Source organism: Flexivirga sp. B27 (genome assembly GCF_052905685.1).
Map to the genome: position 1 here is coordinate 168,285 of NZ_JBPYUM010000005.1, position 115,343 is coordinate 283,627.

Here is a 115,343-nt window from a genome sequence, read left to right on the forward strand (position 1 = left end):
TTGCGATCGCGCCCGGCCCCGACTCACTGCTGACCCTGCGCAGCACGTTGATCGGCGGCCGGCGACGCGGCGCGTGGACGGTCATCGGCATCCTGGTGGCCAACGTGGTCCAGGGTGTGCTCGCGGCGTCCGGGCTCGGCGCGATCCTGGTGCACGCCGAGACGCTCTTCCGGATCATCAAGTGGGCGGGTGCGGCATACCTCGCCTACCTCGGCTTCCTCGCGATCCGCGCCGCGTGGCGGATGCGCAACGCGGACGCCCCGGCTGAAGGTGTCATGCCGGTGCGACGCTCCCCGTGGTCGGCTGCCCGGCAGGGCTTCCTGTGCAACATCACGAACCCGAAGGTGCTGGCCTTCAACATCGCGGTGCTGCCGCAGTTCGTCGGCGAACACGCAAGCGTCGCAACGCTGTTGACCTATGCGATGACTCTCGCAGCTGTCGGCTCGGTGGTGCTGGTCGCTCTGGTCGCCGTCGCGGGCATCGCCACCCGCGTGCTGCAACGACTCACCGTCCGGCGCAGCATCGAAGGTGCGACGGGTGTCGTCATGCTCGGCTTCGCGAGCGCGCTCGTCGCTGAGAGCTGAAGGCTCCTTGAGGAGCGCGTGAGGCACTTGGTCTCGATACACCTCCTCCGCTTCGCTCCCCCGGCACTCGACCCGCGTACTCGTCGGTCGCACTCGACCCGCGTGCTCCTCGGCCACCTCGATTACTACAGGCGGCGGTCGCGCAGCACGGGGAACGCCTCGCGGAACTCACCCACCGCGGCCGGGTCGGCGTCAACGCGCAGGATCTCCTGATCGGTGCCGGCTTCGGCGAGCACTTCACCGTCAGCGGCGATGACCGCGCTGCGTCCACCCATCGGCGTGCCGGCGTGGGTGCCCGCGGTGTTGCAGGCGATCACCAGGCACTGGTCCTCGATGGCGCGTGCACGGAGCAGCAGCCGCCACGCCTCGACCCTGGCCTCCGGCCAAGCAGCTGGTATGACGAAAACGGTCGCCCCACGGTCCACTTGGGCCCGATAGAGCTCGGGGAACCGCAGGTCATAACAGGTCGAGAGGCCCATCGTCACGCCCGCGGCTTCGAGGACCACGATGTCCGATCCGGCCTCCATCAGCTTCGGCTCGCCGCCGGCGAAACCGAAGCGGTGGATCTTCCGGTAGCTCGCCGCGAGCGACCCGTCCGGGGCGAAGAGCAGCGAGGTGTTCCACAGCGACTTGCCCTCGGGACCGGTCTCACCCGAAGCGGGGTGCTCGGCGATCGACCCGCCGTGCAACCACACGCCCGCGTCCCGGGCTGCGTCGGCGAGCGCCGAAACGACCGCCCCGCCGACGTCCTGCGACCGCGACGGCCAGTCGCGGTAGGAGAACCCGCCGGCGGACCACAACTCCGGCAGGACGACGAGGTCCGCGCCGGACTCCGACCGCACCAGGTCGCACACACGTGACGTGCGGTCGGCGAGCGACTCACTGTCGTCATACGCCAGCTGGATGACTGCGATCTGCATGGCACTCAGTCCTTCTGATCAACGGTGTGCTCTGGATTGTCGTCCCGTGCGTGCGCGGCGCCCGCGCGGGCCCGAGCGGCGAGGTATTCGTTGTAGGCGGTCAGCTCGGCGTCACCGTCCCGATCGGCCTGCCGCTCAGCGCGTTCGCCCTCGGCGCGGTCCTTGCGATACCACTCCATCGCGATCAGCATCGCCAGCATGAGCGTCGGGAACTCGCCGGCGCCCCACGCGACGGTGCCTGCGCGTTGTTGATCAACCAGTGGGTCGGGCACCCAGGACAGGTCGAGCACGGTGAACAGGTCGGGCGCGAGCAATGTGGTGCCGGTCATCATCGCGACACCGAAGAAGGCGTGGAAAGCGATGGCCACCAACAGGATCAGCATCCGGATCGGCGGGTTCCACAGCTTCGGTCCGGGGTCGATGCCCACCAGTGAGTAGGCGTAGATGTAGCCGACGGTGGTGAAGTGGGCGACCATCAGCACATGCCCGGTGTGCGTGGTCAGTGCGATGTAGAACAGCGGTGAGTAGTAGAACGCGATCAGCGTCCCGAAGGACAGCACGGCCGCGATGATCGGGTTGGCGAAGAACGCGAAGACCCGCGAATGCACCACTGCGAGAAGGAGTTCGCGCGGGCCGAGCGTGCCGTCCCGGCGCTTGGGCAGTGCCCGCATGGCCAGTGTCACCACACCCCCGCGGACCAGGCAGATCGGCACGAACATGGACACACCCATGTGCATCAGCATGTGCATCGAGAACTGCACGTGCCCGTAGATCGCCGGCGCCGCGTCGGAGAAGTAGATGAACGACGCCCAGCCGCCGATCCACCAGACGGTGCGGGCGATCGGCCACTTGTCGCCGCGGCGGTGCAGGCGCCATACCCAGTGCAGGTAGACGCCCAGCCCGAGCACGGCGATCGCCGTGAAGAGCCACTCCACGCGCCACGCGGTGAACCAGCTGCCCGTCTCCAGCGGTGACGGGGTCGGGTAGTCGGTCAGTGAGAACGCCCGGTCGGTCGTGTTGAGCGGGGACTCACCGGACACCGGCGGCTGCGAGCGCGACAGCGCTGCGCCCAGGCCGATCGCAGCACTCATGACCAGCACCTCGACGCCGGCCAGTCGGGCGAACGCGGCACGACCGGGCTTGGACGCCCGGTCGGCGCGCAACCGGGCCACGACCTTCTGCCGCTGGAACCAGCCGAGCACACCGAGCCCGACGAGTGCGGCGATCTTGGCCAGGACGACCACGCCGTACTTCGAGCCGAGCCCGCCGAAGCCACCCAGCCGGATCCAGGCGTTGAGCACACCGGACAGGCCGACCATCGCGATGCACCAGGTCGCGGCGGTGGAGAAGCGCGCCACCACGTCGGCAGCACCCTTGCCGAGCCGCGACCACATCAGCAGCACGGCGAGCAGGCCGCCCACCCACACCGCGACACCGAGCAGGTGGAAGGCCAGCGAGTTGACCGCCGCATCGTGGTCGTCACTGCCGGCCGCGTGACCGACCAGCGCCAGCGGCCACATCGCGGCGACGGCGACGAAGAACAAGAACGCCTGCACGCCACGACTTGCGCCGGCCAGGCAGACCACTGCGACACCCAGCGCCACGAGTGTGGTGATCGCGGGGTCACGCAGCAGATCCAGCTCCCACGTCGTCTTCCACGCGCCGGACCAGAAACCGCGGGACCCCACGCGCACACCGGACACGTCCGCGTAGGTGAGGATGCCGTTGACGACGCCGAAGACCGCCCAGGCCAGCGCCGACCAGGCGGCATACCTGCCGACGCGGAACCGGCGTGCGGTCCGGGCACCTTCGGGCATCAGCATCCCGCCGAGCAGCAACAGCCCGATGGTCAGCGCCATCGCCAGCTGGAACGCGGTGGTGGTCAGCGGCAGACCCCAGCGCACCAGCGCTCCGGGGTCCAGCAACTCGAGCTTCGCGGCGGCACCGGTGAAGGTCACCGCAGCCGCGCATGCGAGCAGGCCGACGCCGAGGGCGCCGACGACCGCCCCGAAGTGCGACGCCGGGCTGGTGGAGGGTCGACTGGTCACGCCGAAAAGCCTAGATCGGGCGCTTGTGAGGCAACCTCCCGGTCGGCGCGTGCGCAGCCATTACCCTCGGAGTATGCCGACACGACCGCTCCCGCCCGAAGGTCTCGACGAGCTGGTCACGGCGTATGCCGCAACGGCCCAGGCGGTGCTCGACCTCGGCATGACCTGCCGACCGGAGGATTTCGAGCTGCCGACACAGTGCCCGGGCTGGACCGTGAAGGACCAGATCTCGCATGTCGTCGGGGTCGAAGCGATGCTCGCCGGGACACCGGACGAGGAGATCGAGGTGCCCGACCACCCGTGGATCCGCAGCGACTTCACCCGGGTGATCGAGCGCGCCGTCGAGATACGCCGCCCGCGCAGCGGGCACGAGGTGGTGCAAGAACTGGCGCACGTGCTGCCGCGCCGCGTGCGGGCGTTGCGTGACTCGGAGACGACGCCGGACAGCCCGATGCCCGTGCTGTTCCGCGGCGAACCCACGGTTGGCTCCCAGTTGCCGTCGCGCATCTTCGACATCTGGTGCCACGAGCAGGACCTGCGCGAGGCATTGGACCGCCCCGGCGACCTGGCGACGCCGGCCGCTGCGTTGTTCGTCACGGCGGTGCTCACGGCCCTGCCGCGGCGGGCCGCACGTGTCGGCCTGGAGCCGGGGACATCGGTGATCATCGAGTCGACCGGCCCCGTCGTGGCCCGCGAGGGCGTGCGGATCATCCCCGGCTCCGACGGTTCACCGCACGCCGAGGCGCTCTTCTCCGGGCAAGCACACGTCGACGAAACCGACGACAGCACAGGCGAACTCATCGTCGTACCGCCCGGCACCGTCACGACGATCCGACTCACCACCGAGGCGCTGGGTCGCCGCGGTGCTGGTCGTGTCGCGACCGCCGACCTGCGTTACTCCGTCGAGGGCGACGAGGACGTCGCCGCCCGCGTGCTCGACGCACTCACCATCACGCCCTGAGGTCGTTGAGGTCGTTGAGCTTGTCGAAACGACACCGTGACCTCGACAAGCTCGGCCACCTCTTGGTGTGACCTCGACAAGCTCGGCCACCTCAGGGACACGCTCGGCCACCTCGATTTGATGCATCGGCATCCAATGCATATAGTTGTGTGTCGCAAACAAGTTGTCCGCATCACACTCGCCGCCGCGTTCGAGCAGCGCACTGACGCGACCCCTCATCCGTTATCCGGGAAGTCCCTATGTCCGTCGAGCACGACGTCGCGATGGAGTTGTCCTCCGAGCTCATCCGACTGGTGAAGAAGGTCGAAGCCGTCCGCCACCACTCCCCGCGAGTGCACCCGGGGCTCGAGCCGTCGGCATACCCCGTCTTCTTCAGCCTCGCCCGTACCGGCCCTGCACGGGTGTCCGCACTCGCCGAAGCGGTCCACTCCGACGTCTCGACGGTCAGCCGCCAGGTGAGCCACCTGGTCGGCCAAGGGCTGCTGCACAAGGTGTCGGACCCGGATGACGGTCGCGCCCAGCAGGTCGCACTGACCGACGTGGGGCGTGCCCTGATCCAGCGCCTGCAGGACGGCCGTGGTAAGTGGATCCAGTGCCTGCTCGCCGAATGGGACAACGACCGGGCACGCGACTTCTCCCGCGACCTGCATGATTTCGCCGACCTGATCAGCACCGAGATCGACCTGGCCAGGGCACACGGCGAGGACATCCCCGAACTTCCACCCACCACCCGAGAGGATCCCGCGTGAGCACCTCAGCGGCAGCCAAGACGGCGCCCCCGAGCGGCGAATTCACCCACCGGCAGATCCTGACGATCCTGACCGGTCTGCTGCTGGGCATGTTCCTGGCCGCACTCGACCAGACCATCGTCAGCACCGCGATCCGGACGATCGCCGACGACCTGCACGGGCTGTCGATCCAGGCCTGGGTCACCACGGCATACCTGATCACCTCCACGATCACGACTCCGATCTACGGAAAGCTCGGCGACCTCTACGGCCGCAAGAAACTGTTCATGTTCGCCATCGGCGTCTTCATCGTCGGCTCGGCGCTGTGCTCGTTCGCCACCTCGATGTACGAACTCGCCGCGTTCCGTGCCTTCCAGGGCATCGGCGCGGGCGGCCTGATGACGCTGACCCTGGCGATCATCGGCGACCTGGTCCCGCCGCGTGAACGCGCGAAGTACACCGGCTACTTCATGGCGACGTTCGGCACCTCCTCGGTGCTCGGCCCCGTCGTCGGCGGTTTCCTGGCCGAGACCACCTCGTTCCTCGGTGTCACCGGCTGGCGCTGGGTCTTCCTGGTCAACGTGCCGATCGGCATTCTGGCGTTCTTCGTGGTGTCGGCCACCCTGCACCTGCCGCACGTCCGTCGCGAGGCCAACATCGACTGGTGGGGCGCGGCGGCACTCGTCGTCGCCCTGGTGCCGCTGCTGACCGTGGCCGAGCAGGGCCGCGGCTGGGGCTGGACCTCGACCACGTCGCTGATCTGCTTCGCCATCACCGTCATCGGCATCGCGGCGTTCCTGTGGATCGAGCGCGCGATGGGTGACGACGCCCTGATCCCGCTGCGCATCTTCCGGCTGCGCGCGGCATCGGTGACGATCGGCGCCAGCGTCATCGTCGGCATCGGCATGTTCGGTGGCATCACGATCCTGCCGCTCTACATGCAGATCGTGCACGGTGCTTCGCCGATGATGTCGGGGCTGATGATGCTGCCGATGGTCGGCGGATTGATGCTCGCCGCAATCATCTCCGGTCTGATCACCGCCAAGACCGGCAAGATCCGCGGCTTCCCGATCTTCGGCACCGCGCTGGCCACGGTCGGTCTACTCCTGCTGTGGCTGAACGTCTCCGCCGACTCCAGCCTCGGCGTGGTCATGATCTTCATGTTCATCACCGGTTTCGGGCTCGGCAACTGCATGCAGCCGCTGACGCTGATCGTCCAGAATGCCGTGCCGCCCCAGGAGATCGGCGTCGCGACCGCCGCCGCGACGTTCTTCCGGCAGACCGGCGGGACGCTCGGTGTGGCGATCTTCCTGTCGATCCTCTTCAGCACGGTCGGCGACAAGATCAAGGACGCGCTGGGTGCCGCGGTCAAGGCGGACCCTTCGCTCACCACGCCGGCCAATCAGAAGATCCTGGGCACGATCGCCGCGCAGGTGCAGGACGACTCCAACATCCTGCAGCGGGTGCCGGCCAACATCGCACACCCCTTCAAGGTCGGCTTCGCCGAGTCGATGGACCTGATCTTCCTGTGCGCGGCCATCGTGATGTTCATCGGTTTCCTGGTGCTGTTGCTCATGCCGCACGTCGAGCTGCGCGCCCAGTCCGCGAGCGCCGCCGCCAGGTCCGAAGCCGCCGGCGCGCAGGCAGCGCCGGAGCCGGTGAGCGTGGGCGCGAGTGCGGGTGTCGTCGGGCGTCACGAGTCCGTCGACGACGAACCCGCCGCGGATATCGACGAGTCGCTGCCGCCCAGGCACAGCGCGGACTGACATCTGCCCGTATGACGAGCAGGGGCGCCCGGCACACTGCCGGGCGCCCCTTTCGCCGTACACAAGTCTCCCCAGGGCAGACCTACAACCGGCCCCGGCTCAGCTCCATTGCCAGTCGATGCCCACGACACCGGGCCCCGCGGCGGGCACCACGACCTGGGCCCGCCGGTCGGGCGACAACGTCAGCTCCCGCCGCAGCCGGTCCGGTGCTGCGGACGTCCGGCGCTGGAACTCCAGCACCCGCACCGGCAGCGCGGCCGGGTCGAAGCGGACCTCGAGAGCGTGATGGATGCCCGGCCACTCGTGGAATCGGAAGTATTCGGTGATGCGGTGGTCGGCGGTGTCGTGCACGTCATACCGCAGGATCGCGTGCTCGTCGACGGCGAGCCGACGGTCCAGCAGCAACTCCGCGACCAGCAGCCCGAGATCCGGGTCGCGCGCGATCCGGCCGACCCGGCACCCGCCGACCGCCTCCGGGAGCACCGCGGTGATGTCACCGTCGGGCTCGGTCTGGTGCACGATGACCAGCCGGTTGGTGGGGCGCACCGCCTGCACGGCTTGCACCACGTGCTTGACGGCCAGCCCGCCCGCCGCCGAGATCACGACCTCCTCGGTGACGGCCGTGGTGCGCAGCTGCCCGTGCTCGGCACCGTCGAGCCGGTCCAGCAGGCGCGCGAGTGCGTCCGCCTCGCGGACGACGGCGAAGGGGCGACCGGGACGGGCGGCCGATTGCCGGGCCGATCCGAGTCCCTCGACCAGCTGGCCGGGCGGCAGGCCGAGGACCTCCTCCAACGCCTCGAGCACCGGCACGGACCCGTCCCTCGGCACCCGGGCGCCGCTCTGCCAGGTGCTCAGGGTCGCGGTGCCGACATCGTGGCCGCGCTCGACGAGGTGCGCCCGCAACCGCGACAGCGACAACCCGCGCTCGGCGATGGCGGAGCGCAGCACATCGCTGAATTTCGGCGGACCGCCAGCGAGGTCGTGATTGCTCACCCGAGCACCGTATGTGAACGTTCACACCCGGTGAGTCAAGGAATCGTCAAGAACGCGGAGTCGCCCGACACGTGCGGGGCGCGGCGTTCACGCCAGCCAATCCGTATGCCGCCCAACGGTATTGCGCTGATCGAGGATTACCAGCACGATCCCGGGCATCCCCACACCCGCGACCGGTCGCCGGCGCGGTCCCCAGGAGGTGCACGCCATGCAGCGACACATCACAACCCGCCGGCTGGCGGCCACCGCAGTCGCGGTCGCCACCGCCGCGCTCACCGTCACCGGACCGGCCGACGCGGTCGAGGCCCCGACATCGGCCGCGAGCCCGAGCAGCACGACGAACGCAACGCACACGAGCCCGACGGGCACGACAAGCGCACGGCATACGACCCGGCCGAACGCCGCGCCGTCGAACTACTACCTCAACATCTACGGGCAGGCGCAACAGCAGTCGAACTGGTGCTGGGCCGCGACCGGCAACAGCGTGGCGGACTACTTCGGCCACAGCTATTCACAGAATCAGTTCTGCAACATGGCTTTCGGGCGCTCGACGAACTCGACCTGCCCCAACAACCAGGCGACGCTGGGCAACGACCAGCAGGCATTCGGGACGATCGGGATCAACCCGGGTCGCTACATCAGCGGGACAGTCGGCTTCAGCACGGTGGTCGACCAGATCAGCAACAACGAACCGATCATGACGCGCATCGGCTGGAGCTCCGGCGGTGGTCACATGATGGTGCTGACCGGCTATGACACCACCAACAACCAGGTGCAGTACTACAACCCGTGGCCGTCGGATCCGCGCTTCAACGTCTCGACCTACAACTGGTATCGCTCCAATCCGCAGTTCACCTGGACCCACACGCTCTACGGAATCGGAGCCTGAGATGACCCACCCGACCCGTCGCTTCACCATCGGCACGATCGCCGCCGGCACGGTGCTCGCCGCGACCGTCGCCGGCGCACCCACCGCTTCGGCTGCCGAGGGCGGCTCCCTGCCGCACCTGTCGGCGGCGCAGGAACGAGCAGCGGTTTCGGCCGCAGCCGCGCCCGGCGCCAAGGCGTTGCTGCAGACAGCGACGCGCAACGCCGCCGCGCGACAGCACCTGAAGCTCACCAGGACGCCGGCGAAGCTCGGGACACACGGCACTCCGGTCTACGCACTGTCCGCGAGCTTCGTGCGCGGGACGTCCGAGACACCCGGGCAGCTCTGGTATGTCGCAACATCCGCGACCACCGGCGCAGGGAAGATGACCCTTTTCACCGCCCCGGACAAGACCGGCAAGTGGCGGGCGGTGAACGTCGCGTCGGGCAACACCGAGGCGCGGATGGCCGCAGCTGCCGACGGTGCCTCGGTGCTCGTCGAGCCGCAGGTCGGCGCCTGGTATGCCGTCGCGGCCGACCGGGTGCGGCCGCTCAACAAGGCCGCGACACAGGTCGTCGGATCGGCGCCGGTGTCGGTCGCCGACTACCAGCAGCTCGTGCACGACCGCTACGCCGACAAGCAGGCGGGCAGCGCATACGACAAGCGTGGAACGGCAGGTGGTTTCAGCGCTTCAGCCACCTCGCCGGGGGCGGACACGCATCGCGGGATCCCCATCGGCGGAGTCGGTTTCGCCGCCGCCGGCCTGCTCGTGGTGGGGGCTGCCGGCGTCGGCCTGAAACGACGCCGGGCCTGACGGGCGAGGTGGCCGAGGAGCGAGGGACGAGCGTCTCGAGGCCCGGCCCGCAAGGTGGCCGAGGAGCGAGGGACGAGCGTCTCGAGGCCCCGGCCCGCAAGGTGGCCGAGGAGCGAGGGACGAGCGTCTCGAGGCCCCGGCCCGGAGCGGGCGCCCGGCGGATCACCCCCGCCGGGCGCTCGTCGCGTCTTGATCGGTCGCGTCTTCGACCGTCCGTTGCCACGCCTCGGGTGCGTCCGGGTCTCCGTCGTCGCGAGCCTGCTCGACCAACAGCCGCCCGGTGACCAGCAGGTGCGCACGCATCCGGTCGGCCGCAGCGACCGGATCACTGTCGGCGATGGCGCCGACGATCGGCCGGTGCTCGGCGACGATCTGGTCGCGGGTCCGCGAACGGTCGGTCGTGCGAGCGCCGAGCAGCCTTGTGGTGTCCCGTAGTTCGGCGATCAAGTCGGTGAGGCGGCCGTTGCGGGCGCAGCCGAGGATCGTCGCGTGCAGCCGCTCATCGGCGGCCTCGAAGGTCGCATCGGACGTCGCGGTGCGCATCGCCGTCAGGTGGGCGCGCAGGGCATCGATGACGTCCGGCGACTGCTCGCGTGCCGCCCGGGCTGCGGCCTGCGGCTCCAGGGCGAGTCGCAGTGCAAAGATCTCGGCGATGTCCTGGCCGGTCGGGCGGACCGGGCGGAAGCCGCGTTGCGGGACGAACTCGACGAGCCCGGCCTCGGCCAGGCGGAGCAGCCCCTCCCGGACCGGGCTCCGCGACATCCCGAGCCGGTCGGCCATCTGCGGCACCGAGTGGAAGCGGTCGCGACCGATGGTGCCGTCGTGCAGCCAGCCGCGGATCCGTGCAGCCGCGTCGTCCGCCATGGTCATGGGTAACATGTTACCTATGTCGTTGACTTCCGCACTGCGCTCGGCCGGGCTGGAAGCACGCGACGACGACACGACACGGGCGATCTACAGCTCCGACGCGTCGCTCTATCGCGTGCCGCCGGTCGCCGTCGCCTTCCCACGGTCCGCCGACGAGCTGGCCGCCGCGTATGCCGTCGCGCGCGACACCGGCGTGCCCTTCACCACCCGCGGCGCCGGCACGTCGGTCGCAGGGAACGCCGTCGGGCCGGGACTGGTGGTCGACCTGTCCCGCCACTTCGCGAAGATCCTGGAAATCGACCCACAGGCGCGGACCGCGCGAGTGCAGCCGGGCGTCATACAGGAGCAGCTGCAGCGGGCCGCCGCGCCGCACGGGCTGCGCTTCGGGCCCGACCCGTCGACCTCGACCCGGTGCACCATCGGCGGCATGCTCGGCAACAACGCGTGCGGCTCGCGCAGCCTCGGCTATGGCCGCACAGTGGACAACGTGGTTGCGCTACGCGGATTCTTCGGCACGACAAGCGAATTCGCAGTCCAGTCGCAGGGCGACGATGCAGTCACATCGAGCGAGACTGCGGCGCTGCGGGCAATCGGGCGGGAGAATCTGGCGCACATCCGCACGCAGTTCGGCCGGTTCGGCCGGCAGGTCTCCGGGTATTCGCTGGAGCACCTCCTGCCGGAGCGGGGTGCTGACCTCGCACGCTTCCTGGTCGGCTCGGAAGGCACGCTGGGTGTCGTGACCGAGGCGACGGTGCGCCTGGTCCCGGACCCGAAACATCGCCGGATGATCGCACTCGGCTTCAGCGACATCGTGGCTGCCGGGGCCGCCGCACCCGCGGTGCTCGCGCATCACCCGACCGCATGCGAGGGGCTCGACGCCCGGCTCACCGACGTGGTGCGCGCCCGCCGCGGCGACTCGGCAGTGCCCGACCTGCCGAAGGGCGGCGCCTGGCTCTTCGTCGAGGTGAGTGGTGACGACACCGCGGAGGTGGAGGCTCGTGCTGACGCAGTCGCGGCCGATTCCGCTCTCGGCGCTGTGGATTCGCGCGTCGTCCGGTCAGCGGCCGAGACTGCTGACCTGTGGCGCATCCGGGCCGACGGCGCCGGCCTGGCCGGGCGATCACCCGCCGGCGAACCCGCCTGGCCGGGTTGGGAGGACGCGGCAGTCCCGCCCGACCGGCTGGGCGACTATCTGCGCGACTTCGACGAGCTGGTCACCGCGCACGGCCTCACCTCGGCGCCGTTCGGTCACTTCGGCGACGGGTGCATGCACGTGCGGCTGGACCTGCCGCTGCAGCGGCCGGATGCACCAAACGTGTTGCGGTCCTTCATGACCGATGCGGCGGAACTCGTCGGCCGGTACGGCGGCTCACTTTCCGGTGAGCACGGCGACGGGCGGGCGCGCAGCGAGCTTCTCCCGCACATGTATGACGGGACCTCCCTGGCGCTCTTCGGTCAGGTCAAGCGCATCTGCGACCCGGAAAACCTCCTGTCTCCAGGCGTTCTCGTCGACCCGGCACCGATCGATCAGGATCTGCGATTTCCCGCACCGTCCGCACCCGCTGCCCGCTGGTCGAGTGCCCGGAGGAGCATCGCGGGGGAGGGTTTATCGAGACCAGGGCGGCCGAGCCTCGCGCTCGCCTGGGCCCCCGACGGCGGCGACTTCTCCCAGGCCGTCCACCGCTGCACCGGGGTCGGCAAGTGCCGGGCAGACAACACCGGCTCCGGCGGCGTCATGTGCCCGTCATACATGGCGACGAAGAACGAGAAGGACTCCACCCGCGGGCGCGCACGTGCACTGCAGGAGATGATCAACGGGTCTGTCGTGCAACAGGATTGGCGTGCACCCGAGGTCCATGAGGCGCTCGACCTGTGCCTGTCGTGCAAGGGGTGTCTCTCCGACTGCCCGACCGGCGTCGACATGGCCTCGATGAAGTCGGAGGTGCTGCACCAGGCGTATGCCGGCCGGCGTCGGCCGATCTCGCACTACACGCTCGGCCGGCTGCCGCAGTGGCTCCGGCTCGCCCGACGCATGCCCCGACTCGCCCGGCTGGCAATGCGTTTCGGCGACAAGGTCGGCCCGGCGAAACGTCTCGGCGGCGTCGACCCGCGTCGGTCCATCCCGGTCATCGCACCGACGTCATTCGGTCAGTGGGCGGCGGAACACGATCTGCACCCCTACGCGCCCGATGCCGCCTTACGTCCGGCGCTGCTGTGGGTGGACACCTTCACCGACGAGTTCACGCCCGAGATCGGTGCGGCGATGGTGGCGGTGCTGCGCGACGCCGGCTATACCCCGGTGCTGCCACCGCGGTCGGTCTGCTGCGGCCTCACGCTGATCTCGACCGGCCAGTTGGATGCCGCGAAAAGCACTCTGACGAAGCTGGTTTCGACTCTCGCACCAGCCGCCGCTGACGGCGTGCCGATCGTCGGCGTGGAGCCGTCGTGCACTGCTGTGCTGCGACACGATCTGCTGGAGTTGCTGCCCGACGACACGCGGGCGACCCAGGTCGTCGACGCCACGGTCACCCTGGCCGAGCTGCTCACCCGCACGGCGGACTGGCAGCCTCGCGACCTGGCGGGAGTGCGTGTGATCGCGCAACCGCACTGCCACCATCACGCAGTGATGTCCTGGACCGCGGACGAGAAGCTCCTGACGTCGGCCGGTGCCGAGGTGGTCCGGATCGGCGGATGCTGTGGTCTGGCAGGCAATTTCGGTGTCGAGCAAGGGCACTACGAGGTGTCGGTCGCAGTCGCCGAGACCAACCTGCTGCCGGCGATCCGCGACGCCCGCCCGAGTGACGTGCTGCTGGCCGACGGGTTCTCCTGCCGGACGCAGTTGCAGGACCTGGCCGACGTGCGCGCCATACATCTTGCACAATTGCTGGCAGGAGCGACGAAGGTGGCGCCCTGAGTAGGCCGAGGCGCCAGCCGAGGCCGTATCGAAGGGAGGACTGATGGCGGCGGAGCTGACGACGGCGTCCTACCTGGTGCTGGGCATCCTGAAGATGGCCGGGCCGGCCTCGGCATACGACGTCAAGCAGTTCTCCAGCACCTTCGTCGCGCCGTTCTGGTCGCTGCCGCACACGCAGGTCTACCTGCAGTGCAAGCGGCTGGTCGAGCTCGGGCTGCTGGAGCAGAAGGACGACGACGACCCGCGCGGCCGCAAAGAATTGGCGATCACCGACGCCGGTCGCGCCGAGCTGGACCAATGGCGCAGCGAGCCGACCACCGGCGCTGTCACAGCTCGCGACCTGTCGGTGCTGAAGAACTTCTTCGGCGGCCCGAGCGAGCAGATCGCCGCCGAGCAGGTCGCGCGTCACCAGGCGAAGCTGGACGGCTACCGCGAGTGGCGTGCGGAGCACGGTCCCAACTTCGACGACGGCCAGTCGGCCGCACTCGAGCTCGGCCTGCGCTACGAGGAGCTGATGGTCGACTACTGGCAGGGTTTCCTCGATCACGGCCCGTCGGTCTATCGAGTCCGCGACAACTGAGCGCCCCGGCACCTCTGGATCTCCGAGGGCCCGGCCGCTATCGTGATAGTTCAAACGGCACTATTCGAAACGAACTATGCCAAGGAGTCGGCGTGTCCCAGCCGCAGCGAACCCTGTCCCGACCCGCCCGCGTGGGCCTGTGGGCCCTGGCGATCGGCTCGCTCATCTACATCCCTGGCACGGTGCTCGCGATGCTCCCCTACTTCCACAGTGGGGCATGGACGCCGGAGACGGCGTTCCGCGACCTGCTGCCCGGCACCAGCGTGGCCGCGCACAGCATCCACGAGGCACTCGCCGGCCGGAAGGGCCCTTACTTGCACAGTGAGTGGCCGATGATCATCCACACCGTGCTCGGTGGCGGCATCATGCTGCTCGGGCCGTGGCAGCTCTTCACCGGCTCGCGGCGCCGGATGATGCGGGGGCACCGTTGGCTGGGCCGGACCTACGCACTCGTTGTCGGCGTCAGCATGCTGATGGCCGCGGTCTACCTGGTGCGCACACCGTGGACGGAGGTCTTCAGCGGCCCGGTCTTCGCGGTCGGGCTCTGGGGCTTCTGGACCGGTGTCGTGGTCAGCCTCGTGCTCGGCATCGCCGCGATCCGCCGTGGTGCGGTCGAGCGACACCTGCGCTGGATGGTCTTCGGCTACGCGTGTCTGATGTCGGCGCCGCTCATCCGGCTCGGCTGGACGCTGATCATGGGGCTGGACCATTCGGTCCCGATGCCGCGCGCCAACATCTACACCGGCTCGATGCTCTTCGGGATCTGCACGATCGGCGCGACCATCGGCGCGCGTGCGATCGACCGCCGACGCGTGGTGCCCGGCATGCGCCGGACCTGGGTCTCCGAGAACACCATGACGGCCTGCGTGACGATCGGCATCGTCGGCTACATCGTGCTCGGCATGCTGAGCTTCACCTGGCACCCGCAGTGGGGTCCGACGCGCATCTACTACTCGGCGACGTGGTTCGTCGTGCTCGGCATCAGCGCCGCCTCCGCGCTGCGCCATCGCGCCCGCGGCACCCATCCGTATGCCGAGCAGGAGTGGCGGGTCACCTTCGCCGCGCACATCCTCGCTCCGGCGGTGGGCCTGTTGTTCGCCGGCATTCTCATCGTGGCGACCGGGGTCAGTGCCGAGGTCGCCGAGATGGCGGGTGTCGCGGTCGGTTGGGGCGCGTGTGGGCTTGGGGCGTTCCTCGTCATCGACCGCGAATTGCGCCGGGCGGCAGCGCGAGCACCGCGGCTCAGCTATTCAGACGGAAGAGTCTCGGCAAAGACATCGGACGTTCGCTGACGTCGCGCAGGCTGTAAACGACCCAGGCAATCAGTGTCACCAGGAGCGCAGCGATCCACGACGCCATACTTGTCGCCGGCTGGTTCAGGATCGCCCACGGCTGCGGCGTGCCATCGTACGAGGAAGTGCCGAACATTAAGGTGATCCCGAGCGCCGCGAGCGGTACAGCCCATCCGAATTCGTAGCCCAACACTGCTGCAGACAAGGTGGAGACACCGACCATCACGAAACTGTTGCGCGCCATCACCTCGCTCGCTGTGCCCGCTTGGTCGAGCATCGCTATCGACGAGGACAGTGCCATCAGCACTGCTGACACACCCCACCAGAGCCCTCGAGCCGCACGCAGCATAGGTGGATTACGTTCGACGACGGCTGAGGGCGGACGCATTGCCAAATAGCTCAGACCCGCTGGCAACACACCGATGACGAGCTGTGGCATTGCACGCACGTCGTCCCTCAGCGGAACGTTCATCAGCGAGCCCGGCAGGACGATAGACAAGACGAAAGCGGCCATGCACAGTGCGGGCAACCATCCGGCGGCCCGCGCTTTGAGGAAGAGCCGAACGCCTTTCATCGGCAGATGTTCTCCAGTCTTGACACGGCTGCTCTCGCCCCCTGGCGAGTCGGGATCCTCGCCTTTCCGTCAAGGTCCGGATAGGTTTCGAAGCCTGCACTGTGGAGCAGGTAGTTTGAGATCGCTCTGATGTCGTCGTCGGCTGCAATCGGTAGCTCACGATGACAACCAGCCAGATATGCGCCGAACCCGGCGGCGATCTCGTCGGCACTCGCGTATGGCGGATGGATACTCCCGCCGACCGCGACCGACCCTTGCCGTGGATGGAGCAACTCCAACCCAACCGCCGTATGCATCGGCCGGTCAGGATAGAGGTCATGCGCGACTCTGTACAACGGCGGGACCTTCTTCTGAAGTGCGCCGAGCGCCTGTGGCACCTCTGCACTGGCACACACTTGCGGTCGTTCGCCCCGGCACACCAAGTCTGGATGCACCTGTGCTCGTACGACTTCCGGGTTCGAGCTCAGCAGGACCGCCGCCGCTGCCACTGCCAACACCCCACAACATGCCGAGGCGATGAGTTGCAGGCCATGCGGTCGACAGATCACGAGAAGCAATAGGGCGCCACACGTAGCGAACCAGAGACACTCAAGCAACACCGCAGAGGGGACGAACTCGTCACCGAGAAGATCCGTGTTTCCGGCGACTGCGACGACAAATCGGTCGTCGACACCGACGAACGGCACCAGGGCATACAGCACGACGGCAAGCGCGGGCGGCGTGACGATCTTCGGAGCCCACACGCCGATCGCTATGCCGGCAGCGACGTACGCAAGGAGCACTATGCAACCGGTCAGCAGTACGAGGAGGTCAGGGTGACCGAGCCGCCCGTGTCGCACGACAGCAAATATCCAAGCGGTCAGCATCCCGAGTAGGTGACATGACAACGCCCAGACGCCGAATCCGATGAACCGGAGTACATGTGCCTTCCATTTCGCGCGTGGAGAAGCCACTTCCAGCAACGTTCCGTGCCGAGCGTTCTCCACGCTGTCAGCAGCCGCTCCCGCTGCGACCAGCGGACCAAGCAAGATCATGATGGAAGTCGACAACTGACTTGTGGCGGCCCACGTGATCGACCAGTCTCGGCCATGCGCAAAGAGATTCAGCGCCTCGACCGCAAGGAAAAGAGGCACGAAATATCCGCCGAGACTTCGACGGAGCGCGATGCCGATGAGTCGTGGCGTCATACCGCAGAGGTGTTGTCGAGGTAAAGACCTTCCAATCCGGCTGGCTGCTGCCCTGCGTACTTCCGCTCGACGTCCGCCATCGGTCCGCTGTACGTGACTTCCCCCTCGTCGAGAACGGTCACCCAATCTCCGATCTTTTCCACGTCGTCGACCAGGTGCGTAGCCACGATGACGAGACGATCTTCAGCCAATCGGGCAACCTGTTCGCGCAGGCCGACGCGCTGCCGGGGGTCGAGGCCGACGCTCGGCTCATCCAACACAAGCACTCCTGGGTCGTGGACCAGCGCTTGAGCGATCATTGCCCTGCGGTGGTAGCCACCGGAGAGTTGACCAAGCCGCTGATCGAGCACCTTGCCCAGGTCGAGCGCCTCCACCGCACGAGTAATCTGACGCGTTCGGTCAGGCTTCGGAACTCGCTGCCACCAGGCCGAATACTCGAAGAGTTCGCGGATCGTAAATCGTCCCGGCCAGGACGCATGCTGGGCCACGTAACCGACAGCATCTCGCGGCAGGAGGATGCGCCCGTGTTGCGGCCTCAACAATCCGACCATCAGTGACAACAGCGTGGACTTACCCGCGCCATTCGGCCCGAGCAGAGCGATGACCCCTGTGCTCGGCCACTCGATTGATACGTCATCCAGAACTCGGATGCCACCGGGGTATCGAAATGCGACACCCTCAAAAGAAACACCGGAGATAGCTCTAATCCAACCTGTTAGTAGGAGCGCAGCCCTTGTCCCTTGCACGGATCCGGCCGCCAATCGATCTTCAGGCAGACCTGATATCGCGAACCATAACCCCGCCCACCACTCTTGCGGTTGGCGGTCATCGTCTTCGAGATCGGGGTCGCCTTATAGTCAATGTTCACAAATTGGGTATGCTTGATTTGGTCCCATTGATAAAAAGTAAGCCCGGTCACCGGGTTTTTGTGGGGCATATATGCATAGATGTAGCCGTCGGCATGAGTGTACCAATCGGACTTTCGCAGATCGCGGTACTTCACGGTAAGGTACGGCTTGGAGTTTACCCAATGCGCGCTCGCATCGCCCCACGAACGGTCAGCGCCGTTGTAGTGCAAGCGTACTGCTTGGAAACTCGACCGCGTTCGCCGTCGGCATGGTCGCAATCAGGAACGCGGCCGCCACAACTACAGCACGAAATGAAGTAACTCGCATTGTCAGACCTCCCCTTGTCTCATTCTCCCCTAGCAAAATCAATCTAGCGGAAGTGCGGGAGTTCGGGTAGAACTCATCGCGAGAATTTTCCGCGGCGTCGTCAGGTCCCTTCGACAGTGACAGTCACTCAGCCCCAGACCAGCGCCTTCGCCGGGTCCTCCAGCAGCGCCGCGATGTCGGCAAGGAACCGCGAGCCCAGATCGCCGTCGATCAGCCGGTGGTCGAAGGAAAGCCCCAGCTGCGTCACCTGGCGCGGCACGATCTGGTCGACGCCGTGCTCGTCGGTGATGACCCACGGCATCTTGCGGACCTGACCGAAGCACAGGATCGCCGACTCGCCGGGGTTGATGATCGGGGTGCCGGTGTCGACGCCGAATACGCCGACGTTGGTGATGGTGATCGTGCCGCCGGCCATGTCCGCCGGAGGGGTGCGACCCTCACGGGCCGTGCCGACCAGCGCACCGAGCGCTTCGCCGAGCTCCCGCATCGACATACGGTCGGCGTCCTTGATGTTGGGGACGACCAGTCCGCGCGGCGTCGCCGCGGCGATGCCGAGGTTGACGTAGTGCTTGAGCACGATCTCCTGCGCCGCATCGTCCCAGGTCGCGTTGACACCCGGATTGCGTTTGATCGCAACGAGAAGCGCCTTCGCGAGCACGAGCAGCGGCGTCACCTTGACGTCGCGGAAGTCGCGGTCGGACTTCAGCCGCTCGACCAACTCCATGGTGCGGGTCATGTCGATCGTCACGAACTCGGTCACGTGCGGCGCGGTGAACGCCGACCCGACCATCGCGTGCGCGGTCATCTTGCGGACACCCTTGACCGGCACACGCGTCTCGCGTGCCCCGTCGTATGCCGCAACGGCTCCCGCCGGTCCGGTGGCCGCGGCAGCGTTGCCACCACCCGCGATGAAGGCCTCGACATCGGCCCGGCTGATCACTCCGTCGTCCCGGGTCGGCTGCACCAGTGACAGGTCGATCCCGTTGTCCTTGGCGAACTTCCGGACCGGCGGCTTGGCCAGCGCCTTGCCACCGGAGCGCGCCGGGGCGCTTGCGCCGTTGCGGGACCGCGTGGGCGCCGGGGCGTCCTCTCTCGGGGTGGGCGCGCTCGGCACCGCGTCGGTCACCACGTGCTGGTGGAGGTCCGGTGCGGGCAGCGGGTCACCCTGACTGCCAGGGCCGTGCACACCCTCGAATGCCCGGCGTGCCCGGCGCTTGGTGGCACCGGCCACCGACCCGTAGCCCACCAAGTTGGCCACCCGATCCTCGCCCGAATCCTCTGCTGCGGCAGCGGGTTCCGGCGCCGCGGGTGCTGGAGCGTCATCCTCGGCGCCCGCCACGTCGATCGACACGATCGGCGCACCGACCTCGACGGTGGCGCCCTCCGCGACGAGCAACTCGACGACGGTGCCCTCCCACGGGATCGGCAACTCGACGAGCGACTTGGCGGTCTCGATCTCGACGACGACGTCGTTGACCTTGACACTGTCGCCGGCCTTGATCTTCCAGGTGACGATGTCGGCCTCGACCAGACCCTCGCCCGGGTCGGGCAGGTTGAACTGCTTCACGCCCATGTTTTGTGAACTCCTTAGAAGCTGAGCGCTTGGTCGACGCTGTCGAGGATCCGGTCCAGGTCGGGCAGGAAGTCCTCCTCGTAACGCGAGGGCGGGTAGGGGATGTTGTATCCGCCGACGCGCATGACCGGTGCCTCCAACGAGTAGAAGCATTCACGCTGCACTTGCGCGGCCAACTCCGCACCCATGCCCAGGAAGGTCGACGCCTCGTGCACCACGACGCACCGCCCGGTCTTCTTCACCGACGCGAAGATCGTCTCGGTGTCGAGCGGCGAAAGTGACCGCAGGTCAATGACTTCCAGCGATTTGCCCTCGCCCTGAGCCGCACCCGCGGCGTCGAGACAGGTCTTGACCATCGGGCCGTAGGCCAGCACGGTCACGTCTTCGCCGGGACGGGCCACCCGCGCGCTGTGCAGCGGCAGCGGCGCACCGGCCGACTCGTCCAGCTCGACCTCGGCCCGCTCGTGGTAGCGGCGCTTCGGCTCGTAGAACATCACCGGGTCGTCGGACGCGATCGCCTGCTGGATCATCCAGTAGGCGTCCGCCGGGTCGGCGCAGGTGACGGTCCGGAGGCCGGCGGTGTGCGCGAAGTAGGCCTCGTTGGACTCCGAGTGGTGCTCGACGGCGCCTATGCCACCACCGAAGGGCACACGGATGACCATCGGCAGCTTCAGATGCCCGAGCGACCGAGCGTGCATCTTGGCGACCTGGCTGACGATCTGGTCGAACGCCGGGTAGATGAACCCGTCGAACTGGATCTCCACCACCGGGCGGTAGCCGCGCAGCGCCAGGCCGATCGCGGTGCCGACGATGCCGGACTCGGCCAGCGGCGTGTCGATGACGCGGTCCTCACCGAAGTCCTTCTGCAGACCCTCGGTGATGCGGAAGACTCCGCCGAGCTTGCCGACGTCCTCACCCATGAGCACGACCTTCGGGTCGTCCTCCATGGCCTTGCGCATGCCAGCGTTCAATCCCTTTGCCAGCGACAGCTTTTGAGCAGTCATCAGTTGCTCCCCTCCGCCGCGAAGGACTCTTGGTAAGCGATGAACTCCGCCTTCTCGCGCTCCACCACCGGGTGCGGGTCGACATAGATGTCGTCGAACATCGCCGGCTTCGGCGGGTTGGGCATCTCCTGGCAGGCCTTGCGAATGCGCGCGGCCAGCTCGTCGGCCTCCTTGTCGACGGCGTCGAAGAACGCGTCGTCGGCGTGGCCCTTGCTGGCCAGGAAGCCGCGCATGCGGGCGATCGGGTCTTTCTCGCGCCAGATGTCGACCTCGGCCGCGATGCGGTATTTGGTCGGGTCGTCCGACGTCGTGTGCGCGCCCATCCGGTAGGTGAACGCCTCGATCAGGGTCGGGCCCTGGCCCGCGCGGGCAGCGTCCATCGCGGCCTTCGTGACGGCATACACGGCGAGCACGTCGTTGCCGTCGACGCGGACGCCGGGGAAGCCGAAGCCGCGCGCACGCTGGTATGGCGGGATGCGGAACTGCTTGTAGTTGGGCTCGCTGATCGCCCACTGGTTGTTCTGGACGAAGAACACCATCGGCGCGTTCGCGACGCCGGCGAAGACGAGTGCCTCGTTGAAGTCACCCTGCGCCGTGCCGCCGTCACCGGTGAACGCCATCACCGCTGCGTCGCGGTCCGGGTCGCCGGTGCCGACCGCGCCGTCACGCTGGACACCCATCGCGTAGCCGGTCGCGTGCAGCATCTGGTTGCCGATCACGATCGTGTAGAGGTGGAAGTTGTTCTCGTTGCTGTCCCAACCGCCGTGGTTGACCCCGCGGAAGAGACCGAGCAGGTTCTCCGGCGGCACACCCTTGCACCACGCGACACCGTGCTCGCGGTAGCCCGGGAAGGCGTAGTCCTGCGGACGCATCGCGCGGCCCGCGCCGACCTGTGCGGCTTCCTGGCCCAGCAGCGACGGCCAGAGGCCCAGCTCGCCCTGGCGCTGCAGTGCGTGACCCTCCGCGTCGATCCGGCGCACCAGCACCAGATCGCGGTACATCGACCGGCCGTCCTCGCCCGTCATGTCCTCGACGATCTGGGCGTAGTCGGCGTTCGCGGGGCACGTCGGGAGGCGGTTGCCATCACCGTCCACGAACTGCACCATGTCGGGCCCGCCATCGGTGATGTCGTGCTCCATCGGTCCTGTCACCACCGTCTCGTGATGTCTGACCGGACCCGGCGTGACCGGAGCCGAATCCATCGCGTCGTCGGGCATGGCTTCTCCTTCTCGGGCGGCCGCGACGTGGGTGTGTCGCGACGTGTCGTGCGCCCCCGGGGTCACCGGTGGGGCGCCGAGCCGTGGCGGCATACCTGCGGGGAACGTGCCGAAAATCGGTGTCCGAGAGGTATGACGCGGCTCACATTTGCCTTACGCCGGAAGGGTACCCGCGGACTTTGCGCTCGCCGAATCCGGAGCGCTACCCACGAGTAGACAAGCTGGTCGAGTAGGAGCGAGCCTGCCCAAGCTGGTCGAGTAGGAGCGCGCCTGCCCAAGCTGGTCGAGTAGGAGCGAGCCTGCCCACGCTGGTCGAGTAGGAGCGAGCCTGCCCAAGCTGGTCGAGTAGGAGCGAGCCGCTAGGCGAGCGACGTATCGAGACCGACCTCCCCGGTTTCGATACGCTCCTCCGCTTCGCTCCCCCGCTACTCAACCACCTTGTTGTCGCGGTTTCGATACGCTCCCCCGCTACTCAACCACCTTGTCGTCGCTACTCAACCAGCATTCGTCGCGAAATCGGCCGCCACCTGCAGCAACCGATCGGTCGCCTCGACTTCACCGACGCTGCAGCGCACCCCGTCGCCCGCGAACGGCCGCACCACCACGCCCGCAGCCTCCGCCGCGGCGGCGAAGTCCAGCGTCCGGTCACCGAGCGGCAGCCAGACGAAATTCGCCTGGGTGTCGGGGACCGCGTAGCCGAGATCGCGCAATCCGATCAGCAACCGGTCGCGCTCGGCGACCAACTCCCGCACCCGCTCGTCGAGCTCGTCGTATGCCGCCAGGCTCGCGATCGCGGCCTGCTGCGCGACGTGCGAGACGCCGAACGGCACCGCCGCCGTGCGCAGCGCCGACGCGACCTGCTCGTGCGCGATGCAATAGCCGACACGCAACCCGGCCAGCCCGTAGGCCTTCGAAAACGTCCGCAGCACAGCGACATTCGGGCGCGGGCGCCATACGGACAAGGCGTCGGGGGCATCGTCGTCGCGGTTGAACTCCAGGTAGGCCTCGTCGAGCACCACCAGCACGTCGGACGGCACCCGGTCGAGGAAGCGCTCCAACTCGTCGGCGTGCACCGCCGGGCCGGTCGGGTTGTTGGGCGAGCAGACGATGACCAGCCGGGTGCGGTCGGTGATCGCGTCGGCCATCGCGTCCAGGTCGTGCCGCGCGTCGCTGGTCAGCGGCACCTGGACGCCGGTCGCGCCGGAGAGCCCGATCACGATCGGGTAGGCCTCGAACGAGCGCCACGCATAGACGACCTCGTCGCCCGGACCGCTGGTGATCTGCAGCAGTGTGCCGAGCAGGCCGACACTGCCGGTGCCGGTCGCGACTTCGTCCGGTTGCACCTCGAAGTGCTTCGCGATGGCCTCCCGCAACGCGACCGTCCCCATGTCGGGGTAGCGGTTCATGCTCTGCATCGCCTCCCGGACGACCTCGAGCACGGACGGCAGTGGCGGGTAAGGGTTCTCGTTGCTGCTGATCTTGTATGTCGTCCGCCCAGGCTGCTCGGTTGCCGGCTTGCCCGCGACGTAACGGGGGATGGACTCGAGGGTCGCTCGCAGTCGGACAGTCCCCGATGTGGCGTCAGTCATACTTCCGCAGCTTAGGACCAGGCGGCGTTGGCGCGTTCAGGCGGTGTTGGGTCCGAGGCGTGCCAAGCTGGTGCCATGAAGAACTTCCTGATCAAGACCGGTATCAATGCCGTCGCGCTGTGGATCGCCGCCATCGTCGTGCCAGGCATCACGCTGGCTCAGGACAGCACGACGACGGGTTCCAAGGTGCTGACGATCATCATCGTCGCGGCGGTCTTCGGCGTCATCAATGCCATCGTGAAGCCGATCGCACACTTCCTGTCGTTCCCGCTGATCTTCCTGACGCTCGGACTCTTCACCTTCGTCGTCAACGCATTCATGCTGCAGATCCTGTCGTGGCTGTCCGACCCGCTCGGCCTGGCTTTCCACATCGACGACTTCTTCTGGACCGCGATCCTCGGCGCGCTCGTCGTGTCGTTCATCAGCATGCTGATCAACATCCTGCTGCCCGACAACCTCGAACAGCACTGAGCGGGCCTAAAGCTCGACCGTCGAAGGTTAGGGACGCGGCCAGTCGGGCGGGCGGCCGTCCTCCAGGTAGACCGTGCCTTCTCCGGCGTCGAGCGCGGCCAGCGCCGCCCGGGCGACGCGGACCGTGTAATCAGCCGCATGCTCAGCGAGTTCCGTGTCGTCGCACCAGTGCACTGCGCGGATCTCCCGCGTCTCCAGTCGTATGGCGCCGAGCTCCGCCGCCGGCACGCTGACCTCGAAGACGAACAGCGTCGCGTCGTCCCAGCCCCGCCAGGCCGGCAGCCAGCTGACGGCAGCCAGCGATCGAACCTGTCCGGTGACTCCCAGCTCCTCGTGCAGCTCTCGCAGCACCGCGTCGGCCGGTGACTCCAGCGGGTCGACCACGCCGCCGGGCAGATCCCACGGCTTCTTGTAGACCAGCTCGCACACCAGCAACCGGCCGGACTCGTCACGGATCAGCGCCTGCGCGATGGCGCGTTTGGTGGGCAGCGAGCTGTTCAGCCAGGCGGTGAACGCGTCGCGGGTGCCCGGCTCCGGATCGGTCGCCAGGCGCCCGAGCACGAGCGCGTCGACCCCGTCGCGGTAGTCACGTAGCACTCCTTCGGCGCGCAGCCCCGCCTGCGCGGCTGTCCGCAGCGCAGGGCGGTTGGGGCGGGCGACATACGCCTCGACGCGGTGCAGCCCGAGGTCGGCGAAGGCGTGGGCGATCACCGCCCGCAGCGCGCCTGCGGCAAGGCCCTTGCCACGCGACGCCGGGTCCAGCTGCCAGGCGAGCTGGGCTGCCTCGCCGTCGCGCTCGGGCAGCCGCAGCGCGACGAGCCCGGCGTGCTGGTCTCCATCCCGGTCCCCATCCAGGTCCACGTCGTCGATGGCGAACGCGTGGACCCGGTCATCGACCACCCAGCCCGGCACGTCGCCCTCCGGCTCCGGCACGGACCCGGCGACCATGCGGCGCATCTCGTGCCCGTCGCCGAGGACCGGTGCGTGATGTGGAGCCTGCGTCATACCCACCAGCCTTTCACGACAACGCACTGTGCCCCCGAGCACCGTATGGCGCTCGGGGGCACAGTCGCGTCGTGCTCGAAGACCGGATCAGCCGGTGACCGGCAGCTTCGTGGTCGTCGGCGTCGGCGTCGGCGGCTCCGTGGTGGGAGGCGGCGTCGTCGTCGGCGGCTCCGTCGGCGGGTTGGTCGTGGTCGAGCTCGGCGGTGCCGTTGTCGAGGAGCTCGGCGGTGCCGTTGTCGAGGAGCTCGGCGGGTTCGTCGTGCTCGAGGACGGCGGGTTGGTGGTGCTCGAGGACGGCGTCGTGCTCGAGGACGAGGACGGCGTCGTGCTGGAAGACGAGGACGGCGTCGTGGACGACGACGTCGGCGCAGCCTCGCAGTCGATGCCGGTCAGCGCGACGTAGCTGTCTCCGAGTCCGCCGCCCATTGCGATGTAAGCACCGACGGAGTGGTCGCCGATCGTCTTCGAGCCGAAGGTGACCGTGCCGATCACGTACTCGACACCGCTGAATTCGTTGAGCGGAACGGACTTACCGGCCGCGTAGGTGCCGGCAGCACCGCCACCGGTAACGGTGGTCACCGGGTCCGCGCCATCACACGCGACCGACACAGTCACCGTCGGTGCGTCCGGGAAGGCCGACAGCTGGAAGGTGCCCTTGCCGGCGCTCGCGCTACCGGAGAACGACATGTCATTGCCGTAGGCGCCGGTCACCCATGCGCCGTTGCTTCCAGAGTCGTCGACCGTGTTGTGCCAGACGACTCCGAACGTGTCGCCGGGTGCTGCCGAGCTGGCATTGCTGGTCATGATCAGCCCCGATGCAGCAGCCACACCGGCCACCAACGAAGCCCCGAACAACGCAGTGTTGCGTTTCATGGTCTTGCTCCCCTTTATCTGGAAAAAGTTTGGGCGGTGGTGCGGGTCCGCGCCCGTTGGGCACGAACCCGCACCACCGATCACGCTTGGCTTCTGGCCGATGTCACTTGCCGAAGTTGGTCAGGAAGTTGCCGGTCGGCTCGCCGACGCCGGTCACGTTGTCCCAACCGGACGTCACGCGCAGCGAGTCGGCCGGCTGAGCCAGACCCTCCAGCACGAGGTCACCGTTGTCGGCCCGAGTGATCGGTCCACCGTAGGTGCCCGCCTTGACCGGCTTGACGTCCATGATGTCCGAGGCGCCGAGCTTGTAGAAGTAGGGCGCCGCGTTGCCGATCTGCCGACCCGTGAGCGCCTTGGAGCTGGCGACCAGCGAGGCGACGAGCGGCGAGGACTGGCTGGTGCCACCGCTGCCGCTGACCTCGCCGAGGTTGAACTCGAGCGCGATCGGCGTCATGACGTCGGCGACGGCGCTGACGTCCGGCAGGGTGCGCTTGGTGGTCGAACCCGTCACCTTGCCCTTCTGCCAGGCGGGCTGAGCGAACTTGCCGCTGACGCCGCCACCCGCGCCGACGGCGTTGTGCGGGAAGGGGTACCGGCTGACCTCGGTGCTGCTCTCGTCGGGCTGGGCCCACCAGGTGGTGGACCAACCGACGGTGAACATGCGGCTGCCGTCCTGCTTGGTGCCGACCGCGGTGCCACCGACCGCCGTGACGTTCGGGGAGCTGGCCGGGTAGGCAACGTCCTTGGCGTTGACCGGCGTCGTGCCGCCGTCCGGGATGCTCTCGTCACCCATGTCGCCACTGCTGGCGAACACGCTGATGCCGGTCATCGATGCTTGTGTCGCGGTGCGCTCGAACTGGTCGATGAAGCTCTTCGGCGTCTGAGACTCCGGCGCGCTGAAGGACATCGAGAGGGTGCTCACCTTGTGCTGCTTGACGGCCTTCTGGAACATGCTCAGCAGGTCGTCGAAGCTGTTGCTGGAGGCACCGTAGTAACTGATCGAGGCCTTCGGCGACATGATGTGCGACGTCTGGATGTCCATGTTCTGCTCGCCGTACGCGGCACCGTCGCTGCAGGTCCCCGGGTCCTCGGGCGCCGACTGGTCGTCATACGAACCCAGCGTCGGGTAGTCGAACTTGTTGGACAGGTCGTTGACCTTGGCCTTGGCCTGCGGGTCATTGCACCAGAGCAGGATGCCGATGTTGGACTTGGCGGTTGAGGCCTTGCCCGCGTTGTAGAGCTTCACTGCTTCCTGCGGGCTGTAACCGCACATGAAGTTGGACTCGTTGGGGAAGACCTTCGCGGTCGGCAGGACGTTCTCGCCCCAGTAGCTGGAGCAGTCGCTGGAGCCGGTTGCAGCCGGGGCGGCCTTGCCGAGGCTGCCGCCGGTGCGCACGCCAGAACGCTGGCTCTGCATCCCGGACTTACCGGAGTTGGCCGACTTCAGCGAGCGCAGCTTGTTGACCGGCCCGGTCCGCAGGGTGCTCACGGTGTTGAGGCCGACGATGCTGGTGACACCGAGCTCACGCGGCAGCTGCGGGTCGTTGTTCGGCGCGAGACCGGTGCGCGAGCCGATGGCGACGCGCTGCATCTTCAGCGAGAAGGCCTTGTTGACGTGGCTGACCGGCGCCTGGACGTTGACGGTGCCGGAGGCGGCGTCGCTCGAGACGACCTTCATGCCCTGGCTCTTGGCCCACTTGGACACCTTGGCCAGCGATGCCGGTGAGGCGCCGAACAGCTTCTTGTACTGCGCGGGCGAGATGACGGTGCCCTTGGCGAGCATCGACTGCATGAGTGCCTGGTTACGCAGCGGGACTGCGATCGACAGGTCGACCTTGGTGGCGCTGGAGGCGGCACCCAGGGTGCGCGCTCCGCTGTGCGACAGCGCGCCCGAGTTGCTCAGCCGGACGCTGTCGTTGCCAGGGCCGGCAGCGTGCGCCATCGTGGCACCCGCCCCTGCCATGGCGATGGCCGTTGTCAACGCGACAGCTCCTGTCGCGACATGACGACGCTTCATCAAAATTCCTCCCAGTTATTTGGTGCCCTGAATCGTGGTCTGTGGATGAGGTGACGGACCGAAGATCGGGTGTGGCGCGGGCAACACAGTACCGAACATCACAAAATTGGGAACTTACTTACCAGTATCAGATATGTGAACCGGGTCACCGTGTTGCGCACTGAGACCACGTCTCAGAATTTGAGAGCTGCTTCGGGCGACATTGCTGCGGTGATGTCTCAGGCAGTGACGTCGACCGGCGTGCCGGTGGGCAGTTTCGCGAAGAGCTTCAGCGCCGCATCGGGCACCCGGATGCACCCGTGCGAGACCTTGCCCTCGCGCCCCTTCTTCGTGGGCCAGCCATGGACCGCGACGGTGCCGGGGCCGCCGCCGAACGAGTCGAGGGTCGCCGAGTGCGAGCCGAGCGCGTAGATGACCGGCGAGAACGTCTGGTCGGGGTCGACGAAGCCGCTCAGCAGGAACGTCTCGCCGACCGGCGTCGGGGTGTCGTCCTTGCCCTTGCCGATCGGCCAAATGCCCTTGGAGTGCCCGTCGTGGGTGATGGTGATCGTGTCGTCGGACAGGCTGACCTGCACCGCCCACTTCGTCTTGGCGCGGTTCAGCCCGGCTTCCGGGATCCATGCCGTCGCGCCGTTCGGTCGCGCCGGCAGACGCACCTGCGCCCAGCCGCGCTCGGTGCGCAGCACCGGCAGCCATGTCGTGCTGCCGATCTGCGACTTCGGGATGACGGTGATCGGCTTCTTGCCGGCCTCGGCGAAACCGACCGTCTTCTTGTCGACCTCGATCGCCATACCCTCGCTGTTGGTCTTGTGGTCAATCGGCGCCTTGGCGACCTTGCCGTCGGTGTTGGCGACCGGCAGCTTGTCGATGACCGACTGCGGCACGTCTGGCACGGGTATGTCGGGAATGCTCGACGTCGCCGACTGTGCCGTCGTCGCTGCGGTCGACGGCTTGTCGTCCCCGCCGCCGAAGACCTTCACCCCGATGAGCACGACCAGCCCCACGACCAGGAAGCCGGCGACCACACCGGCCACCGCCGTGCCGATCTTGCCGAGCGGACTTTCCGCGGAGACGCGGTGCTTGCCTGGTTCGGTCACAACGAATGCCCTCTGTTCAGCAGCGAAGCGGATGCTGTGCTGCCCCCTGCAGCACCGCCACGCATTGTGCACGGGCGTGCGGTGATTAACGAATAGCGGTCCGGAATCAGCATGCCATCGGCACCGCCCGTCCCCGGCAGGAACTTCGGAGAGTCCAAATACTGATCGATTGGTCAGTAATTCCTCCAGAACCGCCACACAGAGCTGATCGCGGTGGCAGGCTGTCGTCATGGAAGGAACCGATCACGTGCTGGCTATGTGGCAGGAGGACCGCGCCTCGGCCGCGCAGCACATCGAGTTGCTCGACGTCGGTGTGTATGACGACGGGCGCGGCCACGCCCGCACTCGCATGCAGTTGCGTGAGCACCAGGTCAACGGACACGACATCGCGCACGGCGGACACATCTTCCTGCTGGCGGACTCGACCTTCGCGCTGGCCTGCAACGCCGGCGGACACACCACGGTCGCGTCCGGTGGGGAGATCTCCTTCGTCACAGCAGGTCGGTTGGGCGACGTGTTGCTGGCCGAAGCCAGCGAGCGAGTGACCTACGGCCGGTCCGGCATCACAGACGTCACCGTCCGGCGGGAGTCCGACGGTGCAGTAGTTGCAGAGTTTCGTGGCAGGTCCAGGAGGATCAAATGACGGGTGCAGAGTTGGACGCCGCCGAGCAGTGGTCGGTGGACGAGTTGCGGTCGCACCAGTTGGCGCGCCTGCAGGAGACTGTCGCCTCCGCATACGCAAATGTGCCGCACTACCGAAACGCCTTGGACTCGGGCGGTGTTCACCCGAGTGACATCAAGGAGCTCGCCGATGTGCGGCTGCTGCCGTTCACTGCGAAGGCCGACCTGCGGGAGAACTACCCCTTCGGGATGTTCGCGGTGCCGCGGTCCGAGGTCGTGCGCGTGCACGCCTCCAGCGGCACGACCGGGCTGCCCACCGTCGTGGGCTACACCCAGCAGGACATCGAGACCTGGGCCGACCTGGTGGCCCGGTCGCTGCGAGCAGCCGGTGTCCGACCCGGCGACGTCTGCCAGGTCTCCTACGGATACGGCCTGTTCACCGGCGGACTCGGCGCCCACTACGGTGCCGAGCGGCTGGGCTGCACCGTCGTGCCGATGTCCGGAGGGCAGACCGCCAAGCAGGTGCAACTGCTGCGCGACTTCGGTGCCCGGGCGATCATGGTCACGCCGTCATACTTCCTGTCGATCCTGGACGAGATGACCGCACAGGGCGTCGACCCACGCGAACTCCCTTTGCAGGTAGGCGTTTTCGGCGCCGAACCATGGACGGATGTGATGCGCGCCGAGATCGAGGAGCGAGCCGGCATCGACGCCGTCGACATCTACGGCTTGTCCGAGGTCATGGGGCCCGGTGTTGCCATGGAGTGCACCGCGACCAAGGACGGGCCGACGATCTGGGAGGACCACTTCCTGCCCGAGATCGTCGATCCGATCACGGGTGAGCCGGTCGCCGACGGTGAGGAGGGCGAGCTGGTCTTCACCTCCCTCACCAAGCAGGCGATGCCGGTCCTGCGCTACCGCACGCGCGACCTGACCCGGCTGCTGCCGGGCACCGCGCGACCGGCGTTCCGCCGGATGGCCAAGATCACCGGCCGCAGCGACGACCTGATGATCATCCGCGGAGTCAACGTCTTCCCGACCCAGATCGAGGAGCTCGCGCTGGCGTATGACGGGCTCTCGCCATACTTCCAGTGCGTGCTCAGCCGACCCGGGCGTCTCGACGAGCTGGTGGTGAATGTCGAAGCGGCAGAAGGATTTCCGAGCGAGCGGTGGGCGCAATGCGAGGCCGACCTCGCTCGCGACATCAAGGACAAGATCGGCACGTCGGCGCGCATCGTCGTGGTGCCGGTCGGTGGCATCGAGCGATCCGTGGGCAAGGCCCGCCGCATCGTCGACAACCGCCCCAAAGATTGAGTAGGCCCACGCGCCAAGGTGGTTGAGTAGGCCGAGGCACCCAAGGTGGTTGAGTAGGCCGAGGCGCTAGCCGAGGCCGTATCGAAACCTCCGCCAAACACGCTCGGGCCCTTCGAGACGCCCGCTCGTTGCTCACGGGCTCCTCAGGGACCTTCGAAGGCCTCGATACGTGATCGTTGAGCCTGTCGAAACGTGACCTCGACAAGCTCGGCCACCTCTAAAGAGGACGGATGCGTCCTAGCTGGTCGAGGAAATGGTCGACCGCCGCGGCGTCATACCCACCGCGACCGGGGCGCGCCATGTGGAAGGACGCCGCTTCGATGTTGGGCAGCGGCTCACCGTTGCCCATCGCACGCAGCACGTTGTCGAGGAAGTCGTCGACCTGGTCGGTCTCGTATGACGGGCCGAATCGCGTGGAGGCGAAGGTGATCTCGCGGACCCAGACCTGCTGTTGCCGACTCCACTTCAGCCGGTCGCTGTCGTCGGTCGGCTGATCGGACGCAGCAGCGGCGTGCGTCTCCTGCTGGATGTTGAGCTGCCGCTGCCACTCGGCGATGTTGTCGAAGAGCGCGGTCACCGACTCGGGCGTGTAGCCGTCGCGGAAGCGCGCCCTGCGCAGCCCGACCGTCCCGATCGCGGGCACGGGCTGCTGTGCACGCATCAGGGAGACCACCCGGTCCAACTGACGTTGCACATCGGCCATGACATAACCGCCCCGCGGTTGGGTCGTCAGCATCGGCTTCTCCACGCGGGCAATGTGTTCCGCTGTCCATAGGGTGCTCACCACGCGCTCCATCCTTGCACCGTAACCTGGTGTGCCATGCGCGTACTCGTCTCCGGAGGTGCCGGTTACATCGGCTCCCACACCGTCCTCGCCCTGCTCGACGGTGGGCACGACGTCGTCATCGTCGACGACTTCGCCAACAGCAAGCCCACGGTGCTCGGCCGGCTGGAGGCGTTGTCCGGCAAGACCATCCCGCTGCACGCCTTCGACCTGACCGACGCGGACAAGACCGAGCACCTCTTCAGCCAGGAGAAGTTCGACGCGGTTATCCACTTCGCCGGCTTCAAGGCGGTCGGCGAGAGCGTCACCAAACCGCTGGACTACTACCGCAACAACCTCGACAGCACCTTCTCGCTGCTGCGCGCAATGACCCGGCACGGGGTCGACAAGCTGGTCTTCTCCTCCTCGGCGACCGTGTATGGCGACAACGCGCCCGTGCCCTATCACGAGGATTACGAGCCGCTTTCGTCCTCGTCGCCATACGGCCGGACGAAGGTGATGATCGAGCGGGTGCTGACCGACGTCGCGTCGATCACCGATGGTTTCCGAGTCGCGTTGCTGCGCTACTTCAACCCGGTCGGCGCCCACCCGTCGGGCATGATCGGCGAGGACCCGCAGGGCATCCCCAACAATCTGATGCCGTTCATCTCGCAGGTCGCGGTCGGCCGCCGCGACAAGCTGACGGTCTTCGGCGACGACTACCCCACCGAGGACGGCACCTGCGAGCGCGACTACATCCACGTCATGGACCTGGCCGCGGGACACGTCGCCGCGCTGGAGCACCTGCCGACGATGAGCGAACCCGTCCGAGCGTTCAATCTCGGCACGGGAGAAGGCACTTCGGTGCTGCAGTTGCTGCACGCCTTCGAGCGCGCGGTCGGGCATCCACTCGCCCACGAGATCGGCGCGCGGCGCGCGGGAGACCTGGCGGCATACTGGGCCGACCCGACCCGGGCGCAGCAGGAGCTCGGCTGGCACGCGACCCGCACGATCGACGACATGTGCGCCGACACCTGGCGCTGGCAGTCGCAGAACCCGCAGGGTTTCCCGGACGGCGCGAACTGAGGTCGTTGAGCTTGTCGAACTGAGGTCGTTGAGCTTGTCGAAACGACGGTTGTGACCGTCATACACGAGGGCTGCCCGCCGCCGAGTGACGGCTCGCCGGTCGAGTGACGGTCATATGACGGCGTCACTCGGTGAGGAAGCCGTCACTGGCCGATGGGTGGGTGCGGGTCAGTGGGCGGCGGGGTGCTGCTGGCGCTCGAGGAACTGCTCGCACTGCGTGCGCGTGCCGGGGCCGAAGGCGACCCGCCAGTCCTGGGGCATGCGGTTGGTGCACGGCCAGATGATCAACCGGCCGACGCGACCTGCCACCACAAAATAGAGCGTTGTGTCAGGGTCTGCGGACATGGTCCCTCCCAGTCCTTCCAGCCCCCGAGCGTTGTACTCGTGGGATCAGTGTGACGCATGCGCCTGAGAACTGGTTGCATATTCCAGGGTTGCCGGGGTTCGCTTCGGGGGTTTGCTTCGGGGTTGCTTCCGGTGTTTGCTTCCGTGGCCGGCCAGGACTTCGAGACGGTTCGGAACCACCTAGCACCGTTGTCGCGTCCATCACTGCGACAACAACGAAGGAGTCACACATGCGCCGCCTGCCGCAGCTCGTCACCGTGAGCGCCCTGGCCGTCCTGGTCGCCGCTAGTGGCGACGCGCTCGTCGCCGGACCCGCCAGTGCCGCCGTCGCGGCCGGCGACCTCTCGCCGACGCACGCGAACCTCGACAAATACACCTCGCAGGAGCTCACCTGGAGTGCCGACACCTGCCCCAAGGAGGTGCGCGAGCTCGGGAAGGCCGCGACACGATCCGAGTGCGCGCGGGTCACCGCTCCGAAGGACTACTCCCACCCCGACAAGGGCGACATCAAACTGATGGTGACCCGGACGAAGCCGGAGCAACAAGGCAAGTCCGACCGGGTCGTCTTCACCAACCCGGGCGGCCCCGGCGGACCCGCAGCGCGCTTCTCGGCGATCGTTGCCGCGATGTCACCGCTCGGGCGCACCGAGACCGTCGTGGGTGTGGATCCTCGCGGCACCGGCGAGAGCACACCCGTCAGCTGCGAGCAGCCCAAGGCCAAGGTCCGCGACAACCACCAACTCAGTGACAGCGACGTCAAGACACTGCAGGCTGCGGTGAAGAAGTCGGTCGACGACTGCGTCGCGCAGCACGGTGACTACCTGCCCTACATCAACACCGACAACACCGCCCGCGACCACGACCTGGTGCGCCAGCTGCTCGGCCTGAAAACCATTGACTACTACGGTGTTTCGGCCGGGACCTGGCTCGGGGCCCACTACGCGACGCTCTTCCCCGACCACGTGGGTCGCTTCATCCTGGACAGCAACACCGACTTCACCAGTTCCTTCCAGAAGAGCTTCGGCTACCAGCCGATGGGCTTCCAGCGGCGCTTCTCGCAGCAGTTCGAGCCGTGGGCGGCGCGACACGACGACGAATACGGGATCGGCTCGACCAAGGCCGAGGTGGAGGCCACACACACCCGGGTGCGCAAGGCGGCCGCGGATGGCGACCTCGGCTTCTTCTCCGCCAACGTCGTCGACAATGTGCTCGCCCAGCAGATGTATTCGGCAAAGGGCCTGGTGACCGCCGCCAAGTTCCTCGGCTATCTGGACGAGGCACGCGACGGCGACAAGATCGCGCTCTACCAGGCATTCGGCCTGCTGAACAACGGCTCCGACAGCTACACCGACAACCGGGAGTCGACCACCTTCATGGCGACCACGTGCAACGACACGACGTGGAAGAAGGACCAGGGCTACTACGTCAACCGAGCACACGACCTCGGCCCGAAGTATCCGCTGCTGGGTTACAGCCAGGTCGTGAACAAGTGCGCCTACTGGCCCTACAAGGCGACCAACAGCAAGGTCGACCTGTCCAAGTCGCCCAAGATCATGATGGTCAACAACACCGTCGACCCGGCGACGCCATACGAAGGTGCGGTCGCCGCCCACCGCAAGGCCGACAACACCGTGCTGCTGACGGTCAACAACCAGGGCAACCACGGTGCGGTGCTCGGCAGCAAGAACAAGTGCGTGACCGACGCGGCATACGGCTTCCTGCTGAACGGCGCACTGATCAGCAAGGACTCGGTGTGCCAGGGCATGCCGCTGCCGGGCGACAGCAAGGTCTACCCGGTCGGTAAGCAGGTCACCGGCCCGAAGCCGAGCATCGAGAAGGACAAGAAGCCGACTGAGAAGCACGAGTCCGACAGCCTCGGTGACGTGCTGCTGAAGCTGCTGGAGAAGCTGATCGGCGACATCTTCGGCGGCCCGCACGCCTGACACGCTGGTCGAGTGCCGTGAGGTGCGAGGGGCGTATCGAGACCGAGTGCAGCTTGGTCTCGATACGCTCCTCCGCTTTCGCTCCCCCGCTACTCGACCAGCTTCGGGGGCTACTCGACCAGCTTTGTGGGCTACATCTGGTCGGGGGACTCGATGCCGAGCAGGTCGAGTCCCTTGACCAGCACCTTGCGGGTGAGGGCGCACAGCGCGAGGCGGCTGTCGCGGACCGCGGCGTCCTCGGCCTTGAGCACCGGGCAGTGCTCGTAGAACGCCGTGAACGTCGTCGCCAGGTCATAGAGGTATGCCGCCAGGCGGTGCGGCTCGAGCGTCTCGCCGACCTCGGCGACGACCGGCCCGAAGTCCAGCATCCGCAACGCGAGCGCGCGCTCGTCGGGCTCGCTCAGGACGATGGGTCCGTCGAACTGCACTGCATCCGCACGGGACAGGATCGACCGGATCCGCGCAGTGGCGTACTGCAGGTAGGGACCCGTATTGCCTTGTAGGGCAAGCATTCTGTCCAGGTCGAAGGTGTAGCCGGAGTCGTGCGAGACCGACAGGTCCGCGTACTTGATCGCACCGATGCCGACCTGATGCGCGATCGTCGCGCGCTCCTCCTCCGGCAGGTCCGCGCGGGACTCGGCAACGACTTCGGCCGCCCGTTCGAGCGCCGAATCCACCAGGAACTGCAAGGAGATCAGGTCACCGGACCGCGTGCGCAGGATCTTGCCATCCTTGCCGACGACGTTGCCGATCTGCACGTGGATCGGCTCCGTGCCCTTGATCCAGCCGGCCTTGTCCGCGGCGGACCAGACCATCCGGAAGTGCAGGTTCTGGGGAGCTCCCACGACATACAGCGCACGGTCCGCATGCAGGTCCAGCGACCGATGCCGGACGGTCGCCAGATCCGTTGTGGCGTAACCGTATCCACCGTCGGACTTACGGATGATCAACGGCACCGGCTTGTCGTCGCGCCCGATGAACTCGTCCTGGAAGACGCACAACGCACCGTCACTGATAACGGCAATCCCCTGCTCCTGCAACGAGTCACACACTTCGCCGAGCTCGTCGTTGTATGACGACTCACCACGGATGTCGTCGTCGGTCAGGGTGATGCCGAGGTCGCGATAGACCCGGTTGATGTAGGCGCGGGTGAAGTCCATGATCTTGACCCACAGCTGCTTGCTCTCGGCGTCGCCGCCCTGCAGCGTCGCGACCCGCTTGCGGGCGCGCACCGCGAAATCGCTTGTGCCGTCTGCGGAGTCGAACTTCGCGCGCGCCGCCCGATAGAACGCATTGGGGTCGGTCTCGAGCAGCTTGGCGTCGTCGCTGTCCTCGCCGACCTCGAGCAGGTGCTCGATGAGCATCCCGAACGCGGTGCCCCAGTCACCCAGGTGGTTCTGCCGAATGACGTCGTGTCCGAGCGCCTCCAGGGTCCGCGACAGCGAGTCGCCGACGACTGTCGTGCGCAGGTGGCCGACGTGCATCTCCTTGGCGGCGTTGGGTGAGGAGTAGTCGACGACGACGATCTGGTGCTCCGGCATCGGTATGCCGAGCCGGTCGTCCTCGAGCTGGTGGCCGGCTGCAGCCGCGACCCAGTCGGTGCGCAGGGTGAGGTTGAGGAACCCCGGGCCGGCGATCTCGACGGACGCGATCAGCCCGTCGTCCGCGGCGATCTGGTCCGCGATCGCCTGTGCGATCTCCCGCGGCGGCTTGCCGACCCGCTTGGCCAGCGCCATGGCGGCGTTCGCCTGGAAGTCGGCGTCGGTCTGGCGCTTGTTGGCCGGACGGATCACCGGGTCCACCTCTCGCCACTCCGGTCCGAAGGCCTCGGCGAGGGCCTGCTGGACGCGGGTTGTCAGGGCAAGGGTGGGATCGGTCATGCCGGTCAGATTAATCGGTGGCCGCTCGACCGGACGAATCGATATCCGCGGCGTTCCGCGCATCGGAGCCGCCCATTACCCTTGAGGGATGGGGACCGTCACACGTTTCAGCGCCTGCGCACTGGTCATCGCACTCAGCCCGGTGGTGGTTGCGTGCGGGTCCAGCGACCAGGTCACGGTGACCCCTCCGTCGGCGAGCGGCTCCGGCCCCTCCAACGTCAGCGTCGACACCAACGCCCCGGTCCCCGACGCCAAGGCTCTCGCGGATGACGCCCGGTCGGCATACCGCTCGGCCAAGACCGCTCACATGCACGCGACGATCTCCGAGGACGGCCAGACCCAGACGATCGACATCCGCGGCACCATGGACGGCAGCAACCAGGAGCTGTCGGTGCAGGACCCGGTCGGCGGTGACGCGAAGCTGCGTACGGTCGACGAGAAGTACTACATCAAGGGCAACCAGGACTTCTGGGAGTCGGCGACCAAGTCGGACGACACGACGGCCGCGCTGCTGGCCGACAAGTGGGTGCTCGCTCCCCAGCGATCGACCACCAGCAACAGCGTCAGCCGATTGACGATCCGCCATCTGCTGGACTCGATGCTGGGTGACAGCGCACTGTCCGACAGCGACCTGGCGAGCATGCGGACCAGTCGCGCAACCGACGGCGACAAGCAACTCTTCGTCGCCGAGGGCGACGACTCCGACTCCGACGTCAACACGTTCAAGGTGCTGGCCGACGACACCCACAACGTCGCCGAAGTCTCCGGCACCTCCGATGACGGCGAGGACGGCAACGCCAAGTTCGACGGCTGGAACGCCCAGAGTCATGTCGACGTGCCCAAGGGATACATCACCTTCCCGGGGCATTCCTCCGGTCCGGGCGGCACCGACGGCCCCGGCCGCGACACCTGACCCGGCGTGAGGTCGTTGCGCTCCCCAAGGTCGTTGAGCTTGTTGAGCTCCCCAAGGTCGTTGAGCTTGTCGAAACGTGACCTCGAGACGCCTCCTCCGCTTCGCTCCCCCGACTCCTCGGCCACCTCAGGTTGCTCGGCCAACTCACGTCGTGGCCTGCGCTTCGCGGAACGTTCAATCCATGTCTGCTCCCGGTGTGCCTGTGATCCCTAGGTTCGGTATGCAACCGACCGAAGAGACGGGGAAATGTCCACACCCTCCGCGAGTCCCCTCGCGATCCGAATCCGCTCCATCAGCAAGGTTTTCGGCGATGTCATCGCCCTCGACGGCGTCGATCTCGACGTCCCTGCCGGCCAGGTCCACGGTCTCGTCGGGCCCAACGGCGCCGGGAAGACGACACTGCTCGGCCTGCTCCTCGGACTCACCGCTCCCACCAGCGGCGAGGGGGAGGTCCTGGGCCATCCGCTCGGGCAGACGCGAGCGGTGCCGGCCGGTGTTGCCGGCTTCCTGGACGGGCCCGGGCTCTATCCGACGCTGACCGCCCGGCAGAACCTCACCTCCTCGCTGACACTCGGCGGCGCAGCACCCGATGCCGCCGCGGTCGAGCAGATCCTGGAGACGGTCGGCCTCGCCGAGGTCGCCGACGACCGGGTCCGCGGCTTCTCCCTCGGCATGCGCCAGCGCCTCGGCCTGGCCGCTGCAGTCCTGTCCGAACCACGCCTGCTGGTGCTCGACGAACCCGCGAACGGCCTTGACCCTGCTGGGAAACGGCAGGTGCACGACGTGCTCACCAGACTGGCTGCCAGAGGCACGACGGTCATCCTGTCGAGCCATCGGATGGACGACATCGAGGCGCTCTGCAGCGAGGTCACCATCCTGACCGCCGGTCGCATCGGCTTCACCGGGTCGCTCGCGAAACTGGCTGCGGAGAACGACGCACTCGACTACCGCCTGGTCACACCCGATCCCGACGGCGCACGCCGAATCGCGGGCACTGCCAACGGCATACACCTGCGCGAACCGTCCGGTATGACGCCCGACGCGGCCACCGAGCAGCCGGCCCGACCGCTCGTGCTCGGCGCTGCGAACCCCGCTGCGCTGGACGACCTGGTCTCCCGGCTGATCCACGACGGGATCGCCGTGCGCGAACTGACCCCGGTCATGTCCCCGCTGGAAGCCGCCTTCCTCAAGCTCACCGACCACTAGCCAGACCGGTCGCACAACCGTCACCACCACTGTCACGCCCCGTGTGACCACCCCTGCCTCACCACCCCCGACTCAGGAGTCTGCCCGCGATGACCGCCGCACCGGCGACCACGACCGACGCCCCCACACCCACCCCGCCGACCACTGCGGCACCGACAGCCCGACCCACACCGGTCGGGCGTGTCTACCGCTTCGAAGTGGCAAAACTGTTGTCCCAGTGGCGAATCCGTGTGCTGGTCGCCGCCTGCTGGATCGCACCCGCATTGTTCGTCGCGGGCGTCAGCCAACAGAGCAGCCTGCCGGTCGACACGCTCTTCGGCCGCTGGATGGACACGACCGGGTGGGCGGGACCGCTGGTGACGCTCGGCTTCTCCGGCACTTGGGCACTGCCGCTGCTCACGTCGGTCGTCGCAGGTGACATCTTCACCTCCGAGGACCGCCTCGGCACCTGGCGGCACCTGCTGGTCGCGGTGCGTTCACCCGGGCGGATCTTCGCCGCGAAGGGGCTGTCCAGTCTGACCGTCCTGCTGGCGATGATCGCCGGGCTGGCGATCTCCAGCTCGGTCGCCGGTGTCCTCGTCGTCGGCAACAACCCGCTCATCGGCCTGGACGGACACACGCTGTCCGCCGGCGAGGCCGCCGTCCGGGTCGCGCTCGCGTGGGCCTGCGTGCTCGCCCCGACCCTCGCGCTGGCCGGCCTCGGCCTGCTCGGGTCGGTGCTCTTCGGCCGCTCGCCGATGGGCCTGCTGCTGCCCGCGGTCGTCGCGTTCGCCATGCAACTGGCGCTGATGCTGCCGCTGCCCGTCGCCGTCCGACTGGCGCTGCCGGGCTCGGCATTCCTGTCCTGGAACGGCCTGTTCACCGAGCCGGCGCAACTGGGGCCGATCCTCGTCGGCGTCGTCGTCAGCCTGGTCTGGGCGGTTGCCGCGACAGCGCTGGCCTACACGGTCTTCGTGCGCCGCGACTTCAGCGGCAACGGTCACGACACCGCCGGTCGCCGGGCTATCACCATCGGCCTGACGCCGATCGCCGCGCTGCTGGTCCTCGGCATCGCCGCGATCGCGCCATTCAGCTCGGTGACCGACAGCGGCATCACCCAGGCAAAGGTGAACCGTTCTGTCGCAACGGCTTTCGCCCACCTCTACCGCCTGCAGACCACGCAACTGCACCGGCCGGCCGTCACCGAGCAGCAGCTGCGAACCTCCGCCGCCTGCAACCGCGGCGGTGGCAGCCGGACCCCCGAAGGCGCCGGCAACGACTGGCGCTGCGTGGTCAGCTGGCGGCTGCCCGGGTCCACCGCGGTCGGCCGGGCGATCTATCAGCTGGACCTGCACCCCGACGGTCGCTTCATGGCCGACGGCGACGGCCCCAAGCAGGTCAACGGCTACTTCCTCGTGCGCACACCGGATGGCGATGCGCCCAACCCCCTGTGGCAGTTCGACGCCAACGTCGACCTGCTGTCCACCCCGAAGTGAGAGGCACCGTCATGCAGGTCACGCGACGCCGTCGCAGTGCAGCAACCCCGTCGACCCACAAGGAACGGACCCACCGGAAGTTCCGCATCGCCATCGCCGGGGCCGCGGTCCTCACCGTGGCCACCGGCGGCATCGCAGCCGCCGCACCCTCCGGACCGTTCGGCGACCACCAGGTCGGCGCGACATACAAGAACGGTCAGCTGGTCTCGGACAACCAGTACATCAAGCCGATCGGCAAGCGCCTGGTGACCGACGAGGGCAAGTACATGGGCTCCACGGTCAGCCCGGACGGGCGGTATGTCGCCGCGACCAGCACCGACAAGAGCATCGCGCTGCAGATCGTGGATCTGAAGAGCTACAAGGTCGTATGGCGCGTGGGCAAGACCACGGACGCCAACCAGAAGATCACCGACGTCTCGGTCGGCCAGGAGGGCCCGACCTGGTCGCCGGACGGCAAGACCCTCTGGCTGCCGCAGAAGGACGGACTGACCAAGTTCCCGGTCTACTCCAACGGCGCCCTCGGCAAGCCGACGACCGTCGCCTTCCCCAAGGTCGACGAGTTGTCCGCGCTGCCGGGCAAGGCGGCTTACTCCGCGGACGGCAACACCCTCTACGTCCCGCTCAACGGTCAGAACACCGTGGTCGCGGTCGACCCCGAGACCGACAAGGTGACCAAGACCTGGGACGTCGGCATCGCGCCCCGCCAGATCCTGACGATTGGCAACACGCTCTACGTCAGCAACGAGGGCGGACGCCGGGCCGGTGGCGGTGACTCCACCATGACGTCATACGGCACGGACGTCCCGGCCGACGGCTACAAGGGCACCTCGACCACCGGCACGCTGAGCGTGATCGACGCCAAGGACCCGGACGCGAAGCCGGACCAGATCACCGTCGGCCTGCACCCGACCGACCTCTACCGCGCCGGCAAGACGCTGTATGTCGCCAACACCAACAGCGACACCGTGTCGGTCGTGGACACGGCCAAGAACAAGGTCGTGCAGACCATCAACACCCAGCCGTGGGCATCCTCCACGACCGGGTATGCACCGACCGGGATCACCAAGGTCGGCCAGCGGTTGCTGGTCACGCTGGGCCGCGCGAATGCCGTCGCGGTCTACCGCGTCGCCAAGGACCCCAAGGAGCCGGCGCGCTACATCGGCCTGCTGCCGACCGACTACTACCCGGCCGCGATCGCCAACGTGAGGGGCAAGATCGTGGTGACCAACACCCGGGGCGTCGACGCGCGCGGCCCGGAGCTCACCTTCGACAAGGGGCCCGGCACCGAGCCCGCCGTCGGGCACGGCACGCACAGCACGACCGGATCCTTCACCCGCTTCACGCTGCCCGGCGACAAGCAGATCACGAAGAACACCAACAAGGTCTTCGCGCAGAACGCCTGGGACAAGAACACCGTCAAGCAGGCACGCGGCGCCCGCAGCGCCGCAGTCCCGGTCCCGAAGCGGGTCGGTGACCCGTCGACGATCAAGCACGTCTTCCTGCTGGTCAAGGAGAACCGCACCTACGACCAGGTGTATGGCGACATGAAGAAGGGCAACGGCGACAAGGGCCTGGCGCAGTTCGGCAAGAACGTCACGCCGAACCAGCACAAGCTCGCCGGCCAGTTCGGGCTCTACGACAACGTCTACGACATCGGCACCAACTCGGCCGAGGGCCACAACTGGATGATGCAGGGCGACAACCCCGAATACACCGAGTCCAGCGCCGGCGAATACACCCGCAGCTACGACACCGAGCAGGACGTCCTGGGCCACCAGCGCTCCGGCTTCCTGTGGACCTCGGTGCAGTCGGCGGGCAAGTCCGCGAAGAACTTCGGTGAGTTCATCTACACCGAGGGCAAGCCGGAGAACTCCACCTGGCAGCAGTACTACTGCGCGGCCAAGTCCGTGCAGGCCGGCGGCGACGCGGGGCAGCTGACGACCCCGGCGCTGAAGGGCAACTACGGCTCGGTGATCCCGTCACTGAACGCGATCACCAACCCGACCTCGCCGCCCTTCGACACCAGCATCCCCGACCTCTACCGCTACCAGATCTGGAAGCAGAACTTCGCCAAGAACGGCCCGGCCGGGCTGAACATGATGTGGCTGTCCAGCGACCACACCGGCGGTCCGGTGGATCCGCGCGCGCAGGTGGCCGACAACGACCTCGCGGTCGGCCGGATCGTCGACACCATCTCGCACAGCAAGTATTGGAAGGACTCGGCGATCTTCGTCGTGGAGGACGACAGCCAGAACGGCGCCGACCACGTCGACGGGCACCGCGCACCGGTGCAGGTCATCAGCCCGTGGGCCAAGCACGGCGCCGTCGTCAGCAGCTACTACTCGCAGCTGAACATCGTGCGCACCATCCAGCAGATCCTCGGCGCGCAGCCGCTGAACCAGAAGCTGGCGGCTGCCACACCGATGTATGACGCCTTCACGAACAAGGCCGACACCACGCCATACAACGCGGTCGACAACCAGGTGCCGCTCACCGAAGGCATCGAGGACACGCCGTCGTGTGGCCTGGACACCCTGGGCAAGAAGGGCGCCGAGGCCAAGAAGGTCAACGCAGCGGCCGCCAAGCGCACCACGGTGCCGGCGGCGAAGCGGGCCCTGGCGAAGAAGTGGAACAAGTGGGCCCAGAACCAGCACTTCACCGGCCCGCTGGCACGTCCGGACTACGCCAGCCCCGACCAGATGAACCGCTGGACCTGGTATCAGGACCACAACTGGTCCAAGCCCTACCCGGGTGACAGCAGGTTCTACGCGCCGAACGACGTGCCCGGCGGCGGCATACCTGCTGCAGCCGAGGACGACTGAGGCACCGCACCATCACGGCCCCGGACGGCTCAGCCGTCCGGGGCCGTCACTTTTGCGGTCGTCGAGCCCCTGGGGCCGCCACTTTCCAGGTCGTGGGCGGATTATTCGGACTCACCTGCATTCCCGTACGTTTAGTGCTATGCGAACTGTCACACGAATCTCCCAGCTCTCCGTCGCCGCGGCGCTCGGCCTGACCCTCGCCGCGTGCGGCTCCAGCTCCAGCAACGGTGGCAGCGGCTCCCCGTCGGACACCCCGAAGCAGTCGGCGGCGACCAGCGGGCCGGCGCAGTCCGGTTCGATCGCCTCCGGTGAGCCGACGCCGGGCTCGGGCAGCTCGGGCGAGTCGTCGCAGTCCTCCGCAGCGACCTCCGACAGCAGCAACCAGGCCGGTGTGCCCGACGGCAAGACGCTGATGCACCAGTCGCGTGCGGCATACCGCAAGGCGAAGTCGGCGCACCTGCACGCCCGGATCAAGCAGGACGCCGGGTTCGAGACCGTCGACATCAAGGGCACGGTCGACGGCAGCAACCAGGAAGCCACCATCGCCCAGGAGGGCCAGGGCTCGGCGACCTTCCGCACCGTCTCCAACAAGACGTACGTCAAGGCGAACAAGCAGTTCTGGACCACTGCGGGCAAGGTGCAGCCGACGATCGCGGCGAAGGTTGCCGACAAGTGGGTCATCGCGCCGCCCTCGACCAAGGCGAAGCTGTCCAGCGTCACGATCAAGTCCTTCCTCGACAGCGTGCTGGGCGAGGACAACATCAGCGACAGTGACTTGGAGAAGTCGAAGACCGAGAAGTCCAGCTACAAGGGCAAGGACGTCTACGTGCTCACCGATGAGGGCTCGGACGGCGGGAGCGTCACGTTCGCCGCCGACAGCAAGGACTTCCTGCGCCTGCTGCCGCCCGCCGACCAGAGCGACGAGGGCGAAGTGACCGCCGACGGCTGGAACACCCAGCCGAGCGTGTCGGCCCCGGCCGGCGCCATCGACCCCAAGACGGTCAAGTAAACCCAGCACGAAAACAAGCGGCCCGGTGAGCGTGATGCTCACCGGGCCGCTTCTGTATGCCGGGCCGACGGGCTCGCCGATGCTGCGCGGAGAAATCCGCTTGGTCGACCTGGACCCTGCCCGCGGCAGCGAAGCCAACAACCTACGACCGGCAGTGATCGTGAGTAATGGTCGCGCCAACTTGTGGACAAAGGTGGTCACACGAAGGGGATGTGGATAACACTGGTGCACGAAAAGCGTTGCGCAACAATATGATTCATGAAATACTCGAACACATGGACGATATACTACAGGACGCGACAGGGGGCGATGGCGCCCTCGACGCACCTGCAGTGAATGCCTTCCGCGACCGACTCGACGGCCCTGTCACCGATGGTGACCTACTGGCGGAGTTGCGGGCGTGCGAGGAGCTGAAGAACGCCGTGGCCGCTCGGCAGGCCCGCCTCGCCGTGGCCGTGCACGAAAGTCAGTCAGCACGTGATGTGCCGCGCGGGATCTCCAAGGCCGACACCGCCCGACATGTCGGCTCGCAGATCGCGCTCGCCCGACGATGCGCCCCGCACCTGGGATCCCGGTTGCTCGGGCTCGCGCACGCCATTGTGGACGAGATGCCACACACTCAGGCGGCACTGACCGCCGGAGTGATCACCGAGTGGGACGCGACCATGCTGTGTCGCGAGACAGCCTGCTTGACCCGTGCGGACCGCGCCACCGTGGACGCTGCGGTCGCCGACCAACTCGGCACGGTCAGTCACCAACGCTTGGAGGCCGAAGCAAGGAAGCACGCCTACCAAACCGACCCGGCCGCGGTCACCGCGCGACGGGCGCGTGCCGAGTCCGAACGCCGCGTCAGCCTGCGCCCGGCACCGGACTGCATGACCCGGCTCAGCGCACTACTACCCGTCAAGGACGGCGTCGCCTGCTTCGCAGCGCTGTCGGCCTTCGCCGACGCCGCCGCGACGCCGGAGCATCCGCGCGGGCAACTCATGGCCGACGCTCTCGTCGCCCGCGTCACCGGACGGGGCACCGGCGGCCAGACTGCAAACACGGACGCGCCTGCCGGCACAGAGAATCCGCCCGCTGCTGCTGCACCTGCATCGCCTGAGGCGTCTGACGGGTCCGGATCGCCGGCAACGACCGCCTCACCGAGGAGTCCGAAGGGCTCACCGAAGCCGCAGATACGGGTCAACCTGCTGATGCCCCTGGACACCCTGACCGGCGACGTGCCCGCCTATCTGCCCGGATACGGCCCGATCCCGGCCGACCTCGCCCGCCAGTGGTTGACCGACCCCGACCTCGCAGTCCAGGTGCGACGCATCTTCGCCTTCCCCGACACCGGCGACCTGGTCGGCATGGAGTCCCGAGCCCGCACCTACCGAGGTCTGTTGGCCGCATTCATCAAGCTGCGCGACCAGACCTGCCGCACCCCGTTCTGCACGGCACCGATCCGGCACACCGACCACATCCGATCCCACGCAAACGGCGGACCCACCAGCGAACGCAACGGCCAAGGCCTCTGCGAACGATGCAACTACGCCGAGGAACACCCCGACCACCACACCACCGGTCACGCCGGCGAAACCACCACCAGCGCCGGCACTCTCACCGCAACCAGCCGACCACCCGCACCACCCGGGATGCCACCACCCACCAGGTCACACGTCGAACGAACCCTCATCGACATCACCTGGAGACACTGGACCAACTAGTCATTGTGTGGCCGCCGTACGTCACGCAGCAGTTCCGCGTTGCGCTCTCGTAGGGCTTGTGCACGCTCTTCGATTGTGGGCTCGCGGCGACGTCGATGTGCGGGAGCGGGCGGTGGCTTGGCTCGCGGGGCGGGAACCATCGGCTTGCCACCGATTGCTGCGATCCTCTCGGCACATGACGCGGGAAAACCAGTATCGAAGACGCTGTGGTCGGCCAACCCCACCGCAGTCGTTGAAGCAAACCTGCCGGGAGTCTGGACGTAATCGATGTCGCCCCACGGCGTGATCTTCGAGGCCCCCGGCGGGCGAATCCCATCGGTTCCCACAATCGCTCGCCGAATCCGCCGAAACTGCCACCACATGAGCAAACTTGCGTAGCCGCCTTCTGTTCAAGCGCCACCGAAGAGAGTTGCCGTCGTCGATGACGTAGCCATCGGCGGTAGTACCGACAACTCGGTCGCTTGGCTCCTCAGACACGGCCCGGTGAGCGTGATGCTCACCGGGCCGCTTCCGTATGCCGCTACGGGTATGCCGCGAAGGCTCAGGCGCCGGCCAGCGCCTCCTCCCGCTCGGTCGAACGGGTCGCGAGCTGCTCGGCCAGCCCCTCACCCTCGACGTCGACCCGCGGCAGGATCTTGTCCAGCCACTTCGGCAGCCACCACGCCTTGTCGCCCAGCAGATACATGATCGCCGGGATCAGCACCATGCGGACGATGAACGCGTCGAAGAAGACTGCCGCCGCGAGCGCGAAGCCCATCGACTGGATCAGGCTGTTGTCCTGCAGCATGAACGCGGCGAAGACCGAGATCATGATCGTCGCAGCGGCGGCCACGACCCGGGCACCATGCCGGAAGCCGTCCACGATCGCCTCGCGCGCCGACGCGCCGTGCACGTAGGACTCACGCATTCGCGTCACCAGGAAGACCTGATAGTCCATCGCCAGACCGAAGACGATCCCGATCAGGATGATCGGCATGAAGCTGACGATCGGTGCGCCCTCGACCAGACCGAACGTGCCCTTCTGGAAGATCTCCACCGTGGCACCCAGGGTCGCCAGCACCGACAACAGGAAGCCGAGTGTGGCGGTCAGCGGCACCAGGATCGACCGGAAGACGATCATCAGCAGGATGAACGCCAGGCCGATGACGACCGCGAGGTACTTCGGCAGTGCGTCGGTCAGCTGGGTCGACACGTCGGTCTGCACCGCGGTCGTGCCCGTGACACCCACCGTGGTGTCCGTCTTGGTCTCGATCGCGGACTGCCCGTCACGCAGCGTGTCCAGCAGGTCGAGGGTGGACTGATCGTCCGCCCCGCCCTGGGGGGTGATCAGGATCTGCGCGCCGGTCTTGTCCTGGTTGACCGCGACGATCTGCGCATTCACCACGTCCTTCTGACTACCGGCCCAGCCCATGACCTGGCCGTATGCCGCCATACGCTGCTGCTCGCCGGAGATCTTGCTGCCGTCGACGACCGTCAGCAGCGGTGCCTGCCGGCCGGCGCCGAACGCCTCGGTGATCATGTCGGCCGCCTGCCGCTGCGTCGTGGTCTTCGCGGCGGTGGAGTCGCTGGGCAGCGCCAGGTGCAGGCTCTTCATCGGCAACGCGAGGGCGCCCAGCACGACGACGACCAGCGCGACCACGATGGCCGGCTTCTTGCCGACGAGCTTCGCCCAGCGGACACCGTTGTTGGTGGCCTTGCCGTCCTCGGCGATCTTGTCCTGCCACTTGCGCAGCTGCCCGCCGAAGGCCTTGGTCTTCAGCATGCCGAGCACGGCCGGCAGCAGGGTGAGCGCGACACACACCGCGAAGAAGACCGAGCCGGCCGCGGCAAGACCCATCGAGGTCAGGAACGGAATGCCGACGACCGACAGCGCACACAGTGCGATCAGCACCGTCAGGCCGGCGAAAACGACTGCGCTGCCTGCCTTTCCGACTGCCAACCCGGCAGCGTGCGCCCGATCGTCGGTCTCCCGAAGCTCCGTGCGGTAGCGCGCCAGGATGAACAACGTGTAGTCGATGCCGACCGCGAGCCCGATCATCGTGGCCAGGATCGGTGTCGTGGTGCCGATGGTGGTGAAGCCGGTGGCGAACTGGATCGCGAGCTCACCCATCAGCACGCCGACACCCGCGGAGATGATCGGCATACCTGCTGCGACCAGTGACCCGAAGGTGATGAACAGGACGAATGCCGCGACGAGGACGCCGAGCAGTTCGCTCTTGCCGCCGGTCTCCGGCATCGCCTGCATGCCGGACCCGTTGACCTCGGCGCGCAGCCCGTCCGCACGAGCGCCGTCGAGTGTCTTGATCACGTCGTCCTGGGTGCTGGCCTTGACGTCAGCGACGGTGTCGACCTTGAAGTTCCAGGTGATCGTGCCGGTGCGGCCGTCCTTGGACAGCGGTGACACCGCCTGCGCGTTCTTCTTCGCGGCGGCCTGCTGCTGAGGGCTGTCGCCGGCCTGCTTCAGGATCTGCCCGCTCTGCGCCTTGGCGGCCACGACCGGGTTCATCGGCTGGGCCTTGGGGTCGGTCGGCATCTGCGGGACCTTCTTCAGGTCCGTGATGAGGTCGTTGACCGCGTTCTTGTACTTCGCCTCCTGCAGGGTGTGCCCCTTCGGCGCGGAGACGACCACTGTCGCGGCCGCCTGGTCCTGCACGTCACCGGTGCCCGGGAAGAGTTTCTGCTGCATCGACTGGGCCTGCAGCGACGGGATGCCGGGAATGCTGAACTTGTCGACCATCGGCTTGCTGACGCCGACCGCGACGGCGCCGAAGCCGACCAGCACGACCGCCCAGGCGGCGATGAAGATCGGCCAGCGGCGATAGGCCGCGTGGCCGAGTCGATAGAGCAAGGAAGCCATGAAGATCCTTCGATGGGTGGGTCGGGCGTGGGTTTGTGGTGGGTCGGTGGGTATGTCGCAGCTGCGACGCCGGGCGTCAGCGCAGCAATCTGCGCAGCGTGCGCAGGTTGTCCAGGAAGATGTCGGCGATGTCACGCCCGTCGGCGCTCTCGCTGAAGCGGTCCAGCGAGATCTTGAAGGTCACCGCGAGCGCACCGAGCAGCAGATGCAGCTCGACGTCGTCGGTCGACCGTCCGGCGCGCTGGGCGAGCAACTCGACGATTCCTTCGGCGAAGCCTTCGAACTGCTCCTGGGCGGCGAGGATCAGCTTGGGGTTGACGCGGAAGCACCGCTGCCCGAGTGCCCAGTCGTCCCGGTCGAGCGGGACCTCCGCGGTGGCTCGCAGCACACCCAGCGCCAACGCGCCCACGTCGTCGACGAACTCCCCCGTAGGGCCGCCGGCGAGAAACGTGTCGATGTCGTCCTGGGTCAGCTGCGGGCCACCGCCGAGCGTTGCCTCGAGCTTGCCGTCGAAGTAGTTGAACAGCGTGCGCCGGGAGACGCCCGCCTTCGCGGCCAGCTCGTCGAGCGTGAACTCGTCATACCCCTTGTCGGCCGCGAGTTCGCGTGCGGCTCGGGTGATGGCGTATGTCGTCCGCGCTCGCTTCTCGGACATCGGCACAGCGATGCGCAGCTGCGATGTGGTGTCCGGGGAAGTCGTCTGTAGCACGTCGCCAATTTTTGCCCTTTTGATACCGAAAGTGCAAATTCGTCGGATGTGATCTGCGTCGCACCCCGATGCGGCGGATCACGGCGGCCGCGATGCCCGATTCGGCCCGCGGCGGTGGGTACGTTGGACGCGTCGCCGCTCACCAGGTTGGATGGAGGGCGACAGCGGGCGCCGGGTAGGGGCCTGAACGACTTGAGGAGGGAACGTATGTCGACGCCCACAGGTGGCTCGTGGAACAACGATCAGCAGGGGCAGGGTGCCCCGCAGGGCGGCCAGGGCTACCAGGGACAGAGCCTGGGTCAGGGTTACGGCCAGAGCCAGCCGCAGCAGCCGGACTACGGTCAGCAGCCGCAGCCGGCATACGGCCAGCCGCAGAGCGGCCCCCAGGCGCCGCAGGGTTACGGCCAGCCGGGTGACCAGCAGCAGGCCGGCCAGGGACAGCACGCACAGCAGGGTGGCTTCGCCTCGCAGGCACAGCACGCCGGCCAGCAGTTCGGCTCCGATGCCGGTCAGGTCGTGTCCGGTGCGGGCGAAGGCGTCGGGGACCTCTTCTCCGACCTGCAGTTCAAGAAGTCGCTGACCGAGAAGATCGCCAGCCTGACCTTCCTGGGCGTGATCATCTGGGCGGTCCTGAACTTCATCAGCAGCCTGACCTACAACTTCGGCAGCCAGGACTTCGGCGGCCAGGACGTCAAGAACATGAGCACCTTCGCCGGGATCATGCACACGATCTCGGACCTGGTGTGGCTGATCGTGATCGTCGCGATCGTGCGCCTCGCGCTGGAGCTGGCGATCAACGTCGCGCGCATCGCGCAGCGCAACAAGAGCTGAACCACTCCGCCATACAAGCGATGAAGCGGCCGCACCCGATCGGGTGCGGCCGCTCTCATGTGTCTGGCCAGTGTGTGTATGTCGGGCGAGCCGGTCAGGCAGGTGTGCCGCCCGCTTGGTACGGCGCGAGCACCGCGGCGAGCACCCGGGTCACCGGGGTCGGCACGCCGGCCGCCTCACCCATCGCGACGACCCCTCCACCGAGCCAGGGCAGCTCGAGCGGATTGCCGTGGGTGAGGTCGTGAAACATGGACGAGCTCATCGTCTCCGGGAGCGTGTCGATGAACGCCAGCTGCCCGTCGACGTAGTCCGCCGGCAGTCGGACGTCGCGCGCGTGCGCGACCGCCACGGCTTCGGTCATCACCTCGGTCAGCAGACGACGGGTCGGCTCGTGCGCGCGCAGCACTCCGACCGGCTGCCGGGTCGCGCTGGTCACCGAGGAGAGCGCGACGAGGAAGACGAACTTGCGCCACAGGTCGGCCTCGATGTCGTCACTCACCTCGACCTCGACGTCCGCGTCGGCGAACGCCTGGCGGATCGCCGGCACGCTGCCGGTGGACCGGCCGTCATACGCGCCGAAAACGACGCGGGCCATCGCCCCGTTGTGTCGTATGACGCCAGGCTCCTCGATGGCGGCGGCGATGTAGCACAGGCCGCCGAGGATCTCCGCGTCCGCCAGCTGACCGCGGAGGATCTCGTCCTTCTGCACGCCGTTCTGCAGGGAGAGCACCGCCGGCGCTGCGCCGGGCAGCTGGGCAAGCTCGCGCGCGATGTTCTCGGTCTCGCCGAGTTTCACCGCGACGAGCGCCAGATCGACCTCGCCGATCTCCCGGATCGCGTCGGTCGCCTCGACCGACGGCAGCCGCACCGGGCGGTGCTCGCTGAGGACGGTCAGCCCGTCCTGCCGCAGCGCCGCGAGCTGTCGGCCGCGCGCCACGAAGATCACCTCGTGGCCGGCCGCTGCCAGCTGTGCGCCGAAGTAGCCGCCGACGCCGCCGGCCCCGATCACTGCGATCCGCATGTGTTTCCTTCGTCCGATCCGAATCCCTTCCGGTCAACCGTGGCGCTGGCGCCGTGATTCCGGGACACTGGCAGGACCGTGATACAACAGACTTGAACATTTTCAAACGTTCAACTACGTGATGGGGAGACCCGATGGAGCGCACGGAGGGACGTCTGGCCGACGGCCGCCAGATCCTTTGGTACGACGCCGACGGCACCGACCGGACCGCCGTCCCGGATGAGCGCGATCTGCCCACGACGGTCACCGGCTCGCAACTGCGGCTCGACCCGCTGACCGGCGAGTGGATCGCCGTCGCGTCGCACCGGCAGAGTCGCACCTACATGCCGCCGGCCGACCAGTGCCCGCTGTGCCCGTCGCGCGACCACCTGTCCGAGGTGCCGTCATCGGAGTATCAGGTCGTGGCGTTCGAGAACCGTTTCCCGTCATACGAGTTGAGCGCGGAGTTGGACCTCGGTCTCGATACAGCCTCCTCCGCTCCGTCACCCCACGAAGTTCTCCGCTCGTCCCTCGCTCCGATACTTCGCGGGGACCCCGACTCGCTCCCCCGGCCACTCGACCAGCAGTCTGGGCGGCTTCAGCAGATGCGCGCCGGGCGCGGGCGCTGCGAGGTGGTGTGCTTCACCAGCGACCACAACTCGTCGTTCGCGCAGCTGGCACCGGCGCAGGCCCGGCTGGTCGTCGACACGTGGGCCGACCGCACGACCGACCTCAACGCGATGGACGGGGTCGAGCACGTCTTCCCCTTCGAAAATCGCGGCAAGGAGATCGGCGTCACCCTGCAGCACCCGCACGGACAGATCTACGCCTACCCGTTCGTCCCGCCGCGGGCGGCGACCGAGCTGGAGCACGCGCAGGCCTACCTCGACGAGCACGGGCAGAGCTTGTTCGGCGACATCATCGCCAGCGAATCCGCAGCAGGCACAAGGGTTGTCGCGGAAAACACGGAGTGGATCGCGTTCGTGCCGTTCGCCGCGCGCTGGCCGATCGAGGTGCACTTCTACCCCAAGCGGCAGGTGCCCGACATCCCCGCACTCGACGACGCCGCACGCGACGGGTTTGTGCAGATCTACCTCGACGTGCTGCAGCGCTTCGACAGGTTGTATGACGAGCCGACCCCTTACATCGCGGCCTGGCAGCAGGCTCCGGCGTCGTCGCACCGCGACGTGGCGTGGCTGCACCTGGAGCTGTATTCGATCCGCCGCGCCGAAGGCAAGGTGAAGTATCTCGCCGGCTCCGAGTCGGGGCAGGGGGCCTTCGTCAACGACGGGCTCCCCGAGGACGTGGCGCAGCGACTGCGGGACGCAAACGCATGAGCGACAGCGTGATTCGGACGCCGGATTCGGTCGACTTCGACGAACTGGTCGACCGCTTCCGCCAGTTGTATGACGCCGAACCCGACGGCGTGTGGGCCGCACCTGGCCGGGTCAACGTGGTCGGCGAACACACCGACTACAACGGCGGATTCGTGCTGCCCATCGCGCTCGCGCAGCACACGGTGGCAGCGGTCCACCGCCGCGATGACTCGCTGGTGCGGGTCGCTTCGACCTCGATGAACGACGGCGCCGCGGTCAGCGTGGACCTCACCGACGTCACCGAGGGTGGTGACTACGGCTGGGCGGCATACGTCGTGGGCGTGGGGTGGGCCGCCGCGCAACGCGACCTGCCGACGACCGGCCTCGACATCGCGCTCGACTCGAATGTCCCTGTGGGTGCAGGCCTTTCGTCATCTGCTGCGCTCTCCTGCGTCATCGCGCGCGCCTGGTCGGACCTGCTCGGCTGGGGGCTCGACGAGCAGACGGTCGCCGATCTGGGGCGGGACGCCGAGAACAAGATCGCCGGTGCGCCGACCGGTCTGATGGACCAGCTGGCATCGGTCTGCGGGCAGGAGGGCCACGCGATGCAGATCGACACCCGCGCGGTGACGATCACCCAGGTGCCCTTCGACCTGCCCACAGCGGGACTCACCCTGCTGGTCATCGACTCACGCACCGAGCACTCACACGCCGACGGCGAATATGCCGAGCGGCGGCAGTCTTCCCAGGAGGCCGCCCTGCGGCTCGGGGTGCGGGAGTTGCGCGACGTGCCGCTCGAGAGCCTGGCCACCACGCTGGACAAGCTGCCTCCGCTGTTGCGCCGTCGTGCACGTCACGTGGTGACCGACTCCGCTCGCGTGGAGGAGGCCGGCAAGCTGCTGCTCGCCGGGGACGACCCGCGCCGAATCGGCCCGCTGCTCAACGCATCTCACGCATCGATGCGTGACGACTACGAGATCACCGTGCCCACCGTCGACACACTGCAGGAAGCGGCCGTGGCGGCAGGAGCGCACGGGGCGCGGATGACCGGTGGCGGTTTCGGCGGCTGTGTGATCGCACTGGTCGACCAGGACGAGGCCGAGTCCGTCGCCCGTGCCTGCGTCCGCGCGGCCGCCGACCGTGAGCACCCGACCCCTGCGATCTTCCGGGCTGTCGCGAGCGGGGGCGCGGACCGGATCCGGTGACGTAGGGTCGGTGTGATGAGTGCTTCCACCGCGCCCTACACCGTCTGCTTCGTGTGCTCGGGCAACATCTGCCGCTCCCCGATGGGAGAAGTCATCCTCCGGTCAATGCTCGACGAGGCCGGCCTGGGCGATCAGGTCACCGTGGACTCCGCCGGCATCGGCGACTGGCACGTCGGCCAGGGCGCCGACCCACGCACCATCGCAGCGCTCAGCCGCGGTGGTTATGACGGCAGCGCCCACCGGGCGCGCCAGTTCGAGGCGGCCGACCTGACCTCCCGCGACCTGATCCTGGCCGCCGACCGCGGTCACCTGCACGACCTGCTGCAGCTGCGCGACGAAGTGGACGCGACCGCCGAGACGCGACTGGTGCGAGAGTTCGATGCCGACGCGATGGCGGCCGGCGAGTTGGAGCTGGACGACCCCTACTTCGGCAACGCCACCGATTTCGACCGCTGCCGCGACGAGGTCGAGGCGGCCTGTCGCGGGGTGGTCGCCGAGTTGCGCGACCAGCTCGGGGCCTGACCCGGCGAAATATCGCTGGAGAGAGCCGGGGTCCCCGCGAAGTATCGGGGGAGCGAAGCGGAGGAGAACTTCGTGGGGTGGCCTCAGCCGACCGGCATGTCATAGCGGACGACGTCGGTCGCCCAGCGCAGGATCTCCAACTCGTCGACGGTGCCCTGCACCGGGCACGTCGGCATCGTGACGTAATACAAGGTCGCAACCACCAGCAGGCAGCGCGGGTCGGCCAACAACTGGGCGCGACGGTCGTCGCTCAGCCCCGGCTCCAGCAACTCCTCGACGTGCGCCTCGACGATCGCCTCGGCAATGTCGAGGTGCACGTGGGTCGCGACGGCGGTCCCCTCACCGGCGCGCAACTTCACCTCCACGACCTGCATCAGCCAGTGCAGCGCCGCGGGATCCCCGAGCATCGCCTTGGCAGTCTCCCGCGCCGCACGGAACGCAATCGAGTCACTCGGATCAGCAGTCATCTGCGGACACCTCCCCACGCTGTCCTTCATCATGCAGACACGGTATGGCGAGCAGCGCCCCCGGAACCGGTCGTTGGTGAAACCTTGGCAAAATCCTGACCGCCCACGTGCAGCTCTGGACGTGGCACCGGCCGAGATCTCGATGGCAGGCCGCCCTCCGATGCATCTAGGCTCCACGACATGAGCACTCGCACTTCGCCCTGGCCCGCCGGCACACCGTGCTGGGTCGACTGCGCCTTCGAGCCCGCCCACCGAGGCATGCACCACGCCCAGGACTTCTACGAGAAGCTCTTCGGCTGGGACGTCCAGCGCGACGACGAGCACGCCGACTACCGCGTATGCCGCAAGGACGACCTGCCGACGGCCGGCCTCGAGCACAAGAACGGCACCGACGCACCCCCGTTCTGGACGACCTACTTCGCCAGCGACGACATCGCGGCAACCTGTGCGGCGGTGACGGAGGCGGGCGGCCGGGTGCTCACCGAGGTCATCGACATCGAGGGTGTCGGCCGGTCCGCCTACTGCGCCGATCAGGCCGGCGCCTTCTTCGGCCTCTGGCAAGGCACCGGCCTGATCGGCTTCGGCCTGGTCAACGAACCCGGCGCAGTCGCCTGGAACGACCTGATGACGCGTGACCTCGAAGGCTCGAAAGCGTTCTACGCCAACGTTTTCGGTTACACCTACGACGACCGGGGCAGTGACTACGCCGTTGCGAAGCTCCCGACCGGGGAGACCGTTGCCGGCATACATCAGGCGGAGCAGCTGCCGGACGATGCACCGCCGTCGTGGCTGGTGCACTTCGCCGTCGCGGACCGCGACTCGTCGGCGCAGATCGCCCAGGAGCTCGGCGCCGCGATCCTGATGACCACGGACACGCCCTTCGGCCCGGAAGCGCTGCTGCAGGGACAGCACGGTGAGATCTTCACCGTCATCGCGATGGACGACACGGACAGCCCGGCGGACAACGACACCGACGACTCACCACCGTCGTCGTGACGCGGCGCGTCACGATCGTCGGTGGCGGCATCGCCGGGCTCACCCTCGCCGCCGCACTGGACCCGCAGCGCTTCGAGGTGACCGTCCGCGAGGCACAGCCAGAGCGTTCGGTGAGCGGGAGCGCACTGGGCATGTGGGGTGCGGCACGCAAGGTCTTGCAGGGACTCGGCGCGCTGCCGGACGTGTCGTTCCGGCCCACCGCCGGGTCGTTGCACCGCATCGACGGCCGGCGCCTGGTCACCGCACGCGGACCCGGCCCGGTGATGGTCGATCGGCCGACGCTGCTGGCGGCACTGGAAGGCGCCGTCCCCACATCGGTCACCCGCGTCACCGACGAGGTCACCGACCCGTCCTCACTCGACGCCGACCTGGTGATCGGCGCGGACGGTGTGCGCAGCCGTGTCCGTGGCCTGGTCGACGCGAGGGCCGCCGACCGAGTGGCCACGCCATACGTTGCACTGCGTGGAATCCGTTGCGGCGCACCGCAGCCCGACGAGGTCGGCGAATACTGGGGTGGCGGGCTCCTAGCCGGTGTCGTGCCGATCGCGGACGAGCGGACCTATTGGTTCACCACCCACCGCAGTGCGCTGGTCGAACCCTTCGAAGTCAGCCAGGTCCTGGACGAGGCCCGTGAGCGGTTCGTCACCGCGGCGCCGGTGGCCCGACGCCTGCTCGACAACGCCGGACCGGACACGCTCGCGACCGCGCTGTGGGTGACGCCGCCTATGCGTCGCTATGTGCACGGCCGGTATGCCGTCATCGGTGATGCCGCGCACGCGATGCTGCCCAACCTCGGGCGTGGCGCGTGCAGCGCGATCGTGGATGCGGCGACGCTCGCTGCCACGCTGAACTCCGGCGCCGACCTGCGCCGCTGGCAAGCAAGGCGCGTGCCGGCCACCCAGGCCGCACGGCTCGGGTCGTCCGCGATGATGCGCACCGCTCTGGCCATCCCGTAACGAACCCACGAAGTTCTCCCTGGAGTTTCTCCCTGCGCTCGCTGCCGGACGCGCGGCACGGGCGCCCGCGCCACTCTGGGACAATCGCCGCATGCGTTCGCTTGCTGATGCCAACCCGCCCATCGCGCTCGGCGCCCTGGACGGGCGTTACCGGGCCGCTGTCGCCCCGCTGGTCGACCACCTCTCCGAGGCCGCGCTCAACCGCGAGCGGGTGCACGTCGAGGTCGAGTGGCTGATCCACCTGACCGCCAACAACGCCGTGCCGGGCGTCCGCGCGCTGACCGAGGGTGAGATCGCCGGACTGCGCGACATACCAGCACAATTCGACACTGCAGACATCGCCGAGCTGGCCGACATCGAGCGTGAGACCGTGCACGACGTCAAGGCCGTCGAGTATTACCTGAAGCGGCGGCTCCCGCAGATCGTCGGCGCGGACGACGCCTCGGGACTGGCCGAGCTGATCCACTTCGCCTGCACCAGCGAGGACATCAACAACCTGTCCTACGCCCTGATGGTGCAGGGCGCGACGCGTGCCGTCTGGCTACCCAAGGCGACTGCCCTGGTTGACCAGATCGCCGCAATGGCAACCGAACTCGCCGACGTGCCGCTGCTGGCGCACACGCACGGGCAGCCCGCGACGCCCACCACGATGGGCAAGGAGCTGGCGGTCCTGGCGCACCGGTTGCGGCGTCAACTGCGACGGATCGAGGGCGCGGAGTACCTCGGCAAGATCAACGGCGCCACCGGCACGTATGGCGCGCACACCGCAGCCGTGCCCGAGACCGACTGGGTGTCGCTGTCCGGGGCCTTCGTGGAATCCCTTGGCCTGCAGTGGAATCCGCTGACCACGCAGATCGAGAGTCACGACTGGCAGGCCGAGGTCTACAGCGACATCGCCCGCTTCAACGCCATCCTGCACAACCTCGCGACCGACGTGTGGACCTACATCTCGATGGGCTACTTCGCCCAGTCCCGCGGTCAGGGGACCGTCGGATCGAGCACGATGCCGCACAAGGTCAACCCGATCCGCTTCGAGAACGCCGAGGCCAACCTCGAGGTCAGCAACGGCCTGCTCAATGTGCTGGCGAGCACATTGGTCACCTCGCGGATGCAGCGCGACCTGACGGACTCATCCATGCAGCGCAACATCGGCACGGCATACGGCCACTCGCTGCTGGCGATCGACAACGTCTCCCGCGGCCTCGCCGGGCTCGACGCGGCGCCGGACAAGATGGCCGCCGACCTCGACGCCAACTGGGAAGTGCTCGGCGAGCCGATCCAGTCCGCGATGAGAGCCCTTGGCGCACAAGGGGTTCCGGGGATGGAGCAGCCCTACGAGCGCCTCAAGGAGCTCACCCGCGGTCGCCGGATCACCGAGGCCGACCTGCGGGAGTTCGTCCGCGGCCTCGGACTGCCCGCGGAGGTCGAGCAGCGCTTCCTCACCATGACCCCGGCCACGTATGTCGGCCTGGCCCCGCAGCTGGTGAAGTTCCTGCAAGAGGACTGAACAGGGAGGAGGCCTCGAGACGTCCGCTCGTTCCTCACGGACTCCTCGGCCACCTCGAGTGCAAGGTGGCCGAGGAGCGAGGAACGAGCGTTTCGAGGTCCCGGGCTTGACCAACTTCTGACGAAACACTGACCGCACAGTCACCTGCGGGATTCTTACCATTGGCAGGGTCGCAGGATGAAAATTCTTACCCCTCGTTTCGGATTCGCCGTCGCCGCTGCCTCCCTCGTCGCAGGTGCAGGCATCGCCGCCACCCCGACCATCGCGCACGCCGCGCCGACGTATGCCGTCAGCGGGTCTGCATTCACGGCCGCGGCAGCCGACATACCGGACTGCGCACTGTCGTCGCTGCCGACGCAGGCGACCGACACGGCGAACCTCATCCAGGAGGGCGGCCCCTTCCCCTACCCGGACAATGACGGCGTCGTCTTCGACAACAGGGAAGGCATCCTGCCCGCCGAGGACAGCGGCTACTACCACGAATACACAGTGATCACACCGGGTTCGGATAACCGTGGCACTCGGCGCATCGTGACCGGCGGCAGCCCGCTGACCAGCCCGCCGGTCTGGTATTACACCGGCGACCACTACTCGTCGTTCTGCAAGATCACCGGCATCAACGGCGGCGGCGACCCCGGTGGCGTGCCCGACTGCGACGCGTCCTCCGTGCCTGACGAGGTCGCCGACACCGAGCAGCTGATCAAGGACGACGGGCCCTTCCCCTACTCGCAGGACGGCACTGTCTACGAGAACCGCGAGGGTCAACTGCCGGCCGAGGACACCGGCTACTACCACCTCTACACGGTGCCGACCCCCGGTGACGACACCCGCGGCTCGCGACGCATCGTCACCGGTGGCACGTCGACCACGAGCCCGGCTGCCTGGTACTACACGGCCAACGACTACTCGACCTTCTGCAAGCTCGCCGTGAACTGATTGCGAGCGCCGTCCGGGCCGGCATACCCGCACACGCCCCGACACTGGGGAGACTCGCGCACGCCCCCGGCCGGCACACCCGCACACACCCCGACACTGGGGAGACCTACGCACGCGCGACGCCCGAAGGAATACCCCCATGGGGTATTGTGTTGGAAACATGGGGGACCGGCGGCGGTGCGGGTGGCCGCACCGCGCACCACGCGCAGCAACACCTGGCCGCCCCGCTCGAGCAGCAACACCCTGGAGGGACACATGGTCGGCTACACCGGCAGCAAGGACGACTACCTCAAGCGACTGCGGCGCATCGAAGGACAGGTGCGCGGCATCCAGCGGATGGTCGAGGAGGACACCTACTGCATCGACGTGCTGACCCAGGTCAGCGCGGTGACCAAGGCGCTGCAGACCGTCAGCCTCGGACTGTTGGAGGACCACGTCGGGCATTGCGTCGTCGACGCAGCCCGAGAGTCCGACGAGGCCGCGAACGCCAAGGTGCGCGAAGCATCCGACGCGATCGCCCGCCTGGTGCGCAGCTGACCCCCGAAACCTCACCTAAGGAGCGAGAGAACATGACTCAGACCGACATCACCGTGCACGGTATGACGTGCGGACACTGCGTAGCCGCGGTCACCGAAGAGCTGAAGACGATCGACGGGGTGAGCGACGTGCAGATCGACCTGCACGAGGGCGGCGACTCACCGGTGCGCATCACCAGCGCCGGCGATCTCGACCCGGCCGTCGTCGACGCCGCAGTCGACGAGGCCGGCTACGACGTGGTGCGCTGAGCCGCACCGGCAACAACAGCGAGCGGGCATCGGCACTGCCGATGCCCGCTTCGTCGTGCTGAGACTATTCGCTCAGATGCTGACCGGACCGCTCGCGGTCTGGAACTGCACCGACATCAGACCCGGTGTGCCGTGCAGCGCGGCGAAGTCGAAGTGGATCTCCGGCTCCCACTCCTCACGGTCCACGCCCGGCTCGCCGACCAGGCCCAGCCACTCACGCACGCGGTCCGGGGAACCGGCGATCTGCAGGCCGGTCAGCGCAGCGTTGGTGGTGCCCTCGGTGGACGGGTGATCCTGCCCCTCGGGCCACTCGATGAAGAAGGGGACCTGCGGGTCGGCGATCAGGCCGCGAATGCCGATCTGCTTCCAGCAGATCTCGACCCCGTCCGGGCGGTGCCGGTTGCCCGGGACCGCGCTGCGGCCCAGCAGCCGCTCGGCGATCGACATGTCCTCGACCTCGACGACCCAGCCGAGCCAGCCGCCACCGGAGGCGGAGCAGGCGCGGACGGCCTGACCGAACGGCGCCTTGTCCGAGGCGGGGTGGTCCAGGACCTCCACGACCTCGATGAACCGGCGGTCGTTGAGGGGAATGATCGAGTTGCGGGTGCCGAAGCGAGGGTGCAGTCCCCCGTCGACCGGCTCGACCCCGAGCTGATCCCCGAGGCGCTTCGCAGTGGCGATCATTCCGTCGGGCTCAGCGGCAAAAACCAGGTGATCAACTCGCATGAACCGATCGTGCCACTGCTCACATTTTCGCGGTGCAGCGGGTCCGGGCCGACGCTATGCGCTATGGCCGCGTTGCCGGACCGCTTCGTAGATCACGATGGCTGCCGAAGTCGCGACGTTCAGCGAATTTGCCTTGCCGCTCATAGGGATTCGGATGTGTATGTCGGCCGCGGCGAGCGCCGCGTCGGTCAGGCCCTGCTTCTCGGTGCCGACCGCGATCGCCACCGAACCGGTGAGGTCGACATCGGTGTGCAGATCGGTCGCTGCCGGGGTCGCGGCCACGACGCGGATGCTCCGCTCACGAGCCCAGTCGAAGGTCTCCTGCGAGGTCGCGGTCGCCACCGGCACGGAGAAGACGGTGCCCTTGGAGCTGCGCACCACGTTGGGGTTGCCCCAGTCGGTCACCGGGTCGGCGGCGACGACAGCGTCGACACCCGCGGCGTCCGCGGTCCGCAGCATCGCGCCCAGGTTGCCCGGCTTCTCGACGCCCTCGGCGATCAGCAGCAGCGGCGCCTCGGCCAGCGTGAGCTCGCGCGGTGTCGTGCCGACCGCGGGCACCACGGCGAGGAACCCGTCGGCGCCCTCGCGGTAGGCGACCTTCTCGAAGGCCGCTCGGCTCAGCCGGACGATCTCGGCGCCGGTGTCCCGGGCCGCGCGCACCACGTCGTGCTGGGTGCTCGGGTCGGCCATCAGGTCGTCACAGATGTAGAGCTCCCGCGGTCGAACGCCGGCGCCGAGGGCGAGAGCGAGCTCGTCATACCCCTCGAGCAGGGTGCGGCCCGACTCCTCCCTGCGCCGGCGACGACGCAACCCGACGAGCGCCTTCAGCCGCGGGTTGGCCGCGGAGGTGATCGTGTGCTCCGCCATCTCAGACCAGCTGACGGAGTATGACGGCCGCCCCCGCCTCGTCCACCGGGAGCGTCACCTCGTCGGCGACGGCCTTGACCTCGTCAGGGGCCTGGCCCATCGCGACGCCGCGCGCCGCCCAGTGCAGCATCTCCAGGTCGTTGGTGTGGTCGCCGATCGCGATCGTGTCGACGGGCTCGACGCCCAGCTCGCGGCGAACCTGCTCCAGTGCGGACGCCTTGGAGACGCCCTCGGGGTTGACGTCGAGCCAGGCGGTGAAGCCGACGGCGTAGTTGACGCCGTGCAGGCCGAGCTTGTCGGTCAGCTTCACGAAGTCCTCGGCGGTGCCGCTCGGCGAGCGGAAGGTGAGCCGGGTCGTCGGCTCGTCGCCGAGCTCGTCCCACGGCAAAACCCTTGTCGGACCGACGATTTCGTCCTCCGGGAACGGTGCGCTGACCTTCGTGCCGACGCCCGGGTCCTCGACACCGACGACCGCGTCTGGCCAGGCGTCCTTGAGCACTGCGAGCACCGGGGCCGCGTCGAACGTGACCTTCTCGATGATCTCCCAGGTCGTGCCGTGCAGCCGGGCCGTCACGGCTCCGTTGGAGGTGACCGCGAAGCCGTCGGTCAGCGACAACAGCCGAAAGACGGACTCGGCACCGAGGATGCTGCGTCCCGTGGCGATCACCACGTGATGGCCGGCGTCGGCGACAGCACGCACCGCGTCACGCACCTCGTCGTCCAGCCGGCCGTCGTGGTGCAGCAACGTGCCGTCGATGTCCAGGGCCACCAGTTTCTTGTGCACGGCGTCAGCCTATGTCGCCACGCCCTTTCGCCGAGAGGCCCCCGGTTTGTCGAAAGGCCCGGCGATTCGACCCTCCTGAGCCACGAATCGGCGGGCCTCTCGACATTCGGAGGGCCTTTCGGCGGAAACACGGGGCGCGTGGCAGCGCTACCCGGTCGGACTCATGCGTCTCCGGGGCGCAGCGCCTGCCGGTAGCTGAGCTTGTGCGAGGTCTGCAGCAGCGCGTTGCGATACATCCGCTCCGCAAGGCGCAGGATCGCGTAGGCGCCACCGACCGCGAGGACCAACGACAGCAACGGCTCCCACCAGGACGCGTCGCCCAACAGCATCCGGGCCGGCATCGCGATCGTGGAGAAGATCGGCACGAACGACAGCACCGCCTGAAACGTCCCGGTGGTCAGGATGCCGCCGAAGAAGATGATCGCGACGAGCGCGGTCATCGGCGCCGACGTCGACTGCACGTCCTCGGAGCGGGTTGCCAGCGCCCCGACGACCGCCCACAGGGCGGCGAGCGCGAGGAAACCGACCAGGAAGAACGGCACGAACCACCCGATCGCCGGGGCCAGTTGACTGAGCAGATCGGTGTTGTCGGTGACCACCAGTCCGCCGATGCCGACCAGGGACAGCAGCACCACCTGCCCGAGCGCCAGCACGGTGTTGCCGGCGATCTTGCCGATCAGCAACTGCCGCAACGGAATAGCGGAGGCGATGATCTCCACGATGCGGTTCTGTTTCTCCTCCACGACGCTGTTGGCGATCGCCATACCGAAGAGCAGCGCGGCGAGGTAGAACAGCATGCCGAAGACGACGCCACCGACGCGCGCGGCGTTCTCGTCGTCATCGTCGGGCGACAACAGGTCGTAACGCAGCTGGGAGCCCTGCTGCAACTGGCCGAGTGTCGTGCCCGCCGCCTCGGCGTTGCGGCGCACAGCGTCCTGCTGGACGGCCTGGCCGACATACGTCGCCAGCTCGGTGTTGCGGCTGGACTTGCCGATCAACCGCCAGCCGTCCCCGGATCGGACGAGGCCGGCATCGGCCTTGCCCGACGACACGGCAGCTTGCACGTCCTGTGCCGAATTCGCCTGCTGGGACTGCAGTTTGACGTTCGAGTCGGCAGCGGACGCCATCCGGTCCGCGGACTTGACCACGCTGACCCCGGCGGCCGTCGGTGTCGCGATCTTCTTGGTCTCCTCGTGGCCCGCGACGAAGAACTGGATGCCGATGACGGCCACGACCAGCACCAGCATCACCGCGGTCGAGACCAGGAAGTTGCGGTCCCGCAGCTTGACCGACACCTCGCGGAAGGCGACGAGGCGCCATACGCCACCGACGGAGCGGACGTTGGAGCCGGTATTGATCGGATCGGTCGTGACACTCATGAGCTCACCTCGCGGTAGATGTCGGCGACGGTCGGGACGATCTCGGCCAGCTCGCGCACCGAGCCGCGCCGCATGGCTTCGGCCAGCAGGCGGTCGGTGTCCTCCGGCGCGGTCAACGCGACGATGGCGGTGTTGCCGGCGACGTCCACGACATCCAGCCAGCCCAGGTCGCGCACCCAGCCCGCGTCGTCTCCGGTCACCAGCCGATGCCGCAACGGCCCGCTGCGGCGCAACTCGTCGGCCTCGCCGTTGGCCACCACCCGGCCGCGGGACAGGATCACGATGCGGTCGCAGAGCCGCTCGACCAGGTCGAGCTGGTGGGAGGAGAAGAGCACCGGTGTGCCGGCGATGGTGATCTCCCGCAGCAGCGCCACCATGTCGTCGACCGCGCCCGGGTCGAGGCCGGAGAACGGCTCGTCCAGCACCAGCATCGTGGGCTGCGCGATGACCGCGGTGATGATCTGCACCCGCTGCTGGTTGCCCAGCGACAGCGACTCCAGCTTGTCCTTGGCGCGCTCGGCCAACCCGAAACGATCCAGCAGCTTGATGCCCCGCTCCTTGGCGTCAGCAGCCGAAACCCCGTGCAACTGGGCGAGATAGACGACCTGCTCCAGCACCGGCTGCTTCGGGTAGAGACCGCGCTCCTCCGGCATGTAGCCGAACCGGCGCCGGTCGGCCGTGGTCACCGCCGCGTCGTTCCAGCGGACCTGACCCGCGGTCGGCTCCAGGACCCCCATGATCATCCGCATCGTCGTGGTCTTGCCGGCGCCGTTGCCGCCGACGAAGCCGACGAGTTGCCCGGCCCCCACCTCGAAGCTGACGTCGTCGACGGCAACGTGGTCGCCGAACCGACGGGTGAGCCCGTCAAGCTGCAACATGTGCTGTCCCTCCGATATGCAACACCGTCATGCCTAGACCGTATGGCGTCGGCGCGCCGGCCGGATCCGACCGTCGACGGATCCCACGCCGCAGTCACTCCCCCGCGCGGCGGAGGCGTCAGCGCAGCGCAGTCAACAACTGCCGGCCGAGGCGGCCGCTGACCAGGAAGCGCGAACCGTCGGTCAGCTGCAGACATGCACCGGGACCGCCGCGCATGATCAGGGCCGTGGTGCGCCGACCGGTGCGACGCCAGCCCCACCCGCCGTACTTCAGCGGCGCGATGTCGATCGGCTCCACAGACTTGATGTCCGCGATGTCGATGACGCGGTGCGGCGCCGGCACCATCCGCAGATCCACCTTGCGAGCGTCGATGCGGACCTCGCCGTAGATGCCGGCGGTGAGTGAGCCCATGACGAGCAGGATGCCGCCCAGGATCAGCTGTCCGATGCTGGACTCACCGGCGAGGGCGAAGCCCAGCGTCACGACTCCGGCCAGTGCCACGACGGCGCCGCCCACGGTGATGACGGCCGAACGCTCCCGATAAACCTGCATGGCTCCAGTCCTACCTGACAGTCACCCGGCAGAGTTGCCCGGCCGGATCAGGGAGTTCTCGTAGGCGAACACCACCGCCTGCACACGATCACGCAACTGCAGCTTGGCCAGCACGCTGGACACGTGGGTCTTCACGGTGGCTTCGCCCAGGAAGAGCCGGCGGGCGATCTCGGCGTTGGCCAGGCCGCGACCGACCAACTCCAGCACCTCCCGCTCCCGCGGGGTCAACCGCGCGAGATCGGGCGACGGCGCAACGCTGTCGGTGGGAGTGTCGTCGGACGTCATACGTTCGATGACGCGGAGGGTGACCTCCGGCGCGAGCAGGGCGTGCCCGCGCGCCACCGAGCGGATCGCGTCGACCAGGTCCTCGGGTTCGGTGTTCTTCAGCAGGAATCCGCTGGCGCCCGCGCGCAGGCCGTCGAAGAGGTAGTCGTCGCGGTCGAAGGTCGTCAGCAGCACGACCTTGGCCAGGTCGTCGGAGACGATCTGCTCGGTCGCGGCAATGCCGTCCATGACCGGCATCTGCACGTCCATCAGAACCAGGTCGGGTCGCTCGCGGCGCACCAGGTCGACCGCCTGCGCTCCGTCGGCGGCGTCACCGACCACGTCGATGTCGTCCTCGACCGACAGCATCATCGCGAAGCTGCTGCGGACCAGCCGCTGGTCGTCGACGACGACCACCCGGGTCGGGTCGGTCGGTGCCGCAGCCGGATCGGTCACTGCCGCTTGACCAGACCGCCGATGCCGCACGCCAGCAGCAGCACGCCCGCGACGAGGGTCAGCCACAGGCCCCAGTCGGCGCCGAAACTCACGTCCACGTTGCTGCTGCCACCCATGGCGTCCTTCGCGTCGCCGGCCTTGTCGTGGATCCAGCTCCAGCGGTAGATCGTCAGCCCGAGCACGGCGAGCCCACCGACACCGGCGACCGCTGCCGCCGGGAGTGACAGTGCGCGCTTGCCGAGTCCTCGCAACACGCCCAGCACGATGACTGCGGCACCGATCACGGCGATGACCCACCCCTCCCACATGTCGCTGTCCTCGTCGCTGTCGGACGCGCTGGTCGGTGAGCTGTTGGAGTCGTCCTGGGCCGCGTCACAGGCGACCGAGGACCCCGAGCACGAAGTGTGGTTGAACGCATTGATCGACATCGTCAGGCTGACCGGCACCTCCGTGCTGGAGGCCTTCACGCTCGCCCACGGGCCGAAGCAGCACGCGATCGCGATGACTGCGAAAAGCACCATCGCCCAGCCGAATACCCGCGAGGGCACCGAGGAGCCGCCGCCCGCCGCGGGCGCGGCATACGGCTGCTGGCCCGGCTGGCCATAAGGTTGCTGACCCGGGAACTGCTGCTGGCCCTGCCCGTAGGGCTGCTGGAACTGCGGTTGCGGTGCATAGCCCCGCTGGCCGTAGTTGCCCTGCTGCGGCTGCCCGTATGGCGCCTGCTGGCCCGGGTTGCCCTGCGGCTGGCCGTATGGCGGCTGACCCTGCGCTGGCCACGGCTGCTGCGGTTGTTGCGGCTGCTGCGGTTGTTGCGGGGCGCCATACGAGGGCTGCTGCGGCGGCGGGCCCGGCTGGTGACGCGGCGGTTGACCCTGCGGCTGTCCCTGTGGATCGGGACCTTGGTTATGTGTCATGCCTCTCCCTTGCCGGAGGAATCCGGCGGCGCGACGAGTGTTCGGGGGTGTGCGGCACACCCTAACTGCCGCGTCTTGATCGGTCAGTCGAATGATCGGTCAGTCGAACGGCAGGCGGACCCGCACCCGGTAGCCCTGCGTCGACCGCGGGCCGATCTCGACCTCACCGCCGAGCGCCGCGACGCGTTCGCGCATGCCGACCAGCCCGAGGCCGGTGCCCGCGGTGCCGGTGCGCGGCTGGCCGGAGTCGACGATCTCGACCTCGGCCCAATTCCGGTCGCCCTGGCCGAAGCGCATGACGACCGAGGCGTCCGTGGCGCTGCTGTGCCGCCGCACGTTGGCCAGTGCCTCCTGCACCGTCCGGTAGATCGCCAGCCCGACCCCGGCCGGCACGTCGGCATCCTGTCCGGCACCCGCCCCGGGCCGGTCGTCCACGACATGCAGGTCGACATCGAGGCCGGTCGCCCGGTAGTCCTGCACCAGCGCCTCGACGTCATCGAGGTCGGGCGTCGGTGTCCGGTCGGTCTCCACCGACGAGCGCAGCGTGCCCAGCAGGCCGCGCATCTCACCGACCGCGGACCGTGACGAGCGTTCGATGCCGACGAGGGCATCGCGAGCGGCGTCAGGCTGCTTGTCCAGGACCCGGCGGGCGGCACCGGCTTGGACCCCGATGACCGACACGTGGTGGGCGACGACGTCGTGCAGCTCGCGCGCGATCCGCAGCCGCTCGGCGTCGACCGCCTGACTGCGCAGCTCGGCGGCCTGGGACTCGATGGTCCGCGCCTGCTGCTCCAGCTCGGTGCGGCGCCGCAGGTTGCGCCATTCGAGGATGCCCAGCAGGACCGCGCCGCCGAGATAGATGACATTGCTGAGCACCAGGATCATGGCCATCCCCAGCCAGCCGGGGACGATCTCGGAGCCGCTGTGGCCGTCATACGCCTCGAACACCAACGTGTAGCCGATCCAGCCGGCCAGCACGAGCAGACAGCCGCCGATGACCCAGCCGCCGCGCACGCGGTCCCGACACCACGCGATGCCCGAATAGATCGCGAAGAGGTAGACGAACTGGATCGCCAAGGTGGTGGTCAGTTCCGGGTCGAGCTGGCCGGTGGCGACCCACAGCACGACGACGAATGACGTTGTGGCCAGCGGAAATCGACGCCGGAAGACCAGAGCGGCGCACGGCACGATCAGGTAGAGATACTGCAGTCGCAGGTCGGTGTGGTCCTGCGCGAGCGCGCCGACCGCGCGGTAGCCCTCGGTGATCACCACGGCCACCACGAGCCAGATCAGCGCGATGAGCCCGTCGAGACGCCACCGCCGCGACGGCAGCGGACGCACCCAGCCGTCGTCGATCGTCAGCGCCTGACGCCATCTCTCCCGCACATCGGCGAGGGTAACCAGGCACTGGACATCATCGCCTCCACCGCGGGACGGAGATCGCTCGTAGGCTCCTCCCATGTCCACCGTCGCTGCCGTGACCGCCGAGGACGTCGACGGCTACCGCCAGGAGCTGATCGCCTACTGCTACCGCTTCTTCGGGTCGTATGCCGACGCGGAGGACGCCGTCCAGGAGACCGTGCTGCGCGCGTGGCAGCACCGCGACCGCTTCCGGGCCGACTCGTCGCTGCGCACCTGGCTCTACTCGATCGCGACCAACGCGTGCCTCGACATGCGTAAGGCACCGTCGCGGCGGGCGCTGCCGATGGACCTGAGCGCGCCCGGCACCGTGCCCGGCGAGGGCGCGAGCCTTCCCACCCGGCCGGCCGAGTCCTGGATCGGCCCGCTGCCGGGGCGGCACATGCAGTCGCTCGAGTCGTCGGCGTCGCTGGAGTCACCGGACGATCCGCAGCATGCCGCCGAGCTGCGTGACTCGCTGCGGCTGGCCTTCATCGCCACCCTGCAGACGCTGCCGCCGCTGCAGCGAGTCGTCTTCATCCTGCGGGAGACCCTGTCGTGGCCGGCGAAGGACTGCGCCGAGTTGCTGAACACCACTGTGCCGTCGGTGAATTCGGCGCTGACCAGAGCGCGCCGAAGCATCGGCGACCGGGCTGCTGCCACGCCGGCCCGCACCGCGGCGGACGTGCAGGTGGCGGAGTCCTACGTCTCCGCTTTCGAGCGGTATGACGTGCCGGCCCTGGTCGAATTGCTCTCTGCCGAGCCGGTTTTCAGCATGCCGCCGTTCGAGCTGTGGTTCCGCGGGCGCTCGGCCATCGAGGCCTGGTGGGAAGGCCCCGGCTCGATCTGCCGGGGGTCACGCGTCATACCGACGACCGCGAACGGGTGTCCCGCCGTTGCGGTCTATCACCCACGCGATGACGGGACGTTCGGGGCTTTCGCCATACACGTGCTGGAGATCGAGGCCGGCGAGATCACCGCCATCACGCACTTCATGGATGCGGCGGTCTTCGCCGATTTCGGACTCCCGGCAGAGCTTTCTCCGCACGAACCGCTCAGCTCCTGACGGTCGCGTCGTCCAACCCTTCGACAACACCGCACGAACCCAGGAGATCGTCATGAGCCGCAAGGTCACCGCACACCTCTTCCACTCGCTCAACGGCGTCGTCGAGGCGCCGAACCTCTTCCAGTTCGACTCTTTCGGGCGCGAGGAGGGCGAGGCAATGACCAAGGCGATAGGACCGGTCACGGACATGGTCCTCGGCCGCGTGCTGTGGGAGGAGTGGTCGCAGTACTGGCCGGGCAGCGACGACCCCTTCGGCAGCTTCATCAACCCGCTGCGCAAGCACGTCGTGTCCTCGACCCTGTCTGGCGAGTTGCCGTGGAACAGCACGCTGATCGAGGGCGACCCCGTCGCCTACGTGCGGGCGCTGCGCGACAACGGCGCCGACGGTGACATCTCGATCGGCGGCGGCATCAGAACGGTCCGGTCGCTCTTCACCGCCAGTGTCGTGGACACGTTGACGCTGACCACCCACCCGGTGGTCACCCCGGACGGCGCCCGGCTCTTCGACGAGTCGGTGCCGCTGACCCGCCTGCAGCTGGTCGACTCGCAGGTCACGCCGGCGGGCAACGCCATACTCACCTACTCGCTGCGCGCGTCGTGACTGACGGTCAACCCGCCGAGTGACGGTGAAATTTCACCGTCACTCGGCGAGGAAGCCGTCACTGGCGGAAATGGGAGGCCGGGACTCGACTCAGGCGGGGCGTATGACGTCCGTGCCGAGGAACGGCTGCAACGCCTGCGGCACCCGGATGGAGCCGTCGGCCTGCTGGTGGTTCTCCAGCAGCGCGACGATCGGGCGGGTGTCGGTGAGCATGGTGCCGTTGAGGGTGGCGACGAACTCCGTCTTGCCGCCCTCACCGCGCCGGCGGATGTTCAGCCGGCGTGCCTGGTAGGTCGTGCAGTTGGAGGTCGACGTCAGCTCGCGGTACTTGCCCTGTGTCGGCACCCACGCCTCGCAGTCGAACTTGCGCGCCGCGGAGCCACCGAGGTCACCGGCGGCGACGTCGATGACGCGGTAGGGCAGCTCGAGACCGTCCAGCAACCGGCGCTCGATGCGCAGCAGGTTCTGGTGCTCCTCGACCGCCTGCTCCGGGTCGCAGTAGACGAACATCTCGGTCTTGGTGAACTGGTGCACCCGGAAGATGCCGCGGGTGTCCTTGCCGTAGGACCCGGCCTCGCGGCGGTAGCAGGTCGACGTCGCCGTGTAACGCAGCGGACCGTCGGACAGGTCGATGATCTCGTCGGTGTGGTAGCCGGCGAGCGCCACCTCGCTGGTGCCGGTGAGGTAGAGATCGGCCGACTCGAGGTGGTAGACGTCCTCGTGCGCGTCGAGGTAGCCCGTGCCGCCCATCGTCGCCGGGGTGACCAGCGTCGGCACGATCAGCGGGGTGAAACCCTCCTCGGCCGCGATGCTCTGGGCATAGGCCATCAGCGCGTTGGACAGGCGCGCACCCGCGCCCTTGAGGAAGTAGAAGCGCGAGCCGCTGACCTTCGCGCCGCGCTCCATGTCGATTGCGCCGAGCTTCTCGCCCAGCTCAAGGTGGTCCAGCGGCTCGAAGTCGAACTGCCGCGGCTCGCCGACCGTCTCGAGAGTCTCGAAGTCGTCCTCCCCGCCGGCCGGCACACCGTCGATGACGATGTTGTCCAGCTCGCGCAGCAGCGCAGTGAACTCCTTGTCCTCCTGGTCCGCAGCCGCCTCGCGCTGCTTGACCGCGGCGGACAGCTCGGTCGCCTTGGCGCGCGCGTCGTCGGCCTCCTTGGTCAGCACCTCGACGTCGCCCGAGCCGGCCTTCTTGGCGGCGTTGAGCTTGCCCATGGCGGCACCGACCGCCTTGCTGACCGACTTCTGCTGGGACCGCAGGCTCTCGAACTCGGTGATGGAGGAGCGGCGCTTCTCGTCGGCTGCGAGCACCTGGTCGACCAGGGTCTCGTCGGCGCCGCGAGCGCGCTGGCTCGCACGCACGAGGTCGGGGTTGTCACGGACTAGCTTGATGTCGATCACGACAGGCAAGGCTACGCGGCGCACCGAGGCTGTGTGCAACCCGATAACGTCACCCGGAGTCCTGCTGACCCATGAGGCTTGGGATGCATTGACGACGCGAGTCGCAAGCTCCTTGCGACTCCAACGCACACCAAGCCTCCTGTGCTTGTTTTTTGAACTGCTTGAGTAACGAGAAAGGTGGCACCGGTGCAACGTGCCGCGGTGATCGTCAACCCCACGAAGGTCAAGGACCTACGCGATTTGCGCAGCCGGCTGACCGCCGTCTTCGACGGCTACGGCTGGGCGGAGCCGCTGTGGTGGGAGACCACCGTGGCGGACCCGGGTGAGGGGCAGGCGCGTGCTGCGCTGGAGCAGGACGTCGACCTGATGGTCGCGCTCGGCGGCGACGGCACCGTCCGGTGTGTCGCCTCCGCGCTGATCGGCACCGACACCCCGCTCGCCGTGCTCGCCGGTGGCACCGGCAACCTCTTCGCACGGCAGCTCGGGCTGCCGGTCAATCGGTATGCCGATGCGCTGCGGATCGGCCTGTCCGGCAGGGACGCGCAGGTGGACGTCATTCGGATCTCGTTGGACACCACCGGGTCCGGGGAGTTCGACAGCGAGCACATCGGCCTGGTCATGAGCGGCGTGGGCCGCGACGCGGACATCATGGCCGACACCACGGACGCGCTGAAGGCGCGGCTGAGCTGGACGGCATACATCGTCGCGGGGACCAAGCAGATCCGGCACGACCTGGTGCCGGCGCGGATCCGCATCGACGGCCGGCCGGAGATCCGGCAGGACGTGACCAGCGTGCTCGCCGGCAACTGCGGCACGTTGCAGGGCGGCATGCGGCTGATGCCTCGGGCGGTGGTCGACGACGGCCTGCTCGACGGCGTCGTGGTCCGCGGCGGCGGCGTGCACTGGCTGCCGGTCGTGGGCAAGGTGCTCACCCGCTCGCACAAGGACTCCGGGCACCTGAGCCGCGCGCAGTTCAAGCAGATGACCGTCGACGTGCAGACTCCGCAGCGCGTCGAGGTGGACGGCGACGTCATCGGCGTCGCGCACTCGGTGCGGTTCGCGGTCGAGGCCGGGGCGTTGACGGTCCGCCAGCGACAGAGATGACGCGGCACTTCCGCTTCGCCAGCTCGCACCGGATCGCGGCGCCGCGGGAGGCCGTCTTCGAGGTGCTGCGGGACGCCGAGCGCTGGCCACAGTGGTGGCCGCAGATCCGCTCGGTCACGCCGTATGACGACACCCACGGCCGCACCGAGATCCGCAGCATGTTGCCGCTGACGCTGCACCTGGAGCTCGCGACGGAGCTGGTCGACGCCGAATCCGGTGTGTTACGAGCACAATTGACGGGTGACCTGGTCGGCTGGTCGCAGTTCGCGCTGCGAGCGGACGGACCCGACCGGACGGTGCTGGACTACACGCAGGAGGTCGACCTCGGCATCCGCGGACTCGCCGGGCGGGTCGCAGCGTGGCCGATCGCACGACCGGTACTGCTGGCCAATCACGCCGTGATGATGCGGGCCGGGATGCGCGGTGTCGAGCGCGCCGCACTCGAGCGGTAGCTCAGCGATCGGCCCCAGCCGGACTCACTCGGCAGCGCGTAGCGCGGCCTCGGCGATCCACGCAATGCCGGCCGCCGTCGCCTCCGGTGAGCCGCTGGGCTGGATCACGTGGCTCAGCACGGTGCGGACGATGACGTCGACGCCGACCTCGAGCTGCACCCGGTCCAGCGACAACCCGAACCGGTCGATGCCGTCGGCAACCACCCGCTTGGCAGTCTCCAGCAGCTGCCCGCCGTCGCTGGTCAGCAGCGGCAGCAGGTCGGAGTTGGCGCCGTGCGACCCGGCGATCACCGTGCGCAGCAACGGACTCTCGCGGCTGAGCTGCAGCACGGCCAGGCACGCGTCGTGTATGGCGGTCGCCACGTCACCGCCGCTGCCCTCGAAGGCGTCGGAGACCTTGCCGAGGAAGACCGACAGCTCCGACATGACCATCGCCTGGGCGAGCGCGGGCTTGTTGCCGAAGGTGTTGTAGACCGACTGCCGGGAGACGCCTACCTCGTCGGCGAGGCGGGACATCGTCATCTTCGACCAGCCGTCCGCGACCGTCATCGCGGCCGCCGTGCGCAGCAGACGGGTGCGCAGGTCGGCTCCCGGCGCTGCTTCGGTGGTCACGCCCGCGAGTCTAAGCACCTGTCAGGTCGGCTGCCGCCTCTCCTGCGCGGTTGTGCCGCCGCTGCGGGCCAGGGGTCGCGTGCTGTCGAGCGGCGCTCCGGGCGGTGTCGGACCCGCCCGGACCGCTCAGACCGTGGCGACGAAGTCGAGCTTCTCCCGCACACCACAGTCGGGGCAGCACCAGGTGTCCGGGATCTGGTCCCACGGCGTGCCGGCGGGGAAACCTTCGCGGGGCGCGCCGGTGCGCTCGTCATACACGTAACCGCAGCCGGGGCAGCGTCCGCCGTGGACGCCGGCCTGGTCGTGGGCGGTGGTGTCGGGCCCGGTGACCTCGACAGGCTCGGCCACCTCGGCAGGCCCGGTGACCTCGACAGGCTCGGCCAGCTCGGCCGGTGCGCCGTATGCCGCCAGGACCTTCTCCCGCTTGCGCGGGGAGATGTTGGCCTGCGAGATGTCGCCGTCGAAGTGGGCGAGCACCCGCGGGTCCATGACGCGGCGCCAGATGGCCGGGACGATGGCCAGCACGATCATCCCGGCGTATCCCGTTGGCAGCACAGGAGATTCCTTGTAGTCACGCAACGCCTGGTAGCGGCGCGTCGGGTTCGCGTGATGGTCGCTGTGCCGCTGCAGGTGGTAGAGCAGCACGTTCGTGGCGATGTTGTTGGAGTTCCAGCTGTGGCTCGGGTTGACCCGCTCGTAGCGGACCTTGCCGGGGACGCCGACCTTCTGCCGCAACATCCCGTAGTGCTCCATGTAGTTGACGACCTCGAGCAGCGAGAAGCCGACGATGCCCTGAATCACCAAGTAGGGCAACGTTCCCCAGCCGAACAGAGCAATGATGACGCCCCACAGGACAACCGACATCAGCCACGCGTTGAGCACGTCGTTGCCGATCCGCACCGGATGCTTGTCGTGTCGTGCATAGCGGCGCTTCTCCAACCGCCACGCGCTCTTCAGCGAGCCGAAGACGGTCCGCGGCCAGAACTGGTAGAAGTTCTCACCGACCCGGCTGCTCGCCGGGTCGTCCGGGGTCGCAACGCGCACGTGGTGGCCGCGGTTGTGCTCGATGTAGAAGTGGCCGTAGAAGCTTTGCGCGAGAGCGACTTTGGACAGCCAGCGCTCGTGACTCTCCCGCTTGTGCCCGAGTTCGTGGGCGGTGTTGATGCCGATGCCGCCGACGCAGCCGATCGAGACCGCACCGGCGATCTTGTCGATGACGCTGAGGTCCCACGGCTGCACGAAGCGGTGCGGCAGGTTGGCCAGCGCCCAGTCGTATCCCGCGGTGTGCTCCAGCACCCAGCCGACCGGGTTGACGCCGCCGATGATCGCCATGATCGCGAAGAGTCCGGCGTACTGCAGCGGCAGATACATGTAGACGATCCACCGGTAGTACTTGTCCTTCTCCAACGCGTCGATGACGTCGTCGGGCGGATTACTGCGATCGAGGCCGGCGATCAGGTCGATCGCCGGGACGATGCCGAGGATCAGGATCGGCCCGGTCCACAGGAATACCGACCACGCGGTGAGCGAGTAGAGCACGTAGACGATGACGAAGGCCGACGGGATGACCAGGCCGATCAGCCACAGGTAACGCTTCTTGTCGCGCCAGGCCTGCGTCGAGCCGTCGGCGACCGTTCCGGATGCATTCAGCACCGCCATGGTGTGACTCCGATCACGTCGAGTGGTTTACAAAAGAATGCATTTTGTAAACCGTGCGTGTCAAGGGTCGATCCACTCCCCGATGCCCGAGCACAGGGTCGGCATACATAATCGGGGTGCGGTGGCCCGTCGGGCCACGATCGAGGGAGGGGAACCTGTGGGGAAGCACAGCAGTCCCGGCGCGCGCGGCACCGTCGCGATCATTGCCGGCGCTGCGATCGCGCTGGGCGGCGGCACGGTGCTGGTGCACGGGCTGACCCAGGACGACTCGACCGAGCCGGCCTACAGCGCGGCGAGCGGCACCGGCAGCCCGACCTCGTCCGGACCAACCTCGCCCGACACGGGACGGGCGACGACGAGCAGCGCGCGTCGCCATACGCCGTCAAAGAGCGGGTCCAAGCACACATCAAAGCCCGCCACCAGCAAGCGGGCGAAGCGCACCGGCTCACCGACGACGGTGCCGGAGCCCAAGAGCAACAGCAAGCTCGTCGAGGTCGCGAATGCCGCTGGCGCTGCGTGCATTCCGAAGCACCTGACGGTCAGCAGCGTCGGCATCGACGAGCGGGTGGTGCCGATGGGCACCAACGCACAGGGACAGATCTACCCGCCGGCGCACACGACCATGTGGTACAACCGCTCGACCCAGCCCGGCCAAGCCGGCATCTCGGTGATCGCCGGTCACGTGACGTATGACGGCCCCGACAACTTCTACAACCTGCGCAACGTCCCGGTCGGCGCGAAGGTGACCGTCCGCTGCACCAACGACAAGTCGGTCCGGCTCCAGGTCACCCACAAGGAGTCGATCCTGAAGACGAAACTGACCACCGATCAGCGCGTATGGGGCGGAAGTTCGACCCCGGTCGTCACGCTGATCACCTGCGACATCAAGTCGCGCATGGTGTCCGGGCACCACGTGAACAACTACGTCGTGTGGACCAAGCCGGCCTGATCGGATCGGCACGACAAGGTGACGGGACCTCGAGACGGGCTCCCCCGCTTCGCTCCTCCACCCTCCTCGGCCACCTCAACGCGCACGCGCGGCTGACTCAGCGAGAGGGTTCAGCGGCGTTCGGGCGAGGCGGGATAGACGCCGAGGATCTTGACGTCGGTGGTGAAGAACCGCAGCTCGTCCAGGGCGAGCTTCAGGCCCGGGTCGTCGGGGTGCCCGTCGACCTCGCTGAGGAACTGCGTGGCGGCGAACCTGCCACCCACCATGTAGGACTCCAGCTTGGTCATGTTGATGCCGTTGGTCGCGAAACCGCCGAGCGCCTTGTAGAGCGCGGCCGGGATGTTGCGCACATTGAAGATGAAACTGGTCACCATCGGGCCCGAACCGCGCGGCGGCACGATGAACTCGCGTGACAGCACCACGAAACGGGTCGTGTTGTGGTCCTCGTCCTCGATGTCCTCGCGCAGCACGTCCAGCCCGTAGATCGACGCGGCCAGCGGCGGGCTGATCGCCGCACGCGTCGGGTCGGCGGCTTCGGCGATCTCGCGCGCGGCGCCCGCGGTGTCACCGGAGATCACCGGCTCCAGCCCCAGCTCCCGGATGACGTTGCGACACTGCCCGAGCGCGTGCACGTGGCTGTGCACGGTCTGCAACTGGTCCAGGGTCGCGCCCGGCACGCCGAGCAACGAGAACCGGATCCGGTGGAAGTGCTCGCCCACGATGTGCAGGCCGCTCGTCGGCAGGAAGTGGTGTATGTCGGAGACGCGCCCCGCCAATGAGTTGTCGATCGGGATCAACGCCAGGTCCGCGCTCGGTCCCTCGTCGTCGCCGCGCTCGACCGCTGCGAAGGCGTCCTCGAACGACGCGCACGGCACCGACTCCAGCTGCGGGAATTCACGCTCGCAGACCGCGTGCGAGTTGGAGCCGGGTTCGCCCTGATAGGCGATGCGTCGAGGTTGGATCACGTCCGAAGTTTACGAGCGCGACCGCATCGGTGCGCCGAGGCTTCGCCATACGGACGCGCCCTATACACCATGCGTGGCACGGGATTCATGGTTTCGTCCCGTACGCTTTGCCCGGTGTTGCGTCGGTGGCTGGTGTGCGTGCTGTCTATCGCCATCGTCGCCGTTGGCGGGTCCTACCTCATTTCCTTCCTGACCCAGTGGCCCGCGGCCAAGCAGATCCACCAGCCCGGCCCGCTCATCGTGATCAGCCAGCCGACGCTGTCGTGGGACCAGGTCAGCGAGAAGCGAACCCCACACCTGTGGAAGCTCGCCGAGGAGGGCGCGGTCGGGGCGCTGGCCACCCGCAGCCTGAGCTCGCACTCCTGTGACGCACAGTCCTGGCTGACTCTCGGCGCCGGCAAGCGCACCAGTGAGAACACCCGGGTCCCGATGACCCCGCCGGGCGAGAAGCCCGAACCGTGCTGGATTCCCTCGCCGCCCACCACGATCACCAGTGACGCGCCGTCCGGCGACGGAGCACCGGCGGTCTACCCCCTGTGGCAACGCGTCCGCCACCGTGCCCTGGAGCGCAGTGTCCCGGCGGACCCCTCGCACATCGCGACCCGGCTGCAGGGCGCCGGCCAGTGCATCACTGCCGCGGGCCGGTTCGCGCCACTGGCGGCGACCAACCCGCAGGGCCGGGTGGAGCACTACGTGGCCGACCCCGCCACCGTTGACGTCAACGCGTGCCCCATCACCTTCGTCAGTCTGATGACGCCCAACGACACGTTGATGGAGCGCATCCTGGCCAAGGCCCCCGCGAACGCCACCATCGTGGTGGCCGGCCTCTCCGACGCGACCGGGCCCGAGGTCCTGCACACCGTCGTGATCAACGGACCGGGTGTCCCCCACGGCCTGCTCACCTCCAACTCCACCCGGCAGCCCGGCGTGCTGCAGCTGACCGACCTGTCCGCGCTCGTCTTCTCCCGGCTCGGGGACAAGGCGCCGCACCAACCCGAGGGCCGCCGCCCGGCGGTGCAGCCGCGCGACGACCCCACCAGCGCGATCACCGACGCCGGGATGGTCGCGATGCAGCTGCGCATCGAGCACGGCCTGTCCGCCGACTTCCTGACCCGCTTCGTGCTCGCGATGGTCGGGCTGCTCGGCGCCGGGGTGGTCTGGTGGTGGGTCCGCCGTCGCCGTGCGAAGAAGTCCGGCGAGCCATTGCAGCCCAGCGCGGCGCTGCGGTGGTGGTTCAGCGGGTGTGCCGCGATCACCGCGTCGATGCCGGTCAGCACCTGGCTGATCGGGCTCGTCCCGTGGTGGGCCGCGCCCGAGCCACGCACCGCCCTCGGCTGGGGCGTCGTCGGCATCGCCGCGCTCATCGGCGCCCTGGCACTGCTCGGCCCGTGGCGGCGCTGGCCTATCGGTCCACCGGTGTTCATCGCCGTCGTGACGTTGTCGGTGCTGCTGTTGGACGTCATACACGGCACGCCGTTGCAGTTCGTGTCGATGATGGGTCTGCAGCCGGTGTATGGCGGCCGGTTCTACGGCATGGGCAACGTCGGCGACGCGCTGATCGCGACGTCCGCGCTGCTGATCTGCGCCCTGCTGGCGGGAGTGCTGGTCCGTGCAGGACACCGCAAGCTGGCGGCGGCCACCGTGATCCTCATCGGGCTGGTGACGTTGCTGATCGACGGCACGCCGGTGTGGGGCGCCGACGGCGCCGGCCCGCTGGCAATGTTCCCGGCATTCGCCTATCTGGCGCTCAACGCCGGCGGCCTGTCACTGACCTGGCGTCGAGCCGCGCTCATCATCGGATCGGCCGTCGCGATCGTCGGCACGATCAGCGTGCTGGACTATCTGCGGCCGCCGCAATACCGCACGCACCTGGGCGATTTCGTCGCGCAGATCCGCTACCACGGTGACTTCTCCGGCCTGGAACGCATCGTCATGGCCAACTGGGTGATGCTCAAGAGCAACGTGCTGACCGCGCTCGTGCCACTGATCCTCGTGCTGTCGATCGTGGTGTTGCTGACCCCGTCACGCTGGCCGGGCCGGGTGCTGCTGCCCCTGGTCGAGCGCATCCCGATGCTCGGTCAGGGACTCGCCGCGATCGTGGTGTGCTGGATCCTCGGCTTCGTCTCCAACGACTCCGGTGTCTCCATCCCGCCGACCGGGATGCTGCTGCTCGCACCGCTGCTCATCGTGCTGGCCACCGCACCGAACGGGGACCAGCCGGTCGAGCCGGCGACCGGGTCGCTGGCCCACCCCAAGCAGCCGTCGGCCCCGGATGCTGACGTGGAGACTGCTGGTCCCGGCTCGGTCAGCGGATCGTGATCTGACGCGACACGAGCCCAGCGCGGGCCCGCCGCTCGGCGTCGGTCAGTGCCTCGCCGCCGCGCACCGAGGCGAGCGCCTCGTCGAACCGGCCGGCCAGCTCACCCATCGCCGCGTCGTATGACGCACCCTCCGCCTGCGCGTCGACCTCCCAGACCGGGACGAGCAGACCGCAGGTGCGGAACGCTCCGAGCAGCCGACCCTCGCCGAGGGCGTCGTTGCCGGCCGCGTGCAGGCGGGCCAGCGCGGCGGTCGCTTCGTCCTCGCCGTGCGCCAACACCCAACGGACATAGGTGCGTTCGCCGATCCGGCACCAGTAGGCCGACTCCGCCGACGGCAGTGCGACGGTCGGTGTGATGGCGGCGTTGGCCTGCTCGAGGGATGCGGCCGTCGCGTCGTCGAGGTCCTGCTGGTCGACCCAGAAGTCGAAGCCGTCGTGCAGCTCGATCTGCGGGGCGTCGCCGGTGAGCAGATCCTGCAGGCGTGGCGTCTCGGCGGTCACGGGCGGTGTCTTGGCCACCGGCTGACCGGGCTCGGCCTCGACGGTGCCGATGAGTGCGGCGGCAAGATCGCGACTCAGGTCACCGGACCCGGCGCCCGACTGGGTGGCGATGAACCGCTCACCGTCCGCACGGTGCAGGCCGGCCCAGGCCAGCGGGAGCACGGTGGCAACGGTGGCGGTGTGGTCGGCGCCGTCATGGGAGAAGGACAGCTTGGCGGTCGCCGCGGGCAGGATCTCGCGCATCGCGACCCAGCCGGTCTCCCCCGGAAGTCCTTCGAACGGTCGCGCCGCGAACGGCACCCGTGCTGCGCGTGCGGCCTTCTTGTCTGCGCCCTTGCGGCGTGCTGCCTTGCCCATGACGCAAACCCTAAAGGTCGCCTGCGCTGCGGATGGCGTCGGTGACCGCTGCGAGCGCCAGCAGCCGGACCACGTCCACGTGCGCCTCGACCTGCCCGGTCGCGGCGGCGACGAACGCGTCACCGTCGAAACGCGTGTGCGGCGGGGTGATCGCGCGCGCCAGGCCGTCGTGCGCGCCCTGGGCGACGATGCGGCAGCCGACCTTGTCGAGCCGGGCGTTGGTGACCACCGTGCCGATCGTGGTGTGCGTGCGATCGAAGTCGAAGAGCTGCTGCAATGCCCCGACCGAGGCCGTGTCGACCGGTCCCGTGCCGTCGTCGACGTCGCCGAAAGCGTTGACCGCCAACAGTGTCCACACCACGACGTCGCCGAGACCCCGGGTCGCGGTGTGTATGCCGCCGGGTCGTGCGCCGTCCGGCCCGCGCCAGTGTCCGACCATCGCGCCGGTCCCTGCCCCGACCTGTCCCGTCGCCGGGTCGTCGCTGGTGGCTGCGGCGGAGGCGGCATAGCCCTGGCCGGAGGCGGGGCGCACGGAGCCGTCACCGACGGCGAGGTCGAAGAGGCCGAGCGTCGGCACGATCGGGACCGCGCCGCCCGGGGTCGGCACTCCACGGCCGAGCTCCTCCATGTGTCGCATCACGCCGTCCGCGGCAGCCAGCCCGAAGGCGGAGCCGCCGGTCAGCAGCAGTGCGTCGATACTGGTGACCGACTTGTCCGGCTCCAGCAGCGCCAGCTCACGGGCGGCCGGCGCACCGCCTCGACACTCGTATGACGCCACCGTGCCGACCGGGAAATGGATTGCGGTGCAACCGGTTCGGGCCTGTGCTTCGGTCCAGTGACCGACCTTCACACCGTCGATCGGGATCCCCGTCGGACTCGTCATACGTGCTCCTTCGACTGGGCTCAGATGCGGCGCTTATATCCGGCGCCGGGACGCGCCGCCGAGCGCGGCCCACACCATGGTGTGCCCGTCCTCGTCGTTGACGCCCCACTCGTAGGCGAGGGACCGCACGATGCGCAGCCCGCGACCGCTCGGGGCCCAGTCGGCCTGCGGTTTCGGTTTCGGCTGCTTGCCGGAGCCGCCGTCGGTGACCTCGATCTCGACCCTCGGTGGGCGGGCGCGCCAGCGGACCCGGACCGTGCCATCGGGCAGCGGGCGCCCGTGCAGGATCGCGTTGGCGACCAACTCGGCCACGACCGTCTCGGCCTCTTCGACGACGGAGTCCGGCAGCTTGCCGCTGCCCAGGTCGGCGATGACCTCCTCACGGACCCGCGGGACGGAGTCGATGGTCCACGGCAGTCGCACCGTCCGCACCCAGGGCTCGGACTTGCGCTTCTCACTCACTTCGTGGACACCTTTCATCGATTGGCCGAAGAGTCATCATGCCGGATCGGTCATTCAGCGACCCGCGTAGGCAGCATCGACCATCTCACGCACGAGCGCCGGCTTGTTGGAGATGATCGCGTCGACACCGATCTGCAGGCACAACTCGATGTCCGGCTCCTTGTCCACGGTCCAAACGTGCACCTGATGGCCGTAATGGTGTTGTCGGGCAACGAATTCGGGGTTGCGGCGGATCATGCCCATCCGTGGTCCGGCGATCGCGACGTTGGTCGGCAGCCCGTCCCGGAAGCGCGGTGAGGTGCTGACCTCGATCAGTTGCACGCGCTGGACGTGCGGAGCCAGCTTCGCCATACGTTGAATCGCCATGGAGGAGAACGACATCACCCGGATCACCGGTTTGCCCGGACCGGGGCGCAGCAGGTCGAACTCGCCCAGCACGTCGACCAGCCGCCGCTCGACCTCACCGGCATACCGGGTGGGGTGCTTGGTCTCGATGACCAGGTCCGGCTTGCGCTCGCTGGCCAGCACCGAGCGGATCAGCTGCCGCAGGGTGAGGATGTTGGCGTGGTGTCGGTCCGGGACCTCATCGTCGTCGCCGTGGGCCTTTTTCCAGCTGCCCCAGTCCATGCCCTCCAGCTGCGCCAACTCCAGCGACGAGACGACACCGTGCCCGTCGGAGGTGCGATTGACCCGTCGGTCGTGGACACACACCAGGTGCCGATCGGCGGTCAGCCGGACGTCGCACTCCAGGCCGTCCGCGCCCTGCTCGATCGCGCGCTCGTAGGCGCCGAGAGTGTGTTCGGGATTGTCGTGGCTGGCCCCGCGGTGAGCGATCACCTTGGGCGGGCCGCCACCGAGCGGTGAGCCGACTGTGCGCACGCCCCCATCGTTGCAAACTTGCGTGTGGGTATGACGAACGACCCGCGGGCGTAACCTCGCGGTCGTGCGCTCGCCCCAACCGGCGACCGTTGCCGGTTATGCACGGGAAACGGCCCGAAACCCACACCCAACCGGCGACCGTTGCCGGTTGTGCACGGGAGGGGACCGCCCGACCCTCAGCGGCCGGTGAGCAATTCGGTCACAACGGTGACGTCATGGAAGGGCACGTCGCCGGTCGCGAGGTGCTGCACCCGCTCGTGACCCTTGCCGGCCACCACGACGACATCACCGGGCCGTGCCTGCTGCAGCGCGGCGTCGATCGCGGCCCGACGGTCGATGACGATCGTGGTGTTCGCCGGATCGGCGCCGGCCATCACCTCGTCGGCGATGTCCTGCGGATCCTCGTGGTAGGCGTCGTCGGTGGTGATGATCGCGACGTCCGCCAGCTCCGACGCGACGGCGCCCATCTTCGGGCGCTTGTCGCGGTCGCGGGCGCCCGCGGCGCCATACACACACAGCAGCCGGCCGTTGCCGGCCACCTCGCGCGCCACCTCCAGCACGGCACGCAGGCCGATGTCGGTGTGTGCGTAGTCGACGACCACCTCGAAGCCGCGATCGACGGCTGCGGGCACTCGCTCGAATCGCCCTGGCACCTGGTTCATTCCGCTGACCGCGCCGGCCAGCAACTCGGGCGACATGCCCATCTCGAGGGCGATGGCGGCGGCGCCTGCGACGTTGTGCACGTTGTAGTCACCGAGCAGCGGGATGCTGAGCGTCAGTCGCTCGCTGCGCGGGGTCACCAACTCGAAGACGGTGCGCACGCCGTCGCGACGTTCGTCCTCGATGCGGTAGTCGGCTGTCAGCGCGGACCCGAAGGTGAGCGTGCCGTCGATCTCGTGCGCGAGCCGCGCGCCCCACTCGTCGTCGGCGTTGGCCAGCTTCGGTCCGTCGGTCCACTCGAAGAGCTTGCGCTTGGTCAGGTAGTAGGCCTCCATCGTCCCGTGCAGGTCGAGGTGGTCGCGCGTCAGGTTGGTGAAAAGCGCTGCGGCATAACGGGTTCCGTCAACTCGGTGCAGGTGTATGCCGTGTGAGCTGGTCTCCAGGACCACATGCTGCAGCCCGGCGTCGCGCATCCGCGCGAGGTTCGCCTGCACCAGCGGGGCCTCACCGGTGGTGCGCACGGCGGTCTCGTGCTCGGTGCCGATGATGACCTCTGCGGTGGTCATCAGCCCGGTCGTGGCCTCGCCGTATGCCGCGGTGAGGATCGCGTGCAGCACGTAGGAACTCGTGGTCTTGCCGTTGGTGCCGGTGACGCCGTAGACGGTCAGATCGTGGGAGGGATGCCCGGCGAGCTCGGTCGCGAGCGCCGCGAGCGCCACCCGGTCGTCGGGCACCACGGCGGTCGGGATGCCGTCGATCGGCTCCTCGGCGACGACCAACGCGGCCCCGCGCTGCATCGCCTCCGGCGCGAAATCGGCACCGCGGGTGGTGAATCCGTTAATCGCGACGAACGCACCACCAGGCACGACGGCTCGCGAGTCATGGGTCACGGCGACGATCGGCCCCGCGAGCGGCGGCACGTCGACACCGAGCACCCGCGCAACAGTTTTCTGGTCCAACGACACCGTCGGAGCGTACCGGTCCCGACCGGCCAGAGCGGCGCGGGGCGGGCCCGGGCGAGCCGCGGTCGCTGTCGCTTTCTGCACCTATCTACTGTCGGTACAATATTTGGATATACGGCCACATCGACCGCACGGCAAAGATCACGAACAGGTTTCAGCCGCAGCGCGCTGTGGGAGGTTCGCGCCAGCCGTGCCACACTCGCCGTTGGGCGACGGTGAGATGCCCCGCCGGTCGTCCTGACCCACCGGTAACATTCCCGGTCCGGACCGCTCCGCCGTCACCGACTCGAAAGCGCCATGACAGAGCACGCACACGACGTACCGCCGCGCCCGGCGTTCGTCCTGCGAGTGCAGAACGACGCGCACGGGGCACCCACCGCGTGGCTGGACGACGAGCAGGTCGCCATACCGCCAGGAGTCGGCACCCATCGCGCGCTCATCCGCGAGGCGCGCCGGCGCGCCGACCGCACGCGGCCCGGCGAGACCATCCGCGTCATCGGTATGACGCAGGACGGCGACACCTTCCACCTGGCCATCGGGCCGGACGGTGACGCGTGGGAGGTCCCGGCACCCGACGAGCACGCATCCGACGCGCACGCCCCGCAGCAGCAGGATCACGGCCCGGATCATGTCCCGGACGATGTCGCGCACGTCATCGAGCTGCAGGAGCACGACGACCAGCTGATCGGCCTCGTCGACGACGAGCAGATCCCGCTGACCCGCGGCGAGGATCCCTACGACCAGCTGTTGCGCGTCGCCCGCGAGCGCGCCGACACGCACGCCGCCGGCCGGACGGTGCGCGTGGTGGGCCGCACCCCCGACGGACGGGTCTGGCACATCGCCCTCGCCCCGGACGGCACACCGCAACGGATCCCCGCCGCCAGCCGCGCGGCGTCGAAGGTCCCGCCGGAGCACCCGGCGATCGCGCAGGACGAGCCGGTCAACGCATTCCGGCCGCTGCAGGACGGCGCGCAGGAGGATCGTGCGCAGGACTCCCCGGAGCACGAGGAGATCCCCGACGAGCCGGAGCCGCAGCCGGCATACATCGACCACGACGCCACGGAGCCACAGACCGAGCCCGTCGCGGCACCGACGGCGGCACTCACCGACGACTTCGGACGGCCGATCCCCACGACCACGACCGAGGTCGGCGCGCACCGCGACTACCAGCCCGGTGCCGACGCCGGGTCCGACCGCGAACCCGACCTCTACGCCGAGGACGAGCCGGAGCCGACGTCGTCCGCCCGGACGACCCGACGCACCTTGTTGCTCGGCGGCGCCGGGGCGCTGGTGCTCGTGGGTGCGGCTGCCGGCGGCTTCTTCGCGCTCCGTGACGACGACACCAAGACCGCGCCGACACCGACCGTGAGCGGCACCCAGCTGCCCGACGGCATCAGGGCGCCGGCCGGCCTTCCGTCGAGCTACCTGTGGTCCGTCGTGAAGCTGTCCGACGTGGCGCCGCAACTCGCGGTGACCGAGAAGCAACTGATCTGCACGGTCGACAACGACACCACCGGCGGCACCCAGGTCGTGTCCTTCGACGCCGAGACCGGGAAGGCGACGTGGAAGGCCGACCTGCCCGTCGAGGCCGTCGTGTCCCACGGTCCGACGCTGGTGCCGATCGACGGCACGCAGTCCGTGCTGATCGGCACCCAGAATCAACTACTCGCCTACCCGCTGTCCGGAGGCGATCCCAAGACCTGGCCGCTGGAGCCCAAGTGGAGCGTCGCGCTCACCCGCAGCGGGGTCATCATCACCAAGCCGGACGACGACAAGAGCGCCTTCATCCTGTATGCCGACAAGCTGGTCCGTCGCGCACTGCCGGAGGGCTCGAACCCGGTCGCGGTGCTCAGCGGCGGCACGCTGGTGGCGACCGACTCGCGCGGCCGGGTCTGGCTGGTCAAGGATCCGAAGAAGGTTCCGAAACCCAAGAAACTCAAGGCACCCCGCAACACCACGCCGGGCACCTTCGTCGCCGCGACCGGCGATCAGCTGGTGACGGCGTTCGTCCCCGACGACGACTCGGAAGCCTCGCTGGTGCGGGCCTTCTCGTTGCCGAAGCTGCGCCCGCGGATAACCAGCGCACCGATCAAGCCGGCGGTCTTCCCCAACAACTTCATGCTGGCGCCGGACGAGAGCTGGGCCGTGGCCGGCAACACCTGGATCGACATGACCACCGGGGACAGTCATGTGATCGCGTCGAAGTGGTCGCCCATCGCCATCTCGCAGCACAACAGCTGGAGCAAGTCCGGTGACAACGTGCTGACCGCCACCGAGCAGGGCAAGTCCCTCGGACCCGCCAAGCAGACCTCCGGTCAGGTCAGCATCCCTCGCGGCGGCACGAGCAAGGTCGCCTACTGCGTTGCCTCGATCGGCAGTGACACCACGCTGTATGCCGTCCCGCTGAAGGATTAGTCACCGCGCTTCGGCGTTTCGCCGTGCACAGCCCTCGACTGTTGAGGCTTATGCACGCGACACGGCGCCTAGCTGCGCACAACCCGCGACTGTTGAGGGTTATTCACGCGACACGGCCTCCAGGTGCGCACAACCCACGACCGTTGAGGGTTATTCACGCGACACGGCGTCCACCCGCGCACAACCCGCAACCGTTGAGGATTATGTGCAGGTATGCCGGGGCGCGTCCCGGCATACCTGACCTTCGGCGACAATGACGTCGTGCTGACGGCAGGGTTGTTCGTGGTCGCGGTGCTGCTGGTGTGGCCGGTCCCGCGACTGCTGCCGCGGCTCACCGTGCTGCAGCGCGTGCCCGGACCGGCTCTGCTGCTGTGGCAAGCGATTTCGTTGTCCGCGATCTTCGCTTCGGTGTGCCTGGCGCCACTGGCGATCCTGCAGACAGTGCGGGACGGGCGGCAGATCCCCGAGCCGGAGGCGAACGTGCCATTGCTGATCGTCGGCCTGTTCATCTCGGGGCTGATCATCGCCCGGTTGCTGCTGCAGGGTCATCGGATCGGGCGCTCGTTGCGCGCGTCCCGGCGCGAGCATGCCGAGCTCGTCGACCTGTTGGGTGATCCGCGGTCGGAGGCGCCATACCCTGCGGCGGTGACAGTGTTGGCGCACCCGACTCCGACCGCCTACTGCATCCCCGGCCGCAGGCAGCGAGTTGTGTTGACCGACAGCACGATTCACGCACTGCCCGAGGACGAGCTGGCCGGTGTCCTGGCTCACGAGCGAGCGCACCTGCGACTGCGGCACGACCTCGTCCTGGAGTTCTTCACCGTGCTGCACACCGCCGTGCCGCGGGCGATCCGCAGCGACCGTGGGATGCGCGAGGTGCGGCTGCTCATCGAGCTACTCGCCGACCGTGCCGCGTGCCGATCGGTCGGGCCGGTCGCGGTGGCGCGCGGGCTGGTGCACCTCGCCGGGGGTCCGCACCCGGACGCCACGCTCGGCATCGGCGGCGCACCCGCCGCTCGCCGGATGGAGCTGCTCGCCGATCAGCGGCCGCACCGGGCGCTGGCGACGATCGTCCTGTGTGCGGCGGCGCTCGTGCTGCTCGGCACCGGTGTCATCGCGTGGGGTGCGCTGCTGGGGTTGGGCTGAGCTGCAGGCTCAGCGGTGGTGCTTGCGCTCTACGTCGGCCAGGCCGGCACGCAACACGTCGAGGTCCTCGGCGGACGCGTTGTCCAGGAAGTGCAGCAGTGCCGCCTTCCGATCGTCGGGCGCCAGCGGAGCCAGGCTCGACTGCAGCACCTCGGCGGTCAGCGCGTCCCTGGTCGACGCCGCGCGATAGCGCCACGCCCGTCCGGCGCGCTCACGGCTGACGAGGTCCTTCTTGGCCAGCCGGTCCAGCACGGTCATCACGGTGGTGTAGGCCAACTCGCGGTCGACCAGCCGCTCGTGCACCTCGCGGACCGACAACCAACCGTCCTGCGGGAGTGCCCACAGCTGCTCCATCACCGCGCTCTCGAGCTCACCGAGCTCGGATCGTGCCTTCCTCACCACGACACAGTATCCTTACCCGCCGGTATGGCGCGCTCGCGCCCCGATCCGGCGACTCGTGCCTTCCCGCTCAGCGACCGGTCGGTCCCGGACGCAGCTCGGAGGGCGAACTCCCGGTGCGGCTCCAGGTCGGCAACCGCCTGGTGCGACACGACGACGACGGACGCGTCGGGTGCCGCCATACGCAGATCGCGCAGGACGGCACGGGCCGTCGGCGAGTCCAGGTGAGCCACCGGCTCGTCCAGCAGCAGCACCGGCCGCCCCGAGAGCAACGCGCGAGCGATCGCCAGCCGGGTGCGTTCGCCGCCGCTGACGGTCCGGTCCGCATCGAGCTCGGTGTCCAGCCAGTCCGGCAGCGCGGCCAGCCACCGCCCGAGTCCGGCATCGACCAGTGCCCGGGCGACCGCTGCGTCATCGGCGTCGGGTCGCGCGAGCAGCAGGTTGGCACGCACAGTGCCGGCGAAGACATGCGGCTCATCGTCCACGATCGCCAGCCGTGACCGTATGTCGGCCAGCGTGCTGTGCTGCACGTCGACACCGCCGAACACGTAGCTGCCGCAGTCGGTTTCGAGGTGCCGCGCAAGCACGGCCAGCAGGGTGGACTTGCCGGCGCCGTTGGGACCGGTGACGCTGATCCGTTCGCCGGCCCTGACGTGGAAGTCCGGCACGGCCAGGTCTGCCGCCTCGCCCGTCCACGACGCGCGGACGTCCTGCAGTCGTATGTCGGTGCGCGCTCCCTCCGGACGTTCGGCGACCGCGCCGGGCGTTAGATCCTGCACGCCGGGTCGCTGATCGGTCAGGCGACCCAGCCGACGGTGCGCCCATCGGCCACGCGCGGCGGCGCCGACCGCGTCCGGCACCGCGGCCAGCACGTCGGTGAGCGCGAGCGGGCCGAGCACGAGGAGAGCGGCGATCGGTGCGTCGAGACGCCCGTCGGCCAGACCCTGCTGCGCGACGACCGCCGTGAGCACCGTCGCGACACCGGCGAATGCCGTGGTGAGCGCGACGCCGACGGAGCGGCCACGTGCCTGCCGGACGACAGCACGAGTGCTGTCCCGAGCAGCATCGTCGAGGTCGGCAAGCAACGGTGCTGATGCCGAGATCGCTTGCACCGCCGGGAGATTGGTGGTGATCAGTGCTGCTGCGTCGTGCACTCTCGCTCGTGCGTCGACGGACTGTCGCTGGCCGGCGCTCTCCAGCCGATAGTCCCACCAAGCGACGGCCGCCAGCACTGCGAGCGCCGCCGCGAGCACCAGCCCGCTCGGCGGGTGCAGCACAAAGACCACGGCAACGGTCAACACACCGGTCAGCGCTGCGCCGAGCAGTGGGACCAATGCACGCACCTGCACGTCAACTTCGTCGTCCAGATCGCTGACCGCCCCGGTCAGCACGTCCGCGCGGCGACGACGCCCCAACGCTGCCGGGGTGAGCGGGATGAGCCTGCTGAACAGCGCGGCACGTCGTCGGACCAGGTCCCCCAGCGCGGCGTCGTGGGAGCCGATCCGCTCGGCATACCGCAGCACCGGCCGCCCGATGCCGAATGCGCGGACACACACGATGGCAACCATCAGAGTCAGCACCGGCGGTCGCGTGCTCGCCTGCACGATCAGCCATCCCGAGGTCGCGGTCAGCGCCACGCCGCAGACGGATGCCAGTGCTCCGACGACGGAGGCACGCAGCACGCCAGGGGCGGGGCGCCATACAAGAGTGGCACCATCAACGGCGGTCCCTGAGGAGGTCGTGAGGGACGAGCGACCGTCTCGAAGGGCCCCCGCTGCGCTCCCCCGCTCCCCGGAGATGGCCGAGGAGCGAGGCACGAGCGTCTCGAGGCCCTCAACCGAGATGGTCGAGGAGCGAGGCACGAGCGTCTCGAGGCCTTCGAGGTGAATCTCCTTGTCCGCCAACGCGATCAGGCTCTCGTCGTGCGTGGCGATGACGACGGCGCGGTGCGCCGCCAGATCGCGGACGAGTCTGCTGACTGCCGGGCGCATTGCCTGGTCGAGGTGCGCGGTCGGTTCGTCCAGCAGGATGACCGACGCATCGGACAACCTGGCGCGGGTGAGCGCCAGCAGTGCCCGCTGCCCGGCCGACAGCCCGAAGCCGTCGTCTCCGAGCACCGTGCGCAGCCCGTCGGGCAGCCTCCGCAACGGCTCGGGCAGCCAGTCGGTGCCCTGCGGGAGCACGTTGCCGCCGAGCACGAGGTTGTCGGCGACCGTGCCCGGCACCAGGAACGGCCGCTGCGTCACGTAGTGCACCGTCGCGAGCCGCTCGATCGATCCATGGGTCGGCGCGCGGACGCCCGCGAGCAGGTCCAGCATCGTGGTCTTGCCGCTGCCGGACGGCCCAGTGAGGACGGTGAGTCCGGGCTCGCAGTCCAGGTCGAGATCATGCACCACGAGGTGCCGCGAGCCGGCATGCCGGTAGCCGAGGCCGCGTGCACACAGCGTCGTGCCCGCTGCGTCGGACCGCGTGGCTCGTCCGTCGTGCTCGCCCAGCAATTCGTCGATGGCCTGGGCACCGTCGGCGGCGGCGTGGAACTCCTGGCCGACCCGTCGGATCGGCCAATACGCCTCCGGCGCCAGGAGTATGGCGACCAGACCGACGTGCAGATCCATCCCACCACTGACCAGCCGCAGGCCGACCGCGACGGCCACGATCGCCACCGAGATGGTCGCGAGCAACTCCAGGGCCGCCGAGCTGAGGAACGCCGTGCGCAGGGTCCGCACCGTTGCCCGCCGCCAGCGCTCCCCGACCGCGCGCACCAGCCCCACCTGATGCTCCGCCCGCTGGTAGTTCACCAGCGTCGGCAGCCCGCGCATCACATCGAGGAAATGCCCTGTCAGCCGGTCGGTCTCGCGCCATCGGGCCGCCGTCTCGTCCCGTGTGTGCATGCCGATCAGCGCGGCGAAGAGCGGCAGCAGCGGCAACGTCAGCAGCACGATGAGCGCGCTGACCCAGTCGGTGACGGCCAGCGCCACCAGCGCGAGCACGGGCACGACCGCCGCGCTGATCAACGCCGGGAGGTAGCGGGCGACATACGGCTCGACGGCCTCCGGGCCCTTGGTGGCACGCGTCAGCATCACCGTCTCGCCGGGCCGGCTGTCGACGGTGCCGAGCAGCCACGCTCCCAGCGTCCGTCGCCGCAACCTGGCAGCGACCGACGAACCGGCCCACGCGGCAACGCGTTCCGCCGTCGCTCCGAGCACAGCGCGCACACCGAAGACGGCGATCACCAACATCGACGGCCCGAGCAGCAGCTGGTCCCGCACGACGGCGACGACGAGCGCCGCGATCGCGAGCGCCTGGCCGATCGCCAGCACACCCTGCAGGACGCCGATGGCGCCCAGCACCACCAGCGGGCGCCGGACACCGGGATCGGCTCGCAGCAGTCGCGGATCGAAGGGTCGCATCAGCGCGTCCCGGTGCCCGTCTCAATGCTTGTCCGGATATCCACTGGCGCGAGCGGATCGGTCTGCGGCGCAATGTGATCGATCGAGATCCGCTTGCGGAAGACCCAATAGTTCCAGGCCGAGTAGAGCACCGCGATCGGGGTGAAGACGAGCGCAGCACCGGTCATGATCTGCAGCGTCAGGTGCGAGCTCGCCGCGCCCGTCACGGTGAGGCTGTATGCCGCGTCGGTGGTGCTCGGCATGACGTCCGGGTATGCCGCCAGGAAGTAGCACGCCACGGTCGCGCCGATCGTGACGAACGTCCCGGAGAAGGCGATGCCGTCACGGCCCAGCCGGTCGGCGAGGAACGCTCCGACGAATGCGACCACCCCGATTGCGGCGACCAGCCAGGACCAGACCGTGCCAGTGTGCACGTTGACCCACACCAGCAGCGCGATCGCGAGAACCGCTGCCACCGGGGCAAATCGGCGTGCCGCAGTGCGCGCTTCCTCCCGGATATCACCGCTCGTCTTGAGTGCGAGGAAGAACGCGCCGTGCACCAGGGAGACGGCCACCAGGGTCAGCCCACCCAGCAGGCTCATCGGGTTGAGCAGGGTGAAGAAGTTGCCGGTGAAGTTGCCGTCGGCATTGACGGGGACGCCGTGGATCAGGTTGGTGAGCGCCACTCCGACCAGCAGCGGCGGCAGCACCGAGCCGCCGATGATGACGGTGTCCCAGCCGGCGCGCCACCGGTCACTGTCCCGCTTGTAGCGGTAGTCCAGGCCCATGTTGCGCAGGATGAGCGCGACGAGGAGCAGGAGCATGGCGAGGTAGAAACCGCTGAACATCGTTGCGTACCAAGCGGGGAAGGCTGCAAACATCGCGCCGCCGGCCGTGATCAGCCAGACCTCGTTGCCGTCCCAGAACGGCCCGATGGTGGTCAGCATCAGCCGCCGCTTGGCGTTGGTCTCCTCCTTGGAGCGGCCGCGGCCGATGATCGCGAGCAGCATGCCGACGCCGAAGTCGAAGCCCTCCAGGACCAGGTAGCCGGCCCACAGGACACCGATCAGGATGAACCAGAACGTTTCCAGAGACATCGCGAATTCCCTTCAGTCTCAGTAGGAGAACGCCAGCGGTTCGTCGTCCGCCGTCTGTTCCGTGGGTTTGTAGGGGTCCGCGCCGCGCCGGGTGTAGTCGAGCATCAGCTTCACCTCGACGACGGCCAGGGCGGCATACAGGATCGTGAAGACGACCATCGAGGTGATCACCGTGCCGGCTGTGACGCTCGGGGACACTCCCGAGGAGGTGGTCATGACGCCATACACCAACCACGGCTGGCGTCCGGTCTCGGTGAAGATCCAGCCGAAACTGTTGCCCAGCAACGGAAGCAGCGGTGCGACGACACCGGCGAAGACCAACCACCGCGGCACCTCCGAGCGGCCCTTGCGCGTCAGCCAGAGCACGACGACCGAGATGGCCGAGGCGAGCATTCCGATGCCGATCATCAGCCGGAAGGACCAGTAGGCCAACGGGATGTTGGGGGTGAAGACCGCGTCGGCGGGTTGCACGTAGCGTGCGGGCTCACCGCGTTGCTCCGCGGCCTGGGAGATCTGTCCGGGCAGTTCGCGCTTCAGGTCGTCGATGCCCTCGACCTTGCCATCGAACGACCCGGTCCCGAGGAAGCTCAGGACGCAGGGCACGGTGACGGAGAATTTCTCGTGCTCGCCGTCGAGGGATCCGATGGTGAAGATCGAGAACTCCGCGCAGCTGTCGCGGGTCTGGTAAAGCGCTTCTGCCGCAGCCATTTTCATCGGCTGGACCTCGGTCATCACCTTGCCCTGGGCATCGCCGGAGATGGAGACGCCGATGCCGGCGATCAAGGTCACGACGGCGCCGACTCGGGCCGCCTTGCGATACATCTGCTTGTCGTGCCCATGGCGCCGCATCGACCACAGCCCGACGCCCATCACCAGCGCGCCGCCGCAGAGGTATGCCGCGGTCAGCACGTGCGGGAAGGTCACCAGCTGCACCTTGTTGGTGAGCACGGCGATGAAGTCGGTCAGCTCGGCGCGGCCGGTCTGCGGGTTGTACTTGTAGCCGACCGGATGCTGCATGAAGGAGTTGGCGGCGAGGATGAAGTATGCCGACAGCACCGTCCCTATGTGCACGATCCAGATGCAGGCGACGTGGATCTTCTCCGGGATGCGCCCCCAGCCGAAGATCCACAGGCCCAGGAAGGTCGACTCCATGAAGAACGCCAGCAGCGCCTCGAAGGCCAGCGGCGCACCGAAGATGTCACCGACGAACTTGCTGTAGTCGGACCAGTTCATCCCGAACTGGAACTCCTGGACGATGCCGGTGACCAGGCCGAGCGCGAAGTTGATCGTGAAGAGCTTGCCGAAAAACTTTGCCAATCGGAGCAGTTCGGGGTTCCGGCGGCGGAGGTACCACGTGTGGAAGCCGGCGACGATCGCCGACAGTCCGATCGTGATCGGCACGAACAGGAAGTGGTAGACCGTCGTGATGGCGAATTGCCACCGCGCCAGATCGAGGGCGTCCACGCCGTCTCCTCCGTTGACTACTACGTGATGTCGTAATCAACGGTACTACTACTTCCGGTAGTAGCGCCACGCCCCCACCGAGCGGACACACAATGCACTGAGCGGACACGAAAAGCGGGGCGATTTTCGTGTCCGCTCAGTGGTGATCGTGTCCGCTCGGTCGAAGGGGCGGCGGCAGTTCGGCGCCGCAGCGCGTCAGAGGACGTCGTGGGGATGCGGCTCCCGCAGCCGTGACTTGAGCCGGTTGAAGACGGCCTCGAGGACGGCGACCTCGTCGGCATCGAGATCGTCCAGGAACAACTCCCGCACCGCCATGAGGTGCGACCGTCCCGAGTCGTCGAACTTCTCCTTGCCGGCAGCCGTCATACAAGCGTGTATGACGCGCGCGTCGCCTGCGTCCCGCTCCCGGCGGACGAGCCCGCGCTTCTCCAGCACGCCGATCTGATAGCTCAATCGGCTGCTGGAGAAGACCATGCCGCGGGCGAGGTCACCCATCCGCAGCCGGCGGTCCGGTGCTTCGTCGAGCAGCAGCAACAGGTTGTATTCGGCCAGTGTCAGATCGGAGGTCGCCCGGAACTGGTCGTCGAGCGCGTTCTGCAACAGCACGCTCGACTCGAAGTAGGAGCGCCACATGTGCACACGGGAGGTCGCCATCGGATCGATTCTAACTTCAAATTTGAGAGGTTATGGTGGTCCGATGACGACCATGCAGACCATCGAGCCTCGCGAAGTCCCGCTCGGTGGATTGCGCGCTATGACGGTCCGACGCACGCTGCCGCACCGCGAACGCACCCTGGTGGGCGCATGGTGTTTCGTTGACCATTTCGGCCCGTCCACGACCCCGATGGACGTCGCGCCGCACCCGCACTGCGGTCTCCAGACCGTCACCTGGATCTTCGAGGGGCAGATCGAGCACCGCGACAGCGCCGGCAACGTGCAGCTGATCAACCCCGGCGAGGTCAACCTGATGACGGCCGGCGACGGCATCAGTCACTCGGAGGTGTCGCGCTCTGACAACCTGCGCGGCGTGCAGCTGTGGGTCGCGCAGCCGGACGTTGATCGCGCCGGCAGCAACGGATTCGACCACTTCGTGACGCCGGTGACCGAGCTGCCGGTGATGGCCGGTCAGGCCACCGCTCGCGTCTTCGTCGGCGACTTGGCGGGGGCCGCTTCGCCGGTCCGCACCTTCAGCCCGCTCGTCGCCGCGGAGGTCGAGCTGGCGCCCGGCACTGCCGTCGACGTCGCGGTCGACCCGGACTTCGAGCACGCGGTCCTGCTGGACGACGGCGACCTGACGATCGCCCCCGGCGACGCGCTGGAGGAGGAAGCGCTGGCGCTACGCCACGCCGACCTCGGCCTCGTCGACAGCGGCCGCGAGCACATCCGTTTCATGTCCGGCGACTCCGCGGTCCGCGCGGTCCTCATCGGCGGTGTGCCGCTCGACGAGGACATCATCATGTGGTGGAACTTCATCGCCCGCACACACGAGGAGATCGTCGCCGCGCGTGACGAATGGCAAGCGGACTCAGGGCGATTCGGCACCGTCGAGGGGTATGACGGCCCGATCGACCGCATCCCGGCACCGGAGATGCCCCCGGTGCGACTGAAGCCACGCAAACCCCGCCCCAAGCTGGTCGAGTAGCGGAGCCACCCAAGCGGGTCGAGTAGGCCGAGCCGCTAGGCGAGGCCGTATCGAGACCACAGGAGGTTTCGATACGTCTCCTCCGCTTCGCTCCCCCGACTACTCAACCACCTTGATTCACGCACCCAAGTTGGTCGAGTAGGCCAAGCCGCTAGGCGAGGCCGTATCGAGAGGCGCGACCTGACGTGGCCGAGGAGCGAGGAACGAGCGTCTCGAGGTCCCGCACGTCAGAGGGACCTCGAGACGTTCGCTCGTTCCCCTTCGTGACGCCCGCTCGTTCCTCGCGCGGCTCCTCAGGGCGGAGCTCACGAACTCCTCGGCCACCTCTCGGTGCTAGGCGACGCGGTGCTCGGGTGACTTGGTCAGCGACGGGTCACGCTGCGCGAGACCGCCGAGCGCGTCATCGATCCGGCTCAGCACGTCGGCATCCAACTTCACGCCGGAGGCTTGGACGTTCTCGGTGACCTGCTCGGGGCGGGACGCGCCGATGAGCGCGCTGGCGACGTTGTCGTTCTGCAACACCCAGGCCACGGCGAGCTGCGCCATGGTCAACCCGAGGTCGGCGGCGATCGGCACGAGTTGCTGCACACCGGTGAGGGTTTCGTCGTTCATGAACCCGGAGATCGTGTCAGCGCCACCCTTCTCGTCGGTGGCGCGGCTGCCTGCCGGCGGCTGCTCGCCCGGCTTGTACTTCCCGGTCAGGATTCCCTGGGCGACCGGCGACCAGACGATCTGCGAGATGCCCAGCTCCTTGGACGCCGGCACGACCTGCTCCTCGATGACCCGCCACAGCATTGAATACTGCGGTTGGTTCGAGGTCAGTTGGAAACCCAGGTCTTTCGCGAGTTTGTGTCCCTCACGCAGCTGCTCGGCGGTCCACTCGCTGACGCCGACATACAGCACCTTGCCGGCCCGGACGAGGTCCGCGAACGCCTGCATGGTCTCCTCCAGCGGCGTCTCGTAGTCATAGCGGTGCGCCTGATAGAGGTCGACGTGGTCGGTGCCGAGCCGCTGCAGCGACCCGTTGATCGACTCGGTGATGTGCTTGCGCGACAGACCGGTGTCGTTGTGGCCCTTCGGGCCGGTCGGGAAGTAGACCTTCGTGAAGATCTCCAGGCTCTCCCGGCGTTGACCCTTGAGCGCTTCACCGAGCACGCTCTCCGCCGCAGTGTTCGCGTAGACGTCCGCGGTGTCGAACGTCGTGATGCCCGCGTCGAGTGCCGCGCGAACGCACGCGATCGCGGCGTCGTTCTCGACCTGCGACCCGTGGGTCAGCCAGTTGCCGTAGGTGATCTCCGAGATCTTCAGACCCGAATTGCCGAGGTAACGAAAGTCCATGTGATCACCGTACGTCGCGGCTCAGGAAGCAGCTTGCACGACGTCAGCGGTCTGCGGCCGATCGGCCGACGTGAGGCGAGCGGGGAGGTTCTCCCAGCCGCGCAGGATGCGCGTCGGGCGTCGCTCCGCACCGGGCAGCAACTCGACCTGTCCGAACCGGTCGTAGAACGCACGCAGCGCGACTTCACCCTCCATCCGGGCCAACGCCGCACCGAGGCAGTAGTGCCGGCCGGCCGAGAAGGAGATGTGGTCACGGGCGTTCGCACGTTGTATGTCGAAGCGATTCGGCTCGTCGAAGACCGCCGGATCACGGTTGGCTCCCGCGAGCACCGTGATCACCAATTCGCCTGCCCGCAAACGCTGTCCGACGATCTCGGTGTCACGGCTCACCTGCCGGCCGGTGAGCAGCACCGGCGGGTCGAAGCGCAGCACCTCTTCGACGGCGTTCGGCCAGCGGCTCGGATCGTCGCGCAGCATTTGCTGCTGCTCCGGGTGCTCGTCGAGCAGCCGGATCGCGTTGCCCAGCAGGTTGACCGTGGTCTCGAACCCGGCGGCCAGGACCAGCCCGGCGGTCGCCTTGAGCTCGCGCTCGGTGAGGTGCTCCTCCTCGTCGCTGACCCGCACCAGTTGGCTGAAAAGGTCGTCGCCCGGGTCCCGTCGCACCTGCGCGAGATGGTCGGCGAGCCAGGCGTCGAACTCGTCGAGGGCGTCCTCCACCTCGACGAAGTCGCGCCAGCGCAGCCCCATGTCCAGACTCGGAGCTGCCAGCGTCCCGAGCTTCAGCACGAGTGCGCGGTCGCTCGCGGGGACACCGAGGATCTCCGAGATCACCTCGACCGGCAGCTTCGCGCAGTAGGACTCGACCAGGTCGACGGGGCGGTCAGCCGGGATCTCGGCGAGCAGGTCGTGCGCGATCTCCTCGGTGCGCACGCGCAGCTTCTCCACGGCGCGTGCGGTGAAGACCCGGGTGACCAGTTTGCGGTAGCGGGTGTGGTCCGGAGGCTCGACGGCCAGCAGCGAGGGAGACTCCACCGGGTTGAGCCCGTCACGCTTGGCCCAGCGGCCTACCTTGCCGAGGAGCGTGCGCTCCTCGAAGACGAATCCGGCATGAACATCGTTGCTGCTCAACGTTTCTCGCACCGCTTCGTGCCCGACGGTAATGTGTCCGAGGCGCCACCGTGCCATCGTGCCCGCATCGCGGATCTCCTCGATGAGCGGCAACAGCCCCTGGGTGCTGACCCGCTCGGCCTCGGTGGTCATGCGCCCCTGGAAGTCGCCCTTGCGTGCGGCGACACGCATCAGGCCGCCGGGCAACCCGTGGCCGAGTCCCCAGCGCACGCCGCGCTTCATGCTGTCTGCTGTCCTCATCACGCCTCCGCGTTTACGACAGGTGTAGTGACTCACTTCACAGTAGGCGCGAATTCGGCGGGGCGCCACCCCGGGCCGCTGCGAAAGACGCGAATCAGCTCGCAGCCGCACGACGTCGCCGTGTGTACTCCGCGAGCGCTGCGTCGAGATCCTTCTCTGCGAATGACGGCCACATCTTGTCGCTGAAGACGATCTCCGCGTGTTGGCTCTGCCACGGGAAGAATCCCGAGATCCGGTGCTCACCGCTGGTGCGGACCACCAGGTCGATGTCCTTGATCGGTCCACCGGGAAGGCGGTCGGAGATGGCGGCGACGAGCGCATCGTCCTCGACATCGACCCCCTCGGCCAGCAGCCCGCGGACCGCGTCTCGGACAGCCTCCTTGGGGTCGTAACCGATAGCGAGCGTGAGGTGGGATCGACGGTTTCGTGTCACTTCGACCGCATCGCGTAGTGCAGTCGCGCACGACTCGGGCAGTAGCGCGAGGTCGCCTGCGATGTGCAGTTGCCAGTCACTCCACTGCCGAGCCTGGACCGGCACGACCGACTCGATGAGCCGAAACAGGTAAGCGACCTCGTCGGCATCCCGCTTCCGAATGTTGTCCGCCGAAAGGACGTAGACACTCACATGCTGTATGCCGCGCTCGGTCAACCACCCGAGCACGTCCTCGAGGTGATCCGCGCCGGCACGATGCCCTTCGCTGACCCGTGCCAGTCCCGCAGCACGCGCCCACCGGCGGTTGCCGTCCATGATCAGCCCGACGTGTCTGGGCATCTCGACGACGGTCGACGCTGAACTCTTCATACACTGATTCTCCCAGCGCCGACCCGTCTACGGTTGCAGCCATGCCACGGGATGAAGAACCTGACACTTCGACCAAGCGGGCTCGAGCACTCGGACTGGCGCCGGGTGTCGGAACGCCGGGTCCGACGAACACGATCGTCGACGTTCCCGGAGTGCGGGTCGGACACGTGACGATCCATGACGGCACCAGGTTGCACACCGGCGTCACCGCCATCGTGCCGGATGCGGTGGACATCGCAGGCGGTCGGCTCCCAGCGGGACTGTTCGTCGGCAACGGCTACGGAAAACTCGTGGGCGCAACGCAATTGGTGGAGCTGGGTGAGCTCGAGACGCCGATCGTGCTGACGGGCACGCTGTCCGCGTTCCGCGTCGCCGACGCGCTGGTCACCTATGTGCTGAGCAAACCCGGCAACGAGCACGTGGAGTCGCTCAACCCGGTCGTCGGTGAGACCAACGACGGCTACCTCTCCGACATACGCAGCCGACCGATCACCGAGACGCACGTGCTGGAGGCGCTGCGCTCGGCGACCGTCGACCCGGTCGAGCAGGGGTGCGTCGGCGCCGGGACCGGAACCGCCGCACTCGGCTTCAAGGGCGGCATCGGCAGCTCGTCGCGCGTCGTTGACCTCGGCGGGCGATCCTGCACACTCGGAGTGCTCGCGCAGACGAACTTCTCCGGGACACTCACCGTGCGTGGTGTGCCGATCACTCCGCAGGACGCGCTCGGTGCGACGTGTGACCAGCAGCCGCAAGGCAATTCGTGCATGCTGATCGTCGCGACCGACGCCGGACTGGACGCTCGACAACTCGCCCGGGTCGCCACCCGCGCGGTCTTCGGTATGGCGCGAGTCGGCTCCGACTTCGCGCAAGGCAGTGGCGACTACGCGATCGCCTTCGACACCGGGGGGCGTCGCGGCATACCCGACCAGCACCTCAACCCGATCTTCTTCGCCGTTCAGGAAGCTGTCGCCGAAGCGGTGCTGGACTCACTCTTCCTGGCGACCACCACGCACGGTTTCCACGGGCACACCAAGCACGCCGTGCCGCTGGATGTCGTGCGCGAGAAGTGCGCAGCAGCAGGCGTTCTCACTCCGTCGGTCGAGTAGCGAGGGGAGGAGCAGGCGGGGTCCCCGCGAAGTATTTGGAGGAGCGAAGCGGGGGAGGAACTTCGTGGGGTGCCGGAGCGGGGGAACTCGCGTATCGAGACCACGGGGACGTGGTCTCGATACGGCCTCGGCTAGCGCCTCGGCCTACTCGACCGACGTGGCGGTGAAGGTCAGCCGCAGGTCGTCGCCGAGGTGGCGGTAGCCGATCGCGCGGTAGATCTTGTTCGAGGTGGGGTTGGCCAGCTCGGTGTAGAGCATGCACGTGTGTCCCTGTGCCTGCTGGCGACGGCTGACCTCGGTGACGACGGCACTGGCGTAACCGTGTCCGCGCTCCGCCCTCGGGGTGAAGACACCCGAGACGCGCACGACACCACCGAAAGGCGCACTCGCCCAACACATCGCGACGGGACGGCCGTCGCGCACCCAGAGGCTGACATTGCCCCGCTCGATCTGCCGGCGGGCGGTCGCTTCGGCGTCCGACACATGGTCGCCGGTCTCGGCGAGGAAGGCATCCACCCAGCCGGCCACGGTCGGCAGATGTGTCTCGTCGGCGTTCAGGTGGTCGCCGCGGACCGGCCAGGGCAGCGTCGCGGGCACCGGCAGGTCGTAGACGCCCATGCCCGCACGGCCGCGGATCTGCCGCCCCGCCGCAGCGAGGTAGGAGTCGGCGAACTCCAGGGCGGCTTCCTTCGGCCCGTTGACACCGGACAGCGAAACGCCCGTTGCCGCGAGGTGGTCGCCGAGTGCGGTCGACGCACCCGGAACCCAGCTCGGCAGGTGCAGCGGATGCGGGGCGGTGTGCATCGCGACAACCTCGACCCTGCCCTGGGCGTCCTCGATCACATACCAGTGCGGGTCGGCATACCGGCCGGGTTCGGTGAGCAACGAAGCGGTGACGCTCGAAAACACCGAGTAGGCAACGGGATCCGCGACAACCAGCTCCCGAGCGCACTCGATCGCTGCGTTCGGGTCCGTCACGTCCCGCACCCGCCAAGCCCCGCTGTTCGCCATACGACCGATCCTCGCAGGGAGGGCACTCCGGCGACCACCGAGTTTCCGCGGCAGGCCGGTGAATTCGGCCCGGATCGAATCGTTGCCCGGCCGCGGCGGGACCAGCAAGCTGGTCCCGTTCAAGCCGCCGGAGGGGGCGACGAACCGAGGCGCACGCCGTCCGCAGGGGGGATGGCGTGCGCCTCGGTGCGTAGTGACCCGCCTCACATGCGTTCCACGACACTGCGAGACTGTTGGAACATCGAGAGAAGGGCGGCGAACGCACAGTGGGGATCGAAGACGGCGAACGCGCGATCGAGGAGGGGGTCCGCACGGACTTCCGGTCGCGGATGAGCTACGGGAGTTATCTCGACCTGGACAAGCTGCTGGACGCGCAGCACCCGGTCAGTGAGCCGGTCCACCCCGACGAGCTGCTCTTCATCATCCAGCACCAGACGACCGAGCTGTGGTTCAAGCTGGTGCTGCACGAGCTGACCTCGGTGCGCACCTATCTGCAGCAGGACGACGTCAGCAGGGCCCACAAGAGCATCGCCCGGGTGAAGCACATCTTCCGCACACTCGCCGAGCAGTGGTCGGTGCTGGCAACTCTCACCCCGAGCGAATACGCAGAGTTCCGAGGCTTTCTCGGCTCTGCATCGGGCTTCCAGTCCTACCAGTACCGCTCGGTCGAGTTCATCCTCGGCAACAAGAACGCCGGCATGCTGCCGGTCTTCGAGGCCAACCCGGAGCATCACGCCGGCCTGGAGAAGCTGCTCGGCGAGCCCACCGTCTACGACGCCTTCCTGCACTTCCTCGCCGACCACGGACACGCGATCCCGAGCCAGATCCTCGATCGCGACCTGCGCAAGGCCTGGGTCGAGCAGCCGGACCTCATCCCCGTCTTCCAGCGGGTGTATGACGACCCCGACGCCCACTGGGCGGCATACGCGATGTGCGAGGACCTGGTCGACCTGGAGGACGCGTTCCAGTTCTGGCGCTTCCGCCACCTGCGCACCGTGCAACGCACCATCGGCTACAAGAAGGGCACCGGCGGCAGCTCCGGCGTCGACTTCCTCAAACGTGCTCTCGACCTGACGTTCTTCCCCGAGCTCTACACCGTGCGCACCGAGATCGGTGGCTGACGTGGCGGACGACATCCTGACCCGGCTGCCGAGTCACCTTGTCGCAGAAGCGAAATCGTTGGATGCCGCCGATCCGCTGGCGGCATACCGCGAGCAGTTCGTGCTGCCCGAGGGCGTCGTCGCCTATCTCGACGGCAACTCGCTCGGCCGGCCACTCGCGGCGACTCGGAACCGGCTCCCGCAGTTCGTCGACGACGAGTGGGGTGAGCGACTCATCCGCGCCTGGGACGAGTCCTGGATGGAGCTGCCGTTGCAGCTCGGCGACCGGATCGGACGTGTCGCGCTCGACGCCGCGCCGGGGCAGACGACCGTCGCGGACTCCACGACCGTGCTGCTCTACAAGCTGACTCGCGCCGCCGTCGCGGCCCGCCCCGGCCGCAGCCGGATCGTCGCCGACACGGAGAACTTCCCCACCGACCGCTACATCGTGCAAGGTGTCGCCGCCGAGCTCGGCATGACGATCGACTGGATCGAGCCGGACCCGTCGACCGGCGTCACCGTCACCGACGTGCGCGAAAAGGTCTCTGCCGACACGGCATTGGTGTTGCTGAGTCACGTCGCCTACAAGTCGGCCCACATCGCGGACCTGGCCGGCATCACCGCGGTGGTGCACGACGCCGGTGCCTTGGTGTTGTGGGACCTGTGCCACTCGGTCGGCCTGGTCCCCGTCGGCCTGGACGCTGCGGGCGTCGACCTCGCCGTCGGATGCACCTACAAATACCTCAACGGCGGACCCGGTGCGCCGGCCTTCGCGTATGTCGCAAAAGACTTACAGGACAGTCTTGTTCAGCCCATCACCGGCTGGATGGGCCACGCGGAGCCGTTCACGATGGGCCCGGCATACCTGCCCGCGGAGGGCATGCGGCGCTTCATCAGCGGCACTCCGCCGATCCTCGGCATGCTGCCGATGCAGGACATGCTCGACCTCGTCGAGGAGGCCGGCGTCGAGGCCATCCGGGAGAAGTCGATCCGGTTGACCGAGTTCGTCGCCGACGTCGCCGATGCGGCTCTCGCCCCACTGGGCGTCACGGTCGCCTCACCACGCGAGCCCCAGGTCCGGGGTGGTCACGTCACGTTGGAGCATGATGCTATGCAAGCGGCGATCGCACGGCTGTGGCAGCGTGGCGTCATACCGGACTTCCGGCGACCACGCGGCCTGCGGGCCGGGCTGTCCCCGCTGTCCACCAGCTTCGTGGAGGTTGCCACCGCACTGGCACACCTTCACGAGATCCTCAACGAGCACGAGGGATAAGGAGCCACTCATGCAGCAGGTCAAAGGCGTTGTCGCCAAATCCAAGGGCGCGCCGGTCACCATCGAGACGATCAACGTGCCCGACCCCGGTCCGGGCGAGGCGTTGGTCAAGATCCAAGCCTGCGGCGTGTGCCACACCGACCTGCACTACCGCGAGGGTGGCATCAGCAACGACTACCCCTTCCTGCTCGGGCACGAGGCGGCGGGCATCGTCGAGTCGGTCGGTGACGACGTCAGCGACGTCGCGCCCGGCGACTTCGTGATCCTCAACTGGCGTGCGGTCTGCGGCGAGTGCCGCGCCTGCAAGCGGGGCGAGCCCAAATACTGCTTCGCCACCCACAACGCCACCCAGAAGATGACGCTCTCCAGCGGCACGGAGCTGTCGCCGGCACTGGGCATCGGTGCCTTCGCGGAGAAGACGCTGGTGGCCGCCGGTCAGTGCACCAAGGTCGACCCGGAGGCTCGTCCGGCCGCTGCCGGACTGCTCGGCTGCGGTGTGATGGCCGGATTGGGCGCGGCGATCAACACCGGCGGCGCGACCCGTGGCCGGTCCGTCGCGGTCATCGGGTGTGGCGGTGTCGGCGTCGCGGCTGTCGCAGGCGCCGCGCTCGCGGGCGCGTCCCCGGTCATCGCGGTCGACGTCGACCCCCGCAAGCTCGACGCGGCCAAGAAGGCCGGCGCCACCCACACCATCGACTCCTCCCAGGGCGACCTGACCGAGGAGATCAAGTCGATCTGCGACAAGCTCTACCCGGGCGCGGAAGGCGCCGACCTCGTCATCGACGCCGTCGGCCGACCGGAGACCTGGAAGCAGGCCTTCTACGCTCGCGACCTGGCCGGCACGCTGGTGCTCGTCGGCGTGCCGACGCCGGAGATGAAGGTCCCCGAGCTGCCGCTGCTGGACGTCTTCGGGCGCGGCGGTGCGCTGAAGTCCAGTTGGTATGGCGACTGCCTGCCCAGCCGCGACTTCCCGATGCTGATCGACCTCTACCAGAACGGCCGCCTCGACCTGGACGCGTTCGTCACCGAGGAGATCGCGCTCGACGAGGTGGAGTCTGCGTTCACCAAGATGGGTGAGGGCAACGTCCTGCGATCCGTGGTCGTCCTCTAGGAGCTCCCTGGCGTGGGCGGCCGCCTCCTGCGGTCCGTCGGCGGATCAGCGGCCGCGCACGACCGACACGTCCACGATCACTGCCTGTCCCCAGTAATCGATGTGCCAGGTGCGACTCCAGGCGGTTGCTGCTGTCCTGCCCGCCTCGGAGTCGCCCTCGCGTCGCTCACGGATGACGACGGTGACCGCGNCCAGTAATCGATGTGCCAGGTGCGACTCCAGGCGGTTGCTGCTGTCCTGCCCGCCTCGGAGTCGCCCTCGCGTCGCTCACGGATGACGACGGTGACCGCGTCTTGCGGCGCGTGCCGCAGCCGCCGGAAGTCGTCGTCCTCCTGGCGCGGCCAGGCCTTGTCGAAGAACACTCGGTGGCCGTCGGCCGCGAGCTGGGTGCTGATCGCCGGTGCGGTGCTGGCCGCGCAGACGAGGCCTTGGCAGTCGATGCGTGCTGGTGCGCCGGGCGCCTCCTGAGCGAGCGCCCGGCTCACTGGTATGGCGATGGATCGCGCCGCGCGCCAGTCGGATTCGCGACCACCGACCATGCGCAGCAGCTGCGAGTCGGGAAGTATGACGACACCGGCCGCGACCGCCACTGCTGCGACGACCGTCGCAGCCAGCGGGCGCCGCCACGGGGGCACGGGTAGCAGCCTGCCGACGGCTCGGGTCAGTTGCCAGATAGCCGCCGCCGTCAAGCACAACGGTGCCGCGATCATCAGGTCGCTGTAGATGATCCGGCCGCGCGTCAGGGTCGCGGTCGCCCAGACCAGCGCCACGCAGGTCACCGCCGCGACGACTGCGAGTTCCGGGAGCACCGGGTCGTTGCGGCTGCGTCGGCGCAGCAGGGTCCGCCGGGCGCGCCAGATCGGCGGCAGCACCGCCAGCAGCACGAGCACCCCGACCAGGTGGGCACCAGCGTTCGCTGCCGGCGCGGCGAAGACCGAGTCACCGTGGGCCAGCATCGCCGCCTGCGACATGCTCGTCGGGAAGATCGACACCGGGACCAGCATCAGCAGCACGTGCTTGGCACCACCCGCCCAACCGATCGGATCGGCAGCCGAACTCGTCACCAGCCGAGCCGTCTCGTGGACGTTGTTCGGGTGTGTGACGAGGACGTCGATCATCGGCGGGATCCACACCAGCAACAGCAGGCCGGCAGCGATCAGCCACGGCTGCCGGCGGACCCGCGGGTGTGACCAACCGCGTTCCAGCCATGCCCGGATGAGCGTGATGCCGGCGAGGAAGGCCGACAGCGCGAGCACGACCGGCAGGAACCCGAGGTGGCACTGCGCTGTGAAGGACGCGCACACGACATACAGCGGAAGTGCTCGGATGTCGCCCCGCTGGAGCCGCCAGGCGAGCATCATCACCGCCAGCAACCCGAGCACCGGCGGCCACGCGTTGAGCGGACGCACGAGTGTGGCACCGAAGAGGTATTCCAGCACCATCGCAACGCCTGCGGCGCAGTACGCCCCCGGCCAGCCCCCGGCCCGGAAGCCCGCGACGACCGCCACGGCGACCAACCCGATTGCGATCAGCGCGGATCCGACGATGAGGCCCCAGGGGCTGAATCCGCTGGCGGCATACGGGACGGCGAGCAGGTAGAACTGGATCGGGCCGGGGTGGTGCGCCCAGACGCCGGGGTTGGACAGCGAGCTCGTCGAGCGCATGCCCAGCAGCGGCGGGTGCGCGGAGAAGACGTCGTGTGTGTGCAGCGCGACGATGGCCTCGTCTCCCTGCGGCAACCAGGACTGACCGAGCAGATGCCCCGCACCCCAGGCGATCTGCAGTGACGCGAGCACGACGAGCACGATCAGCGGCCCAGCCTGACCGCGTGTCCGGATCCCCTCCATTGCCCCATGATGTCGCCGAGCCGGGTCGTGTCGAGGCGACGAGCCGCAGTCACCGCATTCCGGTCCCATCCCCGAGCCCACTCCGAGCCGCTAGCGTTTGCGGTGGCCGCACGCCCGCAGCCAACCGACAGGAGGTCGCCACCATGCAGAGCGGAGACCTGTCGGAGCTGTTCCGGCTCCTCGACCTGACCGGTGTCTTCGCCAACGCGATCCTCGGCGGCCTCGTCGCCCGACAGGAACGCCTCGACCCGATCGGCTTCCTGACCTTCGCGGTGCTGTCCGGTCTGGGCGGAGGGATCGTCCGCGACGTGTTGCTGCAGGCCGGTCCCCCGGTCGCGCTCACCGACTACGCCTATCTGCTGACCGCGCTGGCCGGCGCTGTCATCACCTACGTCGTCAACGTCAGCGGCCCGGTGTGGGACCGGGTGTGGCCGGTGATCGACGCCATCGCACTCGGGACGTGGGCGGCAGCGGGCGCGCAGAAGAGCCTCGCCGTCGGCATCGGATGGCTGCCCGCCATCCTGCTCGGCACGATCACGGCGGTCGGGGGTGGCGCCATACGGGACATCGTGACGCGCCGCGTGCCGACGGTGCTCGGTGGCAGCACGCTCTATGCGACCTGCGCGATCGCCGCCAGCGGCGTTCTGGTGGTTTGCACCGAGAACCGTTATCCGACAGTCGGATTGGTGGCGTCGACCGTCACCGGTGCCGGCCTGTGCCTGATCGCGCGGTGGCGGGGCTGGATCCTGCCCGAAGCCGACGCATGGTCGGCTCCGCGGCGGGTCGCCGCCAAGGCCCGGCTCGATCGCGCGCGCCGCGAGAAGATCGCGCACGCTCTGAAGTCCAAGCGCCGCAACGCCGCACGGCGTGTGGTGAGACGACCACCGAAGAACCGCGAGGAGAACGAATGAGCACCACCGCCGCACATCGTGTCCTCACCGGGCTCGACGACGCCCGCGACGACCTGGAGGCGTTCTACCGAGACCTGCACGAGCATCCGGAGCTCTCGCACCAGGAGACCGAGACGGCCGCCAAGGTCGCCGACCGTCTGCGCTCCGCCGGGTATGACGTCACAACGGGCATCGGCGGGCCCGGCGTCGTCGGCATCCTGCACAACGGCGACGGACCGCGCCTGCTGCTGCGTGCAGACATGGACGCGCTGCCGGTCAAGGAGGCGACCGGTCTCGACTACGCCAGCACCGTCACCGCGACGGACGAGTCGGGCGAAGCGACACCGGTGATGCACGCGTGTGGGCACGACGTGCACGTGGCCTGTTTGGCAACGGCCGCAACGCTGCTCGCGGATGCGAAGGACCAGTGGTCCGGCACCCTGGTCGCGCTCTTCCAACCCGCCGAGGAGGTCGGTGACGGCGCCCGCGGGATGCTCGATGACGACCTGCGCTCCGTGGTCGGCGCGGTCGATGTGGCCCACGCGCAGCACGTGTTGGCACTGCCCGCCGGCATCGTCGGCACCCGCCCGGGATCGGTCTTCTCCGCTGCGGACAGCATGCGGGTCACGGTGCACGGCCGCGGCGCGCACGGCTCGATGCCGCAGGCCGCGGTCGACCCGGTCGTGCTGGCATCGATGATCGTCATACGCCTGCAGACCATCGTGTCCCGGGAGATCGCGCCCACCGAGTCGGCGGTGCTCACCGTCGGCAGCATCCGGGCCGGGTCCAAGAGCAACGTGATCGGCGACAACGCCGTCATCGAGCTGAATGTCCGCACGTATGACGACGCGACGCGCCAGCACGTGCTCGACGCGATCAAGCGGATCGTCACCGCGGAATGCATGGCCTCGGACTCCCCGAAGGAGCCGGAATTCGAGCTCTACGACCGGTTTCCGCCCACGATCAACGACACCGACACCACCGACAAGGTGTCGGCCGCGTTCGCGGACTTCTTCGGCGACGATGCCCAGGAGCTGCCGCTGCAGAGCGCGAGCGAGGATTTCAGCGACATACCCACCGCGCTCAAGATCCCCTACTCCTACTGGGGCCTCGGCGGCATCGACCCGAAGGCGTATGCCGCGGCGGAGAAGGCCGGCCGGGTCAGTGCGGACATCCCGGTCAACCACTCGCCGTACTTCGCGCCGGTCATCCAGCCGACGCTCGACCGCGGCGTCGAGGCATTGGTGGTCGCAGCGATCGCACAGCTGGGCACCGACAGCTGAACTCGCCTGCTACTGCTGGCTATCGACGTTCGTTGCCGTGCTTGTAGTTGCCGGTCATCCGGGCCATCAGCAACTGCTCGTCACCGGTGTCGACGGTCGAGAGGAACTTCGCGGCCTTGTCGCCACGCAACGTGGTCGCGCGACGACCGTGGTGGAAGATCACCACGTCGTTCCCGTTGGTCTCGTATCGGAATCCGGTCGGCGGCTTCCCCATGCCCGGCCCTCCAGCCTCGTTGACGGCGGCGTCGCTAGTTGACTTCCCAGGCTACGGGCAGTCAGCTGGGGTCATGGCTGTCTCAACGAAGCAGAAGCGTCTCGGCGCCGTGGTCACCGTCGTCGCTGCGGGAGCCATCGGGTTGACCGGTTGTGGCTCCAGCTCGTCCGGCGGCAGCTCGCCGGCCGGCTCCACCGACCCGGCATCGAGCGCGTCCTCGAGCCCGACCTCGGGCTCAACCTCGCCCCGCACCGGCGTGGACGATTCGCCGCTCCCGCAGGTTTCGCACGGCTCGACCATCCCGGCCGGCCCCTCCGGCTCGAGCGCGGCGGACACCGGTGCTGTCGGCAACGCGGGCGTCGACCTGGCGAAGGCCGCCTTCCCCGTGACCCTCGACCGCGCCATCGCGGTTGCGCGGACGGAGCTCGCGGGCGGCACGATCACCAAACTCGGGCTGGACTTCGACACGCGAGCCGGCCGCTGGGTCTGGGAGGTCGATGCCCAGAAGGGGACCAAGCAGCGGGAGCTGAAGATCGACGCCGGGACCGGCAAGGTCATCGGCGGCGAGCACGACGATGAGTCGTCCGAGCCGCGGGCCGTCGACCCGAAGAAGCTGACACCGGAGGCGGCCATCAAGAAGGCGACCGCACTCGTGCCCGGGACGGTCGCGGAGTGGACGCTGCACCACGACGACGGCGTGCAGCGCTACGAGATCGAGATCCGCACGGGCGGTTCCGACACGCAGGACGTGGTCGTCCCGGTGGACACCGGCAAGGCGGTGCGCGACTGAGCGGAGCGGCGGCCACGCTTCGGGCCGCAGGCGGGCACCGACGCTTGCTACTCTCCGGCGGCATGGGGAGATCTACAGGTGTCCGCACCGTCATCGCAGTTGCCGCCGGTGCGACACTGCTCTCCGGGTGCGGAGCGAGCGGTGGCGCTGATGAGAAACCGCCGACCACGAAGGACCACGCGCTCGCGACGGCGCTCAGCTACGTGCCGGACAACCTGATGAGCATGCAGTTCGGCGACACCACGGCGTGGCTGGAGGATCACGGGTTCGCCGACGAGAGTCCTACCGAGCTCGTCAAGGACGACGCGTTCTGGCGGAAGTCGCAGAACGCGTCGTTCGCGGAGAGCCCCCTCTGGCAGTATGCGCGTGCCATGGGCGGCTGGGGCTGGTCCGCGACCGACATCGCCTGGTCTGCGACGGCGAACAGGAGCGGCGACAAGACGGTCATCCACTACGTACGTTTTCGCGACTCGACCGATGTGGGCATGGTGCGGAAATCCCTTGTCGCTCACGGCTATCGCGCAAAGGGGAGCCACCTCGTCGCCCCGACCCTCGGGCACACGCAGGACGAGGTGACCGAGGGCGTCACGAATGCCATCGGCCAGACGGTGCGCTTCTATCCTGACAAGCACCTGATGGTCTCCACGTGGTACGGCCACGACGTGCCCGATCTACCGGACGAAGACTCCTCGCTCGGAGCCCGGCCTGAGGTGCGCAGGGCCGTCGCACCCATCAGCACTGCCAGCGAGGTGACGGTCAACACCGGCACGGATGCCTGTCGGACACCACCAAAGACCACGCCGATGATGAAGCAGCGACTCAACGGACTCGGCAAGGTCTCCACCAGCGTGGCTGCAGTCGTCAGTGACTCCAAAAGCATTGCGGCAGTGGAGTATTCGTCCGAAGAAGCAGCAAAGGACGATCTGCCCCGTCGGAAGGCGCTCCTCGAGAAGAACTCGCTGCGGATGAACGAGCCCTACCAGTCGCTTGCGCACTTCGCGGTCACGAGGAAGGGCACCGCGCTCCGCTACACCATCACTGGGCGTTCGCGGATCGTGCCCGAGATGCTCCGCTCCGGCGACTCGCCGTGGGACCTGTGCTCGCCGCACTCGAAGAGCACGTAGTCCTCGCGAAGCTGAGCGGACGCTGAGAGGTCACGCGTCATACCAGTGACATGGCGCAGTATGGCGGGGTGATCTCGCTGCTGCGCACGCGCGCGAACGGCCTGCGGCCCCGCATCGCCGCGTTCACCGCGCTCGCGGTGATCCTGCCGCTGCTGGTCGGCATCCTCGTGCTGGCCACCCTGCAGCAGCGATCACTCACCGGCAGCCTGGTCTCCCGCGTGAAGCAGCAGGCCGACATCGTCGCGCTCACCGTCCGCGAGGAAGGACCGCACGAGATCCGGCTGGCGGACACCGACCGGCCGATGAAGGCAGTCGTGCTCGACACCGACGGGCGGGTGATCGCGGCCCAACCGCGGGATGTCACCCGACCGCTGGACGGCGCCCGGCCGACGACGAGCCACAAACACGTTGCGAACGCACGGTATTGGTGGTGGCCGGGCGACGTGGACGACCCGCTCGTGGTGAGCCGGTCAGTCAAGACACCGTCGGGGCGATACATCGTCCAGGTGTCCTCCTCGCAACAGCCGCAGCACGAGTCGGTCAGCACCGTCGTCAAACTGCTGCTGCTCGGCACACCGCTGCTGGCGCTGCTCGCTGCGGCGCTCGCCTGGCTGGTCGCCGGGCGGACGCTCGGCCCGGTCGACCGGATGCGCTCCGAAGTCGACGCGATCGAGGGCCGCCGCCTCGACGCGCGAGTCGACGTGCCGGACCAGGACGACGAGATCGCCGCACTGGCAAGGACTCTGAACAGGATGCTGGACCGCCTGGAGGCGTCACAGGACCGCCAGCGACGCTTCGTCGCCGACGCCAGCCACGAGCTGCGCTCACCACTGGCCACCCTGCAAGCCGCTACCGACCTCACCTCGGTGGACCCGGCCGGCGAGTGGCCGGAGATCGCGCCGACCGTGCAGATCGAGCTGGACCGGATGAACGCCCTCATCGGTGATCTGCTGCTGCTCGCGCGCATCGAGGAGGATCGAGGCTCGTCCACAGCGGTCGAGGTCGACCTCGCCGACCTAGCGCAGGCGGAGGTCGGGCGGTGGCGCGGCGAAACGCCGGTCATCGCGCGCCGCGCCGGCGGTTCGAGCCACGCGCGGGTGCCCGAGCCGGCCGCCGAGCGCATCCTGCGGAACCTCGTGGACAACGGCATACGGCATGCCCGCTCGGAAGTCGTCGTCACGACGCACACAGACCCGACCGGTGCCGCGATCATCACCGTCGACGACGACGGTGCGGGCATCACGCCCTCGGACCGCGAGCGGGTCTTCGACCGGTTCGTCCGGCTCGACGAAGGACGCAGCCGGGACGAAGGCGGCTTCGGGCTCGGCCTCGCGATCGTGCGCGGCCTGGCGCGCAGCGTCGGCGGTGAGGTCCGGGCCGAGCAGGCCCCGCAGGGCGGTGCGCGATTCGTCGTGACGCTGCCGGGAGCTCAGGTCTCCTCGAAGCGGTAGCCGACACCGCGGACCGTGCTGATCGTGTCGGTGCCGAACGGCCGGTCGACCTTCCGGCGGAGATAACCGACATAGACCTCGACGACGTTGTCGTCACCCTCGAACGCCGGGTCCCACACGTGCTGCAGGATCTCCTGCTTGCTCACGGCAGTGCCGGCACGCCGCATCAGAAACTGCAGCAAGCTGAATTCCCTTGCGGTCAGGGTAATCTCGGCATCTCCGCGGAACACCCGTGCGGATCCCGGGTCCAGTCGCAGACCGCCGAGGTCGAGGACGGCCGGCCGCGACACGGGTGTGCGGCGCACCAGCGCACGTAGCCGCGCCACGAGCACCGGGAAGCTGAACGGTTTGGTCAGATAGTCGTCGGCACCCAGATCGAGCGCGTCCACCTGGTCGAACTCTCCGTCCTTGGCGGTCAGCATCAGGATCGGCGTCCACACCTCGCGCTCGCGCAGACGGCGCAGGACGTCATACCCGTGGGTGCCGGGAAGCATGATGTCGAGCACGATGATGTCGAAGGGCTCCTCGGTCGCGCGCCAGAGCCCGTCGGTGCCGTTGTGCTCGACCGCGACGACGAAACCTTCCGCGCGCAGACCGCGCTCAACGAGCCGCGCGAGCGGCGCTTCGTCCTCGACCAGCAGCACTCTCATGGTCAGCAGTATCACCCCCGCCGGGACCCTCGTCCGGCCCGACGAGGCCGAGACCGATCATCCCGGCGATGGTCCCGCAGACCAGGATCGGCGCGGCGCAGACATCGGCGAGGTAGTGCGCGCCCAGCACCAGGCGGCTGGCCGCCACCACCACGATCAGCGGTATGCCGCCGAGCAACACCACCCGGCGCAGCGTGCGGTGTCCGGCGCCGAGAGCCACCGCGAACGCCACGACGAGCGCCGTGGCGAATGCCGTGTGACCACTGGGGAAACTGTCCGGCTTGGTCTCGACGACCAGCGCGTGCACCGCATCGGTCGGTGGACGGTCCCGCCGGAAGATCAGCTTCCAGACCTCCACGGACAGCCAGGCGACCAGCGCCGTCAGACCGGCGCGCAGCGCGACGACCCGGCCGAGGGTGCGCCATACGACGACGCACAACAGCACCGCCCAGAGCGGTCCGACGACCGGGCCGAAGACGACGTTGATCACTCGACTGACGTCGACGACGAAGGTCCCGCGGTCGGCGGCGATCGTGCGATCCAGGGCCAATTCGCCGGTATGGCGCGCACCGACCCCGACCGCCCACACGCCGACGGCGGTCCCGAGGACGTAGAGCGCGATGCCCAGCACGAGGGGCTTCGGACGCAACACAGGGCGGAAGGTGGTCGGGCGGGCGGGGTGCAGCATCGATCCTCTTCGTGACGACGGGTGTTCGGATCGTGACGGTGCCATGCGCCCGCTGAGACGACCCTGAGAGCGGTGCCCGGTCACGGCTGCGACCCGCCGACATAGATCACGTGATTGCCGGACCGGGCGATGATGCCGTCGCCCGCGAGCTTCTTGCTGATGATCTGGATCGTCTTGTTGCCGTGCGGTTTCCACAACGCGATGGCGTCACCGGAGCGCAGATACTGCAGCAGGACTCCGTGCCAGGTGCGGTTCGTTGCATGCAACACCGCGGCCTTGTCCGGTCCCATCAGCCGCCCGGAGACGTCGATCCAGTTCGGGCAGCCGTTCGCCAGTCCGCGACTCAGCGCGTCGAGGCGGAGCAGCACCGTGGGGTTGTTGGACATCACGCACTGCTCGTTGCGCACGGCCCGGGTCAGGTCGGTGGCTCCGGCATACGGCCGGATGGCGTGGGCGCCGGTAATGGTGATTGCAGACGTGATCACGACAGCGGCCGCGGTCACTGCGGCCGCCGGTGTGCTCGCGAGGAATTCCCGGCGGACGGCGACCGCTGCGGCGCCGACCGTGACGGCGATGCCGACTGCGAGGTAGTCGGAGTAGTACTCGAACCACGACGGAGCCGCCATGAGCACGACGAACTGCGCGAGCATGACCAGCGTCAGGAACCGGGCACGGTGCGCGCCGCGCCAGGCGAATGCCACGACTGCGGCGAAGAACACGACGAAAACCACTGCGCACAGGAAGAGTTGGTGAGCGCTCAGGTGTTTGGACAACTCGGGAACGGCACTCATGCCCGCGAGTCGATCGACCAGCGACGCTGTCCGAGGGCGGCCGAGCTGACCGGTCACCACCGAGTGCCACATCGCTGACGGGTCGGCCAGGAAGAACGGCAGACACACGACGCTGACGCTCACCGCAGCGCCGAGCAGCGCCCGACCGGCGGCGCGAACGCTGTGTCGGCACCAGCCGTGCCAGGCGAGGATGAGCACGATCGGCACGATCCACCAGACCTTCACCGCCAGCGGGAGGCCGATGACGGCTCCGGCCAGGAACGCCGACCATCGCGTGGGACGGCGCTGGCCGCGCAGCAGCGCGAGGAGACCGAGCAGCAGCAGGAGGTTGCCGAGCGGCTCGAGTTTGACGTCGAATTCCGCACTGACCGATCCGAACCAAGCGGCGTAGAACAGCCCGGCGCAGATCGCGCCCCGACGCGCGATGCCGAGCCGGCGGCATACGACCACGACCAGCACCGCGTTCGCGGCGCCGATGATGCAGAAGGCGATGTTGGCGACGATGAACGCGTGCCAGTCACTCATCACGTGCGTGAGAGCGGCAAAAGGCGTCACTGCCAACGTGATTCCCGGCGGATGCACCATCGTGAAGTCGCGGTAGGGCAGCCGACC

General features: G+C 68.2%; 103 protein-coding genes (2 of these 103 cut by a window edge). 49 read left to right on the forward strand and 54 right to left on the reverse strand.

Annotated features, from left to right (window positions below; translation table 11 throughout):
- Nucleotides 1-584: the 3' portion of a LysE family translocator gene (locus ACSZL9_RS17585; RefSeq protein ID WP_446666814.1), read on the forward strand. The gene continues 40 nt to the left of window position 1, outside the view; the window shows 584 of its 624 coding nt (coding positions 41-624); its start codon lies beyond the left edge, outside the window; its stop codon occupies nt 582-584.
- 125 nt (nt 585-709) lie between these two features.
- Here ACSZL9_RS17585 and ACSZL9_RS17590 read toward each other — a convergent pair whose 3' ends face one another.
- Together ACSZL9_RS17590 and ACSZL9_RS17595 are read right to left on the reverse strand one after the other, a co-directional pair.
- Nucleotides 710-1,504: a carbon-nitrogen family hydrolase gene (locus ACSZL9_RS17590; protein ID WP_446666815.1), complete on the reverse strand. Its 795-nt coding sequence runs from the start codon at nt 1,502-1,504 to the stop codon at nt 710-712.
- 5 nt (nt 1,505-1,509) lie between these two features.
- Complete coding sequence (locus tag ACSZL9_RS17595; RefSeq protein WP_446666816.1) at nt 1,510-3,552, reverse strand: cytochrome c oxidase assembly protein; 2,043 nt, start codon at nt 3,550-3,552, stop codon at nt 1,510-1,512.
- 73 nt (nt 3,553-3,625) lie between these two features.
- On the opposite strand from ACSZL9_RS17595, the gene ACSZL9_RS17600 reads away from it, so the two are divergent.
- The 3 genes from ACSZL9_RS17600 (at nt 3,626) to ACSZL9_RS17610 (ending at nt 7,007) form a co-directional block, all read left to right on the forward strand.
- A complete protein-coding gene (locus ACSZL9_RS17600) occupies nt 3,626-4,513 on the forward strand; it encodes a maleylpyruvate isomerase family mycothiol-dependent enzyme (protein ID WP_446666817.1) in 888 nt (295 codons plus the stop codon).
- Nucleotides 4,514-4,752: 239 nt separating this feature from the next.
- Entirely contained in the window at nt 4,753-5,262 is a 510-nt protein-coding gene (locus ACSZL9_RS17605; RefSeq protein ID WP_446666818.1) for a MarR family winged helix-turn-helix transcriptional regulator, read from the forward strand.
- A complete protein-coding gene (locus ACSZL9_RS17610) occupies nt 5,259-7,007 on the forward strand; it encodes an MDR family MFS transporter (RefSeq protein ID WP_446666819.1) in 1,749 nt (582 codons plus the stop codon). Before ACSZL9_RS17605 ends, ACSZL9_RS17610 begins: the two co-directional genes overlap by 4 nt.
- Before the next feature lie 99 nt (nt 7,008-7,106).
- Here the strand turns inward: ACSZL9_RS17610 and ACSZL9_RS17615 are convergent, their stop codons facing one another.
- On the reverse strand, nt 7,107-8,000 hold the full coding sequence (locus ACSZL9_RS17615) for a hypothetical protein (protein ID WP_446666820.1): 894 nt from the start codon (nt 7,998-8,000) through the stop codon (nt 7,107-7,109).
- A gap of 208 nt (nt 8,001-8,208) precedes the next feature.
- Between ACSZL9_RS17615 and ACSZL9_RS17620 the strand changes: the two genes are divergently transcribed.
- The gene (locus ACSZL9_RS17620) at nt 8,209-8,889 is read left to right on the forward strand and encodes a papain-like cysteine protease family protein (RefSeq protein ID WP_446666821.1); all 681 of its coding nucleotides are present in this window, start codon (nt 8,209-8,211) and stop codon (nt 8,887-8,889) included.
- A 1-nt stretch (nt 8,890) separates the two neighbouring features.
- On the forward strand, nt 8,891-9,682 hold the full coding sequence (locus ACSZL9_RS17625) for a hypothetical protein (RefSeq protein WP_446666822.1): 792 nt from the start codon (nt 8,891-8,893) through the stop codon (nt 9,680-9,682).
- A 162-nt stretch (nt 9,683-9,844) separates the two neighbouring features.
- On the opposite strand, the gene ACSZL9_RS17630 is transcribed toward ACSZL9_RS17625, so the two are convergent.
- The gene (locus tag ACSZL9_RS17630) at nt 9,845-10,552 is read right to left on the reverse strand and encodes a GntR family transcriptional regulator (protein WP_446666823.1); all 708 of its coding nucleotides are present in this window, start codon (nt 10,550-10,552) and stop codon (nt 9,845-9,847) included.
- Nucleotides 10,553-10,568: 16 nt separating this feature from the next.
- Here ACSZL9_RS17630 and ACSZL9_RS17635 point away from each other — a divergent pair, with 16 nt between their 5' ends.
- The 3 genes from ACSZL9_RS17635 (at nt 10,569) to ACSZL9_RS17645 (ending at nt 15,335) form a co-directional block, all read left to right on the forward strand.
- Nucleotides 10,569-13,463: an FAD-binding and (Fe-S)-binding domain-containing protein gene (locus ACSZL9_RS17635; protein WP_446666824.1), complete on the forward strand. Its 2,895-nt coding sequence runs from the start codon at nt 10,569-10,571 to the stop codon at nt 13,461-13,463.
- A 43-nt stretch (nt 13,464-13,506) separates the two neighbouring features.
- The gene (locus tag ACSZL9_RS17640) at nt 13,507-14,043 is read left to right on the forward strand and encodes a helix-turn-helix transcriptional regulator (protein WP_446666825.1); all 537 of its coding nucleotides are present in this window, start codon (nt 13,507-13,509) and stop codon (nt 14,041-14,043) included.
- Nucleotides 14,044-14,135: 92 nt separating this feature from the next.
- The gene (locus ACSZL9_RS17645) at nt 14,136-15,335 is read left to right on the forward strand and encodes a DUF2306 domain-containing protein (RefSeq protein ID WP_446666826.1); all 1,200 of its coding nucleotides are present in this window, start codon (nt 14,136-14,138) and stop codon (nt 15,333-15,335) included.
- On the opposite strand, the gene ACSZL9_RS17650 is transcribed toward ACSZL9_RS17645, so the two are convergent.
- From ACSZL9_RS17650 to hisC, 8 genes are all read right to left on the reverse strand, one after another.
- On the reverse strand, nt 15,286-15,909 hold the full coding sequence (locus ACSZL9_RS17650; protein WP_446666827.1) for a hypothetical protein: 624 nt from the start codon (nt 15,907-15,909) through the stop codon (nt 15,286-15,288). The genes ACSZL9_RS17645 and ACSZL9_RS17650 overlap by 50 nt on opposite strands.
- The gene (locus ACSZL9_RS17655) at nt 15,906-17,096 is read right to left on the reverse strand and encodes a hypothetical protein (protein WP_446666828.1); all 1,191 of its coding nucleotides are present in this window, start codon (nt 17,094-17,096) and stop codon (nt 15,906-15,908) included. The genes ACSZL9_RS17650 and ACSZL9_RS17655 overlap by 4 nt, the downstream gene beginning before the upstream one ends.
- Entirely contained in the window at nt 17,093-17,842 is a 750-nt protein-coding gene (locus ACSZL9_RS17660; RefSeq protein WP_446666829.1) for an ATP-binding cassette domain-containing protein, read from the reverse strand. The genes ACSZL9_RS17655 and ACSZL9_RS17660 overlap by 4 nt, the downstream gene beginning before the upstream one ends.
- On the reverse strand, nt 17,812-18,174 hold the full coding sequence (locus ACSZL9_RS17665) for a hypothetical protein (protein ID WP_446666830.1): 363 nt from the start codon (nt 18,172-18,174) through the stop codon (nt 17,812-17,814). Before ACSZL9_RS17665 ends, ACSZL9_RS17660 begins: the two co-directional genes overlap by 31 nt.
- Nucleotides 18,175-18,398: 224 nt before the next feature.
- Nucleotides 18,399-19,844 (reverse strand): dihydrolipoamide acetyltransferase family protein, encoded by a 1,446-nt coding sequence (locus ACSZL9_RS17670; protein ID WP_446666831.1) that lies wholly within the window; start codon nt 19,842-19,844, stop codon nt 18,399-18,401.
- A 14-nt stretch (nt 19,845-19,858) separates the two neighbouring features.
- Nucleotides 19,859-20,848, reverse strand: coding sequence for an alpha-ketoacid dehydrogenase subunit beta (locus ACSZL9_RS17675; protein ID WP_446666832.1), 990 nt, complete (start codon nt 20,846-20,848; stop codon nt 19,859-19,861).
- Complete coding sequence (gene pdhA, locus ACSZL9_RS17680) at nt 20,848-22,065, reverse strand: pyruvate dehydrogenase (acetyl-transferring) E1 component subunit alpha (RefSeq protein ID WP_446666833.1); 1,218 nt, start codon at nt 22,063-22,065, stop codon at nt 20,848-20,850. The genes ACSZL9_RS17675 and pdhA overlap by 1 nt, the downstream gene beginning before the upstream one ends.
- 494 nt (nt 22,066-22,559) lie before the next feature.
- Complete coding sequence (hisC, locus tag ACSZL9_RS17685; protein WP_446666834.1) at nt 22,560-23,654, reverse strand: histidinol-phosphate transaminase; 1,095 nt, start codon at nt 23,652-23,654, stop codon at nt 22,560-22,562.
- A gap of 75 nt (nt 23,655-23,729) precedes the next feature.
- On the opposite strand from hisC, the gene ACSZL9_RS17690 reads away from it, so the two are divergent.
- Entirely contained in the window at nt 23,730-24,125 is a 396-nt protein-coding gene (locus ACSZL9_RS17690; protein WP_446666835.1) for a phage holin family protein, read from the forward strand.
- A gap of 27 nt (nt 24,126-24,152) precedes the next feature.
- Here the strand turns inward: ACSZL9_RS17690 and ACSZL9_RS17695 are convergent, their stop codons facing one another.
- From ACSZL9_RS17695 to ACSZL9_RS17710, 4 genes are all read right to left on the reverse strand, one after another.
- A complete protein-coding gene (locus ACSZL9_RS17695; RefSeq protein WP_446666836.1) occupies nt 24,153-25,130 on the reverse strand; it encodes an NUDIX hydrolase in 978 nt (325 codons plus the stop codon).
- A gap of 87 nt (nt 25,131-25,217) precedes the next feature.
- On the reverse strand, nt 25,218-26,003 hold the full coding sequence (locus tag ACSZL9_RS17700) for a hypothetical protein (RefSeq protein ID WP_446666837.1): 786 nt from the start codon (nt 26,001-26,003) through the stop codon (nt 25,218-25,220).
- A gap of 103 nt (nt 26,004-26,106) precedes the next feature.
- Entirely contained in the window at nt 26,107-28,020 is a 1,914-nt protein-coding gene (locus ACSZL9_RS17705) for a S53 family peptidase (RefSeq protein WP_446666838.1), read from the reverse strand.
- A gap of 218 nt (nt 28,021-28,238) precedes the next feature.
- Nucleotides 28,239-29,117, reverse strand: coding sequence for a L,D-transpeptidase (locus ACSZL9_RS17710; protein WP_446666839.1), 879 nt, complete (start codon nt 29,115-29,117; stop codon nt 28,239-28,241).
- Between the two features lie 229 nt (nt 29,118-29,346).
- Here ACSZL9_RS17710 and paaI point away from each other — a divergent pair, with 229 nt between their 5' ends.
- Both paaI and ACSZL9_RS17720 read left to right on the forward strand, forming a co-directional pair.
- Nucleotides 29,347-29,760, forward strand: coding sequence for a hydroxyphenylacetyl-CoA thioesterase PaaI (gene paaI / locus ACSZL9_RS17715; protein ID WP_446666840.1), 414 nt, complete (start codon nt 29,347-29,349; stop codon nt 29,758-29,760).
- Nucleotides 29,757-31,052 carry an AMP-binding protein gene (locus tag ACSZL9_RS17720; protein WP_446666841.1) on the forward strand — a complete coding sequence of 432 codons (1,296 nt, stop codon included), beginning with the start codon at nt 29,757-29,759 and terminating at the stop codon, nt 31,050-31,052. Before paaI ends, ACSZL9_RS17720 begins: the two co-directional genes overlap by 4 nt.
- A gap of 217 nt (nt 31,053-31,269) precedes the next feature.
- Here ACSZL9_RS17720 and ACSZL9_RS17725 read toward each other — a convergent pair whose 3' ends face one another.
- Entirely contained in the window at nt 31,270-31,836 is a 567-nt protein-coding gene (locus ACSZL9_RS17725) for a hypothetical protein (RefSeq protein WP_446666842.1), read from the reverse strand.
- Between the two features lie 36 nt (nt 31,837-31,872).
- On the opposite strand from ACSZL9_RS17725, the gene galE reads away from it, so the two are divergent.
- Nucleotides 31,873-32,901, forward strand: a complete 1,029-nt coding sequence (gene galE / locus ACSZL9_RS17730) for a UDP-glucose 4-epimerase GalE (protein ID WP_446666843.1) — start codon at nt 31,873-31,875, stop codon at nt 32,899-32,901.
- A 168-nt stretch (nt 32,902-33,069) separates the two neighbouring features.
- Here galE and ACSZL9_RS17735 read toward each other — a convergent pair whose 3' ends face one another.
- Nucleotides 33,070-33,246, reverse strand: coding sequence for an MbtH family NRPS accessory protein (locus tag ACSZL9_RS17735; protein ID WP_446666844.1), 177 nt, complete (start codon nt 33,244-33,246; stop codon nt 33,070-33,072).
- A 230-nt stretch (nt 33,247-33,476) separates the two neighbouring features.
- Here ACSZL9_RS17735 and ACSZL9_RS17740 point away from each other — a divergent pair, with 230 nt between their 5' ends.
- Nucleotides 33,477-35,189, forward strand: coding sequence for an alpha/beta hydrolase (locus ACSZL9_RS17740; protein ID WP_446666845.1), 1,713 nt, complete (start codon nt 33,477-33,479; stop codon nt 35,187-35,189).
- 131 nt (nt 35,190-35,320) lie between these two features.
- Here ACSZL9_RS17740 and argS read toward each other — a convergent pair whose 3' ends face one another.
- Nucleotides 35,321-37,069 (reverse strand): arginine--tRNA ligase, encoded by a 1,749-nt coding sequence (argS, locus tag ACSZL9_RS17745; RefSeq protein WP_446666846.1) that lies wholly within the window; start codon nt 37,067-37,069, stop codon nt 35,321-35,323.
- A gap of 88 nt (nt 37,070-37,157) precedes the next feature.
- Here argS and ACSZL9_RS17750 point away from each other — a divergent pair, with 88 nt between their 5' ends.
- The 7 genes from ACSZL9_RS17750 to ACSZL9_RS17780 all read left to right on the forward strand — a co-directional run bounded on the left by ACSZL9_RS17750 (nt 37,158) and on the right by ACSZL9_RS17780 (nt 46,203).
- Nucleotides 37,158-37,982, forward strand: a complete 825-nt coding sequence (locus tag ACSZL9_RS17750) for a hypothetical protein (RefSeq protein WP_446666847.1) — start codon at nt 37,158-37,160, stop codon at nt 37,980-37,982.
- A 246-nt stretch (nt 37,983-38,228) separates the two neighbouring features.
- Nucleotides 38,229-39,188, forward strand: coding sequence for an ABC transporter ATP-binding protein (locus ACSZL9_RS17755; RefSeq protein ID WP_446666848.1), 960 nt, complete (start codon nt 38,229-38,231; stop codon nt 39,186-39,188).
- Nucleotides 39,189-39,277: 89 nt separating this feature from the next.
- The gene (locus ACSZL9_RS17760) at nt 39,278-40,663 is read left to right on the forward strand and encodes an ABC transporter permease (RefSeq protein ID WP_446666849.1); all 1,386 of its coding nucleotides are present in this window, start codon (nt 39,278-39,280) and stop codon (nt 40,661-40,663) included.
- Nucleotides 40,664-40,674: 11 nt separating this feature from the next.
- On the forward strand, nt 40,675-43,485 hold the full coding sequence (locus tag ACSZL9_RS17765) for an alkaline phosphatase family protein (protein ID WP_446666850.1): 2,811 nt from the start codon (nt 40,675-40,677) through the stop codon (nt 43,483-43,485).
- 139 nt (nt 43,486-43,624) lie between these two features.
- Complete coding sequence (locus ACSZL9_RS17770) at nt 43,625-44,494, forward strand: hypothetical protein (protein WP_446666851.1); 870 nt, start codon at nt 43,625-43,627, stop codon at nt 44,492-44,494.
- A gap of 79 nt (nt 44,495-44,573) precedes the next feature.
- On the forward strand, nt 44,574-44,714 hold the full coding sequence (locus ACSZL9_RS17775; protein WP_446666926.1) for a type II toxin-antitoxin system PemK/MazF family toxin: 141 nt from the start codon (nt 44,574-44,576) through the stop codon (nt 44,712-44,714).
- 55 nt (nt 44,715-44,769) lie between these two features.
- Entirely contained in the window at nt 44,770-46,203 is a 1,434-nt protein-coding gene (locus tag ACSZL9_RS17780) for a DUF222 domain-containing protein (RefSeq protein WP_446666852.1), read from the forward strand.
- A gap of 541 nt (nt 46,204-46,744) precedes the next feature.
- On the opposite strand, the gene ACSZL9_RS17785 is transcribed toward ACSZL9_RS17780, so the two are convergent.
- Nucleotides 46,745-49,060 (reverse strand): MMPL family transporter, encoded by a 2,316-nt coding sequence (locus ACSZL9_RS17785; protein ID WP_446666853.1) that lies wholly within the window; start codon nt 49,058-49,060, stop codon nt 46,745-46,747.
- 76 nt (nt 49,061-49,136) lie between these two features.
- Nucleotides 49,137-49,769 (reverse strand): TetR/AcrR family transcriptional regulator, encoded by a 633-nt coding sequence (locus tag ACSZL9_RS17790; RefSeq protein WP_446666854.1) that lies wholly within the window; start codon nt 49,767-49,769, stop codon nt 49,137-49,139.
- A gap of 207 nt (nt 49,770-49,976) precedes the next feature.
- On the opposite strand from ACSZL9_RS17790, the gene ACSZL9_RS17795 reads away from it, so the two are divergent.
- Nucleotides 49,977-50,600, forward strand: coding sequence for a DUF4282 domain-containing protein (locus ACSZL9_RS17795; protein ID WP_446666855.1), 624 nt, complete (start codon nt 49,977-49,979; stop codon nt 50,598-50,600).
- 94 nt (nt 50,601-50,694) lie between these two features.
- Here the strand turns inward: ACSZL9_RS17795 and ACSZL9_RS17800 are convergent, their stop codons facing one another.
- Nucleotides 50,695-51,621, reverse strand: a complete 927-nt coding sequence (locus tag ACSZL9_RS17800) for a ketopantoate reductase family protein (RefSeq protein WP_446666856.1) — start codon at nt 51,619-51,621, stop codon at nt 50,695-50,697.
- A gap of 134 nt (nt 51,622-51,755) precedes the next feature.
- Here ACSZL9_RS17800 and galT point away from each other — a divergent pair, with 134 nt between their 5' ends.
- From galT to ACSZL9_RS17815, 3 genes are read left to right on the forward strand one after another with little or no spacing between them, the layout of a single operon-like run.
- Entirely contained in the window at nt 51,756-52,937 is a 1,182-nt protein-coding gene (galT, locus tag ACSZL9_RS17805; protein ID WP_446666857.1) for a galactose-1-phosphate uridylyltransferase, read from the forward strand.
- Complete coding sequence (galK, locus tag ACSZL9_RS17810; RefSeq protein ID WP_446666858.1) at nt 52,934-54,121, forward strand: galactokinase; 1,188 nt, start codon at nt 52,934-52,936, stop codon at nt 54,119-54,121. The genes galT and galK overlap by 4 nt, the downstream gene beginning before the upstream one ends.
- 15 nt (nt 54,122-54,136) lie before the next feature.
- Nucleotides 54,137-54,643: a low molecular weight protein-tyrosine-phosphatase gene (locus ACSZL9_RS17815; RefSeq protein WP_446666859.1), complete on the forward strand. Its 507-nt coding sequence runs from the start codon at nt 54,137-54,139 to the stop codon at nt 54,641-54,643.
- Between the two features lie 83 nt (nt 54,644-54,726).
- On the opposite strand, the gene ACSZL9_RS17820 is transcribed toward ACSZL9_RS17815, so the two are convergent.
- Nucleotides 54,727-55,110 carry a hypothetical protein gene (locus ACSZL9_RS17820; RefSeq protein WP_446666860.1) on the reverse strand — a complete coding sequence of 128 codons (384 nt, stop codon included), beginning with the start codon at nt 55,108-55,110 and terminating at the stop codon, nt 54,727-54,729.
- Between the two features lie 180 nt (nt 55,111-55,290).
- Between ACSZL9_RS17820 and ACSZL9_RS17825 the strand changes: the two genes are divergently transcribed.
- The 6 genes from ACSZL9_RS17825 (at nt 55,291) to ACSZL9_RS17850 (ending at nt 60,290) form a co-directional block, all read left to right on the forward strand.
- Nucleotides 55,291-56,106 carry a VOC family protein gene (locus ACSZL9_RS17825; RefSeq protein WP_446666861.1) on the forward strand — a complete coding sequence of 272 codons (816 nt, stop codon included), beginning with the start codon at nt 55,291-55,293 and terminating at the stop codon, nt 56,104-56,106.
- A complete protein-coding gene (locus tag ACSZL9_RS17830; RefSeq protein WP_446666862.1) occupies nt 56,103-57,062 on the forward strand; it encodes an FAD-dependent monooxygenase in 960 nt (319 codons plus the stop codon). Before ACSZL9_RS17825 ends, ACSZL9_RS17830 begins: the two co-directional genes overlap by 4 nt.
- Nucleotides 57,063-57,153: 91 nt before the next feature.
- The gene (gene purB, locus ACSZL9_RS17835; RefSeq protein WP_446666863.1) at nt 57,154-58,569 is read left to right on the forward strand and encodes an adenylosuccinate lyase; all 1,416 of its coding nucleotides are present in this window, start codon (nt 57,154-57,156) and stop codon (nt 58,567-58,569) included.
- 177 nt (nt 58,570-58,746) lie between these two features.
- A complete protein-coding gene (locus ACSZL9_RS17840; RefSeq protein ID WP_446666864.1) occupies nt 58,747-59,505 on the forward strand; it encodes a ribonuclease domain-containing protein in 759 nt (252 codons plus the stop codon).
- Between the two features lie 255 nt (nt 59,506-59,760).
- Nucleotides 59,761-60,042: a metal-sensitive transcriptional regulator gene (locus ACSZL9_RS17845; RefSeq protein WP_446666927.1), complete on the forward strand. Its 282-nt coding sequence runs from the start codon at nt 59,761-59,763 to the stop codon at nt 60,040-60,042.
- Nucleotides 60,043-60,074: 32 nt separating this feature from the next.
- The gene (locus ACSZL9_RS17850; RefSeq protein ID WP_446666865.1) at nt 60,075-60,290 is read left to right on the forward strand and encodes a heavy-metal-associated domain-containing protein; all 216 of its coding nucleotides are present in this window, start codon (nt 60,075-60,077) and stop codon (nt 60,288-60,290) included.
- 72 nt (nt 60,291-60,362) lie between these two features.
- On the opposite strand, the gene ACSZL9_RS17855 is transcribed toward ACSZL9_RS17850, so the two are convergent.
- The 9 genes from ACSZL9_RS17855 to ACSZL9_RS17895 form a co-directional block, all read right to left on the reverse strand.
- Nucleotides 60,363-61,016: a VOC family protein gene (locus ACSZL9_RS17855; RefSeq protein WP_446666866.1), complete on the reverse strand. Its 654-nt coding sequence runs from the start codon at nt 61,014-61,016 to the stop codon at nt 60,363-60,365.
- 54 nt (nt 61,017-61,070) lie between these two features.
- Nucleotides 61,071-61,883, reverse strand: a complete 813-nt coding sequence (locus ACSZL9_RS17860) for a TrmH family RNA methyltransferase (RefSeq protein WP_446666867.1) — start codon at nt 61,881-61,883, stop codon at nt 61,071-61,073.
- Between the two features lies 1 nt (nt 61,884).
- The gene (locus ACSZL9_RS17865; RefSeq protein ID WP_446666868.1) at nt 61,885-62,667 is read right to left on the reverse strand and encodes an HAD family hydrolase; all 783 of its coding nucleotides are present in this window, start codon (nt 62,665-62,667) and stop codon (nt 61,885-61,887) included.
- A gap of 161 nt (nt 62,668-62,828) precedes the next feature.
- Nucleotides 62,829-64,046, reverse strand: coding sequence for an ABC transporter permease (locus ACSZL9_RS17870; protein WP_446666869.1), 1,218 nt, complete (start codon nt 64,044-64,046; stop codon nt 62,829-62,831).
- The gene (locus tag ACSZL9_RS17875; protein WP_446666870.1) at nt 64,043-64,924 is read right to left on the reverse strand and encodes an ABC transporter ATP-binding protein; all 882 of its coding nucleotides are present in this window, start codon (nt 64,922-64,924) and stop codon (nt 64,043-64,045) included. The genes ACSZL9_RS17870 and ACSZL9_RS17875 overlap by 4 nt, the downstream gene beginning before the upstream one ends.
- 118 nt (nt 64,925-65,042) lie before the next feature.
- Entirely contained in the window at nt 65,043-65,477 is a 435-nt protein-coding gene (locus ACSZL9_RS17880; RefSeq protein ID WP_446666871.1) for a hypothetical protein, read from the reverse strand.
- A 21-nt stretch (nt 65,478-65,498) separates the two neighbouring features.
- Entirely contained in the window at nt 65,499-66,197 is a 699-nt protein-coding gene (locus ACSZL9_RS17885; protein WP_446666872.1) for a response regulator, read from the reverse strand.
- Nucleotides 66,194-67,111 (reverse strand): hypothetical protein, encoded by a 918-nt coding sequence (locus ACSZL9_RS17890; protein ID WP_446666873.1) that lies wholly within the window; start codon nt 67,109-67,111, stop codon nt 66,194-66,196. Before ACSZL9_RS17890 ends, ACSZL9_RS17885 begins: the two co-directional genes overlap by 4 nt.
- A gap of 99 nt (nt 67,112-67,210) precedes the next feature.
- Nucleotides 67,211-68,497, reverse strand: a complete 1,287-nt coding sequence (locus ACSZL9_RS17895; RefSeq protein ID WP_446666874.1) for a sensor histidine kinase — start codon at nt 68,495-68,497, stop codon at nt 67,211-67,213.
- A 73-nt stretch (nt 68,498-68,570) separates the two neighbouring features.
- Between ACSZL9_RS17895 and ACSZL9_RS17900 the strand changes: the two genes are divergently transcribed.
- Complete coding sequence (locus ACSZL9_RS17900; RefSeq protein ID WP_446666875.1) at nt 68,571-69,575, forward strand: RNA polymerase subunit sigma-70; 1,005 nt, start codon at nt 68,571-68,573, stop codon at nt 69,573-69,575.
- A 52-nt stretch (nt 69,576-69,627) separates the two neighbouring features.
- Nucleotides 69,628-70,176, forward strand: a complete 549-nt coding sequence (locus tag ACSZL9_RS17905; RefSeq protein WP_446666876.1) for a dihydrofolate reductase family protein — start codon at nt 69,628-69,630, stop codon at nt 70,174-70,176.
- Between the two features lie 90 nt (nt 70,177-70,266).
- On the opposite strand, the gene serS is transcribed toward ACSZL9_RS17905, so the two are convergent.
- Nucleotides 70,267-71,577 carry a serine--tRNA ligase gene (serS, locus tag ACSZL9_RS17910; protein WP_446666877.1) on the reverse strand — a complete coding sequence of 437 codons (1,311 nt, stop codon included), beginning with the start codon at nt 71,575-71,577 and terminating at the stop codon, nt 70,267-70,269.
- A 186-nt stretch (nt 71,578-71,763) separates the two neighbouring features.
- On the opposite strand from serS, the gene ACSZL9_RS17915 reads away from it, so the two are divergent.
- Nucleotides 71,764-72,681 (forward strand): diacylglycerol/lipid kinase family protein, encoded by a 918-nt coding sequence (locus ACSZL9_RS17915; RefSeq protein ID WP_446666878.1) that lies wholly within the window; start codon nt 71,764-71,766, stop codon nt 72,679-72,681.
- On the forward strand, nt 72,678-73,133 hold the full coding sequence (locus ACSZL9_RS17920; RefSeq protein WP_446666879.1) for an SRPBCC family protein: 456 nt from the start codon (nt 72,678-72,680) through the stop codon (nt 73,131-73,133). The genes ACSZL9_RS17915 and ACSZL9_RS17920 overlap by 4 nt, the downstream gene beginning before the upstream one ends.
- Before the next feature lie 24 nt (nt 73,134-73,157).
- Here the strand turns inward: ACSZL9_RS17920 and ACSZL9_RS17925 are convergent, their stop codons facing one another.
- Together ACSZL9_RS17925 and ACSZL9_RS17930 are read right to left on the reverse strand one after the other, a co-directional pair.
- Nucleotides 73,158-73,745: a TetR family transcriptional regulator gene (locus tag ACSZL9_RS17925; protein WP_446666880.1), complete on the reverse strand. Its 588-nt coding sequence runs from the start codon at nt 73,743-73,745 to the stop codon at nt 73,158-73,160.
- Nucleotides 73,746-73,871: 126 nt separating this feature from the next.
- Nucleotides 73,872-75,404, reverse strand: a complete 1,533-nt coding sequence (locus tag ACSZL9_RS17930) for a fatty acid desaturase (RefSeq protein WP_446666881.1) — start codon at nt 75,402-75,404, stop codon at nt 73,872-73,874.
- Nucleotides 75,405-75,561: 157 nt separating this feature from the next.
- Between ACSZL9_RS17930 and ACSZL9_RS17935 the strand changes: the two genes are divergently transcribed.
- Complete coding sequence (locus ACSZL9_RS17935) at nt 75,562-76,353, forward strand: class F sortase (RefSeq protein ID WP_446666882.1); 792 nt, start codon at nt 75,562-75,564, stop codon at nt 76,351-76,353.
- Nucleotides 76,354-76,463: 110 nt separating this feature from the next.
- On the opposite strand, the gene ACSZL9_RS17940 is transcribed toward ACSZL9_RS17935, so the two are convergent.
- Entirely contained in the window at nt 76,464-77,318 is an 855-nt protein-coding gene (locus tag ACSZL9_RS17940; RefSeq protein WP_446666883.1) for a prephenate dehydratase, read from the reverse strand.
- Between the two features lie 114 nt (nt 77,319-77,432).
- Between ACSZL9_RS17940 and ACSZL9_RS17945 the strand changes: the two genes are divergently transcribed.
- Nucleotides 77,433-79,637, forward strand: a complete 2,205-nt coding sequence (locus ACSZL9_RS17945; RefSeq protein WP_446666884.1) for a hypothetical protein — start codon at nt 77,433-77,435, stop codon at nt 79,635-79,637.
- Here the strand turns inward: ACSZL9_RS17945 and ACSZL9_RS17950 are convergent.
- From ACSZL9_RS17950 to ACSZL9_RS17970, 5 genes are all read right to left on the reverse strand, one after another.
- Nucleotides 79,624-80,496 (reverse strand): DUF5926 family protein, encoded by an 873-nt coding sequence (locus tag ACSZL9_RS17950; RefSeq protein ID WP_446666885.1) that lies wholly within the window; start codon nt 80,494-80,496, stop codon nt 79,624-79,626. The genes ACSZL9_RS17945 and ACSZL9_RS17950 overlap by 14 nt on opposite strands.
- A gap of 10 nt (nt 80,497-80,506) precedes the next feature.
- Complete coding sequence (locus ACSZL9_RS17955; protein ID WP_446666886.1) at nt 80,507-81,379, reverse strand: P1 family peptidase; 873 nt, start codon at nt 81,377-81,379, stop codon at nt 80,507-80,509.
- Nucleotides 81,380-81,412: 33 nt separating this feature from the next.
- On the reverse strand, nt 81,413-81,841 hold the full coding sequence (locus tag ACSZL9_RS17960; protein ID WP_446666887.1) for an ATP-binding protein: 429 nt from the start codon (nt 81,839-81,841) through the stop codon (nt 81,413-81,415).
- A 54-nt stretch (nt 81,842-81,895) separates the two neighbouring features.
- Entirely contained in the window at nt 81,896-82,720 is an 825-nt protein-coding gene (locus tag ACSZL9_RS17965) for a glycerophosphodiester phosphodiesterase (protein ID WP_446666888.1), read from the reverse strand.
- Nucleotides 82,721-82,896: 176 nt separating this feature from the next.
- A complete protein-coding gene (locus tag ACSZL9_RS17970) occupies nt 82,897-84,345 on the reverse strand; it encodes a UDP-N-acetylmuramoyl-L-alanyl-D-glutamate--2,6-diaminopimelate ligase (protein ID WP_446666889.1) in 1,449 nt (482 codons plus the stop codon).
- A 294-nt stretch (nt 84,346-84,639) separates the two neighbouring features.
- Between ACSZL9_RS17970 and ACSZL9_RS17975 the strand changes: the two genes are divergently transcribed.
- A complete protein-coding gene (locus ACSZL9_RS17975; protein ID WP_446666890.1) occupies nt 84,640-86,757 on the forward strand; it encodes a hypothetical protein in 2,118 nt (705 codons plus the stop codon).
- 213 nt (nt 86,758-86,970) lie between these two features.
- On the forward strand, nt 86,971-87,903 hold the full coding sequence (locus tag ACSZL9_RS17980; RefSeq protein ID WP_446666891.1) for a M56 family metallopeptidase: 933 nt from the start codon (nt 86,971-86,973) through the stop codon (nt 87,901-87,903).
- A 9-nt stretch (nt 87,904-87,912) separates the two neighbouring features.
- Here ACSZL9_RS17980 and ACSZL9_RS17985 read toward each other — a convergent pair whose 3' ends face one another.
- From ACSZL9_RS17985 to ACSZL9_RS18005, 5 genes are all read right to left on the reverse strand, one after another.
- The gene (locus ACSZL9_RS17985) at nt 87,913-88,302 is read right to left on the reverse strand and encodes a BlaI/MecI/CopY family transcriptional regulator (protein WP_446666892.1); all 390 of its coding nucleotides are present in this window, start codon (nt 88,300-88,302) and stop codon (nt 87,913-87,915) included.
- Nucleotides 88,299-91,712, reverse strand: coding sequence for a thiol reductant ABC exporter subunit CydC (gene cydC, locus ACSZL9_RS17990; protein ID WP_446666893.1), 3,414 nt, complete (start codon nt 91,710-91,712; stop codon nt 88,299-88,301). Before cydC ends, ACSZL9_RS17985 begins: the two co-directional genes overlap by 4 nt.
- Nucleotides 91,712-92,788 carry a cytochrome d ubiquinol oxidase subunit II gene (gene cydB / locus ACSZL9_RS17995; RefSeq protein WP_446666894.1) on the reverse strand — a complete coding sequence of 359 codons (1,077 nt, stop codon included), beginning with the start codon at nt 92,786-92,788 and terminating at the stop codon, nt 91,712-91,714. Before cydB ends, cydC begins: the two co-directional genes overlap by 1 nt.
- Before the next feature lie 18 nt (nt 92,789-92,806).
- A complete protein-coding gene (locus ACSZL9_RS18000) occupies nt 92,807-94,252 on the reverse strand; it encodes a cytochrome ubiquinol oxidase subunit I (protein ID WP_446666895.1) in 1,446 nt (481 codons plus the stop codon).
- 195 nt (nt 94,253-94,447) lie between these two features.
- Nucleotides 94,448-94,906 carry a MarR family winged helix-turn-helix transcriptional regulator gene (locus ACSZL9_RS18005; RefSeq protein ID WP_446666896.1) on the reverse strand — a complete coding sequence of 153 codons (459 nt, stop codon included), beginning with the start codon at nt 94,904-94,906 and terminating at the stop codon, nt 94,448-94,450.
- 43 nt (nt 94,907-94,949) lie between these two features.
- Between ACSZL9_RS18005 and ACSZL9_RS18010 the strand changes: the two genes are divergently transcribed.
- Nucleotides 94,950-95,894 (forward strand): pirin family protein, encoded by a 945-nt coding sequence (locus ACSZL9_RS18010; RefSeq protein WP_446666897.1) that lies wholly within the window; start codon nt 94,950-94,952, stop codon nt 95,892-95,894.
- Nucleotides 95,895-96,227: 333 nt separating this feature from the next.
- Here the strand turns inward: ACSZL9_RS18010 and ACSZL9_RS18015 are convergent, their stop codons facing one another.
- From ACSZL9_RS18015 to uppS, 3 genes are all read right to left on the reverse strand, one after another.
- Entirely contained in the window at nt 96,228-97,232 is a 1,005-nt protein-coding gene (locus ACSZL9_RS18015; RefSeq protein WP_446666898.1) for an aldo/keto reductase family protein, read from the reverse strand.
- Nucleotides 97,233-97,253: 21 nt separating this feature from the next.
- Nucleotides 97,254-98,600: a cytochrome P450 gene (locus ACSZL9_RS18020; RefSeq protein WP_446666899.1), complete on the reverse strand. Its 1,347-nt coding sequence runs from the start codon at nt 98,598-98,600 to the stop codon at nt 97,254-97,256.
- A gap of 94 nt (nt 98,601-98,694) precedes the next feature.
- Nucleotides 98,695-99,402, reverse strand: a complete 708-nt coding sequence (gene uppS, locus ACSZL9_RS18025) for a polyprenyl diphosphate synthase (protein WP_446666900.1) — start codon at nt 99,400-99,402, stop codon at nt 98,695-98,697.
- A gap of 41 nt (nt 99,403-99,443) precedes the next feature.
- Between uppS and ACSZL9_RS18030 the strand changes: the two genes are divergently transcribed.
- Nucleotides 99,444-100,508 (forward strand): P1 family peptidase, encoded by a 1,065-nt coding sequence (locus tag ACSZL9_RS18030; protein WP_446666901.1) that lies wholly within the window; start codon nt 99,444-99,446, stop codon nt 100,506-100,508.
- A gap of 144 nt (nt 100,509-100,652) precedes the next feature.
- Here ACSZL9_RS18030 and ACSZL9_RS18035 read toward each other — a convergent pair whose 3' ends face one another.
- Nucleotides 100,653-101,519, reverse strand: coding sequence for a GNAT family N-acetyltransferase (locus ACSZL9_RS18035; RefSeq protein ID WP_446666902.1), 867 nt, complete (start codon nt 101,517-101,519; stop codon nt 100,653-100,655).
- Nucleotides 101,520-101,785: 266 nt separating this feature from the next.
- On the opposite strand from ACSZL9_RS18035, the gene ACSZL9_RS18040 reads away from it, so the two are divergent.
- The 5 genes from ACSZL9_RS18040 (at nt 101,786) to ACSZL9_RS18060 (ending at nt 109,023) form a co-directional block, all read left to right on the forward strand.
- Nucleotides 101,786-102,640: a tryptophan 2,3-dioxygenase gene (locus ACSZL9_RS18040; protein ID WP_446666903.1), complete on the forward strand. Its 855-nt coding sequence runs from the start codon at nt 101,786-101,788 to the stop codon at nt 102,638-102,640.
- A 1-nt stretch (nt 102,641) separates the two neighbouring features.
- A complete protein-coding gene (kynU, locus tag ACSZL9_RS18045) occupies nt 102,642-103,892 on the forward strand; it encodes a kynureninase (protein WP_446666904.1) in 1,251 nt (416 codons plus the stop codon).
- 10 nt (nt 103,893-103,902) lie between these two features.
- Nucleotides 103,903-105,003 (forward strand): S-(hydroxymethyl)mycothiol dehydrogenase, encoded by a 1,101-nt coding sequence (locus tag ACSZL9_RS18050; RefSeq protein ID WP_446666905.1) that lies wholly within the window; start codon nt 103,903-103,905, stop codon nt 105,001-105,003.
- Between the two features lie 1,990 nt (nt 105,004-106,993).
- Nucleotides 106,994-107,761, forward strand: coding sequence for a trimeric intracellular cation channel family protein (locus ACSZL9_RS18055; protein WP_446666906.1), 768 nt, complete (start codon nt 106,994-106,996; stop codon nt 107,759-107,761).
- Complete coding sequence (locus ACSZL9_RS18060; protein ID WP_446666907.1) at nt 107,758-109,023, forward strand: amidohydrolase; 1,266 nt, start codon at nt 107,758-107,760, stop codon at nt 109,021-109,023. Before ACSZL9_RS18055 ends, ACSZL9_RS18060 begins: the two co-directional genes overlap by 4 nt.
- A 19-nt stretch (nt 109,024-109,042) precedes the next feature.
- Here the strand turns inward: ACSZL9_RS18060 and ACSZL9_RS18065 are convergent, their stop codons facing one another.
- Nucleotides 109,043-109,237, reverse strand: a complete 195-nt coding sequence (locus tag ACSZL9_RS18065) for a hypothetical protein (protein ID WP_446666908.1) — start codon at nt 109,235-109,237, stop codon at nt 109,043-109,045.
- 73 nt (nt 109,238-109,310) lie between these two features.
- Here ACSZL9_RS18065 and ACSZL9_RS18070 point away from each other — a divergent pair, with 73 nt between their 5' ends.
- The 3 genes from ACSZL9_RS18070 (at nt 109,311) to ACSZL9_RS18080 (ending at nt 112,602) form a co-directional block, all read left to right on the forward strand.
- On the forward strand, nt 109,311-110,027 hold the full coding sequence (locus ACSZL9_RS18070) for a PepSY domain-containing protein (protein ID WP_446666909.1): 717 nt from the start codon (nt 109,311-109,313) through the stop codon (nt 110,025-110,027).
- Between the two features lie 62 nt (nt 110,028-110,089).
- Complete coding sequence (locus ACSZL9_RS18075; protein ID WP_446666910.1) at nt 110,090-111,151, forward strand: hypothetical protein; 1,062 nt, start codon at nt 110,090-110,092, stop codon at nt 111,149-111,151.
- Nucleotides 111,152-111,201: 50 nt separating this feature from the next.
- Complete coding sequence (locus ACSZL9_RS18080) at nt 111,202-112,602, forward strand: sensor histidine kinase (protein WP_446666911.1); 1,401 nt, start codon at nt 111,202-111,204, stop codon at nt 112,600-112,602.
- Here ACSZL9_RS18080 and ACSZL9_RS18085 read toward each other — a convergent pair.
- From ACSZL9_RS18085 to ACSZL9_RS18095, 3 genes are all read right to left on the reverse strand, one after another.
- Nucleotides 112,581-113,252 carry a response regulator transcription factor gene (locus ACSZL9_RS18085; protein ID WP_446666912.1) on the reverse strand — a complete coding sequence of 224 codons (672 nt, stop codon included), beginning with the start codon at nt 113,250-113,252 and terminating at the stop codon, nt 112,581-112,583. The two genes, ACSZL9_RS18080 and ACSZL9_RS18085, sit on opposite strands and share 22 nt — an antisense overlap.
- On the reverse strand, nt 113,203-113,940 hold the full coding sequence (locus tag ACSZL9_RS18090) for a phosphatase PAP2 family protein (protein ID WP_446666913.1): 738 nt from the start codon (nt 113,938-113,940) through the stop codon (nt 113,203-113,205). The genes ACSZL9_RS18085 and ACSZL9_RS18090 overlap by 50 nt, the downstream gene beginning before the upstream one ends.
- An 80-nt stretch (nt 113,941-114,020) precedes the next feature.
- Nucleotides 114,021-115,343, reverse strand: partial view of a glycosyltransferase 87 family protein gene (locus ACSZL9_RS18095; RefSeq protein ID WP_446666914.1) — the 3' portion only. It continues 228 nt past the right edge of the window; the window shows 1,323 of its 1,551 coding nt (coding positions 229-1,551); the start codon falls outside the window, past its right edge; its stop codon occupies nt 114,021-114,023.

Excerpts from the sequence above, each read along its gene's own strand:
- ACSZL9_RS17590 (WP_446666815.1), bottom strand. The coding sequence starts at position 1,504 with ATGCAGATCGCAGTCATCCAGCTGGCGTATGACGACAGTGAGTCGCTC.
- ACSZL9_RS17600 (WP_446666817.1), top strand. The coding sequence starts at position 3,626 with ATGCCGACACGACCGCTCCCGCCCGAAGGTCTCGACGAGCTGGTCACG.
- ACSZL9_RS17605 (WP_446666818.1), top strand. The coding sequence starts at position 4,753 with ATGTCCGTCGAGCACGACGTCGCGATGGAGTTGTCCTCCGAGCTCATC.
- ACSZL9_RS17620 (WP_446666821.1), top strand. The coding sequence starts at position 8,209 with ATGCAGCGACACATCACAACCCGCCGGCTGGCGGCCACCGCAGTCGCG.
- ACSZL9_RS17625 (WP_446666822.1), top strand. The coding sequence starts at position 8,891 with ATGACCCACCCGACCCGTCGCTTCACCATCGGCACGATCGCCGCCGGC.
- ACSZL9_RS17630 (WP_446666823.1), bottom strand. The coding sequence starts at position 10,552 with ATGACCATGGCGGACGACGCGGCTGCACGGATCCGCGGCTGGCTGCAC.
- ACSZL9_RS17635 (WP_446666824.1), top strand. The coding sequence starts at position 10,569 with ATGTCGTTGACTTCCGCACTGCGCTCGGCCGGGCTGGAAGCACGCGAC.
- ACSZL9_RS17640 (WP_446666825.1), top strand. The coding sequence starts at position 13,507 with ATGGCGGCGGAGCTGACGACGGCGTCCTACCTGGTGCTGGGCATCCTG.
- ACSZL9_RS17650 (WP_446666827.1), bottom strand. The coding sequence starts at position 15,909 with ATGAAAGGCGTTCGGCTCTTCCTCAAAGCGCGGGCCGCCGGATGGTTG.
- ACSZL9_RS17655 (WP_446666828.1), bottom strand. The coding sequence starts at position 17,096 with ATGACGCCACGACTCATCGGCATCGCGCTCCGTCGAAGTCTCGGCGGA.
- ACSZL9_RS17670 (WP_446666831.1), bottom strand. The coding sequence starts at position 19,844 with ATGGGCGTGAAGCAGTTCAACCTGCCCGACCCGGGCGAGGGTCTGGTC.
- ACSZL9_RS17675 (WP_446666832.1), bottom strand. The coding sequence starts at position 20,848 with ATGACTGCTCAAAAGCTGTCGCTGGCAAAGGGATTGAACGCTGGCATG.
- pdhA (WP_446666833.1), bottom strand. The coding sequence starts at position 22,065 with ATGCCCGACGACGCGATGGATTCGGCTCCGGTCACGCCGGGTCCGGTC.
- hisC (WP_446666834.1), bottom strand. The coding sequence starts at position 23,654 with ATGACTGACGCCACATCGGGGACTGTCCGACTGCGAGCGACCCTCGAG.
- ACSZL9_RS17690 (WP_446666835.1), top strand. The coding sequence starts at position 23,730 with ATGAAGAACTTCCTGATCAAGACCGGTATCAATGCCGTCGCGCTGTGG.
- ACSZL9_RS17695 (WP_446666836.1), bottom strand. The coding sequence starts at position 25,130 with ATGACGCAGGCTCCACATCACGCACCGGTCCTCGGCGACGGGCACGAG.
- ACSZL9_RS17700 (WP_446666837.1), bottom strand. The coding sequence starts at position 26,003 with ATGAAACGCAACACTGCGTTGTTCGGGGCTTCGTTGGTGGCCGGTGTG.
- ACSZL9_RS17705 (WP_446666838.1), bottom strand. The coding sequence starts at position 28,020 with ATGAAGCGTCGTCATGTCGCGACAGGAGCTGTCGCGTTGACAACGGCC.
- paaI (WP_446666840.1), top strand. The coding sequence starts at position 29,347 with ATGGAAGGAACCGATCACGTGCTGGCTATGTGGCAGGAGGACCGCGCC.
- ACSZL9_RS17720 (WP_446666841.1), top strand. The coding sequence starts at position 29,757 with ATGACGGGTGCAGAGTTGGACGCCGCCGAGCAGTGGTCGGTGGACGAG.
- galE (WP_446666843.1), top strand. The coding sequence starts at position 31,873 with ATGCGCGTACTCGTCTCCGGAGGTGCCGGTTACATCGGCTCCCACACC.
- ACSZL9_RS17735 (WP_446666844.1), bottom strand. The coding sequence starts at position 33,246 with ATGTCCGCAGACCCTGACACAACGCTCTATTTTGTGGTGGCAGGTCGC.
- ACSZL9_RS17740 (WP_446666845.1), top strand. The coding sequence starts at position 33,477 with ATGCGCCGCCTGCCGCAGCTCGTCACCGTGAGCGCCCTGGCCGTCCTG.
- argS (WP_446666846.1), bottom strand. The coding sequence starts at position 37,069 with ATGACCGATCCCACCCTTGCCCTGACAACCCGCGTCCAGCAGGCCCTC.
- ACSZL9_RS17750 (WP_446666847.1), top strand. The coding sequence starts at position 37,158 with ATGGGGACCGTCACACGTTTCAGCGCCTGCGCACTGGTCATCGCACTC.
- ACSZL9_RS17755 (WP_446666848.1), top strand. The coding sequence starts at position 38,229 with ATGTCCACACCCTCCGCGAGTCCCCTCGCGATCCGAATCCGCTCCATC.
- ACSZL9_RS17760 (WP_446666849.1), top strand. The coding sequence starts at position 39,278 with ATGACCGCCGCACCGGCGACCACGACCGACGCCCCCACACCCACCCCG.
- ACSZL9_RS17765 (WP_446666850.1), top strand. The coding sequence starts at position 40,675 with ATGCAGGTCACGCGACGCCGTCGCAGTGCAGCAACCCCGTCGACCCAC.
- ACSZL9_RS17770 (WP_446666851.1), top strand. The coding sequence starts at position 43,625 with ATGCGAACTGTCACACGAATCTCCCAGCTCTCCGTCGCCGCGGCGCTC.
- ACSZL9_RS17775 (WP_446666926.1), top strand. The coding sequence starts at position 44,574 with ATGCTGCGCGGAGAAATCCGCTTGGTCGACCTGGACCCTGCCCGCGGC.
- ACSZL9_RS17780 (WP_446666852.1), top strand. The coding sequence starts at position 44,770 with ATGGACGATATACTACAGGACGCGACAGGGGGCGATGGCGCCCTCGAC.
- ACSZL9_RS17785 (WP_446666853.1), bottom strand. The coding sequence starts at position 49,060 with ATGGCTTCCTTGCTCTATCGACTCGGCCACGCGGCCTATCGCCGCTGG.
- ACSZL9_RS17795 (WP_446666855.1), top strand. The coding sequence starts at position 49,977 with ATGTCGACGCCCACAGGTGGCTCGTGGAACAACGATCAGCAGGGGCAG.
- ACSZL9_RS17800 (WP_446666856.1), bottom strand. The coding sequence starts at position 51,621 with ATGCGGATCGCAGTGATCGGGGCCGGCGGCGTCGGCGGCTACTTCGGC.
- galT (WP_446666857.1), top strand. The coding sequence starts at position 51,756 with ATGGAGCGCACGGAGGGACGTCTGGCCGACGGCCGCCAGATCCTTTGG.
- galK (WP_446666858.1), top strand. The coding sequence starts at position 52,934 with ATGAGCGACAGCGTGATTCGGACGCCGGATTCGGTCGACTTCGACGAA.
- ACSZL9_RS17815 (WP_446666859.1), top strand. The coding sequence starts at position 54,137 with ATGAGTGCTTCCACCGCGCCCTACACCGTCTGCTTCGTGTGCTCGGGC.
- ACSZL9_RS17820 (WP_446666860.1), bottom strand. The coding sequence starts at position 55,110 with ATGACTGCTGATCCGAGTGACTCGATTGCGTTCCGTGCGGCGCGGGAG.
- ACSZL9_RS17825 (WP_446666861.1), top strand. The coding sequence starts at position 55,291 with ATGAGCACTCGCACTTCGCCCTGGCCCGCCGGCACACCGTGCTGGGTC.
- purB (WP_446666863.1), top strand. The coding sequence starts at position 57,154 with ATGCGTTCGCTTGCTGATGCCAACCCGCCCATCGCGCTCGGCGCCCTG.
- ACSZL9_RS17840 (WP_446666864.1), top strand. The coding sequence starts at position 58,747 with ATGAAAATTCTTACCCCTCGTTTCGGATTCGCCGTCGCCGCTGCCTCC.
- ACSZL9_RS17845 (WP_446666927.1), top strand. The coding sequence starts at position 59,761 with ATGGTCGGCTACACCGGCAGCAAGGACGACTACCTCAAGCGACTGCGG.
- ACSZL9_RS17850 (WP_446666865.1), top strand. The coding sequence starts at position 60,075 with ATGACTCAGACCGACATCACCGTGCACGGTATGACGTGCGGACACTGC.
- ACSZL9_RS17855 (WP_446666866.1), bottom strand. The coding sequence starts at position 61,016 with ATGCGAGTTGATCACCTGGTTTTTGCCGCTGAGCCCGACGGAATGATC.
- ACSZL9_RS17860 (WP_446666867.1), bottom strand. The coding sequence starts at position 61,883 with ATGGCGGAGCACACGATCACCTCCGCGGCCAACCCGCGGCTGAAGGCG.
- ACSZL9_RS17870 (WP_446666869.1), bottom strand. The coding sequence starts at position 64,046 with ATGAGTGTCACGACCGATCCGATCAATACCGGCTCCAACGTCCGCTCC.
- ACSZL9_RS17875 (WP_446666870.1), bottom strand. The coding sequence starts at position 64,924 with ATGTTGCAGCTTGACGGGCTCACCCGTCGGTTCGGCGACCACGTTGCC.
- ACSZL9_RS17880 (WP_446666871.1), bottom strand. The coding sequence starts at position 65,477 with ATGCAGGTTTATCGGGAGCGTTCGGCCGTCATCACCGTGGGCGGCGCC.
- ACSZL9_RS17890 (WP_446666873.1), bottom strand. The coding sequence starts at position 67,111 with ATGACACATAACCAAGGTCCCGATCCACAGGGACAGCCGCAGGGTCAA.
- ACSZL9_RS17900 (WP_446666875.1), top strand. The coding sequence starts at position 68,571 with ATGTCCACCGTCGCTGCCGTGACCGCCGAGGACGTCGACGGCTACCGC.
- ACSZL9_RS17905 (WP_446666876.1), top strand. The coding sequence starts at position 69,628 with ATGAGCCGCAAGGTCACCGCACACCTCTTCCACTCGCTCAACGGCGTC.
- ACSZL9_RS17920 (WP_446666879.1), top strand. The coding sequence starts at position 72,678 with ATGACGCGGCACTTCCGCTTCGCCAGCTCGCACCGGATCGCGGCGCCG.
- ACSZL9_RS17930 (WP_446666881.1), bottom strand. The coding sequence starts at position 75,404 with ATGGCGGTGCTGAATGCATCCGGAACGGTCGCCGACGGCTCGACGCAG.
- ACSZL9_RS17950 (WP_446666885.1), bottom strand. The coding sequence starts at position 80,496 with ATGGGCAAGGCAGCACGCCGCAAGGGCGCAGACAAGAAGGCCGCACGC.
- ACSZL9_RS17955 (WP_446666886.1), bottom strand. The coding sequence starts at position 81,379 with ATGACGAGTCCGACGGGGATCCCGATCGACGGTGTGAAGGTCGGTCAC.
- ACSZL9_RS17975 (WP_446666890.1), top strand. The coding sequence starts at position 84,640 with ATGACAGAGCACGCACACGACGTACCGCCGCGCCCGGCGTTCGTCCTG.
- ACSZL9_RS17980 (WP_446666891.1), top strand. The coding sequence starts at position 86,971 with ATGCCGGGGCGCGTCCCGGCATACCTGACCTTCGGCGACAATGACGTC.
- cydC (WP_446666893.1), bottom strand. The coding sequence starts at position 91,712 with ATGCGACCCTTCGATCCGCGACTGCTGCGAGCCGATCCCGGTGTCCGG.
- cydB (WP_446666894.1), bottom strand. The coding sequence starts at position 92,788 with ATGTCTCTGGAAACGTTCTGGTTCATCCTGATCGGTGTCCTGTGGGCC.
- ACSZL9_RS18005 (WP_446666896.1), bottom strand. The coding sequence starts at position 94,906 with ATGGCGACCTCCCGTGTGCACATGTGGCGCTCCTACTTCGAGTCGAGC.
- ACSZL9_RS18010 (WP_446666897.1), top strand. The coding sequence starts at position 94,950 with ATGACGACCATGCAGACCATCGAGCCTCGCGAAGTCCCGCTCGGTGGA.
- ACSZL9_RS18015 (WP_446666898.1), bottom strand. The coding sequence starts at position 97,232 with ATGGACTTTCGTTACCTCGGCAATTCGGGTCTGAAGATCTCGGAGATC.
- ACSZL9_RS18020 (WP_446666899.1), bottom strand. The coding sequence starts at position 98,600 with ATGAGGACAGCAGACAGCATGAAGCGCGGCGTGCGCTGGGGACTCGGC.
- uppS (WP_446666900.1), bottom strand. The coding sequence starts at position 99,402 with ATGAAGAGTTCAGCGTCGACCGTCGTCGAGATGCCCAGACACGTCGGG.
- ACSZL9_RS18030 (WP_446666901.1), top strand. The coding sequence starts at position 99,444 with ATGCCACGGGATGAAGAACCTGACACTTCGACCAAGCGGGCTCGAGCA.
- ACSZL9_RS18035 (WP_446666902.1), bottom strand. The coding sequence starts at position 101,519 with ATGGCGAACAGCGGGGCTTGGCGGGTGCGGGACGTGACGGACCCGAAC.
- ACSZL9_RS18050 (WP_446666905.1), top strand. The coding sequence starts at position 103,903 with ATGCAGCAGGTCAAAGGCGTTGTCGCCAAATCCAAGGGCGCGCCGGTC.
- ACSZL9_RS18055 (WP_446666906.1), top strand. The coding sequence starts at position 106,994 with ATGCAGAGCGGAGACCTGTCGGAGCTGTTCCGGCTCCTCGACCTGACC.
- ACSZL9_RS18060 (WP_446666907.1), top strand. The coding sequence starts at position 107,758 with ATGAGCACCACCGCCGCACATCGTGTCCTCACCGGGCTCGACGACGCC.
- ACSZL9_RS18065 (WP_446666908.1), bottom strand. The coding sequence starts at position 109,237 with ATGGGGAAGCCGCCGACCGGATTCCGATACGAGACCAACGGGAACGAC.
- ACSZL9_RS18070 (WP_446666909.1), top strand. The coding sequence starts at position 109,311 with ATGGCTGTCTCAACGAAGCAGAAGCGTCTCGGCGCCGTGGTCACCGTC.
- ACSZL9_RS18075 (WP_446666910.1), top strand. The coding sequence starts at position 110,090 with ATGGGGAGATCTACAGGTGTCCGCACCGTCATCGCAGTTGCCGCCGGT.
- ACSZL9_RS18080 (WP_446666911.1), top strand. The coding sequence starts at position 111,202 with ATGGCGCAGTATGGCGGGGTGATCTCGCTGCTGCGCACGCGCGCGAAC.
- ACSZL9_RS18085 (WP_446666912.1), bottom strand. The coding sequence starts at position 113,252 with ATGAGAGTGCTGCTGGTCGAGGACGAAGCGCCGCTCGCGCGGCTCGTT.
- ACSZL9_RS18090 (WP_446666913.1), bottom strand. The coding sequence starts at position 113,940 with ATGCTGCACCCCGCCCGCCCGACCACCTTCCGCCCTGTGTTGCGTCCG.